This is a genomic window from Variovorax sp. DAIF25, assembly GCF_050711835.1.
Lineage (GTDB): Bacteria > Pseudomonadota > Gammaproteobacteria > Burkholderiales > Burkholderiaceae_C > Variovorax.
Map to the genome: position 1 here is coordinate 1461834 of NZ_CP136636.1, position 111732 is coordinate 1573565.

The following is a 111732-nucleotide window of genomic DNA, read 5'->3' on the forward strand; positions in this document are numbered from 1 at the left end:
CCGACGTTGTGATCCCAGCCGGGATCGATGCCCACGGGTACGCGGTCCTTGATCTCGCCGTCGCGGGTGATCACTTCGCGGGTCTTCATCTCGAAAGGAGGCGACACCTCCAGCTCTTTCCGTTCGAGGTCAGCCTGACTGTAGGCACGCACGGTGCAGCGGCAGCCCCACCCGTTCGGCGGGTAGTGGGTTTGATAGAACGGGCTATCGATGTGGAAGATCAGGCCGTTCCACTGCCGGTGCAATGGGCGCACGCGGGAATCGCCGGCCGTGCGGTACTGCAGGTAGGGGCGGCGGTCCTTGCCGGCCTGGAGCTGCTTCCAGCGGCCGGCCATGCGGGCCGAACGCATGTTCGCGTCGAAGATCACCGAGGTGCGCCAGCCGCGCTTTCCCTTGTACTGCCAACCGTGCTCCTGCACCGCCTTGTCGAAATCCTTGCGGAAGTCAGTGATGGTCCGGCCGTTCTCCAATGCACCGATCAGCGAGCCTTGAATGTCGCGCACGAGATCAGCTTTCGTGGTGCCCGCGATCGTGAAGACCTTGCCGTGCACCGGGCCGGCCAGATCGTCATGCGCCTGACTCGTCTCGGGCAGCTTGCCCTTGAGGTAGTCGATGGCCTCGGCGAACTTCACGCCGAAGCTGCCTTGGACCGCCAGATCAGCCATCAGCACGCTCCGATGCGAAGGTCTCGGCGTCGTAGACATTCAGGTGCAGATCGGCGGCGAGCCGCGCTTCGATCCTCGCTCCCGGAGACAATCCCCATCCGGGCAGAAGCGCAACCGCATCACAGGTCACGAGCTGGGCGATGGCCATCCGCATGTATGCGCGCCAGGACTTGCAAGGCGGTTCCGGGTTTTCGGCCGGATTCTCGACGTGGTGACCGAGCGCGCGTAGGCGAGCGGCCATCGCGTTGAAAGCCGGATAGTTGCTCTCGGGGAGGCCGGTCATCGGCCCAGCGATGTAGACGCGCATCAGTACCCCATCTTTCGCCGCACGTTGGCCGGCGCATGGCCGAAATGGAAGCCGTTGCAGAAGCTGCAGCGATACGGTGTGAGAAGGCCCTGATAGCCTTTGTTGCGATGCAGGGTGGAAATCGCGGCACGCGCGTCCAATTCGCTTGCATAGCGCTGCTTGCCGGTGCATTGCTTGCGGCGAATGGCGCGCTTGCTGCTCACCCGATGTCCTTGGGCGCGTGGATGGTGATGTCGCGGTTCTTGCCACCTTCGATATGGATTTCACCCTCCGGCTTGTGGCCGTTTGCTTCCATCATCGCCAGCGTGAGCGATACGAAGGCGCCGGTCACGATGCACAGCGCCTGGGATGGACTTTCATCGACGAGACGCATCAATGCCGTCTCGAAGGTTTGCGCGGGATCGGTCATGCCCACGGCTAAATCGCCGGCTGGGCCACGGCGCGAATCATCGCCATGATGCCGGTCTGGATGTCGGTCTTGCCGATTGCGGCCCAGCGCTGCGGCTCGGCTGCTTGGAACCGGCGCAGCTCGACGCATTCCGGACTGCTTTCGTGCTCGGGCGCCTTCTTCGAGGCCTTCGCGGCTGCGGCCTTCACCTCGGCATCGGTGCTCAGGCGGCCGGCGAGTTCCGTCTGCAGGGCGAGCAGCTCGGCACCCTTCTCCTTGATGCGGTTCATCAGGTCGATCTCCTCTTTCGAGAGGTCGCGATAGCCCTTGATGAGGGTGTGTTGGTCTTTCATGCAGGCTCCGATGATCAAAAAGGTCATCGTCCTCCCAGCATGCGGACGCGTCATGGTGAAGTGCTTCACCCCTGCGCCGCCAGCACCTCGCGGATCAGCGGCAGCGCGTCGATGCGCTTCGCCCGTTCGCCCGCCACAGGCGTCAGCCTGAGAAATTCCGAAGCGGACAGCACCACGCTCTTCGGGAACGGCCAGTGCTCACGACTGACGATCAGATGCACCCTCACGAATGCCTTGCCGCCGGACGTCGAGGCGCTAAAACGCTCGAAGGTGTAGCGGAAGCCATCAAGCCTCCCGCCTTCGATCACACCCTGCAGGGCCAGCTTCGTGGAGCGCTTGGGCGAGCCCTTGAGCCGGAAGCTCACGCCGCGCGCGTGGCCGCGCCGGTCAGCATGGAGTAGGTCAACGCGCGCTCCAGCACCTCGCGCAGCGCCTCGTCGTCCATCTCGCCCACGAGGTCGGCCAGCTTGTCGCGGAACTGCTCCAGCGTCTTCCCCTCGCGCTCATACGCGACCAGCATGCGGTAGATCGGCTCGATCATGTCGTCTTCGATGGCTTGGTCTGCCGCTGCCGCCGCGAGCTGGATCGCCTCGTCCTCGGTGATGCCCGCAGCCTTGGCAAACTCAAAGCCCTCGATCGCGGCGAAGTCCACATCGTCGGCAGACGAATCGGGGTCTTCGCCCAGCGCCGGCCCCGGCTTGGTGGTGCGGCGCGTCGGCATTAAGGCGTCTGCATCGTTCTCGGCCACCGGAATCGCCAGCTCTTCGAGAAAGGCTTTCTTGCTCGGCCGCGCACCCAGATCAGCGGCGACCTTGTAGGCGTCGGCACGCGCCTTGCCCGCAACGGTCTTCTTGTAGAACTCCAGTACGGGCGGGGCCACGCCCTCTCCGAAGTTGAACAGCGTGATCCACTTGAAGATGTACGACATGCCATCGGCGCCGATGTCGCGGTCTGAGTCGTGCACGCCGTCTTGCCGGTCCTTGGCCGTCTCGGCTGCGGCACGCGACCCTACTTCCAAGGCCTCGCCCACCATCGACTGGCTCGTGATGGCCTTGCTCATCTCTCGATTCGACAGAATGATCAAGCGCTCCTGCGGAAGATCGCTGCCCCCGCCCTTCGGCGATAGAAGCTCGACACCGTTCCCGTCCTGAGTCACCAGATACGCGGATTCGATCATCTCCTCGAGTGCCTGGGACAGCTTGTTGATGTCCTCCTCGGTCGAGCCTTGCGGATACCGTGCCACAGGCCAGGGCAGGCCATGGCGCTCGCAGTACTTCACGAGGTATCGCCACCCGCCAGTCTTGTAGAGCCACGGGTAGTAGCACGAGCTGAAGAGCGCCACGCCATACGGGTTGTCATAGGTGGGCATGTGCCGCGAGATCACGAACTGATACGGCTCCACTGGGGCGCCCATCATGTTGCTGCGACTGATCAGCAGCGGGTCGGACTCAGCATTGAAGACGAACCGGCGATTCGGCCTGTCGATCACTTCGGAGGGCAGCAGGTTGCGGCCTTCCATGTTCCAGACCACCTCGTGAGCGCGATAGCCGGTGAAGATGCTGGCGCTCATCTGCCACATCACCTCAAGCCAGTCCGAGATCTTGTTCGGCGCGGTGTTGAGCATCCACTGCTCGCACAGATCGCGCGCCTGCACGCTCTTGGGCTCTCCGTCATTGCCCGGGGCGATCCGGTACTCGTGCGAGCGAAAGGAGCCGCGCATGGAGCGCATTTCGCCCATGACGTGGGCGTCAGCCATGATCGATGCATAGGTGAGCTCTCGCCGCCCGATGTTGCGCAGGATCACGTCGGGATTCGGCAAGTGCATGAGCGAGCCGAGGAAAGTGTTCGGGTCCGTGGCCGACGACGCGACGGACTTGCCGAAAAAGCCGCGCACCGATTGGACTGCGCCTCGAAGGAGATTCATTTTCTTTTCCCAAGTCGGATAACGGGGATACCGCCGGCCCGCGACACCGCGAGTTTCCATAGCATTTCAAGCGCATCGGGGCCGTCGTCGTGGTCGGCCTCGGGCCAGTGGCGAAGCTGGGTGTTGAGCACGGTGTGCTCTTGCTTGAAGCGGATCAGCCCGTTGAAGACGTGCGGGCTGAGCGACTCGATGCGCAAGTCCTTGTCGTCGTGCGGAATGACGGGCAGCGCGGGAACCGGCGTGCCTTCCTTCGCGGAGCGCGCCACGAGCTGGGCGCGCATGAACTCCTGGAACTGCACTGCCTCGAAAGCCCAAACGATGCAGTTCCACTCCTTCTGCGCCCGGATGATGTGGCTGATCTGCAGGTCGGGGGTGCGCCGCGCGACGATGGCCTCCACCACATCGAGGATGCCGTGCTCACGGTCGAAACCACCGACCAGAGTGGCGGCCGGGTCGCGCTTCTTGTTCTTGCGGCCAAGACTGGGATCGTGGGCGCCATAGAACACCCAGTCTCGGCACGGTTGCACCCAGAATTGCATCGAGCTGAAGAACGACGCTTCATCGTTCGTCGGATCGTTCTGATATTCGCAATCGAAGGCGTGGTGGTCCCCCGAGCGAATCTTCATCAGCCGCAGCAGCGGTCGGACCGTGGGCCAGCTCACTACGGCGCCCGCATCCATCGCACGGCGCTGGCGGGCATAGAAAGCGTCGGCGGCTTCCTCGCCTTCGTTGATGAAGATTTCCTCCCACTCCTGCCAGAGGTCCATTCGATCCGGCCAGCGAACGATCGCTTTGAACTTCATGCGCTTCCACAGCGGGTTGCGGTGGGTGCGGTTTGCCACTGAATCGAAGTGCAGGATCGTGTTCGGATAGAGCACGTCCATCGAGCCGTCCGGCGGGCCGAGCGGAAGCACCACCTTCTTCACCCAGGCCTCCAGCTTGTCGCGCTGCTCTTTGCTGCGCACGTTCTCGTCATTCTCGATGTCATCGAGGATCACGAGATCGGGCCGGTAGGGGCCATGCCGCTGGCCGCGAATGCTCTTGCTGCCGCTGCCGAAGGCCTGAATCTTCATGCCATTGCGCGTCACGATGACCGAGGCGTTCCAGACCGCACCGGCGCCAACGGCATCGGGAAAGTCCATCGCCAGCCGTGGATTGCTTTCCTCCTCGACCTTGATCGCGGCGAGCATCGTCGCGGCTTGGTCGAAAGCGCCCATCGCGATCGGCACGAAGTGTTTGCGCTTCGTGATGTCACACCAGATCACGAAGATTTGGCTCGCCAGGGTCGATTTCGCCTCGCCACGCGGGGCCGAGAATTCGATCAGTTGGCCGGTCGGTAGGTCGATCGCCTTGGGCACTTCATCGTAGAACCACCGATGAAAGATCGACGGCTCGCTCTTGATGTAGTGCGGAAAGTACGTCCGCGCAAAGAACTCGAAGTCGTACATGGCGCGCGTGCGCCGCCTGTCCCTGGCCGCGTGGTCGGTGGAAAAGCCATCGCACTCGGCCTCGATGAGCTTGCGCTGCTCTTCGGCGTAGGCGCGCAGCTCGTCGAGGAACTGCTTTTCCTTGAGTAGCTTCTGCCGCGCCATCAGGCACCACTCCCGAACTCGCGCACCAAGGCATCGCCTGCGGCTTCGGTCGCTTCGAGAAACTGACTGCGCATCTTCGGGAAGCGCTCGGCAATGAAGGCGTTGAAGAACTTCATCACGTCCATGGCCACGGCGAGGCGGTTGGCATTGGGCATAGCCCGGCTCGCCGCACTGATCGCCTTGTTGTAGCCGTCCATCAGGCGCACAAGGATGTCAGCGCGATCCGCGGCCTTCATGTTCGGGTCGTTTTTCACCGCTTCGAGGGTGGCAAGGAACTGCTCGGCCAGCTCGCCGAGCACCTCGTTCGCCATTTCCTCGACCCCGCTCTTCGTCATGCGGCGAGCGTTCTTCGCGATGTCCCAGTCGTTGCCCGCTTCCGCGTCCACGCGCTTCCAGTTGCGCGCGGTGTTGTACGGGACCTTGTGCGCGGCGGCGGCGGTCGCCAGCGGTGCGCCCTGGATGTACTTGGCGCGAACCTTGTTGCGGGTGGACTTGTCGTATGCCATTGCTTAGCGGCTCGCGACGTACTCGATCAGCTTGAGGGTCGCGGTGGCGATGGCGCCCGAGAGCGCGCCGCCGCTTGCCGCTTTGAGGGCCGTGCTGCGCTCGTTCTTCTCCAGCGTCACTACGCGGGCCTCCACGCCGGTGATGCGGCCCTCGACGGCATGCCGGAAGTCGTTGATGCGCTGGTGCGTGGACTCGTGGTTCTGCTGGATCAGTTGCGTCATCACGGCGAGCTGCCCTTCAAGCTTGCCGATGTGTGCCAGCAGAATCGAATGGTTGTCAGGTGCGGTCATCTCGGCCGTCTTTCGTGGAGTGCTTGACAGGCAACACAGCGAATCGCGCTCGGCGCTGCCACGCGCCTTGCCGGGGGGATGTCTTCGCCACAGTCTTCGCAGTCGTCGCGACCTGGGCCGCTGGCTGCTCGTGCACGGAACAGGCGCAGCGCTTCATCGCGCCGCGCCTGCTCTAGTTCGCTTGCTTGTTCGAGATACTTTTCGTCCAAGGCTCACAGCCCTCCGTTGAGAGCTGCAGGAACTGCAGGAGGCGACACGTCTGCGAGGCCAGGTCGTGGTAGGCCTTCGCCACCTCTCGGTGATTCGCTTCCAGCTCCTGAATCGCGCCCGAAGCCGGCTGCGGCAGTGGCTTCGGGCGCGTGATCAGGTTGGCCGGCGGCTGTACCTCGATCGGGTCCGCCTCCAGCATTCGCGGCGCGCCAGAGCTGCAGGCGGTCATCAGGCAGCACGTAGCGATCATCAGCAGCAGTCGGCGCATTCGCGGCCTCCTTCGAAAGTCGTTGAAAAAGGGCATCGAGTGCGGCGCGGTCCTGCTCGCGCAGCTCGCCGGCCTCGGCCGCGCGCTTGAGCGTGCTGCGGGTCTTGGCCCTCTGCTTGGCCTCGATGTGCGCATTGCCGTCTGCCGTGGCCTCGACGTTTGCGAGGCGATCGCTCGCGCCGCCCCATTGCCAGATGCCGTAGCCGACCAGCAGCAGGAGGCCGAGGACGACGGCCGCTGCGATCAGCTTCACCGTGCCGGTCATTCGCAGCTCCCTCGGCCCCAGGTGCGATAGAGCTGCTCGTGCTGCCGCAGGATCACCTCGGGGTAGTGCGCGTTCTCGCGCTGGCTTGCCGGATAGATGCCCGGATTGATGGCGCACGTCACGCCGAGGCACAGGCCTGGCTTCTCGCTGCGCTGCTGGCGCTTGTAGACCCAGCCCAGCCCGCCGTTGTAGGCCGACAAGGCGAATGCCATGCGCTCGCAGGCGTTGTCAGCCTTGATGCGATCGAACAGCCATTTGTCGTAGGTCACCAGCCCACGAAGCGCCCACGTCGGATTGAGCGGCGCTCGCTCGCTCAAGCCGGCGTCCACGCCGCCTATCCATGCGGCCGTGGACGGCATGAACTGCGCGAGGCCAAGGGCACCTACGGGCGAGCGCGCATCGACGCGCCAGCGGCTTTCCTGATGCACCTGTGCGGCGAAGGTCGCCACGGGTGCATCGAGGCCCCAGATGCGCTGCGCCTCGCGCTTGAGCGCGGCGCGGTGCTGCAGCGCTTCGCGCGGGATGGCCTGGGCGTAGGCCGGTGCGCCGCAGCATGCGAGCATCGCGCCGAGCAGGAGCACCGCCCCGATCAGGATCAGGATGTACCTGCCCCAGTCGCGCACGAGGCGCGCGCGAGGCGGGATGTAGCGCGTGGAGGTCGCGTGCAGCATCGGCGACGCGCTGCTGCGCCGATCCCACCACAGAGCATTGCGCGGCATGTCAGGCGCCCAGGCCCACGCAGATCAGGGCGGCGGCGACGATGATCGCGCGGCGCAGCATGGCGTGACCGTAGGCCGGGGCGGTCAGCGATGCGCCTAGGACGCCACACGCTGAATCGCCGGCCTCGGGCTGCGGCACCTCCTCGGGCTCTTCGAGGTACGTATGGGGACGGTCGTACGGGAACAGTGCGCGGTCGAGCCAGTAGCCCACCCAGCCGCCGAGCGACAGCAGATGTGCTTTGTAGACCGACACCGCGAGCACGTTGCCCGGCGAGGTGGATTGCAGCAGGATCGCGAGGCCGGCGAGGACCAGCGACACCAGCAGCCAGGGGAGAAGACGCGAAGAGTTTTCGGGCATGGGCCACTCCAGACAGAATGAAAAAGGGCTTCCAACGGGAAGCCCTAATGTCTGGAAATGGCGCGTTCAGGTCATGGTGAAGCGCTTCACCGGCGCGATCTCAATCTCGTTTGCGGCACACGCCTGCCTCGCATCTGACAGCGGCAGCTTGGATCATCGTCTCACCACTGCTGCCGGTCGCCTTGCCCAGCTCGCGGCACTTGTTGCTCGCGTCGAGCAATGCGAACCCCTGCGCATTGAGGTGATTCAGGACCTCGATGCGCTCAAGGCGCATGCGCTGGAACGCTCCCGGGCTCTGCCATTGTTCGCCGCAAATGAGGTGCACAGCCGTTGAATAGAAAGTCGGAGAGACAAGAGGCTTGTCCATCACAAGGCGCAAGCTCCCCTCTTTCAACGACCACGATTGCAGCGACAGGTTGCTGATGGCTGCTCTCACTCCATCCGGCACAGGCTCTGAGAGTGCAAAGCCTGAGAGAAACGCTGTTGCAAAGAAAAGCACTGCTCGCTTTTTCATTTGATCACCACTCGTGTGTAGAGGCCCGAACGCGGCCAACGATCGAAACACCATCGGTCTTCGACAGATCAATGTCATAGGTCGGATAGTCGGTGTTCGCGCTGCTAACCCGCAACATCCCTTCGGGCAGGAGCTGGCAATACTTGACGAGCAGCTCTTCGCCCTGAAGGAGCACATAAGCCCGGCCACTCTTCGGCGTCGTGTCACTGACATCCACCAGCACCTTGTCACCGTCGCTCAGGCGCGGAAGCATTGACTCCCCGACCACATCGATGACCTTCAGGTGGGTCGGGTTGAGCATGCGTTTCGCGAGCCATTTTTTGCTGAAGCTGAGCCCGCCATTCGATAGCTCATCCGCATTTACAGCGCCCGGCCCTGCGCTCGCAGCGACGGCATGCTGGGGGATCACGACGAAATCATCGTTGCTAGCCACTCGGCGGCCCGTGATTACGTAGGTGATATCTACGCCCAGTTCTGCCGCGTTGTGAAGGTATTCGGCATCGGGCGATCGCTCGCCTGCTTCGTAGTTGAACTGCGAGGTTTTGCTCACTCCCGCCTTCGTACCGAAATCGGCTTGGGCGAGCCCGAGTCTCTGGCGCTCCAGCTTCAGCCGCTCACCGATTTCCACGTTTGTTGACTTCATTCGTTCGCCTGTTGCGCTCACCGTGAATTCACCGTGAACGGGCGGCGAGTATGTCACCAACGAAACGGCATGCCTAGGCAGACGAAATCCTTCAATCGGAGGATTCCCTAGACCCTCTTCTACGGATAGTTCAACGAAACGACACTTTTCCTCTTGCATTACCTCGTTTGTTGAACTACAGTTCCTCACTGTTGAATGTCAGTCAATCAACGGTCAACAAACGAGGTACTCATGTCATCAAGGAAAGCGGTTGTTTCGGGAAGTTCAGGGCGTCATGCCGACCCCCATGCGGCCAAGGAAGCGCTGTACGCGAAAGGCGTCACGCTCAAGGAGTTCGCCGAGAAGAACGGCTTCAAGTACCGCACCGTCAGCGAGGTGGTGCGGGGCGTGAATAAGGGCCTGTACGGCGAAGGCCACAAGGTCGCCGTTGCTCTGCGGATCAAGTGAGGGCGATGGACATGGCAAAGAAGCAATCCACCGCCGTCGCTGTCGCGCCCGCCGCCGCAGCGCAAGCCGAAACGGCGCACGTTGTCCGTTTCGAGATTTCCGACAACGTCATCGGATTTGCGTCCGGCCTCGGTGTCGATCTGACAGCGCCGCTCGAAGAGCGCGCCGACCTCGCTGCCCAGCACATGAACCGCTCGCAGCGCCACATGCTCGCGGCAGGCCTGCTGCTGGCGTCCATGAAGAACGACTGCCAGCACGGCGAATTTCTGGTGTTGATCGGGGAGCGTGGCTTCGAAGAGCGCGCCGCTCAACGCTCGATGCAGTACGCGCAGTTCGTCCTCTCTCGCTCGGACGCGGAGCGCGAATTTCTGCTTGGCCAACCGCAAAGCAAGGTGCTCGCACTTGCCAGCGCGGATGCGGCAGTCATCGAAAGCCTGCTCGCCGATGGCGAGGAAGGCGACCTCGACAGCCTGAGCGTGCGTGCACTGCGCCAGCGCATCAAGGACGCGGAAGCCCAACTCGCCGACTTGGCGGTCGAGCGCGATACGGCGCAGGCCGAGCGCGATGGCCTTGCCAAGAAGCTCAAGAAGCGCGCCCGTGACGCCGAGGACCACGACGGTACGCCCGAGGTGGTCGCCGACATCCGCGCGGAACAGGTCGCCCTCCTCAAGAAGGCCGAGCTGTCGATCGAGTCCCTGCACCCGGTGCTCGTGGAGCTGGTCGGCTACAGCGGCCACGAGCTGATGGGCGTGTGGGTTCATCCCACGGTGCGCCTCGCACTGTCTGGCCTCGTCGCCCTGCGCATCCTGATCGACGGAAAGATCAAGGCCTGCGCCGACGCCCTGGGCGACGACGAGAAGAAGCTGCAGTCGCAGCCCGACAGCCTCGCTTTCCTCGATGCGGGCGAAATCGCCGCGCTGGCCGAGGAGTTCCCGCGACTGATCACGACCCATCAATACGAGGCCGACCAGCGAGCGCACGAGCGCAAGCAGGCCAAGCCACGCGGCAAGGGCCGCCCCGAGGCCGCGCCCAAGGCGCCGGAGGTGAAGTGATGCACAGCCCTCAAGCCTCTGCACGCCAGCGCGTGCCAGCCCGTGTAAGCCGGATCAAGGCCCGTCAAGTCCGCATTGGCGAGGTCATGCAGGCCATGCGCGATTGCACTCGTGGAATCACGCCGCAGAACTACTACGTATCGCGCGGTTTCCGCGTGCTCCACGACTTGTGGTGCTGCACGCTGGCGTCCACGCCCGACGCCGAGGACCGTCTCAGGGAATCTGCTCGCCTGTGCATCGCGCACGGCTGCGAGCCGCGCGCCTGAGTCCACCAGCCACCCGACCCCCCTACAGGTGACGACATGGGCGCAGTCCTCGCAATGACCAAAGACATCAGGCAGATGAGCGATCTTCCCGCTGCGCTGAACCCCGATCCGTGGGAGAGCGCCAGCGAATCAGCCCGCAAGGTCGCGGGCTTCCGCGAAGCGCTCGTGTCCCCTCTGGCTGCCCTCGTGAACGACGGGGCCAGCATCAACCATGCAGCACGGCTGCTGTGGGTTCAGCTGAGCAACGGCACGGCGAACCCCCACACGCTGCACATTGCCCGCGTGCTCGGCTCCAAGGGCCTGAGTGCGCCCAACATCAAGCGCTGGCTGTCGGCCTACCTCAAGGGCGACAAGGCATCGCTGCTGCCGAAGTACACGGGCCGCGTGCGCCAGGACTACGGGTGGGAAGCGCGTGCCGTCGCGCTCTACAACCTGCCCGGCAAACCCGGCTATGCCGACGTGGCTTCGAAGCTCATTGAAGAGGGCTTTGAAGACGTGACCGACAGCAGGGTGAAGCGCTACATCAAGGCGCTTCCCGCGACCCTGGGCGAGTACAGCCCCGCGCGCGTCGGCAAGCACCTCCACCGCCTCACCCGGCGCACCTTCCAGCGCCGCAGCGTGGCCGACGTGCTGGTGGGCGAAATCTACGCAGGCGACGGTCACACGGTCGATTGCTACGTGGCGCACCCCAACACCGGCAAGGTGTACCGGCCCGAGCTGACCGTCTTCATCGACATCAAGAGCCGGTACATCAGCGGCTGGTATCTCACCGAGTCGGAAAGCGCGGTGTCCACCATGTTCGCGCTGAGCCACGCGATGCAGCAGCACAACCACGTCCCCGCATGGGTGTACGTGGACCGGGGCCCCGGCTACCGCGCTCAGATGCTCAGCGACGAGTCCACGGGCTTCTACGCGCGCTTCGACATCGGGCTGATCGGCGCCTTGCCGGGCAACCCGCACGGCAAGGGCTGGATCGAGCGCTTCTTCCGCACGGTGAGGGACAAGCACGATAAATTTTTCGCCGGCGGACAGTTCTACTGCGGCGACGACATGGCGCCCGAGATCAATCGGCGCCTGAGCACCGAGTGCAACACCGGCAAGCGCGAGCTGCCGAGCCTGCAGCAGTACGTCGATAGCTTCACCCGCTGGCTGGAGCACTACCACCACCAGCCGATGGACGTGCTCGGCGGGCGCACGCCGGCCCAGGTGTGGGCCGAGCTGACGCCGGTAGGCGTCGAGCTGGACATGGCGTCGATCGCGCGGCCTCGCGAAGAGTGCACGGTGGGGCGCCAGCAGATTCGCCTTCACAACCGCTTCTATTTCGCCGAGGCGCTCGCGCTGTACGACGCGATGAAGGTCGATGTCGAGTACGACCTGCACAACGATGCCCGCGTGTGGATCTTCGACAAGAAGGGTCGCTTCGTGTGCCCCGCGGTGCTCGTGCACACGAAGGGTGTGCTGCCCGCAAGCCGCCTCGAAGAAGGCCGGGATCGCCGCCTGCAGGGCCAGGAAAAGCGCCTGCAGCGAAAGCTCGAGGAGGCACGCGCCCGTCGCAATGACCCGCTCGACGCAGGCGATCAGCTCGCCGCGCTGGAGTCCCTCAGCAGCTTGCCGCTGCTGCCCCCGCCACCCCCGCCGCCGCCCGGCAGCAACGTGATCGACATCGACCTGCTCTCTTGGAGGAAAGACCAATGAACGCCACCGCAGCTCAAGCCGCATCGCCCATCAAGGCGAAGGACCACTACACCCCCGAGGACATCCAGAAGGCTGGGCAGGTGCTCGACTGGCTGGAGAGGAACAAGCAGTCCCGCGCGTGGCTCGCGAAGCGCGCCAGCCTGCCCAGCGGGACGTTGAGTCAGGTTCTGTCCGGCAAGTACGTGAGCAGCCCGACGAAGCAGCTCAATCAGCTCCTGTCGGTGCTGGAGACCGAGACCGAGCGTCTCAAGGACGGCACGCCCGACTACGTGGTGGGCAGCGTGCACAAGCTCCTGCGGGTGGTGTGCGACCGCACCCGCAAGCAGCAAAACTTCGGCGTGATCACCGGTTATGTCGGCATCGGCAAGTCGCGGTTCTGCGTCGAGTACCAGAAGGCCAACCCGCTCACGCTGCTGATCGAGGTGAGCCCGGGCATGACGCCGGGCGTGTTCATGGATGAGCTGCTCGAGAAGCTCAACAACGCGGTGCCGCACGGCCTGAGCGCGAAGTTCAAGGAGATCAAGCGCATCCTCAAGGGTACGAACTACCTGATCCTCGTGGACGAAGCCGAGAAGATGAGCGCCTCGGCCATGGAGTACCTGCGCCGCATCCGCGACACCTCGCAGGTCGGCGTCGTGCTGGTGGGCACCGAGAAGCTCACCACACTGATCAAGCCGAGACACGGGGTGTTCCAACAGGTCTACAGCCGTGTCGGCATGTGGCCCAAGACCATCGAGACGATCACCCGCGACGACGCCGACGACATCGTGCGCCGGACCTTCGCGGACGCCGAGCTGCCCGACGATCTGCTCGATGTCCTGTGGGCCTACTGCGAGGGCAGCGCCCGCATGCTCACCGAGAACCTGCTGCCGGCCCTGCGCGACTTCGGGGTGACAGCGGGCAAGTCCCTGTCGGGCGATTTAATGCACGCGATCGCGGGCAAGGTGCTGTTCATGGAGCGCCCCAGCGCTCAGGGTGACCGGGCATGAGCACGCGCATCGGATGGATCAAGCGCCGCGCGCGCCAGTTCACGCGCGAGTTCGGCACGCCGCGTCACAAGGCCGTGCGCTACGCGGCCGACGACTGGAAGGCCTTCAAGGGGCGCAGGCTCACTTGCGAGGAGCTGGGCGTGTGCCAAGCCCGCGAGAACTGCGGCTGCTCGAAAGGCCCGTACACCGCGAGGCCAAGTCGCTCCATGGCGGACTTCCGCCGCTTCCTCTCGCGCACCACCGGGGAGGCGCTGTGATGCGTCGCACGAAGCAAAACCGCACCGTCCTCCACTGGCTGGGCGACCTGGGCATCGTCGGTTTCGCCATGCTCTGCACCTTCCTCGCCACCGAGGCAATGCAGGACTACAGCGAGCGCATGGCAGACGCGCAGCGCCTGGAGCGCGTGCACACGGCCGGGATGGCCATCGGCGCCGCCATGTGCGTGCGGGAGCCGCAGCCATGAACCAGCCAGGCACAACCGGCCGGCACCTCGACCACGACACCCTGATGCTCTGGGTCGAGCTGGTGACCGAGGGCGGCTATCACAACCTGCGGCAAGTCCGTCGCACATGGTGCGCGGCCTGCGAGCCCGAGACGGTGCGCGAGCGCCTCACTCGCCTGTGCGACAACGGCATGCTGCGCGAGCGGCGCGTCGGTACGAAGCACGCAACCTATGGCGTGACGACGAAGTGCATCGCGCCCCCGGGCTATGAACACCTGATGGGAGTGTCGTCTTGAGCGCGGCCGACCTCACTCATACCTGCGCGGTCTGCGGCGCCGAAGAGAGCCTCGACGTGGTGCTCGTGCGCATCTTCCCCGACGAAGACGTTCGCCTGCTGGTCGAGGAGCTGATCACCAAGGCCTTGCCGCTGGGCGGCCTGCTGCTGCGCTACCTGCGGCTGCACAAGCCTGCCAAGCAGCGCCTGCGCATGTCCACAGTGCGCAAGGTGTTGGCCGAGCTGGTGCCCGACGTGCAGCGGACCTCGATCGAGCGCAAGGGCCGCGTGTGGATGGTCTCGCCAGACCTCTGGCGTGCGGCCTTTCAGACGGTGTTCGATGCGGCCGAGAAGGGGAAGCTCCTGCTGCCCTTGGAGGGGAACGGCTACCTCTACGGCGTGCTGGCAAACATGGCGGATCGACGCGAGGCGGTTGCCGAGGAGGAGCGCGAGCATGCCAGACGGCACCACCGCGAAGAACCCGTCGCCAGGACGCTGGATGAGCTGGAAGGTGCTGGCCTATCCCCCGGTGCTATCGGCGAGCGCCTGGGCCGTTCTGAGCCCGAGGACGACCCCGAGGCGGCCGAGAAGGCTGCTGCGATCCGGCAGCAGCTCAGGGAAGCGCGCGCAGCACGGATCGCGCGGCAGCAGGAAGGCGACCAGCCATGAAGGTCAACGCCAATCAGTTCCTGTACTTCATCGACTTGCTCCACGAGTTGAAGAAGGCCATGGGCGAAGGGCACACGGTGGTCGCGTTCGCCCACTCCTGGGGAGGGGATAGCTGCTACGGCGATCGCGACGGACCGCGCCTCGACATCGAGTTCGAAGCGCGCATTACCCGCATCAACGGCGAGGCAGTGCCTCGTATCACGCAAAGCAAGAAGGCAACGAAGAAGGAAACGAAGCAATGACTACTGAAAACAGCATCCCGGCCGGCTACTGGCAAGACGCCAACGGCGCACTGATCCCCGTGAGCAAGATCAAGCCCATCGACAAGGACCGCCATCAAACCGTGGTCGGCCTTTGCGAGCAGGCCAAGGCCGAGAGTGCCCGCCTCGCCGGCTTCAAGCTCACCGCCGTGGAGCGCATGGATAGCTTCATCGATCGCAGCGCGGCCGAGTATGGCGTCGAGCTGCGTGGCACGAAGGGCAAGGGCAACGTGACGATGACCAGCTTCGACGGCAAGTTCAAGATCGTGCGGCAGGTCCAAGAAAAGATTTCCTTCGATGAACGACTGCAGCACGCGAAGGAGCTGATCGACCAATGCATCCACGAGTGGGGCAAGGGCAGCAAAGCCGAGATCAAGGTGCTGGTCGGCCATGCCTTTCAGGTGGACAAGGCCGGCGAGATCAGCGTGGGCCGCGTGCTCAGCCTGCGCCGGCTGGACATCACCGACGAGAAGTGGGTCAAGGCCATGAAGGCGATCAACGAAAGCATGCAGGTCGCGAGCACGAAGGCCTACACGCGCTTCTACGAGCGCGATGACGCGAGCGGCGAGTATGTGCCGATCACTCTGGACGTGGCGGCTGTATGAGCGCGAAGAACCAGCGTCCGACGGACGACCAGATCACCGAAGAAATCCTTGCGCTGATCAACGTCAAGCAGCTTGTGAAGCCCCGCACGGCTTTCGGCGACGACAACCACGCGGCGATCGATGCGCAGCGCGAAGTCCTCGCAGAGCGCCTCTCCATGGATGTGATCTACGACCGCTTCGGCAGCGATGAAGAAGACGAAGACGCCTTCGATGACCTCTTCGATCAGCACGCGCTCGATGCCGCCCTCGAAGCGCGCGCATGGATGTCCGGTGAGCGCGACGTAGACACCGGCCGGCCCAGCAAGGGATGGGGGGTGTCGGTCTGATGAACACCGAGCCCGCATCGCCCTGGTGGCCAGTGGAGGACACCGAGCAGCCCAAGACGCCGATCGGTCCGACCGACGTTTGACCCAGTTGTCTCCTTGATCGAGTTGGACCGGTTTGCCGGCAACCGATCTTTCCCCGGCCTCGCGCCGGGGGCTTTTCCTAAAGCGTCGGAGGTCGGCGCTTCACGAAAGGCAAGACGAACATGACGCATAGCACCCCCGCAATTCACTTCCTGATCGACACCAGCCGCGAGCCGACGATGGATGACCATTGGCACTCGAAAGAGGCCGAGATCGAATGGCTGCGCTCGAAGGTCTTCGAGCTGCAGTTCCAGCTCGAAGGCCGGCGCGGCGCCTCGAAGTCCACCGAGTGGACTGCCGCCGTGCTCGGCGCGATCGGCGCCATCCTGCTCGCGACCAACTTTCATCCCGGCTGGGGCTTCGCGTTCTTTCTCGCGAGCAATGCCGTGTGGCTGCGGTACGCGGTGCCCGCGCGCCTGTGGGGCATGGTTGCGCAGCAGACCGTCTTCACTGGCACCAGCCTGATGGGCCTGTGGGTCTGGTGGATCGAGCCCGTCTACGCGTCCTCGCGCTTCGCCACGCTGTTCGTGTCGGTCGCGGGCGAGCTGCTCGCCTGGATGATCCCGGCGCTGATGTTCTTCGGCGGGCTCGGTGCGGTCCTCTACTGGATCGGCGCAGTGGCCCTCAAGCGCCGCAAGGTCGCTGGGAGCGCAGCGAAGTGAACGCCGAGGCCGAGCCGGACACCTACATGCCGCCGCCGAATGGTTGGTGCTGCTTTCACTGCGGCGAAACCTTCACATTCACGCGGGGCGGATACCGCCGCGCACGGGTGCACTTCGGCGCAACGCCGGACTGGGCGCCTGACTGCATCGAGCGCCGCACCGCGCCCGATAGCACGCTGCTCGATGAAGCACGTCGCGCGCGAATCGCGAGCACGGAGTTCATGAGGGAGCGCGACGAGGCGATCAGCGAGGCAGAGATCGCCTCCTGCACGTTGCGCTCGTGGGCGGGCGCCATCAAGGGCGCCAAGACCTCGCACGACGCCCGATGCGCCTTCGAAACGATGGAGGGCCGCGCGCTGGCCGCCGAGGCTGTGCTGTGCGAGCTGCAGCGCACCGCGCCTGATGAACTTCTCGCCGCCCGTATCGCCGTCTGCGGGCCGGGCACCTACTACCCGCTGCCGCAGCTCAAGGGCATCGAAGTGGTGACGTGGATTTCGGTCGCCACCGACATGCCCGATGCCGACAGCACGGTGCATATCACGCTCGACCCGGAAGCGTCCGGTGAGCCGGTGTGGCTCGGACACTTCGACGGCGAGGTCTGGCGCGACACGGAAGGCCATGAGGTGCGCGTCCTCTACTGGGCGCAAATGCTGCGCGGAGGCCTGCAATGCGCTTGAAAGACCTCACCGCCATCGATCTCTTCGCGGGCATGGGCGGCATGTCCGAGGGCGCGCGACAAGCCGGCATCGCGGTGAAGTGGGCCGGCAACCACTGGCCTCCTGCCGTGGAATGGCATGGAGTCAACCACCCGGACACGATCCACGCTTGCCAGGATGTGACGCAAGCCGACTGGCGGCATGTGCCAGGGCACGACATCCTGCTCGCGTCCCCGGCCTGCCAGGGTCACAGCCCGGCTCGTGGGAAGGAGAAGCCACATCACGACGCGCTGCGCTCGACCGCGTGGGCCGTGGTCGATGCCGCTGCCTACCATCGCCCGGCGGCCGTCGTGGTCGAGAACGTCAAGCAGTTCGCGACCAAGTGGGTTCTCTACCGCGCATGGTGCGAGGCGATGCATGCACTCGGCTACGCGCTGTCGCCCATGCTGCTCAACGCGGCGGACAGCGGCGTGCCGCAAGAGCGAGTCCGCCTGTTCATCGTGGCTACGCGCAGCCAGCATCCGATCGCGCTGCGGCTGCTCAAGCGTGACCATGTTCCCGCCTCGTCGTTCATCGACTTCGGAGCGGGCCAGTGGAAGCCTGTCGTCCATAGCAAGCGCAAAGCAGCCACGCTTGCACGCGTCGCTGCAGGTCGGTCCCGCTTCGGCGATCGCTTCCTGATGCCGTATTACGGCAGCGGGTCGGGCCTCACGGGTCGCTGCCTCTCTCGCCCGATCGGGACCATCACCACGGTGGACCGATGGGCGGTGGTCGATGGCGATCGCATGCGCATGCTCACCAAGGAAGAAGACCGGGCGGCGATGGGCTTTCGCGGCACGTACCAGATGCCCACGAACCACAAGCTGGCCGTGCACATGCTCGGCAATGCCGTGTGCCCGCCGCAGGCTCACGACGTGCTCCAAGCTCTTTCGGAGGTCCTGTGAAGCCAGTTCCTGAGGTCATCAACAAAAAGCCGTTCCCGAAGAACGCGGCGCCCAGCTCGTGGGATGCGACGCGCCGCCGCGAACTGGGCCTGATACACATGGCGAAGAAGCACTTCGCGGACAGGCACGGCATGACGCGCGAGGACTACGAGCACGCCATCCAGACCGCGACCCGCACCACGAAGACCAGCGCAGCCGACCTCACACACGCCGAGCGCAACATGCTGCTGACGCACTTCAAGGCCATGGGCTTCGAGGTCATCCCTCGCGGGGGTGCGAAGCGCCTGGACGCACCGCAGCACAAGAAGCTGCGGGCGCTGTGGTACGCGCTGGCCGACGTTGGCGCGGTCGAGCGGCCCGAGACGGCTGCGAGCTGCGATAGCGCGGTCGAGGCCTGGGCCAAGCGCCAGAGCCACGGCAAGGTCGGGCCGATCGAGCGCCTGCGCTTCGCCGACAGCGGGCAACTCCACAAGCTGATCGAAGAATTGAAGGCATGGGGAAAGCGCGTGGGGGCGCAGGTCGAGTGATGAGCGACGAAGCCGCTCCCGCCGTGAACCTCGAAGCGTTGCCGCCCGCGCTGCGCGAGCTGGTGCGCGTGCTCGGCATGGACGATGCCCTGGTGCTGGTGAGCGCGATGGGCGGTGGTCGCATCAGCGTCCCCCACAAGGCACGCGAAGGTAACGAGCTGGCGCTGCTGCTCGGCGCGGTCGCGTTCGACAAGCTCGTGAAGGAGTACGGGGGCGAGTCGCTCCTACTGCCAAAGGTGGACTCGTACCTGCGCGAGCTGCGGCATGAGCAGGTGCGCCGGGCCAAGGCGCAGGGCCTCGACGTGGACGAGATCGCCGAGCGCACCGGCTACACGCGGCGCCATGTCTTCAACATCCTGGGCGGCTATGCGGACAGCCGCGATGCGTTCACAATGGACCTGTTCGGCGGCGAGGACGAGCCGGCGAACGAGCCTCCCGCGATGGTCGAAACGGGGTCCGGCAACGCAAACAACCCGTTCGGTCTGACCGGTGGGCGGACCTAGGACGCGGAACCCCGTTTGAAACCGCCGGAAACCCGTTTGAAAACGGCGCGCCGGCCAAGTTGATACATCCGGCCGACTTTCGGCTCCGAGGGCTCCTAGGCCCTCTTTTTCATCCCCCCTCCAAACCCAGTCTGCCGGTGAACTGCTTCACCGGTACTTTTCTGGGTCGGATCGGCAAAGTGCGGCCATGCCTAAAGCCGTACCGCCCACCGCGAAGACCTCGACCAAACCCAACACCATGACCGGCCTCGCGGGCTGGGTCGAGGTCTTCAAGGCGGGTTCGCACATCGACACCAAGGGCCGCCCGATCACGTTCTCGCAGGCCGACCTCGATGAGATGGCCGAGAACCACAAGCTCGGCGCCGCCCCCGCCGTCATCGGTCACCCGAAGATGGACTCGCCCGCCTACGGCTGGGTGGCCGAATACAAGCGCGAGGGCGATTCGCTCTTCGCCCGCTTCGATGACATCAACCCGGCTTTCGAGGCGGGCGTGAAGTCCGGTGCTTACCGCAATCGCTCGGTGAGCGTCTTCCCCGACAAGGAAAACGGCTGGCGCATCCGGCATGTCGGCTGGCTCGGTGCCAAGCCGCCCGCGATCGACGGCCTGCAGCCGGTCGAGTTCGCAGGCACCGATGGCGACTCGCACGAGTTCGCCGCCCCCGGCTATGCGCTGGTCTGGGCGATGGAGTCCGCCGGAAAGCTACTGCGCGGCCTGCGCGAGGCGATCGTCGCCGACAAGGGCATCGAAGAAGCCGACAAGGTGCTCCCGCAGTGGCAGATCGACAGCGTGATCGAAGGCGCAAGCCAGGCCCGCACGCAGTTTCAGGAGGCCGACACCGGCCGTCTCTTTTCTCAATCCGACAACTCCGGAGGTTCCATGTCGATTTCCAAAGAAGACCTCGATGCAGCCATCGCCAAGGCACTCGCCGATGGCAAGGCCGCAGCGACGGCCGAATTCGCGTCCAAGGACGAAGAGCTGACGCAGCTTCGCGGCAAGGTCCGCAGCGATCGCATCGGCGGCCTGATTAAGGGCTGGAAGGCCGAAGGCAAAGTTCTGCCGGCCGAAGAAGTGGGCCTCGCCGAGTTCATGGGCGCCCTCGAAGACGCCGAGTCCGAATTCACCTTCGCGGCCGGCGACGGCAAGGACGCCAAGAAGACGCCGGCCGCCTTCTTCGCGGAGTTCATGGCGGCGCGCACGCCCGTGATCAAGCTGGGCCGCGCCACCAAGGTGAGCGATGACCCGGGCACCTCTGCGATCGACCTCAAGGACTCGAAGGCCATCGCGAAGGCGGCCAGCACCTTTCAAGCCCAAGAGGCCAAGGAAGGCCGCGAGATCAGCATCGACGCGGCGGTGGCGCACGTCACGAACCAAGGCGCCTGAGCGCCGGCCTCACTCCCTCAACTACCGGAGCACCTCACATGCCCATCAATTCCGATTTCCGTGGCCGCGTGGCCGAAGGCGCCGTCGGCAAGCTGCTGATCATCAAGGCCGGCACCGCCGACATGAGCTGTGTGGTGGCCGCTGCCGCTACCGACAAGCTGCTCGGCACCAGCGACGAACTGGACCACGTGGCCGGCGAAATGGTCGATCAGGCGGTCGGCCCCGTGCCCAAGGTTCGTCTCGGGGGCACCGTGGCTGCGGGCGATGCGCTCACCAGCAACGCGGCCGGCAAGGCCATCGCGACCACCACCACCGGCAATCGAATCATCGGCTTCGCCGAGATCGCAGGCGTCGCCGATGACGTCATCACCTACCTGTACGCCCCCGGCGTGGTCTGAGCCGCACGCGCGTCGCTGATCAGCCCGCTCGCTCCACCTTCACGCAACCACTGGACTCGCAACCATGAACCATCCCTTTGTCATCGTCCCGTCGCTCGCCGCGATCGCCATCGCCTACACGCAGGGCAACCTGATCGCCGACGAGGCCATGCCGCGTGTGCCGGTGCTAACCGAGACGTTCCGCTACTTGCAGCACGAGCTCGCCGATGCGTTCCTCGCACCCGAGACTCGCGTCGGCCGCAAGAGCGCGCCCAACCAGCTCGACTGGGGTTCGAAGGAACTGTCGGCGACCGTGGAAGACCACGCTCTCGACGCACCCGTGCCGAACGCGGATCAGCTCGCCTGGGAAAACGCACGACAAGCGGCTGGCGGCAACGTCTCGGCGCCCGATCCCCAGGCACGGGCCGCGAAGCTGGTGATGCAGTCGGTGCAGAACCGTCGCGAGAAGCGTGTGGCCGACCTGATCTTCAACGCCACCTCCTATGCGGCCGGCAACAAGGTCGTGATGACCGATGAATTCTGGGACGACTACGCCGGCAGCGATCCCCTGGTGCAGATCGATGATCTCCTCGACAGCATGGTGATGCGCCCGAACATCGCCATCTTCGGCCGGCGCGTGGCCTCGAAGCTGCAGCGCCACCCGAAGGTCTGCAAGGCGGTGTTCGGCAACAACACCGATGCGGGCAAGGTGTCGCTCGCCGCACTCGCGGCCGAGATCGGTGTCGAAAAAATCCTCGTGGGCGATGCCCGCCTCAATACCGCAAAGCCCGGCCAGCAGCCGACGCTCGCCCGCGTGTGGGGCAATCACGCTGCGTTCATCTGCCGCAACAAGGAAGCAGACACCCAGGCGGGCGTGACCTTCGGCCTCACCGCCGAGTACGGCGACAAGGTCGGGGGCGTGATCGAGGACGCCGACGTGGGCATGCGCGGCGGCGTGCGCGTGCGGGCCGGCGAGTCGGTGAAGGAGCTGATCACGGCCGGCGACCTGGGCTATTTCGTTCAGAACGCGATCAGCGCCTAAGGAAATCCTGAGGGCGCGAATAACCGCGCCCAGCCGATGAAGCGCAGAACCGGGCGACGGGGCGAGCGCAGAGGTCATAGCGAAGGCGGGGAAGGCTTGTCGCCCAGGCTCCCGCCGCTTGTTCTTCACACATGGAGTTGCACATGAGCAAGATTCTTCTCGGGCTGCAGTTGCTGATCGCGCTGTCGGCCCTTCGCCAAAAGGGAAAGGTCATCCCGGAGGGTGAACCGGTGCAGCTCTCGCCCGAGCGCGCCAAGGTCGTGATCGACTGCGGCGCCGCACGGCCCGCCACCGAGGCCGAGATCGCCGCCTACGAAGCGGGCGAATCCCTTGGCGACCACGCCGACGCCGACGCCGACGCCGATGTCGATGCCGATGCCGATGTCGATGCCGATGCCGATGCCGATGCCGATGCCGATGCCGATGGCGATGGCGATGGCGATGGCGATGGCGATGGCGAGGCGGGTGCAGGCGATGACTCGGGCGCCCCCTCGGCCGAAGGCAGCGCCGCCCCGAGCATCGCCAGCGGCGCCGCCGAAGCGCCGCCCGCACGCAAGACCCCCGCCGCAAAGAAGGCGCCGGCCGGAAAGCGCGCGCGTCGCAAGCCCGCGGCCAAGACCGCCACCAAGGCCTGATCGATGCCCTACGCCACGCCCGCACGTTTCATCGAGTCTTACGGCCTCGAGGAGACCGTGCAGCTCCTCGCAGATGAAGAGCAGTTGCTGACCGCGCAGCTCCTCAAGGATGCGCTTGCGGGCTCGTGGACGGGCTCGCCGAGCCAGGAGGAGAAGGATGCGGCCCTCTCGGCCGTGGCGCGCTGCACGCGCAAGCTCGAAACGCAATCGAACTTCATGGACGGCTACCTTCGGCCTGCGGTGGTGCTGCCGCTCTCGCCCGAGGACGCCAACGCCGGGACGCTCGAAGAGTGCTGCCTCGCGCTGACCCGCTGCGCTCTTGCCGACGACCCCGACAACAGCACCGAGGCGATGACTGACTGCTGCAAGGGCTGGCGCGCGTGGCTGGGCGACATCGCGAAGGGCAAGGTCAAGCTCGCCGGGGCGAACGGCCAAGCCGTCCCGCAGAGCGGCGGCACGCGCGTGGGGCAATCGAAGACCATGTATCAGTGGCCCGGTCACGGCATGGGCGCATGGAAGGGTCGGCCATGAGCGGGGTTGAGCTGCGCGCCGGATTCAACAGCGACCCGATCCGCCTGCACCTCGCGCGCCTCGCCATTGCGGACGCCGAGGGCTACATCCGCGCTCGCGAGGACATCGGCGAGTACATGGTCGGCGAGGTGCAGGACAACCTCGACGGCCAGAAGCTCTACGACGGCTCGGCCATGCCGCAGAGCAAGGCCGCGATCGCGCGGGTGGGCAAGACGCTGATCGACAAGCATCACCTGTACGACAGCTACGTCTTCCAGCTCGTGTCGGGCGGCACCGCCATCGGCTCCGATCTCGTCTACGCGGCAATCAACCACTTTGGCGGCAAGACCGGGCGAGGCAAGAAGACCAAGATCGATGCCCGGCCGGTGATGGGTGTCGGCCCGACGCAAGAGCGCGCGATCGGCGACATCCTGATCGCGGAAATCGAGGCACTGCAATGAGCGGTCTTCTCCTCGACAAGGTGACCGCCTACGTGCGCGAGAGCTTTGACAAGAAGCTCGTGAATCAGGTGCTCCCCTACGGCGGCGAGTTCAGCTCGGCCGAGATCCCGTTCAAGAGCTACACATGCCCCGCGATCTTCATCGCGTGCCTCGGCTGGACGCCGAAGCCGAGCGGAAAGCGTGTGGCGGGTCGGGGTGTGCGCTCGGTCAGCATGGCGGCCTTCGTCGCCTACAAGCACGCCAACCGCGTACAGCGCATGAACGGCGCGATGCTGCTCGCGGACATGCTCTGCTCGGCGCTGTCGAAGTGGCGCATCGATCCGGCCGACGAACCTGTCTCGCTCATGCCCCTGGACGAAGACCCCACGGCAGAGAACCTCTACAGCCGGGCGGTCGATGCTCAGACTCAGGCCCTATGGGTGGTGCGCTGGACGCAAGACCTCAAGGTGAACGCCCAGCCCGGCCAGCTCTTCGACCTGCTCGCAATTCACATCGATGAGCACTACCAGCCAGGCGCCGTCCCCGCGCCCGTCAATCCGGACCGGCCACCGCTGGCCGTGACCGATGCCATTCACTTTCCGCAGGAGCCCTGATGACCCGAACCACCACCGCCAAGCCCGCCAGGACCGCAGCCAGCAGCGCGCAGCTCGAAGTCGATGCCAGCACCGCCGCCACACCCGAAAACGCGCCCAAGGCCGTTGCTCGCCCCCGCCTGGGTGAAATGGTTCACGTCGCTGTCGCCGAGGGTGTGCGCCTCAAGAACAACGAGACGGGCGCCTTCTTCGTCGCGGGCGTGCCCACGCCGCAGACCGTGACCGCCACCACGCTGCGCCGTCTGGATGACGGCGACTTCGAGATCGTGGACGCCTCGATCTAAGCCCTTTCAACCCTCGATCACTGGAGAACCCATGTCGATTCCCAACCTCCTGAGCCTCAACTTCCTGGTGCCGTTCGTCGCCAACAAGATCGACTTCAAGCGCGCGATCCGTGGCCTGCGCGGCATGCCCCGCCGGCTGCTGCTGATCGGCCACAAGCTCACGGCCGGCAGCGCGACCCTCAACACCGTGCTGACCGTCTCGACCGAGACGGATGCGATCGAGCGCTTCGGCGAAGGCTCGATGCTGCTGGCGATGTGGCGCGCGGCCAAGGCGAATGCAGACCTGGGCCTGCCGATCGACTGCATCGCGATCGCGCCGGGCAATACGCCGATCTCGGCCACCAGCACGATCGTGGTCGCGAACACGGGCGGCACTGTGGCATTCTCCGGTGAGGTGATGCTCTACATCCACGGCAAGCGCATCAGCGTGGGCGTCACGACCTCCGACACCGACGCGACCGTCGCGACGAAGCTGATCGCGGCCATCAGTGCGCAGACCTCGCTTCAAGTCACGGCCGCCGCTGGCGCCAACCCCGGCGAGGTCAAGCTGACCGCGAAGTGGGGCGGCCCCACAGGCAACAGCATCGACGTGCGCGGCGCCTTCTACGACGAGGATCGGCTGCCCGCAGGCCTCACGCTGACGATTCCCGCGATGGCTTTCGGCGCGGTGAATCCGGACGTGTCGCCGGTCATCACGGCGATCGGTCTGAGCCGGCCGACCGAGATCGTGTGCCCCTTCCTCGACAGCACGAACCTCAACCTGCTCGAAACCGAGCTGGCGGCGCGCTGGGAGGCGAACAACATGCGCGATGGCATGGTGATCAACGCGATGCGCGGCACCGAGTCCGAGATCACCACGTTCCTCAACGGCCGCAACAGCCCGCACGTCCACACCATCGCCACGACCAAGGACCTGACGAACCCGTGGGAAACCGCCGCCATGGCCGGCGCCGCGATCGAGAGCCAGGCTTCGAAGGACCCGGCCGTGCCGCACACCGGCATCCCGCTGCTGGGCTACGTCGGGCCGAAGCCCGCGCAGCACTGGACCATCGACCAGATGAACAACCTCCTGCAGGCCGGCGCTTCGCCGCTGGAGGTTGGCCAGGACTCCACCGCCAACCTGCTGCGCATGGTGACGAACTACACGCTCAGCAGCGCAGGCGCACCCGATCGCTCCATGGCCGAGGTGTGCTGGCTCAAGACCGCGAGCTACAAGCGCTGGTACAACGTGACGGAGTTCCAGACGAAGTACCGGGGCTACAAGCTGGCCCAGTACATCACCGACCCGATCCCGGGCCAGAAGATCATGACGGCGCAGCTCGCCGAAGAAATCATGCTCGGCATCTACAAGGTGTTCACCGACGTGGCGCTGTGCCAGAACCCGAGCTACTACAAGGAAACGCTCGTGGTCGAGATCGACGGCGTGAATCAGAAGCTGCGCATCATCGATCAGCCGGTGCTCGTGACGCAGCACTATCAGACCGAGGTCAACTCGGAAGTCGTCGGCGGCACCGTCTGACGCCACGCCAACCCGCAACCAAGGAGAAACACATGGCAGGCGAAAAGAGTCTTTTCCACATCGATGAACTGGTGATCGACGGCGCGCCCATCGCGATCGAGGACAGCACCGCGCAGATCACGGGCGCGGCCCGAAGCGAGAACACGGTGGTTCCCAGCTCCCAGGGCGATGACTACACGTCGCGCAAACGCGTTCCCACGACGGTCACCTTCAAGCTGCAGTTCGGCGCGAACGAGTCGGTCGAAGATTTCTCGTTCGTGAGCGACTCGCAGGTGGTGTGCCGCGACAAGGTGAACGGCAAGCGGGCGCTGATGCCGCGCTGTTCGTTCGCTTCGCTGGGTGTCATCGGCGCGGGATCGGTCGATGTCACGCTGAACGTGCTGGCGCCGATCCAGTGGATTTGATGGAACGTTGAAGAGGCCGCGAGGCCTGGACTGTGGTGATAGGGGGCCGGTGTTGACCGGCCCCTTTGCTTTTGGGGCGGTGAAGCGCTTCACCATGACCCGCAGACGCGCGGCGCGGAAACTCGGCGCCATGCACCCCCAGCCCACCCCCATCACCTCCGCCCCGGGCATTCCGGACCTTTTCTCCCTGACCCTTGTTGACGGGCTCCCCGTCGATCGCGAGGGCGCCGTCATCCGCTATCGCACCGTCCGCCTGCGCGAGACGGGCATCGCCGAAGAACGCGCAGCGATTCGGCAAGCCGAGCGGGTCGCCACGGTGGGCGGTGTGGCGGAGCTGCTGGTGAGCAGAGCCGATTTCAGTTTCGCGATGACCGTTCTTCACATCGAGTCCTTCGAGTGCGACGGCGCGAAGATTCCGGCGGCGGTGATCGACGGCAAGATGGTCGGCAAGCTCAGCGAGCATGACTTCCGCCTGATCGAACAGCGGGTCTACCTGATCGAGCTGGCCGCCCAGGTCCGCTACGGCGTGATCACGCGCGAAGATTTCCATGCCCTCTCCGGCGGCGTCGTGCCGAGCGCCGCCCCTCAGCCCGTGGGCCAGACTTCGGACGTGGGAGCGAATGCTGCTGCGGGTGAGTCTGGCCCTCAAATGCTCAACGACTTCGCTGGAGCGGGAGCCGCTGGCGCGCCTGCAGTGGATGCACGCTGAGATCGCGGCGGCTGGAGGTTGACCCATGCGTGAGCTGAAACTGCGATACCTGATCGATCTCGTCTCGAACATCAGCGCTCGGGCGAAGGCCGACGCAGAGGCGATCGAGAAGTCGCAGAAGGTGATGCAGGCCGCGATCACCGGCACCAGCAACAAGCTCACCAACTGGAACGACCTGAACAGCAAGACGACGCGCAACACCGCGCTGCTGCAGGATTCGCTCACGGGCGCTTCGAACAAGTTCACCGCGCTGGATCGCGTGGTGACGCGGTTTGGCTACAACAGCAGCACCGAGCGCCAAGTCGCCTATGTGCAGCGGCTGTCGGCTTCGGTAGATCAGGCAAACGCGCGGGTGTCGAGGCTCAGAACCTCGCTCGCCAACCTTTCTGACAAGGCCCCTGAATACGCCGCAGGGGCGGCGGGCGCCTACTACGGAGCGAAGCGCGTAGCGACGCCGTTCGTTCGCGACTACAGCAACCTTGAATCCGCCACTTCAGACCTCAAGGTCGCGATGCTCGATTCCACAGGAAGGGTGTCGAAGGACTTCGAGAGGATCGCCGCCGAGGCAAAGGCTCTTGGCGAAAAGCTGCCGGGTGGGACGAAGGATTTCATGCATGCCGCGCGTGGCTTGCAGACTCAGGGTGTGCCCACCGCCGTGATCGCAAATGGCGGACTGAGAGCGAGCAGCTATGTCGGCGCATTGCTGACGATGCCTCAGGAGCAAGCCGCCGAGACCATCGCGAAGCTTCGAGAAGCCCACGGCCTAAATGATGATGAGCTTGTGCCCGCAGCGGACTTGGTCCAGCGCGCGTACTTCGGCTTCGGTATCAAGCCGCAGGACTACCTCGAGACCGCGAAGTACTCGGCTGACACCTACAACGCGATGGGCATCAAGGGGTTGGCCCAAACGCGCGAGACTCTGGCGATTCAAGGTATGGCGGCGAATGTAGGCCTCGAAGGGTCTTCGTTCGGCACCAACTACGCGCAGATGCTGCGCCGCCTTGGGCAGATCGACGCCCGACTAAGTCGAAAGAGCGCGGAGGCGAAGGAGGCAAGAGCACTGCTCAGCGAGCACGGAATCGACATGAAGTTCTTTGATGAAAAGGGTGTGTTCAAGGGGAACCTAAACATGCTCCAAGAGCTGTCAAAGCTCCGAACACTGAACCCGCTTCAGCAGCAGCACGTCACGAATCGCTTGTTCGGCGTTGAGGCCAGTCGGCCGGCCCAGATTCTTATCTCCAAGGGTCTAGAGGGCTACGAATCGGCGCTGCAGACCATTGACAACCAAGCCAACCTCGATCAGCGCATCGAGATGAAGATGAGCACCTTCGCGGCCAAGCTGGAGGCCCTCGGCGGCACGATCGAGAACGTTCGAGCGCAGATCGCCAAGCAGGCGGGCGATGCGTCGAAGCCAATGCTCGATCGCATGGCGAACTTCGTGAGTGGGCCGCTTCAAGGATTCTTCGAAGACAACCCGGGCGCCGGCAGCGCAGCTCTTGGTGCTGGGGTGGTGGGCGGCGCATGGCTCGGCGCACGGGCATTCAAGTCGGGAGCTAGCTATCTTTCAAACCTGCTGCGCGGCACGCCCGCAGCGGTTGCAGTTGCTGAAGGCGCGGCGGCGGTTGACGCCACTGGGGGTGCCGCGAAGGCCGCCGCCGTCGCCTCCAGCGCCTCTAAGGCCAGCATGTTGGCGCGCGGATTCGGCGCGCTCAATCCTTTGATGCTGATCGAGGCGTTCACGGGGCCGAGCGATGAAGACATCCAGCGGCTCTACGCGATGGACCGCGAGAATGCCGGCTACCGTGGCCGAGGCTTCGATGACCCGAGGCGCCTGGACCGCACCACGCCGTCGCCCGATCCGACCGTGCAGGGGGCCATCAATGGCCGCTTCGCCAGCGGCCTGCCGATCCCCCGAATGGACTTCGTGACGCTGACCGCTCCGGGTGCCACGGCCGAGACGCTCAAGCCGGGCCAGTCCACCGAGGTGAAGGTCGGCGAGGGGAAGCTGTCGATCGCAGTCTCGATCAGCGACGACCGCGTGACCACGCGCACCACCGTTACGCAGCAGCCTTCCCTCGTGCGCATCGACGCGGGCAACACCAACCCGGGAGCCGGCAATTGAGCTGGATTGACCAACTGCTGCCGGCCTCGTTCCGGGGCGTTCCCTTCCATGTAGACGACATCTCGCACTGGGCCGGCGACACGGTGGTGGTGCGCGAGTACCCGTTCCAAGACCTGCCGACTGTGTTCCGCATGGGCGAGGCAGCCGAGGAAATCCGGTTCTCGGCCTACGTCATCGGCGACGACTACATCGCTCAGCGCGAGGCACTGCGCGAGGTGCTCACGGGCGAAGGCGTGCTCGTGCACCCGACCGCCGGCTCGATCCGCGCATACGTGGCCGGTCGGTTCGGCATCAAAGAGAACCCGACCTATGAGGGCGGCGTCGCTCGCTTCGAGCTGACCTTCATTCGCGCCGAGTCGCGGCGCTACCCCACGGGCGTGCCCAACACCGAGGGCGATGCCGAGGACGCGGCCGACGAAGCGGCCGATGCGGCCGAAGAGCAGTTCGCCGCGGAATTCGAGCTCGACGGCCTGCAGGGCTGGGTCGCGGATTCCGCGCGCTCCAGCATGCGATCGACCCTCGATGCGGTGTGGGGTCAGGTCGGGGAGCTTGCGAGCGGCCTGGGGGCGCTGGGTGGCCTTGGCGCGCCTGCAGCGCTCGGTTCCCTGGAATCGCTGGCGTCGATGGAGGGCCTCGGCTCCCTGCGATCGCTCGCGGCGTCCGGCGCCCTCGGCGATCTCGGCGACATCGGCATGCTGGCCGACTTCGGCAATGCCCTGATCGGAGGCTTTCAGGCCGCGAGCCAGGGCTTCGATGCGCTGGTGCTGCAGCCGCGCGCGCTGGCCGGCGCGCTGCGGAGCCTCTTCGAGCTGCCCGTGCAGCTCCCGCAGCCGCTGGCCGGCCGCTATCAGGCTGCATTCGCCGGCCTGTTCGTCATGGCGCCGCTCCTGCGCCGCAACGTCATCGAAGTGCCCATCGTGCCCGAGCCGGGCGAAGGGCTGGTGATGTTCGGTCGCGGTGATCCTGCCTTCCTGGGCACCGATGGCGCCGCCCGCGCCCAGCTCGCGCGGGTCAATGCGGTGTGCGACCAGTACGTCGAGACGCTCGCGACGGCGGCCTACGTGCGCGCGACCGCGCAGCTCGACCTCTCGGCCTCCGACTACGACTCGGTGATGTCGATGCGCCGCATGGTCAACGACCAGTGCACGCGGCTGCTCACGGGCGCATCGTTGCGTCAGGCGCCCCAGGCGCTGCCGGTGAAGGACTGGCATGCGGGCGTCCTCGCGCTGCAGACCGCCGCCCTCAAGGACATGCAGGCCAGGAGCCGCGACGTGGTGCGCCTGGACGACTACACGCCCCAGGCATGGCAACCGGTCTGGGCCATCAGCTACTACCTCTATGGCACGGCCGCGTACGCCGACGAAATCCTCGGGCTGAATCCCCACATCGAGCACCCGCTGCTCGTGCCGCCGGGCAAGGCCCTGCGGGTGATGAGGCACGGCTGATGGCGACCGTTCCCCAGGCCGTAGCGCAGGAGTACACCCGCGACGATGCGCGCATCAGCGTGAAGGTGAACGGGAAGACCTTCGACGGCTGGCTGCAGAGCGAGGTCGATCGCGACATGGAGGCGCTGTGCGGCACCTTCAACATTCCGGTAGCGCTCACGCCCGGCGAGCCACCCGCGATCAAGCGGCAGGACGACATCGAGGTGTTCATTGGCGACACCAAGGTGATCACGGGCTTCGTGCTGGCGGCCGAGCCGTTCTATCGCCGCGAGGACTGCGGGATGCGCATCGTCGGCAAGGATCGGGCCGGTGATCTCGTGCGCAGCTCGGCGGTGCACAAGGGCGGCCAGTGGCTTAATGCCAGGCTTGACAGGATTGCGCGCGACCTCGTGGCGCCCTACGGCCTGGAGGTGAAGATCGACACCGACGTGGGCGAGGCGATCAAGGACTTCAAGCTCTACCACGCTGAGACGGTGCTGTCGGCGCTCTCGCGCGCGGCGCGGCTGCGCGGCGTGCTGGCGACCCGGGACAACGCGGGCAATGTGGTGCTCACGAAGGCCGGTCAAAAGCGCTTCCAGGGCTCGATCGTGCGGGGGTTGAACGTCATTTCGATGGATGGCATCGGCACCGACGAGAACCGGCATAGCGAGTACATCGCCTACGGGCAGTCGAACTGCATCGATGACTTCGAGAGCGCGCGCGGCCTCAAGGCGCACGCGAAGGACGCCGAGATCAGGCGGTACATGCCGCTGGTGATCAACGCGGACGGCAACACGACGCAGGCCGAGCTGCAGGCGCTGGTCGACCACACGGTGCGCGTGCGCCGGGGCCATGCCTACGGCATCCGCTACGTGGTCGAGGGCTGGACGTTCAAGGGCGAGGCGTGGCCGGTCAATGAGCGCGTGCCGATCTACGACGACGTGGCCGGCCTGGACGGCACCGAGTGGCTGATCACGAGCGTGCGCCAGACCTGCACCCGCCAGGACGGCGACATCACCGAGCTGGTGGTGCGCCCGATCGAGGCCTACGACACCGTGCCGCTACAGAGCAAGCCCAGGCGCAAGAACTGGGGCAACCGGGGCAACCGCACCAACCACCCGCGCGGGCCGCGCGATCGCGCTTCGGGGGGCTACTGATGGGGTTCATCCAGATTCGGCGGGCGTCCTTCCGTGGGCTGGTCGAGGCGCTCGTGCAGCGCGTGCGCGGCGACGCCATGGAGAACGACGCGAAGGAGAACGTCGAGCGGTTTCAGGACTATGGCTTTGCCGCGAACCCGGTGGACGGCCAGGGCCTCAAGATCGATTGGCAGGGGCACACCATCGTGCTGCGCATGGACCGCCTCGCCGAGCGGCCCCGGGTCGATGCCTATGAGGTCCGTGTCTGGCACAAGGAAGGCCACTACGTCGCGCTCAAGGCCGGGCGTTTGGTCGAGTGCGAGTGCGATCGCTTCGTGCTCAAGGCTTCGCAGAGTGTGGAGATCGAGACGCAGACCATGACGGTGAAGGCGTCCACCAAGGTGCGCGAAGAATCGCCGCTGCACGAGATGACGGGCCTTACGCAGACTCAGGAGCTGACCATTGGTCTGACCGGGCCGGGTGTGGCGACCATGACCGGCGGCACGATCAACTACCAGAACGTGAACCTCAACTATGCCGAGTGCACCACGCGCTACACGGGCGGAACGCTGAGATTCAACGACAAGGACCTGTCCGACACCCACACCCACGACGACGTGGAGCGGGGCAACCAGAAAAGCGGCACGGTGTCGTAGCGCCTCGGCGCTGGTGAAGCGCTTCACCATGACCGCGAGGCCCTCTCTCGCGAGACTTGCCGCATGTTCGATGTGGCAACCCGTCCCCAGCCTGCACCCACCGCCTCGGCGGTCATCGGGGTGCCTTTCGACTGGCGCCTGACGGCGCCCGGCCCGGCCCAGTCCTTCCCCTTCACCGACTACACCAGCGGCGTGCGCGTGCCGCTGGGCGCCGAGGCGCTGCAGGTCTACGCGCTGGAGCTGGAAGACACGCTCGCCACGGCCGTGATTCTGTCGCTGTTCAGCGATCGCCGCGCCGGCCCGGACGATGAGTTGCCGCTGCACCAGCAGAACCGGCGCGGCTGGGTGGGCGACGAGTTCATGGCCGAGGACTTCGACCCGCGCGTGGACTCGCTCGGCTCGCTGCTCTGGCTGTGCTACGTGACGAAGACCGTCACCGACGTGCGCGAGCGAGCGCGCTTCGCCGCGCAAGAGGCGCTCGCCTGGATGCTGCGCGACGGCATCGCCAGCCGGATCGACGTGACCACCGAGTGGGCGGGGCCGAGGCTTGATCGCCTCGCAGTGCGCCCGACCATCTACAAGCCCGGGCAGGTCGCCCCGGTCTACGACGTGCTTTGGGCCACGAGCCTGCGGAAAGGTGGCGCATGAGCAGCTCGCCCTTGAACGTCGCGATCCCCCAGATCGCCGAGCTGCAGCAGAACGCGGCGCGGCTCCTGCAGGAGTCGCTCGCCCAGGCCGGGCAGTCCACGATCCCGGCGCAGCTCTCGACTACCGATCTCGAGCTGGCGCGCAGCAACGTGAAGGTGCTCGCGTTCGTGCAGGCGGTCGGCCTGCACGGCGCCTATCGCTACCTGCGCGACTTCATCGCCCGCCAAGCCATCCCGATCAAGTCTGCAGGCGAATTTCTCGACGGGTGGCTGTCCACCTACGGACTGCCCCGGAAAGCGGCCAATGCGGCCGGTGGAGCGGTTTCCGGCACGGGTCTGAACGGCAACCTGCTCGCCGCTGGCTCGCTGCTGCAGGCCGGCGACGGCCGGCAATACCGGTTCACGGCCGATGCGGCGGTCTCGGCCGGCGTGGTGGCCGGGAGCATCGTCGCGCTGCTGGCCGGCACGGCGGGCAACCTCGCCGCCGGCACCGCGCTGTCGCTCGTGTCGGTGCAGGCCGGCATCGATTCGCAGTTCGTCGTCGGTGCCGATGGCGTCAGCGGCGGCACCGACGTGGAAAAGGACGATCAAGCCGTCTTCCGCCTGCAGCAGCGCCTGAGCAATCCGCCACTGGGCGGCGCGCCGGCCGACTACGCGCGTTGGGCCATGGAGCTGCCCGGCATCACGCGCGCATGGGGTGTGCGCAACCCGGCGGGCCCGACCTCGGCCGGCGTGATCATCATGGCGGACGGCAACGCGGCGCCCGGCATCCCCACGGCCGGGCAGCGCAAGCTCGTGCTCGACTACATCCGCGATCCGCGCCGTGGCCCGCCCGATGAACTGTTCGTGATCCTCCCGCAGGCGAAGATCGTCAACGTGAAGGTGCGGCTCGCACCCGACTCGGCCGACACGCGCCTGCAGGTCATCGCGGCCCTGCAAGACCTGTTTTTCCGCGAGGCCACGCCCGGCCAGGGCATGCCCATGGGTCATCTCGTGGAGGTCATCAGCGGCTCGCGCGGCGAGTTCAATCACACGCTCATGGAGCCCGAGGTCTACAGCGGCGGCTTCCTGACCGTCGCGAGCTTCGATGAGCTGCTCGTGCTGGGCACAGTGGAGTTCGTGTGATCGAGCGCTTCCTGCAGGCCCTGGTCTATCTGCTGCCGCAGGGCTTCGCGTGGCCGCGCCATCCCGACTCGGTGCTCATGCGCACCATGCGCGCGATCGCGGGCATGTTCGACGCGCTGCACCAGTTCACCCACCGCACCGTCGCCGAGTGGCAACCGCACTCCACGATGACGCGGCTCGCCGAGTGGGAGGAAGCCACGGGCCTGCCTGATCTCTGCTTTGGCACCGATCAGAGCATCGAGGAACGCCGCTACCTGCTGCTGATGCGCCTGCGGGGGGCGGTCCTGCCTTTCGAGGACTCCAGCCCGGCTGCGCCGTCCGTCATTGAGGCCATGTGCCTCGCCGTGGGCTACACGGTCACCGTTGCCTACAACACGCCGCTTCGTGTCGGCCATCGCATCGGCGATCGCTTGGGCCGCCTGGACGGCCTGCTGTACCTCACCGTGACCCTGCCCTCCGGCCGCATGCGCGTCGGCACGGCGCGTGTCGGCGATCGCTTGATCTACGGCACCAAAACCAGCAGCGACCTCGCTTGCCTGCTGGGCCGCACGCTCCCCGCGCGCTTCGCACCCGTCTACATCCTGAAATGAGGCCCACCCGTGGACTACACGCAATCTGACAGCTTCGTCACCCACACCGGCACCGGCCAGCGCATGCACAAGGAAGCGCAGGCCGTGCCGACCGCCTGGAGCGATAAGGACGCCAATTCGATCCTCTGGAGCCTGATGGAAGTGCTCAAAGCAGGCGGCCTCGCGGGCGTGCAGTTCGATCCCGACAACCCGGCCTCCTACAACCTGCTGGTGCGCGCGATCCGGAACATCAATCAGGCGGCCAGCTCCGACCTGCCGGGCCGGGTGGGCATCTTCCTGCAACCGAATCCGCCGACCGGCTGGATTCGCATGAACGGCGCGCTGCTCACGCGGGTCGCCTATCCCGAGCTGTGGGCGCATGTGCAGGCCGTGGGCGCGGTCACCGAGGCGGAATGGGCAGCAGGCCGGCAAGGCTGGTTCAGCTCGGGCGACCTTTCCACGACCTTCCGCATTCCTCTGATCGGGGCCGAGTTCGTGCGCGCACTGGACGACGGGCGCGGCGTGGACATTGGCCGGTTGATCGGCTCCACGCAGGCCGGCGACAACGCACCGCACAACCACCCGCTGACCGACCCCATGCACAACCATGCTGTGACCGACCCACAGCACGCCCATTCCGGCAGCACCGCGCCCGCCGGCGAGCACAACCACGGCGGAGCAAAGATTCCGCCCCGCGTCTCGGATGTGGACGCCACGGGCACAACGCCCTCTCTGTTTAGTACCGACTCCGAGGCCACGCTGCCCACCGAGCCGGACCACCAGCACGGTGTGACCGTGAACGCAGCGTCCACCGGGATCAGCATCCAGAACCGCGCCACGGGCATCACGCTGGCGTCGCAGGGCACCGAAGCGCGCCCGCGCAATGTGGCATGGCCCTTCTACCTGAAGTATTGAGCGAGGCCCTATGACCGACGACATCCAACTTGAGCACGCTTACAACCCGGTGACCGGGGCATACATCTCTTCGCGTCCCGCCGACATGTCGCCCCGCGAGCCGGGCGTCTACCTGATCTCGGCCTATGCCACCACGATCGCGCCGCCTGCCGTCAAGGATGACGGCTCCGAGGTGGCCTGCTTCCGAGATGGTGCCTGGGTGATCTTGTCGGTGGAGCCCGTGCAGGACGAAAGCGAGCAGCAGGCGCCCGAACCCACGCCACCAACCTTCGAAGAGCGCTTGAAGGCGCTTCAAGACGCCGTGCAGGCCGAGCTCGACGCCCAGTCGCGCGTCTACGGGTACGACAGCATCGCCTCGGCCGTGAGCTATGCCGATGAACCGGCCGTGCCACGGTTCCAGCGCGAGGGCCAGGCTCTGCGCGCGTGGCGCTCGATGGTGTGGGCGGCCTGCTACGAGCTGCTCGCCCAGGTGCAAGCCGGCCATCGCGAGGAGCCGACCCGCGACGAACTGATCGCCGAGCTGCCGGCCTACGAGGCTCCCGAGGACGCCGAATGACCCTCGCAACGCGCACCCTCCGTCTGCACCTTCTTTCGGTGCTAGGCGCGCCTCTGCCGGGCGCGAAGGTCACCCTGCGGCTGTCGTCCTATCAGGCCGACGACAATGACATCGTGCCGCTGAACTGGGTTCTGCCCGAGGACCCGGCCAAGCCCGGCGACTACGTGGCCCCTGTGTGGCCCAACACGAGCAACGATGGCGGCACGCACTACGACATGCTGGTGCAGGCCAGTGGGCAGCAACTGCTCGCGGCAATCCTCACCGTACCCGCCGGCGCTGGTGAAGCGGTTCACACGGCAAAGATCAACCAGCCGCCCTATCCGCCGGTCTATGCGGCCGAGAAGGCGGTCGCAGATGCCAACACGTTTGCCGATGCAGCCGGCGAGTCCGCGTCACGCACCCTAGCCGCCGTGGACACGGTGAAGCAGGTGATGGAGGACTACGAGACGGTCGGCGCCGCTGCTGCGCTAGCCAGCAGCAAGGCGGCGCTTGCGACCGAGCAAGCAACCCGCTCTGAGATCGCACGAGACGAGACGTTCGCTGCCCGAGATTTGGCGTTCGCGATGACCAACTCGCGTCCGAGCGTGCCGCTCGCGCTTGCAGACAACTCGATCCCGATCGGTGGAATATTCGCAGCACCAGGGCCGGACGGCTGGCAGGCCTATACGAAGACGAGCGGGACCGTCGCTACCCCAATTGGTCCGGTTGGTGCCACGGCTCAGTCGGTGCTCTATGCCTCGATGGTTACCGTCAGCCCGGAATCTGCGATCACGATTGACATGTCGGCAAGGACAGTCACCATCGGCGCGGGCTCGGCATTCTTCTATCGGAGCAACCGGCTGCCAATCAATCCGCAAGTCATCAATTTCCTTGCGGCCGATACTGGCGTCTTCATGCGCCTCTACTACGACCCAGCGACGGGCGTTGGTGGTGTGGCGGTTGGTGTTGGATCGACCATGCCCGGGGGCGTGGTGCTGCTGGCGTACCTCTTCCGGGAAAAGGCTATCGCGAACGATCCGGACGGCCGGATTGTCGTGTTGCAGTCGCAGCGATTGGCCGGACCGATGGAGCCGTTCCGGCCCCTGATCGGTGGAGCGATCACCATCAACATGCAGGGGCCGACGCTTCGCATTTCGACCAGCGCGCTCGGCTTTGTTCCCTCGAAACGCAACGACAACGGGGGGTTCCTGCAGATTCCTGCGGGCCAGAGTGTTCCAATTTCCGCGCCCTCCGGCTTGGTTTCCATCCACGCGCACCCAGTGACAGGCGCCCTCGCGGCGTGGAACCTCGGCGCCCCTCCGCCGCCGAACTGGCCCTTGCTCGCAGTGGTGCTAAACAACGTGCTCTACAAGCCGTCGACCAGCAACATCATGCTGGTCATGACGAATGGCGCCGAGTATGCCGACCCTGCCCGCACCATGGCCGGCGCGTACTTCGCAGATGCGGCGCTCACGATCAATCTCGCCACCTTGACGCTCTCCCTGGCCAGCTCCAGCGGAATCGCTGTCTGGAGCGATGGCTATCGCTCCGTCGCCTCGCAGCCGAGCGTCGCGTTCACGATGCCGTTTCCGAATGGCCTGTTGTGGGTCTACGTGAACAAGTCCACCGGCGTGATCGGAGCCATGGCTGCCGGCAGTGGTGTGCCGCCAGTCGGCAGCGCAGTCGTGGCCGAGGTCTACGGCCAGAAGCTCGACGCACCGCTCGATTCGCGCCGACAAATCAAGCTGATCGACACCAGCGGCAGCGAAGTCCCGAGCAGCGGCGGCGCAGCATTCGATCCGCTCGTGCAGCGGATGATCCTGCCCGACACGATGTATTTCGTTCAGAACAAGCCGATGCGGCTGTACCGGGCGCCATGCTTCGCTGACTTCCAGAACACTGTACGCACCGACATCGCCTTTTGGCTCGACACCAACGGCTCCTCAATCGCTGATCGCTTCCAGCCCGTGGGTGATTCCATAAAACTTGACCCGGCGCAGCTCGGTGCCACCTTTCAGCTCTGCTACCGGCACAACGCCCAACCCGACAAGCGATACATCAAGACGATCACCTGCGCCGTGGCCGCGCCGAATGCACTGAATGGCAAGACCATCCGTCACCTGCGGATAGCAGATTCACTGGGCGAAGTTCGGATGATGTCGGAGATCAAGACGCAGCTCGAAGGCCTCGGCGCAACCGTGATACCAGTCGGCACGTACTTTTCCACCGCGACGGAGGGACTGCGTGGTGAGGCTCGCGGATTCTGGGCATACCGAAACTTCATCGGAAAGGACAACCTTTCGAACGTCAACGGCGTGCCCACGCCGCACACGCTTGCACCACCTGGGCCGGACAGCACGAAGTTCGCAAATCCCTTCCTCCGGCTTGCTACTGTCACGGACAAGACGAACAACCCGACTTGGTGCTTTCGGAACACCGCATCGGAAAAAGAGCTGTCCTATGCGGACGATCCGGACAAGACTGGCAACTTCTATGTCTACGATTTCGGCTGGTACCGCGCGCAGCACAGCGTGCCGGCGCCAGATGTCATCACGCTGGCGCCATGGGCCAACGACCTCAACCTAGACCGAAGCGCATACAGCCAAGCCGAGCGCCTTCAGTTCATGCGACTGGGCCTGGACATCCAGATCAGGTCGATCAAGGCTGATCTCCCGAACGTCAAGATCTTGATCCTCCCGGCGCCTGCATGGTGCTCGGACAGCGTGAACGACCCGCGCTGGCTGACCGAGGCGGCCATCTGGGTTGAATGGTGCATGAAGGACGTGGCCGCGCTTTCGGCGACGTTTACCGGCCTCCATCTGGTCGGGTCCTGGCCGTTCATGTCGGAAGACTGGAACTACCCCTACAACCCCGCGCCACCGGACCTTTCCGCGACCAACAACACCAAAGTGAACACGATTTTTGATCGGGTGCACTTCGGGACCGTCGGGCAGGAGCAGAGCGCCAGCGTGGAAGTCGCGTGCATAGCGAACGTGCTTTGATCGAGCGAGGAACCATAATCCCCCTTTTGGAGGCGATCCTATGGACCTCAAAGCAATCGAGGCACGGCTTGAAGAGGGGTTGAAAGCTCGAGGCAAGGCAGTAGTGAACAGGAATGCGGTTTCTGCGCTGTTCGGTGCTTTTTCCGACCCTGTGGGTTCCTTGGGGAAAATCTTTCTTGGTCGTCAGGACGCATTGGACGCCGAGGCTGCGAGGCTCAAGCAGGATGTGATCGTTGAGCTGCTGTGCAAGATCGACGATGCCCTTTCGGGCGCCTCCCATGCGGCGACCTCCTCGGAGGTGGTGATTGAGGGCCTGATTGAGGCATCCGGCCACCAAGCCGACGAAGTCGTCGGCGTTTCGATCGAGAGCGGTGGCGAGAACGTTCGGTTTGCCGCTGGAGCCCGCGTGTCGGCCTCCGGTCAGGACGTGAAGAGCGTGACGGGTGTGAGAATTGGTGGCACGCGGTGACTTCGATTGACGTTCGGGTGGGCTACGTGTGCAGCCGCTGCGGAACCGGGACGGGTGTGCTCGACACTTCAGGCGGGGCGCCGACTTGCATCTGCGGCGGTGCTCTGGTGCCGGACCGGCGGCAAGGAGGAGCTTCGTTGGTTGTCGGGGCTCACTGTAAGCACTGCGGCTATCGCTCTGGCTTCCTCGTGGTGAACGATTCGAAGTGCCCGGAGTGCGGCGAGGAACTTCGTTAAAGCATCCGTCGCCGTTTCAACGACGGTGAACCGGTCTTTATGCCGGTTAAATGCTGGATCAAACCAAACGTCCGGCTAGCTCAAACCAAACGTCGCGCTACTGATGCTCGAGAGCCAGTTCGGCGTGACCCTGTTCCAGCGCAGCTCGCGCGGCGTGACCGTCACCGGTGCGGGCGAATCGCTCGCGGTGCATGCGCGGCTGATCCTGCGCGACGTCGACCGCATGCGCGCCGACCTCTCCGACTACGCGCAGGGCGCCACCGGCCGCGTGCGGCTGCAGGCCAATGCCTCGGCGATGGGGCAGTTCCTGCCCGACGACGTGGCGAGCTTCCGGCGCGCCTATCCCGAGATCCGCGTCGACGTGGAGGAGCACCGCAGCGTGTGGATCGTGCAGGCGATCCGCGAGCGCCAGGCCGACGTCGGCGTGATCACCGGCGAGACCTCGGACGCCAGCCTCAACTTCATCCCCTACCGCATGGACCGGCTGGTGGCCGTGGTGCACCGGCGGCATCCGCACCGCGGCCGCGAGGTCTCGTTCGAGCAGCTGCTCGATTTCGACTTCGTCGGCCTCGAGAGCGACTCCGCGATCGCGCGCACCATCGAGGACGCGGCCGCGCTGGCGCGCAAGGTGCTGCGGCTGCGCGTGCAGGTCAAGAGCTTCGAGGCCGTGTGCCGGATGATCGAGGCCGGCATGGGCGTGGGCATCCTGCCCGAGGGCGCGGCCGCCACCTACCGCAAGGAGATGGGGCTGCGCTTCCTGAACCTCACCGACGCCTGGGCCTCGCGCCGCATGTACATCTGCACGCGGCAGGAGACGCTGGGCTTTCCGCAGCGCCGGCTGGTGGACCACCTGCTGGCGCGCAGCGTCGCGCCCGTCACTTCATCAGGTCGCTGAGGTTCACCGGCTTGATCTTGCCGCCTTCCACCGTGGCCACCAGCGGGTCGACGATGGTGCCGCCCACGCTGTCCACGCCCTTGAAGCTGCCGGCATTGATCTTCTCGGGCAGTGCCTTGAGCGCGTCGCCGAGCTTGGCGCGGATCGCCGCCGCGTCGCTGGTGGTGCCCGCGAGCTTCATCGCGCCGGCCAGCGCGTGCACCAGCGTGTAGTTGTAGGAGGACTCGGTGGTCGCGTCCTTGTCGGCGCCGTAGGCCTTGCGGTAGGCCTCGGCGAAGCTCTTCGGGCCCACGCGCTCGTCGTAGGACACCGGCAGCACGCCGATCGAGCCCTCGAGCGCGCCGAGGCCGCCCGTGACCTTGGCCATCTCGTCGAACTTGGCCTGGTCCATCACCAGGAAGCCGCCCTTGAAGCCGAGCTCGCGCGCCTGCTTGGCCACCAGCGCGGTGGGTTCCGACGGGCCGCCGACGAACAGCACGTCGGGCTTCTCGGCCAGCACGCGGCTCACGCCGCTGTAGAAGTCGGCCGAGCGGTTGTACGACATGGGGTTGTTCGAGGCGATGGTGCCGCCGGCCTTCTCCCAGGCCGGGCCGAACAGCTGGCTCCAGTTCTTCGCGTACTCGTGGTCGCCCGGCAGCATGCCGACGCGCTTGCCGAACTTGTTCATCTCGTAGCGCGTGAAGGGCTCGATGTACGAGTTGAAGGTCGGCGGGATGCGGATGGTGAGCTTGTTGCCGGTCTCGGTGATCTTCGGCGTGCTCGAGTACGCCATCACGATGAACTTCTCCTGCTCGTTGAAGGCCTGCATCGCGTAGATGCCGCCCGAGTGCGGCACGAACACCGCCGGCGACTGGTGCTGCTGCACCAGCCGGCGCGCGTTGATGGCGGCGTCGGCCGGCGAGTACTTGTCGTCGAGCGCGACCAGCTCGAACTTGTACTTCTTGCCGCCGACCTCGAGGCCCGCGGCATTCACTTCCTTGATCGCCATCTCCATGCCGTTGACCACGTTCTTGCCATAGAGCGCGGCGCCGCCGCTCAGGGGGCCGGTGAAGCCGATCTTCACCGTGTCCTGCGCGAAGGCGGTGCCGGCACCGAAGGCGGCGGCCAGTGCGGCGGCCACGGGCAGCGCGGCGAGGCGGCGGCGGGTGCGAAGGGGCGTGGTGGATGTCATGGCGTTGTCTCCTGTAGTTGGGGGGCGAGGAAAAGCGGGGGACCGGCGCGCGGCTCAGGCGCCGATGTAGGCGGCGCGCACCGCCTCGTTGTGCAGCAGCGACTCGCGGTCGCCCTCGAGCGCGATGCGGCCGCGCTCGATGACGTAGGCGCGGTGCGCGATGGCCAGTGCCGAGTAGGCGTTCTGCTCGGCCAGCAGCACCGTGGTGCCCTGCTGGTTGATGCGCTGGATCACCTCGAACACCTGCTTCACGATCAGCGGCGCCAGGCCCAGCGAGGGCTCGTCGAGCAGCAGCACCTTGGGCCGCCCGAGCATCGCGCGGCCGATCGCCACCATCTGCTGCTGGCCGCCCGACAGCGACCCCGCGGGATCGTTCTGCTTGGCCGCGAGGATCGGGAACAGCGAGAACACCTCGTCGAGCGAGCGCTGGATGCCGGCCTTGTCGCCGCGGTGCACGTAGGCGCCCAGCGTGAGGTTCTTGCGCACCGTCATCATCGGGAACAGCTTGCGGCCCTCGGGGCAGTGCACCAGGCCCGAGGCCACGATCTGCGCCGGGCGCTGGCCCGTGATGTCGCCGTCGCCCAGGCGGATGCGGCCCGCGCTCGGGCGGCGGATGCCGCTGGCGGCCATGAAGATCGAGGTCTTGCCCGCGCCGTTGGCGCCCAGCAGCACCACCAGCTCGCCCGGGTCGGCATGCAGGCTCACGCCGCTGAGCGCGCGAAAGCTGCCGTAGTGGAGGTCGACGCCCTCAAACCGCAGCATGGTCGGTCCCCAGGTAGGCCTCGATCACCTGCGGATCGCGGCGGATCTCGGCGGGCGTTCCCTCGGCGATCTTGGCGCCGTTGTTGAGCACGACGATCTTGTCGGCCAGCTGCATGATCATGTCCATCTTGTGCTCGATCAGGCACACGGTCTTGCCGTGCGCCACCAGCTTGCGGATCAGCGCCGCCAGGCCCACGGTCTCCTCGGGGTTCACGCCACCCGCGGGTTCGTCGAGCAGGAGCAGCTGCGGGTCGGTCGCCAGCGCGAGCGCGAAGGCCACGCGCTTGCGCTCCTCCTGCGTGATGTCGGCCGCGATGCGGTGGGCGATGTGCGAGAGGCCCACGAAGTCCAGCGCCTCCTGCGCCTTGTCGCGGCACAGCTTCTCTTCCTCGCGCAGGCGGCGGCTGCCGATCAGCACGTCCCACAGGCCCGAGTGCGTGCGCAGCCGGTGGCCCACGATCAGGTTGTCGAGCACGGTGGCGTTGTCGAACAGGTGCGTGGTCTGGAAGGTGCGCGCGATGCCCAGCCGCGCCACGTGGTCGGGGCGCATGCCCGTGACGTCGCGGCCCTCGAAGGCGATGCGGCCCGCGCTCGGCTTGTGCGTGCCCGCCACCAGGTTGAAGAAGGTGGTCTTGCCGGCGCCGTTGGGGCCGATGATGGCGCTGATCTGGCCGCGCTCGAAGCGCGTGCTCACGCTGTCGACCGCGGTCAGGCCGAAGAACTGCTTGGTGAGGCCCTCGATCTCAAGCATGGCGCTGCACCTCCTGCACGGTGGCGGCGGAGGCCGCGGCCCGCCGCGCATCCGCACGGCGCGCGCGGCGCTTGAGCCAGGTGCCGACGATGCCGTCGGGCAGGAAGATGATCAGCGCGATCAGCACCGGGCCGAACACCACCATGCGGTAGTCCTGCAGGAACTGCAGGCTCTGCGTGAGGCCGGTGACGAGGAAGGTGCCCACCAGCGGTCCGAGCAGGGTGCCGATGCCGCCCACCAGCACGAACATCACGAGGTCGAAGGTCACGGCCTCGCTCGCCAGGTCGGGGCCGAGGAAGCGCACCTGGCCCGCGTAGAGCGCGCCCGCGAAGCCGGCATAGATCACCGACAGCACGAACGACAGCGTCTTGGTGCGCATCAGGTCGGTGCCCAGCGCCTCGGCCAGCTCGTCGCTGTTGCGCACCGCCATGAAGCTGCGGCCCAGCAGCGAGCGCACGATGCGCGCCATGACCCAGATGCCCAGCGCGAGGAAGGCCAGCACCAGGTAGTACTGCGACAGCGGCGTGCCGAACTGCAGCGGCCCGGTGCCCGTGGGCGAGGGGATGCCCATGATGCCCACCGGACCGTGCGTGAGGCTCTCCCACTTCTCGATCAGCAGGAACATGATGTAGCTCACGCACAGCGTGAAGATCGAGAAGTAGTGGCCCTTCAGCCGCAGCGACAGGATGCCGATGAAGAAGCCCAGCACGCCCGTGACCACGCCCGCGAGCGCGAACGCGATCCAGAACGGCACCTGGTGGTCGACCGTGAGGATGCCCACCGTGTAGGCGCCCACGGCCATGAAGGCGCCGTGCGCGAGGTTGAACTGGCCCGTGTAGCCGGTGATCAGGTTCAGGCCCAGCGCGGCGATGGCCATGATGAAGGCCTGCGTCGCCACCGAGATCAGGTAGTTGTTGGGCGCGAACAGCGGAAAGGCCAGCGCGATCAGCGCGAGCACGGCCCAGCCGGCCTTGCCTTGCAGCAGCGATCCCATCAGCGGGCTCCCTTCGGCGTGAACAGGCCCTGCGGGCGCAGCGACAGGATGACCACCAGCAGCACGAAGGCGATGATGTCCTTGTAGTCGGTCGAGAAGTAGAAGCCGCCGAAGCTCTCGGCCATGCCGATGATCAAGCCCCCGACGATGGCGCCCGGGAAGCTGCCCATGCCGCCGAGGATGATGATCACGAAGGCCTTGGTGATCACCAGGTTGCCCATGCTCGGGTAGACCAGGTTGATCGGCGCGTAGAGCACCGCGGCCACCGCCGCCAGCGCGCCCGAGATCGCGAACACCAGCAGCGTGACGCGCGTGGCGTCGATGCCCACCAGCGCCGCGCCGTCGCGGTTCTGCGCCATCGCGATGATGGTCGAGCCCAGCACCGTGTGGTTGAGGAACAGGTGCAGCAGCACCATCAGCCCGAAGGCGCCCGCGATGATCAGCAGGCGCTGCAGCGGCGCCGTGAGCCCGAACACCTCGACGATCTGGCCGTAGGGCGTGGGCATGCGGTGGAAGTCGGCGCCGAAGATGGCCTGCGCGCCGGCCTCGATGAACAGCAGGATGCCGATGGCGGCGATCATGTCGTGCAGCTCGGGCGCGTTGCGCAGCGGGTGGAACACCAGCCGCTCGGCCAGCATCGCGATCACCGCGACCACCACCGCCGCGCCGGCCATCGCGATCCAGTAGTTGAGGCCCAGCCGCGCCATCAGGTAGTAGCCCGCGAAGGCCCCGGCCATGTAGAAGGCGCCGTGCGCGAAGTTCGGCACGTGCAGGATGCCGTAGACCAGCGTGAGGCCCAGGGCCACCAGGCTGTAGACGCCGCCCACGGTCAGGCCGTTGAGCAGTTGCTGAAAGAACAGTTCCACGTCGATCCTCGCAGTTGCCGCAACGGCATTCACCCGCGCACCGGCTCTGGAGGTCGGTGTCGTCGGGGTCCAGCGGAGGATTGTGGAAGCGCGGTGTGGCCGCGTCGACTGAGGTTTGCCCGAACTTGCCTTGTCGCTTCAGCGACTTCGAAAAACGGGTATGGGGTTGCGCGGGGCCCGGCGGTCATGTGGGCGTCGCGCGAATCTGCGCTGGAAACGCCCGCGCGAGGGCGTTTCCGGCACCGCGTTCAGCGCTTGAGCGCCTCGACCAGGTCCAGCACCATGCGGTCGCCGCCGAAGGTGTCGACGCCGCGCGTGAGCAGCGCGTCGACCGCCTGCGCGATGCCGTGCGCGGCCGCGGATTGCTCGGCCATGTCGTTGTAGTAGCCCAGGTCCTTCTTGGCGTTGGCCATCGAGAACTTGAGCGAATCGGTGCTGCCGGTCAGGAGCTTGGGCTTGACGCGCTCGAGCGCGACGCCGTTGCCGCCGCCCTTGGCGAGCACGTCGACGAACACCTCGGGCTTGACGCCCGCGCGCTCGGCGCAGGCCGCGGCCTCGCACAGCAGCGCCACGGTGCCCAGCGAGACGAAGTTGTGCAGCAGCTTCATCGCATGGCCGGCGCCGATGCCGCCCACGTGCGTGACGTTCTCGGCGAAGGCGCGCAGCAGCGGCAGGCAGGAGGCCAGCACCTCGGCGTCGCCGCCCACCAGCAGGTTGAGCCGGCCCTCGGCCGCTTCCTTCGCGGTGCGGGTCATCGGCGCGTCGAGGAAGTGGCCGCCCTTGGTTTCGACGGCGCGCGCCACGCGCGAGGTGGATTCGGGCACGGCGGTCGAGCAGTCGACCACCACGGTGCCGGGACGCAGGGCGGAGAGCGCGCCCTTCTCGCCGAGCATCACGGCCTCGACCTGCGGCGTGCCGGTCACGCAGAGGATCAGCACGTCGACCTCGGCCGCGAGCTTCGCCACGTCGGGCGTCGAGCGCGCGCCGGCCGCGAGCAGGGCGTCGATCGGCTGGTTGCCCGGGTGCTCGAGCACCGTGAGCGCATGGCCGTGGCCCACGATGTTCTGCGCGATGCCGCTGCCCATCAGGCCCACGCCCACCAGGCCCACGCGGCGCTTGGGAGCGGCCGCCTTCTCTTGTTCGTTCAATGCCATGGTTTGGTTCCGCCTTGCTTATCCGTGCTTGATCGCGATGGTCTTGAGGGTGGTGAAGCCGAGCAGGGCCTCGAAGCCCTTCTCGCGGCCGAAGCCCGAGGACTTCACGCCGCCGAAGGGCAGTTCCACGCCGCCGGCCGCGCCGTAATTGTTGATGAAGACCTGGCCGCAGTGCATCTTGTGCGCCATGCGCAGCTGGCGGGCGCCGTCGCGCGTCCAGATGCCGGCCACCAGGCCGAAGTCGGTGCCGTTGGCCAGGCGCACGGCCTCGGCCTCGTCGGCGAAGGGCGTGAGCGCCAGCACCGGGCCGAAGATCTCGCGCTGCGCGATGTCGCTGTCGCCGGGCACGTCGCGGAACAGCACGGCCTCCTGGTAGAAGCCCTGGGCCGATGCATTGGGCGCCACGCTGCCGCGCGCGGCCACCTTCAGGCCCTGGGCCTCGGCGGTGGCGACCATGTCGCGCACCTGGCGGAACTGCTTCTCGTTGATCAGCGGGCCCATGTCGAGGTCGTCGGCCGGCGGGCCGGCGCGCACGGCCGAGAAGCGCTTCGCGAGCCGCTGCACCACCTCTTCGTAGATCGACTGCTCGACCAGCACCCGGCTGCCGGCCGAGCAGGTCTGGCCGGCGTTCTGGATGATGGCGTTGACCAGCACCGGCTCGGCCGCGTCGAGGTCGGCGTCGGCGAACACGATCTGCGGCGACTTGCCGCCCAGTTCCAGCGTCACGGGGCAGTGGCGCTCGGCGGCCGCCAGGCCCACGCTGCGGCCGGTGACGGTGGAGCCGGTGAAGGAGATGTGGTCGATGCCTGGGTGCGCGCACAGCGCCGCGCCGGCTTCCTTGCCGTAGCCCGTGACCACGTTGAGCGTGCCGGCCGGAAAGCCGACCTCGGCCGCCAGCTCGGCCAGGCGCAGCAGCGAGAGGCTCGCGTCCTCGGCCGGCTTGACCACGCAGGCGTTGCCCGCGGCCAGCGCGGCGCCCACGCTGCGGCCCGCGATCTGCATCGGGTAGTTCCAGGGAATGATGTGGCCGGTCACGCCGTGCGGCACGCGCACGGTGAGCACGGTGTAGCCGCGTTCGTAGGGCAGGGTGTCGCCATGCAGCTTGTCGCAGGCGCCGGCGTAGTACTCCATGTAGCGCGCGAGCGCGGTGGCGTCGTTGCGCGCCACGCGCAGCGCCTTGCCGGTGTCGCGCGCCTCGAGCTGGGCCAGTTCCTCGTGGTGGGCGAGCACGGCCGCGCCGAGCTTGGCCATCAGCCGGCCGCGCTCGAGCGCGCTCAGTGCGCCCCAGGGGCCGTCGAAGTTCTCGCCGACCGCGCGGCGCGCGGCCTTCACGGCGGTATCGATGTCGCCCGCGGTGCCGCGCGCGAGCTGGCCGAAGCGCTCGCCGTCGCTGGGGTCGATCACGTCGATGGTGGCGTTGCCTTCCGAGGGCACGCGCCGGCCGTCGATGAAGTGGGTGGGGTTCATGGGGGTGTCTCCTTACGGGCGGCGCCGGCGGGGCGGCGCGGAAAAACGGGGACGGTGCGCGAGAGGCTCGCGCGCCGCCCAGTGTCGGACAAGCGCTTCAGCCGAGTTCGGGCCAGGGCTTCTGCGGCTCGCGGATCTGCTCGAAGGCGCGGCTGAACTGCAGCACGCCGAGGTCGTCGAAGCGTCGGCCGATGATCTGCAGGCCGATCGGCAGGCCCTCGGCGGAGTAGCCGCAGTTGATCGAGGCCGCCGGCTGCTCCGACATGTTGTAGGGCACGGTGAAGCCGATGTGCTCGAGCGAGCGCAGCGGGTCGTTGGTGGGCGAGGCATGCTCCGCGGGCGCGGGCATGTTGGGCGACACCGGCGAGAGCACGAAGTCGAAGCCCACCGTGGCCGCCACCGCCGCGGCGCGCGTGGCGATGAACTGGCTGTAGGCCTCGTAGATGTGCTCGCCCGAGAACCCTGCCGCGCTCTCGGCCCAGGTCAGGATGTAGGGCAGCATCTTCGCGCGCTGCTCGGCGCTCATCGTGCGCAGGTCGCTCAGCGAGCGCATGCGCCAGAAGTGGTCCATGCCCTGCAGCATCTTGGGCGTCATGAAGGGCTGCATCGGCTCGACGTGCGCGCCCGCGTCCTCGATGCGCCTGGCGGCGCGGCGCACCGCCTCGGCGATCTGCGGATCGAGCGGCAGGCCGCAGCCCGCGTCCATCAGCAGGCCCACGCGCTTGCCCTTGATGAAATCGGGCTCGACCGCGAAGGCGGCCCAGTCGATCGCGCCGGGCGGCAGCTCGGAGTAGTCGCGCGCATCGGGCTGGGCCATCGAGGCCATCATCAGCGCCGAGTCCTCCACGGTGCGCGTCATCGGGCCGGCGCAGCGGCCCATGTAGGGCGTGCTCAGCGGGATGCGGCCGAAGCTGGGCTTGAGCGAGTAGATGCCGCACCAGCTCGCGGGCAGGCGCAGCGAGCCGCCGATGTCGGTGCCCACGTGCAGCGGGCCGTAGCCGGCCGCGGCGGCCGCGCCGGCGCCGGCGCTCGAGCCGCCCGGCGTGCGCGACAGGTCCCAGGGATTGCGCGAGAGATGGTGGAAGGTCGACAGGCCCGAGGACAGCATGCCCACGTCGGGCATGGTGGTCTTGGCCACCAGCACCGTGCCGTCCTCCTTGAGGCGCGCGGCGGGCGGCGAGTCCTGCGCCATCGGCACCAGCGGGTAGGCCGCGGTGCCCAGCGGCATCGGGTCGCCCGCGGTCGCGAGGTTGTCCTTGATGGTCACGGGCACGCCGTCGAGCGCGCCGCGCTGCGTGCCGGCGAGCCAGCGTGCCTCGGAGGCGCGCGCCTGCTCGAGCGCGAGCTCGGGGCGGAACAGCCAGGTGGCGCAGAGCCTGGGCTCGAGCGCCTCGATGCGCGCATTGACCGAGCGCGCCACCTCGACCGGCGAGAGTTCGCGGCGCGCGTAGGCGGCACCGAGCTCGGCCGCGCCGAGGTCGTACAGGTTCTTCGTCGTCGTCATCGCATCAGCTCCACGAGATGGCCGCGAGGTCGTTCACCACGATCGGCATGCTGGGCCACAGGCCCTTGACTTCCTTGCGCGCGATGGTCGGGAACACGGCCTGGTAGAGGAAGCCGTTGACCGCGTCGGTCGCGAGCATCTTCTGCGCGTCGCCCAGCAGGTCGGCGCGGCGCTTCTTGTTCTCCTCGTTCTGGATCGCGACGTAGAGGTCGCGGAACTTCTTCGAGTCGTAGCCCCAGTAGTAGTCGGGCTCGGTGTACTTCACGAGGTCGAAGGGCTCGACGTGCGCGACCATCGTGAGGTCGAAGTCGTGCGCACCGCCGAAGGTGCCGCTGAGCCACTGGGCCCATTCCACGTTCTGGATCTTCACGTTGATGCCGATCTGCGCGAGCTGCGCGGCGATCACCTCGCCGCCCTGGCGTGCATACGACGGCGGCGGCAGCTGCAGGCGCAGCTCGAGCGGCGTCTTCACGCCGGCCTCGGCCAAGAGCTTCTTCGCCTTCTCGACGTCGAAGGGGTTCATCGCCGTGGTGTCGAGGAAGCCCGGCGCGCCCAGCGCGTAGTGGCTGCCGATGGGCTTGCCGAAGCCGTCGGCCGCGCCCTGCACGATCGCGTTGCGGTCGATCGCCGCCAGGATCGCGCGGCGCACGCGCACGTCGTCGAGCGGCTTCTTGCGGTTGTTGATGGTGAGGATCACCTTGCCGCGCGTGCCGACCTCGATCACCTGGAAGCGGTTGTTGCCCTTGAACTGGCTCACCGAGCGCGTGCCCGCGCGCGGGAAGATGTCGATGTCGCCCGACAGCAGCGCGGCGGTCTGGGCCGCGGTGTCCGACATGAAGCGGAACACGAAGCGCTCGATCTTGGCCTGCGCAGGATCGCGGTAGGTGGTGGACTTGACCAGCGTGCACGAGGCGCCGCGCTGCCAGCCGCCGAGCTTGTAGGGGCCGGTGCCCACGGGCTGCGTGGCATTGGTGTCGGCGCTCTTGGGCTCGACCAGGCAGGCGGTGGACTGGCCCAGCATGAAGGGCAGGTCGGGATTGGGCAGCGTGCTGTTCACGCCCACCGTGTGCTCGTCGAGCACCACGGTGCCGATCTCGCTGAAGAAGCGCTTGTCCTTGTTGGTGCTCTTGGCGTTGCCCGCGCGGTCGAAGGAGAACTTCACGACCGAGGCGTTGAAGGGCTCGCCATTCTGGAACTTGATGCCGCGCTTGAGCTTGAAGACGAAGGTCTTCATGTCGGGCGAGGAGGTCCAGCTCTCGGCGAGCATCGGCGTGACCGAGCCGTCGGCATTGACCTTGGTCAGCGTCTCGAAGATGTTGTACTGCGTGATCTCGGCGATGGCCGAGGCCGCGCCCGTGGTCGGGTCCAGGCCCGGCGGTTCGAGCGGCATGCCGATGGTCAGCGTGTTCTTGCCGGCCTGCGCGCGCGCCTGCGGCAGGAAGACGCCCGGGATGGCCGCGGCCATGGCGGACGTCATGAGGGTGCGTCGCTTCAACATACTTCGATAGCTCCTGGAAAAGACAACAGAAAAAATTCAGTGGGCCGGTGCCTGCAGCACGGCGCCGAGCAGCGTGCGCGTGTAGGGATGCTGCGCGTTGGCGAACAGCTCCTGCGGCGTGCCTCGCTCGACGATCTGCCCCTTGAAGACCACGCAGACTTCGTCGCACAGGTGGTTGACGACGGCGAGGTCATGGCTGATGAGCAGGTAGCTGATGCCGAACTGCTGCTGCAGGTCCTGCATGAGGTTGAGCACCTGGGCCTGCACGGAGACGTCCAGGGCGCTCACGGGCTCGTCGGCGACGATGAGCTTGGGGCGGGTGATGAGGGCGCGTGCGATCGCGATGCGCTGGCGCTGGCCGCCCGAGAACTCGTGCGGGTACTTGTCGAGGTCGGTGGGGCGCAGGCCCACGGCTGCCAGGGATTCGGCGGCGCGCTCGCGCTGTTCCTTCTTCGAGGCCTGGGCCAGCGCTTCGAGTGGCTCGGCCACGATGCGCGCGACCGTCTGGCGCGGGTCGAGGGAGCCGTAGGGGTCCTGGAAGACCATCTGGAAGTCGCGACGGGCGGTGCGCAGTTCGTCCTTGCTCAACGCGTGCAACTCGCGCCCTTCGAGCTTCACGCTGCCCGAGGTGGGCTTGTCGAGCGCCATCACGAGGCGTGCGATGGTCGATTTGCCCGAACCGGACTCGCCGACGATCCCCACGCTGCGCCCGGCCTGCACCTCGAAGCTCACGCCATTGAGGGCCTTGACCGTGGGCGGTGGGCCCAGCAGCTTCTCGCGCGGCAGGGCGTAGTGGCGCACGAGGTCGGTCACTTGCAGCAGCGGCGTCTTCGTTTGCGTCATGCCACGGCCTCCGCTTCGATCTCGTCGAGTCGGATGCAGCGCACCGCATGGTCGTCAGGCAGCATCACCGCCGGCGGGCGCGTCGACTGGCAGGCATCGACCGTGTAGCTGCAGCGCCCCGCGAACGGACAACCCGCGGGCAGGTCCACGAGCTCGGGCACGCTGCCCCGGATGGTGGCCAGCCGCTGGCCCTTGGGCGCCCCGATCACCGGCCGCGCCGCGAACAGCCCCTTGGTGTACGGATGCGCGCGGTTCGCGAAGAGGGCCCGTGTCGGCCCGCTCTCCACCACGCTGCCGCCGTACATCACGAGCATGCGCTGCACGCTGTTGGCGATCACGCCCAGGTCGTGCGAGATCAGGATCAGTGCCATGCCCATCTCTGCCACCAGGTTCTGGATCAGGTCGAGCACCTGCTTCTGGATGGTCACGTCCAGGGCGGTGGTGGGCTCATCGGCGATCAGCAGGTCGGGCCCGCAGGCCAGCGCCATCGCGATGCCGATGCGCTGCCTCTGGCCGCCCGAGAACTGGTGCGGATAGGCATCCAGGCGCGAGGCCGCGTCGGGGATGCCCACGCGTTGCAGCAGGTTCAGCGCCTCGGCGCGGGCCTGCTTGGCGGTGAGGCCTCGGTGCAGCCGCAGCGGCTCGCCGACCTGGCGCGCGATGGTGTGGACCGGGTTCAGGGCCGTCATCGGCTCCTGGAAGATCATGCCGATGCGGTTGCCGCGGATCTGGCACATGGCGGACTCGGGCTGCCCGATGAGCTCCTGGCCGTCCAGGCGGATGCTGCCCGTGACCTTGGCGGTGGCGGGCAGCAGGCCCATGAGGGACATGACCGTGATGGACTTGCCGCAGCCCGACTCGCCCACGATGCCGAGGGTCTGGCCGCGCTCGAGCGAGAAGGAGACGCCGCGCACGGCCTGGGCGGGGCCGCGCTGGGTCTGCAGGCCGATGTGGAGGTTGTCGACTTCGAGGAGGGGCATGGGGTTGGCCACGGTGCTGGTGGTTGCCATGTCGCTCACCTCGCGCGCGCCAGGCGCGGATCGAGCAGGTCGCGCAGGCCATCGCCCAGCAGGTTCAGGCCCAGCACCGCCAGCGCGATGGCCATGCCCGGGAAGACGGCCAGCAGCGGCTGCTGGAACATCAGGGTCTGCGCCTCGCTGAGCATTCGGCCCCAAGAGGGTTGCGGCGGCTGCGTGCCCAGGCCGAGATAGGACAGAGCAGCCTCGGCCAGGATCGCGATGGCGAAGCGGATGGTGATCTGCACGATCAGCACCGCCGAGATGTTGGGCAGCACGTGCTGCATGGTGATGGCGAAGCTTCCCTTGCCGCAGGCACGGGCCGCCGCCACGTACTCGCGCGACCAGATGGCGTTGGCCGATGCTCGCGTGATGCGCGCGAAGGTGGGGATGTTGTAGATGCCGATGGCGATGATGGCGTTGACGATGCCCGCGCCGAAGACGGCCGTCATCATGATGGCCGAGAGGATGGCGGGGAAGGCCAGCGAGAAGTCGGAGAAACGCATGATGGCTTCTTCCACCCAGCCCCGCCTGGCCGCGGCCAGCAGGCCCAGGGCGGTGCCTACGACCAGGCCGATGCCGACCGCGATGACGCCCACGAGGATGGAAGCACGGGCGCCCACCAGCAGCAGCGAGGCCACGTCGCGCCCGAAGGCGTCGGTGCCCAGCCAGTGGCTGGCCGAGGGCGCCTGCATCTTGTTGGCCATGTCCATGGCGTAGGGCGAGTAGGGCGTCCAGAGGTAGGAGACCAGGGCCGCGAGCAAGAGCAGGGCGGCGAGCACGCCGCCGATGACGAAGCTGCGGTGGTGGCGCGCGCGCTGCCAGAAGCCGGGCAGCTTGAGGGCGGCGGCGCTGGGGGTAACCGATGCAATGGCGCTCATATGTCGCTCGCCTTGATGCGCGGGTCGATGACGGCATAGAGCACGTCGACCACGAAGTTGACGATGACGACCATGGCTGCGAGCAGCATGACGCAGTTGCGCACGACGATGAGGTCGCGGTTGCTGATGGCCTGGAAGATCAGGCGGCCCAGGCCCGGCAGGTAGAACACGTTCTCCACCACGATGGTGCCGGCGAGCAGCTCGGAGAACTGCATGCCCATGACGGTGATGACGGGGATCAGGGCGTTGCGCAGCACGTGGGTCCACAGCACGGCGCGCTGGGTGACGCCCTTGGCGCGCGCGGTGCGCACGAAGTCCTCGCGCATGACCTCCAGCACGGCCGAGCGGGTGATGCGCGCGAGGATGGCGGCCTGCACGACGGCCAGGGACAGGGCGGGCAGCAGGAGCGACTTGAGGCCGGCGAAGACGCCTTCGCCCCAGCCGTCGAAGCCGCCGGCGGAGAACCACTGCAGCTGCACGGAGAAGACGAGGATCAGCAGGATGGCGAACCAGAAGTTGGGGATGGCGATGCCGACCTGGGTGAGGCCCATCAAGCCGACGTCGCCGAGCTTGTTGTGGCGTGCGGCGGCGGTGACGCCCACGAGCAGGGCGAGCACGGTGGTGAAGGCCATGGCCAAGAGGGCCAGGGGGACGGTGAGTGCGAGGCGCTCGAGGATGAGGTCGAGCACGGGGGAGCTGTAGGCGTAGGAGTCGCCGAGGTCGCCGGTGAGCAGGCCCGCGATCCAGTGCCAGTAGCGGGTCCAGGCGGGTTGGTCGAGGCCGAGCTTGGTGGCCAGGGCGGCGACGGCTTCGGGGGCGGCGTCCGGGCCCATGAGCATCTGCGCGGCGTTGCCGGGCAGGATCTCAAGGACCAGGAAGACGATGATGGAGGCGCCGATCAGCGTGCCGATCAGCGTGGCAAGGCGCTTGATTAGGAAGAGGCTCATCTCTGGGTGTTCATCGCTTTGCGTGGTGGTTTTTGTCCGGGGCGCGTGCACAGGACAGCGGGTACTTCCCTCCGCGAATGTCCCCCGGCCTTCGGCCTCCTCCTTGATTTCGCTGCGGGAAGCACCCACTGCCCTGTGCACGGGAGGCGCTGCGGTGGTGCCGGCGGTTCAACAACGGCTGCGTCCAGGCGCGCGTCGATGGGGTACTCCCCGCAGCGAAATCAAGGAGGAGCCGAAGGCGGGGGACATTCGCGGAGGGGAGTACCCCATCGGCGCGCGCCCGCCCCGACCCACGCACCTCATCCAAGGCACGACGAACCGTACGGCAGGCGCGAGAACTCATGCCGAGATGCACTCGGCGATCGCACGCCCCACGTCGACGGTGTTGGCGGTGCCACCCATGTCGCGGGTGCGCGGACCTTCGCTGAGCACGGTTTCGATCGCCGAGAGCACGGCGGCCGAGGCTTCGGCGTAGACCGGGTTGTCGCCGCCGAGGTGGTCGAGCATCAGCGCGGCCGACCAGATCTGGCCGATGGGGTTGGCGATGCCCTTGCCGGCGATGTCGGGGGCCGAGCCGTGCACGGGTTCGAACAGCGAGGGGAACTTGCGCTCGGGGTTGAGGTTGCCCGAGGGCGCGATGCCGATGGTGCCGGTGCAGGCCGGGCCCAGGTCCGACAGGATGTCGCCGAACAGGTTGGAGGCCACCACCACGTCGAACCAGTCGGGGTGCTGCACGAAGTGCGCGCACAGGATGTCGATGTGGTACTTGCTCGTCGCCACGTCGGGGTAGCGCTTCGCGATCTCGGCCAGGCGCTCGTCCCAGTAGGGCATCGTGATCGAGATCCCGTTCGACTTGGTCGCGGCCACCAGGTTCTTGCGCTTGCGGCGGCTCGCCAGCTGGAACGCGTAGTCGATGATCCGGTCCACGCCCGTGCGCGTGAACACCGCTTCCTGGATCGCCATCTCGCGCGGCGTGCCCTCGAACAGGCGGCCGCCGACCGAGGTGTATTCGCCCTCGGTGTTCTCGCGCACCACCAGGAAGTCGATGTCGCCGGGCTGGCGGTGCGCCAGCGGGCCGGGCACGCCGGGCATCAGGCGCACCGGGCGCAGGTTCACGTACTGGTCGAACTCGCGGCGGATCTTGATCAAGAGGCCCCACACCGCGATGTGGTCGGGCACCTTGTCGGGCGCGCCCACCGCGCCGAAGTAGATCGCGTCGTGGCCCTGGATCTTGTCGTCCCAGTCGGCCGGCATCATCAGGCCGGTGCGCACGTAGTGGTCCGAGCCCCAGTCGAAGTGGTCGAACGAGAAATCGATGCCGAAGCGGCGGCCCACGGCGTCCAGCACGCGAAGGCCCTCGGGCATCACCTCGACGCCGATGCCGTCGCCGGGAATGACGGCGATCCTGTGTTTTGCTTGCATTTGATCCAGTACCCGGTTGATGAGGGACGGCGCGGGGCGCCCGTCATGCGGGGCGTGCGCCTGCCGCGTCGGAGTCTAGGACTGGATCGGTGGGGCGGGATCGGGAATGGCACGTACGCCGGCTTGCCAATATTGGAAGGGGCCGCGGCGGGTCTTTCCAGGGGAATCGGCAACGGATCGGGTGCGTTGCAGCGCTTGGCCTTCCAAAAATTAGAAGGCTGGAGGCCGCATCGGCGGCCCCGCGACACGGTCGCGACACGCGCGCATGCCAGCGCCTCGCGCGCGCGCTCCCGCCGCGCGCCCACGCAAAAGCAGGCGCGTCGCGCGGCGCGGGTTCGGGAGGCGAGAGGGAAGCGGATCAGCCGGCTGCGACGGTGCAGCGGTCGCGTCGAACGCGAGGGGAACTGGGAGAAAGAGAGAGGCGAGGAGCGGGAGGGAGGGAAACGGAAAACGAAAAGGCGCGGAACCGTCGAATCTCAGTTGCTGCTGCTGCTCTTGTCGAGCTCGGTGACTTGCAGCGACAGATCGAACAGCTTGGACTTGCTGGCGTAGTAGCGGTCGAGGCGCCACTCCTTGAGGATGTCCATCGCCAGCTGGAAGCTCTTGTAGTCGAGGCTGTAGAGCGTGACGAGTTCGAAGCTGTGTTCGGATTCGAGGGCCAGCACGAGCTGGGCGAGGATCTTGGCCGATTCGTTGGCCGGGTCCGTTTCGATGAATCGGCGAGCGACCTTGATGGCATTCATGGGTGAAAAGTTTCTCGGTAAGGCAGGAGCCGAGAACTATAGCTAGCAGCCCCCAGGGCTTTTATGACAATTCTGTGACATTGCGGGGCATCGAATTGCAGTCCTGCAGGATCTCGCCAAGAGGGAAAACACCCGGATTTCGGGGCTTCGCGGCGGTTTTTCGCATGAAAAAGGCGCCCCGAAGGGCGCCTCGTGGCGGATGCCGATGGCGATCAGCGGATCGGCTGCGGTGCCGGGTAGGGCATCGGCGCGGCCGGATAGGCGGCCGGCGGCACCATCACGGGCTCGGGCGCGCGCATCGCCGGGGCCACCGGATACGGCGCGGGGGCCGGCATCACGACCGTGGTGACCGACTCGCGGATCACGCCGCCGCCCATCACGCTGCCGTCGACCGCGGCGCGGGTGTTGCCTTCGCCGCCGAGCACGCGGGCTTCGCAGTCGGCGCGGTCGCCCGGCGGTTGCAAGGCACAGCGCTGCAGCGCATTGCGGCGATAGTCGGGGGCGGCGGTGAGGCCGCCGCGCGCCGCTTCCTGGCGCGCCGCGCCGGCTTCGCGGATGCAGGCCGCGCGGTCCTGCTGGTTGTGGCCGCAGACGGCCAGCTCGCGTTCGTAGGTGGCGTCGCCGCGGCGCGATTGCGCGCTGGCGCTGCCGGCGCTCGCCAGGGCGCCGAGTGCCACGAGGGCGGCGATGGCGCCGCGGGTGAGGAGAAGACGCTGGTTCATGGTGGGCTCCTTGAGATCAGCCGATGAAGAGGACGAGGGATCAGCGCGCCGGTGCCGGCTGCGCGGGCAGCGGCGTCACGGTCTCGCGGATCACGCCGCCGCCCATCACGCTGCCTTCGGTGGTGGTGCGGCCGGCGCCCGCGCTGCCGCGGATGCGCGCTTCGCAGTCGGCGCGATCGGCGGCCGGCTGTTCGCGGCAGCGCGCGAGCGCATTGGCGTCGTAGCCGCCGGGACCGGCGCTCGTGAGGCCGTTGCGGCCGGCTTCCTGCCGTGCCGCGCCGGCTTCGCGCAGGCAGGCCGCGCGGTCCTGCTGCACGCCGTCGCAGGTGGCGCGCTCCTTCTGCATGCGCGCCTCGGAACCGGGGGCCTGGGCCTGCGCGCCGAGCGCGACCAGGCCGGCCGCGAGCGCGAGGATGCGAAGGGAACGCAGCGGCCGCATCGGCCGAAGGGTCGGGATCGTTCCCGGGTGGACTGTTGGGGTCATCGTGCCTCCTGAAAGGACGCGACTTCCTCGAGAGCGAGGCAGTACGCGACTGGAGGACCAGTGTCCGGCCGCGCATGGCGCGCGGCCTGTGGGACGGCACAGACAGCGGACCCGGCGGGACGCGCCCCTGCGTGTGGGACGAATCCCGCAGCTGCGGGACCCGGCCCGCGCGCTCAGCCTTCGGCGATGCGCTTCGCGAGGTGAGCGAGCGCTTCGTCGACCTGGTCGACCAGGATCAGCGAGAGGTCGCCGGGCTGCAGCCGGGCCAGCGCGGCGTCGATGGCGATGAACTCGCCGCGGATCTCGTCGATCTGGCGCGTGCGGGTCGCGCCCTGCAGGCCCTGGCGCAGCAGGCCCATCACCTCGCCGTCGGCGCGGCCGCGCTGGGCCGCGTCCTGGTAGAGGATCACGTCGTCGAAGGCCTGGCCCAGGATCGCGGTCTGGTCGCGGATGTCGGAATCGCGCCGGTCGCCCGCGCCGCTGATGACCACCGAGCGCTTCTTCGCGGGCATGGTGTCCACGGCCGAGACCAGCGCGCGCATGGCGTCGGTGTTGTGGCCGTAGTCGGCGATCACGGTGGCGCCGCGGTAGTCCATCACGTTGAAGCGGCCGGGCACGCCGGCGGCGTCGTTGAGGAAGCTCGCGAGGCCGCTGCGGATGGTGTCCCAGTCCAGGCCCACGGCCCAGGCCGCGGCCACGGCGGCCATCACGTTGTCGACCTGGAAGCCGATGCTGCCGCCGCGCGTGATCGGCACGTCGCGCAGCGAGATGCGTTCGCGCCACGAGCCCTCGGCCGCCACCACCGTGTCCTGGTCGACGTAGACGGTGCGCTTGCCCTGCGCGCGGTGCGTGGCCATCACCGGATGCTGGCGGTCGGCGGCGAAGAAGATCACCTCGCCCGGGCAGTTGGTGGCCATCGCGGCGACGTTGGGGTCGGCCGCGTTGAGCACGGCGTAGCCGCCGGGCGCCACGTTGCGCACCACCACGCGCTTGAGCACCGCGAGGTCCTCCACCGTGGTGATGTAGTTCAGGCCCAGGTGGTCGCCGCTGCCGATGTTGGTGACCACGGCCACCGAGCAGCGGTCGAAGCCCAGGCCCTCGCGCAGCACGCCGCCGCGCGCGACCTCGAACACGGCCGCGTCCACGTCGGGATGCAGCAGCACGTTGCGCGCGCTCTTCGGGCCGCTGCAGTCGCCGCTGTCGGTCTGGCGGCCGTCGACGTACACGCCGTCGGTGTTGGTCATGCCGGTGCGCAGGCCGCTGGAGGCGACGATGTGGTTGATCAGCCGCGTGGTGGTGGTCTTGCCGTTGGTGCCGGTGACCGCGATCACCGGGATGCGGCCGTCATCGCCATGGGCGAACAGCGCGTCGACCACCGCCTCGCCGACCGCGCGGCCGCGGCCGAACGAGGGCGAGATGTGCATGCGTAGACCCGGTGCGGCATTGACCTCGACGATGCCGCCGTGCTGCTCCTCGAGCGGGCGCAGCACGCTCTCGCAGACCACGTCGACGCCGCAGATATGCAGGCCGACCATCTGCGCCGCGTCGACCGCGCGCGCCGCCACCTCGGGATGCACGGTGTCGGTCACGTCGGTGGCGGTGCCGCCGGTCGAGAGGTTGGCGTTGTTGCGCAGCACCACGCGCTGGCCCAGCGCGGGCACGCTGTCGGGCGTGAGGCCCTGGGCCTCGAGCCGGCCGACGGCGATGTCGTCGAGGCGGATCTTGGTCAGCGAGGTGGCATGGCCCTCGCCGCGGCGCGGATCGAGGTTGACCGTGTCGACCAGCTGGCGCACGGTGGCGCTGCCGTCGCCGATCACGTGCGGCGGATCGCGCCGCGAGGCCGCCACCAGGCGGTCGCCCACCACCAGCAGGCGGAAGTCGAAGCCCGGCAGGAATTTCTCGACCATCACCTCGCCGTGGGCATCGGCGGCCGCGTAGGCCGCATCGAGCTGCTCGCGCGTGGTGATGTTGACGGTCACGCCCTTGCCCTGGTTGCCGTCCTGCGGCTTCACCACCACGGGCAGGCCGATCTCCTGCGCGGCGGCCCAGGCGTCGTCCATGTCGGACACCGGGCGGCCCAGCGGCACCGGCACGCCGGCGGCGTTGAGCAGCTGCTTGGTGAGCTCCTTGTCCTGCGCGATCGACTCGGCCACGCCGCTGGTGCTGTCGACCTCGGCGGCCTGGATGCGGCGCTGCTTCGAGCCCCAGCCGAACTGCACCAGGCTGCCGCTGGTGAGGCGGCGGTAGGGGATGCCGCGCGCCACGGCGGCGTCGACGATGGAGCCGGTGCTCGGGCCCAGGCGTTCCGATTCGTCGAGGTCGCGCAGCTCGGTGATGGCGGCGGTGGCGTCGAAGGCGGTGCCGTTCTGCGCCGCGGCGATCAGCGCCTCGGCCAGCTCGAGTGCGCGGCGGCCGACGGCCTCCTCGGTGTATTGCACGACCACCTGGTAGACGCCTTCTTCCAGCGTGGGCGAGGTGTGGCCGAAGTTGACCGCGCAGCCGGCCTGGGCCTGCAGCGCCACGGCCGCGTTCTCCAGCACGTGGGCCAGCGCCAGCGGCTGGCCCAGCACCATCGGGTGCAGCTCGCCGATGGTCGGGAAGGCCGCGCGCAGGCGGTCCTCGAAGCCGGCCAGCCGGCCGATGGCGTTCTCGTCGCCTTCGCAGGCAACGACCGCCTCGATGGCGGTGTGGCGGCTCCAGAGGTTGGGGCCGCGAAGGGCGCGGGTGCGGGTGACTTTCATGGGGCGGCGCGGTTCTTCTGGGGTATCGGCGGGTGCCCCGCGAGAACGCGGGGGGACCGGATGGATCAGGCGAGCTGGAGTTGGGGCGAGGGCTGGCTCTGCGAGAGCTGCAGCGAGGCCAGTGCCGCCTGCAGGTCGGCCTCGAAGGCCTCGATGCCCGCGCCGATGAGGTTGAGCGGAATGCCCAGCGCCCAGGCCGCGGCCACGGCGGCCAGCAGGCTCTCGAGGCTGACGCCGGCATGGGTGGCGCGCCACACGGTGAGGCGACCCAGGCCCGGCAGGAACGACTCGCTGGTGCCGTTGGCCAGCACCACGCGGTCCTGGCGGATCAGCACCGCCTTGCCGCCGGCGGCCTGGTGGGCCGTCAGCGACGCGGCCTGCGCGTCCACGCTGTAGAGGATCACGGCGCCGTCGCACAGCGGCGCCAGGCCGGCCACGCGTTCGTCGTCGGCATTGAGCACCGCGGTGCCCTCGGGCAGCACCACGTCGACCTGGGTGCGCAGCACCTTGACCATGTGGTCGCTCTCGCGGATGTCGAAGTCGCCGAGCTGCTCGAAGCCGCCGAGGTCGGTCACGATGCCGACCTCGCAGCGGTCGTAGGGAAGGCCGTCCTGCAGGATGGTGCGCGCGCCGTTCTCGATCACCACGGCCTGCACCTGGCGGTTCATCAGCAGGCGGTGGCCGGCTTCCCAGTTGGCGCTGTCGCGCGCATCGACGCGGCGGCGCTCGAGGAACAGGCCGTCGCGGCAGGCCAGGCCGGTGTGGCGGCCGCCTAGGCCGACCAGCCAGGCCACCAGGCGGGCAATCACCGCGTTGTCGCGCGAACCGGCCACGCCCACCACGGGGATGCGGCCTTGCGAGTCGTCGGGGAACAGGTGGTCGCAGATCGCGCGGCCCACCGGGCGCGGCGAGCCGACGGCCGGCTTCAGGTGCATCAGCAGGCCGGGGCCGGCGTTCACCTCGACGATGGCGCCGCCCTGTGGGCCGAGCGGCTTGGAGATGTCCTCGCACACCAGGTCGATGCCGGCGATGTCCAGGCCGACCACGCGCGCGGCCAGCTCGACCATGTGCGCGACCTCGGGATGGACGCTGTCGGTGCAGTCGATCGCGACGTTGCCGTTGCGCTGGATCAGCACGCGGCGGCCGGCTTCGGGCACCGATTCGGGCACCAGGCCCTGGCGACGCAGGTCCGACAGGATCGCGCCGTCGCGCGCGCCGAGGAACGACAGCGGGAAGTCCTCGGTGTCGCCGCGGCGCGGGTCGCTGTTGATCTGCAGGTCGATGAGTTCGCTGCAGTCGGACTTGCCGTCGCCCGTGACCCAGACGGTCTCGCCGCGCGCGGCCGCCACCATGCGGCCGCCGACCACCAGCACGCGGTGTTCCTCGCCGCGGATGTAGCGCTCGACCAGCACTTCGCTGCCGTGGCGCTCGGCCACGGAGAAGGCGGCCTCGATGTCCTCGCGCTTGGTCAGGTCGAGGATCACGCCGCGGCCATGGTTGCCGTCGGAGGGCTTGACCACCACCGGCACGCCCATCTCCTCGGCCACTTCCCAGGCCTCGGCCGGGCTGGCGACGGCCTGGCCGCCGGGCACCGGGATGCCGCAGCCCGCGAGCAGCGACTTGGTCAGCACCTTGTCGCTGGCGATCGATTCGCCGATGGCGCTGGTGTAGTCGGTCTCGGCGGTCCAGATGCGCTGCTGGTTGGCGCCGTAGCCCATCTGGACCAGGTTGCCGCTGTTCAGGCGCATGTAGGGGATGTCGCGATCGATCGCGGCATTCACGATCGCCTCGGTGCTCGGGCCGAGGTAGCAGTCGTCGACCTTCGACTTGATCGCCTCGATCGCGGCCTGCACGTCGGCCGGGCCGATGGGGTCGTCGTTGATCGCGGCCATCATGATGCGGTGGCCTTCGGCCAGCGCCACCCGCGCCACCTGCTCGTCACGCGAGCGGAACACCATGCGGTAGGTGCCCGAGACCGAGGTCTCGCGGGTCTGGCCGAAACCGGTGGCCATGCCGGCCAGGTTCAAAAGCTCGATCACCACGTGCTCGAGCACGTGGCCCGACCAGGTGCCTTCGCGCAGCCGCTGGATGAAGCCGCCGCGCTCGCCGACGCCGCAGTGGTGCTCGATCAGCGCCGGCAGCAGGGTCGTCAGCCGGTCGCCGAAACCTTCGATCTTGTTGGAGGGGAATTCCTCGAGCCGGCCGAGGTCCAGCCAGACTTCGAGCACCGGGCGGTAGGTCCAGATGCTCGGGCCGCGCAAATAGTTGATGCGCAGCAGGCGAATGTCGTCGAAACGGGTCATGCAAACGTTCGATGTGCTTTGGCCGAGCACCGCGGCGCCTTCAAGCGCGCCCATGGCGATCGGTCAGAATCGGCGCCCCGCGAAGGGCGTCATGGCGCGGTCCCAGCGGGCCGCGACGGGCAAGAGTCAAAGAAACACAATGCAACATCACGATCCAGTCGGCACCCAGGAGGGCGAAAACGAAGCGGTTTCAGAGGCTCTGAAAAGCCGGCTCGCAGTCGCGGAAAACGTTCTGGCAACTCTGTCGGTTGACCTCGATGAAGAACTTCGTTTCAGTTTTGGCCTGGTGGCGCTCACCGACCAGCGGCTGCTGGCGCTGGAGCCCGGCGGCAAAGGCGTTTGGCGTGAGTGGTCGCTCGCCGACCCGGCGCTGGCGCTGCAGCTGAGCGACCAGTCGGGGGTCGGCCTGCTCGACCTGGTGGGCGGCGAGGGCCGGCTGGCGCGCTGGCGCTACACCCTGGCCAGCCAGGTCGCCGCGCTGCGCCTGCTGCGGCTGTTCGGCCAGCGTGCCAGCCATGCCGGCGGTGTCGCGCGCGCGACACCCGAGGCCGAGGCCGACGAGGTCGACACCGAGCTCCAGACCCCGCCCTCGACCTGGGTGCTGCTGCGGCTGGGCCGCTTCGCCCGGCCCTATCGCAAGCAGCTGATCGCCGGCTTTTTCCTCACCGTGCTGTCCACGGCCGCCACCCTGGTGCCGCCGTACCTCACGATCCCGCTGATGGACGACATCCTGATCCCGTTCCAGAACGGGCAGAAGATCGATCCGATGCGCGTGGGCCTCTACCTGAGCGGCCTGCTCGGCGCGGCGCTGGTCGGCTGGGGCCTGGGCTGGGCGCGCACCTACCTGCTGGCGCTGGTGTCCGAGCGCATCGGCGCCGACCTGCGCACCACCACCTACGAGCACCTGCTGACCCTGCCGCTCGACTACTTCGGCGGCAAGCGCACCGGCGACCTGATGGCGCGCATCGGCTCCGAAACCGACCGCATCAACGTCTTCCTGTCGCTGCATGCGCTCGATTTCGCCAACGACGTGCTGATGATCGTCATGACGGCGGCGATCCTGATCTCGATCAATCCGCTGCTGGCCGTGGTCACGCTGGTGCCGCTGCCCTTCATCGCCTGGATGATCCACGTGGTGCGCGACCGGCTGCGCACCGGCTTCGAGAAGATCGACCGCGTCTGGTCCGAGGTCACCAACGTGCTGGCCGACACCATCCCCGGCATCCGCGTGGTCAAGGCCTTCGCGCAGGAGCGCCGCGAGGCCGAGCGCTTTCGCGCCGCCAATGCCTACAACCTGCAGGTCAACGACAAGCTCAACCGCACCTGGTCGGTGTTCACGCCCACCGTGTCGCTGCTGACCGAGATCGGCCTGCTGGTGGTCTGGGGCTTCGGCATCTGGCAGGTGGCGCGCGGCAGCATCACGGTGGGCGTGCTGACCGCCTTCATCGCCTACATCGGCCGCTTCTACACGCGCATGGACTCGATGAGCCGCATCGTCTCGGTGACGCAGAAGGCCGCGGCCGGCGCCAAGCGCATCTTCGACATCCTCGACCACGTGAGCAACGTGCCCGAACCCGCGAACCCGGTGAAGGTGGAGCGGGTGCAGGGCGCGATCGCGATGCGCGGGCTGGGCTTCCGCTACGGCTCGCGCGCCGTCATCCACGACCTCGACCTGCGCATCGAGCCCGGCGAGATGATCGGCCTGGTGGGCCACAGCGGCTCGGGCAAGAGCACGCTGGTCAACCTGATCTGCCGCTTCTACGACGCCACCGAGGGCGCGATCGAGGTCGACGGCACCGACATCCGCCGCTTCGCCGTGGCCGACTACCGGCGCCACGTCGGGCTGGTGCTGCAGGAGCCCTTCCTGTTCTTCGGCACCATCGCGCAGAACATCGCCTACGGCAAGCCCGACGCCACGCGCGAGGAGATCGTGGCCGCGGCCCGCGCCGCCCATGCGCACGACTTCATCCTGCGCCTGCCGCACGGCTACGACTCGCTGGTGGGCGAGCGCGGCCAGGGCCTGTCGGGCGGCGAGCGCCAGCGCATCAGCATCGCGCGCGCGCTGCTGATCGACCCGCGCATCCTGATCCTCGACGAGGCCACCTCGGCGGTCGACACCGAGACCGAGAAGGAGATCCAGAAGGCGCTCGACAACCTCGTGCAGGGCCGCACCACGATCGCGATCGCGCACCGGCTCTCGACCCTGCGCAAGGCCGACCGCCTGGTGGTGATGGACCGCGGCGAGATCGTCGAGGTCGGCCCGCACGACGCACTCATGGCCAAGCAGGGCGCCTACTGGCGCCTCTACCAGGCGCAACTGCGCCAGGGCGACGACGACGCGAGCGAAGGCGCGGCCAACGAGCGCGTGGGCGCGCAGGGCATCCCGGTGAGCCATGCGGCGCATCCGGCGGGAGACGCATGATGGAAACGACGACGATCACCCCGCCCGGCTTCGGGCTCGAGCGCGATGCCTTCGGCCGGCTGGTGCTGACCGATGCCCAGGGCCAGCGGCACGTGGGCGTCGCGCCGGTGCGGGCCTTCCCGCTCAGCGCACCGGGCGAGGGCATCTCGCTGGTCGGTGGCGAGGGCCGCGAGCTGGTCTGGATCGACCGCGTCGATCAGCTGCCGCCCGCGGCGCGCGCGCTGCTCGAGGAGGAACTCGCGGTGCGCGACTTCGCGCCCACGCTGCTCAAGCTGCATGCCGTGTCGAGCTTCGGCGTGCCCAGCACCTGGACCGTGAGCACCGACCGCGGCGACACCCGCTTCGTGCTCAAGGCCGAGGAGGACATCCGCCGGCTCGAGCACGGCGCGCTGCTGATCGCGAGCGCGCACGGGGTGCAGTTCCGCATTGCCGATCTGAAGGCGCTCGACCGCGCGTCGCGCAAGTTGCTCGAGCGCTTTCTCTGACCCGCGGCCGGCCGCGCGTTCAGTCCAGCAGGTCCGAATAGTCGCCGCGCTCGTAGGCCTCGGCGGTCTGCCAGGGCAGCGTCTTCGGTGCCGCGATCGGCGCGACGGTCATCGTGTTGAACGAGGTGCCGTGCGCGTTGCGCTGTTCGATCCTGCGCGCATAGCGGCCGGCCACGTCCCAGTCGATGCGCACCGTGCTCTCGCCCTGCTGCTGCTCGTAGCGCTGCACGCCCGGGCCGGCCGCGCCCAGGGACTTCATGCGCGGCAGCACCGCCGGATCGACCAGCCAGTAGGCATGGGCCCACGAGCCGCCGTAGCCGACGTTGCCGTAGTTGGCCGCGTCGACCTCGATCACCTTGCGCTGCGCGCGCAGCACCATGCCGACCTCCACCTTGCCGGTGGCATCGCGGCGCAGCCACAGGGGCGCGGCCGTGTTGTCGGCATGCGCATGGCCGATGTGCACCTTGGCGTCGCGGGCCTCGTGCTCGTGGTCGGCGCGCAGCGCGGCGGGCAGCTCGCGCTCGATCCACACCGTGCCGGCGCGGCGGAACATGCGGTCGGCGTAGCGGCTCTCGCGCTGCACGCCGTCCTTGCCGATCGACAGCACGTGGTGCTGGATGCGCAGGTTCTGGTCCGGTGCCTGGGCGTCGCCCGCGGCACCCGCCGCCAGCGGAACGGCCGCGAGGGCCGTTGCCGCCAGCAGCGCCTGGAGTTTCGAGCCCGCCGTCACAGGCCCGCCGCTTGCCGGACCTTGTCGAACACCTTGATGTTCTCGAGGGTGCCCTTGAAGATCTTCGAGCCCGCGCCACCGGCGAACAGCATCACGTCGCCGCCGCCATGGGTTTCGGAGCCGGGCGCGCCGAGGTTGATGCCGACCTCCTGCAGGAAGTTGTCGTCCTCGGTGTTCGTCGCGCTCTGGTCGTCGCGGTTCGGCGCGCGCGCCGGTGCGATCCACGGCTTGTTGCCGTCTTCCGGATTGACCTGGCTGGCCGCGCTCGCGTTGGGCCGGCCGCCGTTGCCGAACACCAGCGTGGTGTAGGGCTTGCCGTCGGCGGCCTTGGACGGCTTGCCATCGGCGTAGCCGTTGACCTTGCCGAGGATCGGGTTGCCGATCTTCGGATAGCCGTTGAAGGCGATCGCGTGGTCGTGGTCGGCCGTGACCACCACCAGCGTGTTCTTCAGGCTCGGGTCCTTCCTGTTCATGTAGTCGAGCGCGGTCTGGATCGCGGCGTCGAAGGCCAGCGTGTCCTCGAGCGCGCGCTTGGCGTTGGTGCCGTGCAGCGCATGGTCGATGCGCCCGCCCTCCACCATCAGGAAGAAGCCCTTGTCGTTGCGGCTGAGCACGCCCAGCGCCTTCTCGGTCATCTCCGACAGGCTCGGCTGGTCGAGGTTCTGCTTCACGCGGTCGAGCTCGTAGGCCATCTCGCTCTGCGAGAACAGGCCCAGCAGCTTGCCGGTGGCGGCGGTGTCGACGGCGCGCAGCTTGGTGCCGGTGTCGACATAGGCGTAGCCCTTGGCCTGCATCGCGGCCACCAGGTCCACGTTGTCGGTGCGCTTGCTGCTCGGGTTGACCGACTTCGGCAGGTAGTTGCGCTGGCCGCCGCCCATCAGCACGTCGATGCCGTCGAGCAGCTTGGGGTTGTAGTTGGCATGGCCCGGCGTGCTCTGCTCGGCGATGGTGTTGTAGCCGTTGCGGTTGCAGATGTGGGCGTAGGTGGTGGCCGGCGTGGCGTGGCCCACGCGCGTGGTCGACACCGCGCCCACCGCGCGGCCCTTGGCCTTGGCGAGCTCGAGCAGCGTGTCCACCGCCTTGCCGTTGGTCGGCGGGCAGGTGGTGTTCTCGCCGTTGATGTACTGGATGCCCGTGCCGTCGACGGCGGTGGTGTCGCTCGACATCGAGATCACCTCGTTGCGCATCTTCACGCCGGTCATGTAGGCGGCCATCGAGGGCGCGCTGTCGGTGGTCTGGCCGTCGAGCGAGAAGGTCTTCACGCGCGCCGCGAAGGGCAGCGACTGCATGACGAGGTTGGCGCGCTCCGGGCTCGCGAGCGAGCCGGGCTTGGCCGCGAGCTGCTTCTCGCCCTTGTAGATGCGCGCGGCTGTCACGGTGACCGGGCCCATGCCGTCGCCGAGGAAGAAGATGACGTTCTTGGCTTCGCCGGCGGCGTGCGCGCTGCCGGCCAGGGTGCCGGCGGCGGCGCACAGGAGCGCGGCGGCCAGGCGGGTGTTGCGGGTGATGCGGTTCATGGTCGTGCTCATGGTGATGGGGTCGGTGGCCGCGGTTCGCGCCTCAGAGGCCGACCGCCTTCCGGATCAGGCCGAACACGTCCGTGTTGGTGATCACGCCGGAGAAGTTCTCCGCGCCCAGGCCCTGCGCGCCGAGGAACACGTCGGCGCCGCCATGCGTTTCGGAGTCGCTGGTCGCGTCCATCGGCACCACGGCCTCCTGCTTGTAGTCCTTGCCTTCGAGCTCGGCGTCGCCGATCGGGCCGCGCGAGGAAAGGCGGCGCGGGCCGTTGCCGAAACCGATGATGGTGTACGGGTTGTCGTCCACGTCCTTGCTGGTCTTGCTGGGATCGACATAGTCCTTCACCAGGCCGAGCACGCCCGGCTTGCCGGCCTCGGTCTTGCCGGTGCGCGCGGCATAGCCGTTGAGCTGCAGCGTGTGGTCGTGGTCGGCCGTGACCACGACCAGCGTGTTCTTCAGGCCCGGGTCGATGGCCTTCATCTTGTCGAGCGCGAGCTTGATGGCGTCGTCGAAGGCGCCCGTGTCCTGCAGCGCGCGGCGCGCGTTGGTGGCGTGCAGCGCATGGTCGATGCGCCCGCCTTCCACCATCAGGAAGAAGCCCTTCTTGCGCGCGGCCAGCGCGTCGATGGCCTTGCCGGTCATTTCGGCCAGGCTCGGTTCCTTGCCGGCATCGCGGTCCAGGTCGTAGGCCATGTGGCTCTTGGTGAACAGGCCGGCGATCTTGGTCGCGCCGTCGGCCGGCAGCTTGTCGAACTCGGCCTTGCTGGCGGCGAAGCCGTACTTCGCGCTCTTCAGTTCGGCGATCAGGTTGCGCTTGTCGTTGCGCTTGCCGCCGTCTTCCTTGGGCGTGAAGTAGTCGGTGCCGCCGCCGAAGACGACGTCGACGCCGTCGCCCAGTTTGGCGTTGTAGCCGGCGCCGCCGGGCACCAGCGCGGCGGCGATGGTGTTCTCGGCGTCGCGGTGGCACACGTGCGAATAGGTGGCCGCGGGCGTGGCGTGCGTGATGCGGGTGGTGGTCACCACGCCGGTCGCGTAGCCACGGGCCTTGCTCTGTTCGAGCAGCGTCTCCACCGCGCGGCCGTTGCCCGCGGGGCAGGTGCTGTCGAAGCTGGCGTGGTAGGCCTTGCCCGCGGCATCGGTGGCCTGGGTCTCGGGGCTCATCGAGATGACTTCGTTGTTCATCTTCACGCCGGTCATGTAGGCCGACATCGAGGGCGCGCTGTCGGTCACCTGGGCGTCGTTCGAATAGGTGTGGACGAAGGCCGTCTCGGGCAGCGTGTCGATCGTGAGGTCGCCGTCCTCGCCGACCTTGTAGATGCGCGCGGCGGTCAGCGTGGTGATGCCCATGCCGTCGCCGAGGAAGAACAGGATGTTCTTCGGGGCTTCCGCGGCCGGCGGGTTGGTGGTGGGGGGCGGAGCCAGCGGCAGCAGGCCGCCGTGGCTGTCGCTGCCGCCGCAGGCGGACAGCAGCAGTGAAACGCCCAGCAGCGCCGGGACAATGAAGTGTCGGGTCATGCAACTCCCTGGATGGTTTTTCGTTCGGCGCGCCTCCTGCGCGCCGTTCACGGAAATGCAATCTAGGGATGCCGCGTGACTGTTGCGTGACGCGATGCACGCGGGCATGAAAAGTTCGACGCGCCGTTAAAAAAGGACGCGCCGCGCCCGGCCGAAGGGGTTCGGCGGTTCAGCGCGACGTGGCCCAGCGCAGCGCCGCCCCGCCCGCCATCGCCGCCACGCCGCTCGCGAAGGTGCCCCAGGCCATGTCGAGCAGCGACAGGCCCAGCGGCCACCCCTTCATGATCGAGAGGTTGGTGAGGTCGTAGGTGGCGTAGGCGAACAGGCCGAGCAGGGCGCCCAGCAGCGCGGTGCGCGCGAGGCTCGCGGCCTCGGCGCCGGGCAGCACCGCGAAGAACACCAGGCCCACCGGGTACAGCAGGTAGAACAGCGCCGCGAAGCCCAGCTTCGGCTCGGAGGCCATCAGGTGGCCCAGCCCCTGCTGGTAGAGGTTCTTGGCGATCACGCCGAGCCAGAGCGAATCGATCAGCGCCATCACCAGGAAGGTGGCGGCCCAGGCGGCGAGGTGTTTGGTGGTCATGGCGGCGGTGCGGGTGGGTGGGGTGTCGCGGCCATCGTAGCGAGGCCCGGGGGCCGCGGGTAGCGCCGGCGGCGCGGGCTGCGAAAATCGCGCGTTCGGACTACAGCTCCGTCGTTCCCGCGCAGCGATGCGCCTTGCCATTCATTCCTCGAGCCCACCATGCCCCTGCATACCACCGCCCTCGTCCTGTTCTCCGGCGGGCAGGACTCCACCACCTGCCTGGCCGATGCCCTCTCGAAGTACCAGCGCGTCGAGACCCTGGGCTTCGACTACGGCCAGCGCCACCGCGTCGAGCTCGACGTGCGCGCCGGCATCCTGGCCTCACTGCGCGAGCGCTTTCCCGACTGGGCGCCGCGCCTGGGCCAGGACCACGTGCTCACGCTCGCGGCACTGGCCCAGCTCGGCGGTTCCTCGCTGACCGAGGAGGTCGCGTTCGAGATGCAGGCCGACGGCCTGCCCAACACCTTCGTGCCGGGACGCAACCTGCTGTTCCTCACGCTGGCCGGCGCGCTGGCCTACCGGCGCGGGCTGCAGGTGATCGTCACCGGCGTCTGCGAGACCGACTTCTCGGGCTACCCCGACTGCCGCGACGACACCATGAAGGCGATGCAGCTCGCGCTGTCGCTGGGGCTGGAGCGCCGGCTGGTGATCGACACACCGCTGATGTGGATCGACAAGGCCGAGACCTGGCAGCTCGCGCACCGCCTCGGCGGCCAGCCCCTGGTCGACCTGATCGTGGAGGAGACCCACACCTGCTACCTGGGCGACCGCACGCACCGGCAGGCCTGGGGCTACGGGTGCGGCGAGTGCCCGGCGTGCGAGCTGCGCGCCCGGGGCTGGGCGCGCTATGCCGAGCCGGCCGTGCCCGGCACCACCTCCACGCGGTAGCGCGCGGGCGCGCCCTCGGCCTCGGGCACCAGCGTCCAGCGCTGGCTGTGGAACTCGCCGACCGCGGCGCGGTGCGCGATCGAGACCATGGCGCCGCCTTTCTCGCGCACCATCCCGGCCAGCCGCTGGTAGAGGGTGCGCTCGGCCGGCGCGTCGAGCGCGCTGCTGATCTCGTCGGCGAAGATCCAGCGCGGTTTCTTGAGCAGCACGCGCGCGATCGCGAGCCGCTGCTGCTCGCCGCCCGAGAGCTTCTGGCCCCAGGCGTCGCTGTCGTCGAGGCGTGCCACGAGGTCGGGCAGCAGCGCATCGGCCAGGGCCTGGCGCAACTGGTCGTCGCTGAAATCCGTCGACGGGTTGGGATAGGTCAGGGCATCGCGCAGCTTGCCGTCGGGCACGTAGGGACGCTGGGGCATGAAGGCCACGTCCTCGGGCACCTCGAGCCGGCCCTTCGAGAACGGCCAGATGCCCGCGAAGGCGCGGAACAGCGTCGACTTGCCGCTGCCCGAGGGACCTTGCACCAGCACGCTGTCGCCGGGCTGCACCGACAGGGCGGCGCCGCTGAGCAGCGGCGTGCCGTTGGGCAGCGCGACCGACAGGTCCTGCGTGCTCAGCGCCGCGGCCGGCGCGCGCTCCAGCGTTTCGGGGCGCGCGGCGTGCGCGGTCATGCCCTCGTCGAAGCTCGAGAGGCGGTCCGCGGTGGCGCGCCAGACGGCCAGGCTGTCGTAGTTGTCGACGAACCAGCTCAGCGACTCCTGCACCTTGCCGAAGGCCGAGCCGATCTGCATCAGGTGGCCGAGCTGGAAGGCGCCGCCGAAGTACTGCTGCCCCGCGACGAGGAACGGAAAGATCACCGCCGCCTGCCCGAAGAAGGAGGTGAAGGTGACGAGGTTCTTCTGCTGCTTGATCAGCAGCAGGTAGTTGCGCAGCACGTTGCCGAAGCGCGTGTCGAGCTGGGCGCGCTCGACCTTCTCGCCGTGGTCCAGCGCCACCGCTTCGCTGTATTCGCGCACGCGCATCAGGTGGTGCCGGAAGTCGGCCTCGTAGCGCTGCTGACGGAAGTTGATCCCGATCAGCGGGCGGCCGATGAAGTGGGTGATCGCGGTGCCGACGATGGAATAGGCGAGCGCGATCCAGACCATCGCGCCCACCACCTGGTAGGTGGTGCCGCTGAAGGTGAACGAGAAGTTGCCCGACAGGCCCCAGAGCAGGCCGATGAAACTCATCAGCGTGACGACCGCGTTCAGCAGGCCCATCGACAGCGACATGGTGGCGCTGGTGAACATCTGCACGTCCTCCTGGATCCGCTGGTCGGGGTTGTCGGGCGCCTGGCCTTCCTTGCCGGCGTAGCGCGCCAGCTCGAGGTGGTAGAAGGTCCGGTCGGCCATCCAGCGCGACATGTACTCGCGCGTCATCCAGGTGCGCCAGCGCAGCTGCAACAGCTGCGTCACATAGAACTTGAGCACCTGCACCGCGATGTTGAAGAAGGCGATCCAGCCGAACACGCCGACCTCGCGCCAGAAGCTCGCCGCATCCTTGTTCTGCAGCGCATCGTAGAAGCGCCCATACCACTGGTTGCCGAGCACCGCCACGTACACGTAGCCCAGGTTGAGCGCGACGATGGTCGCGAACATGAGCCGCGCCTTCCATTTCTCGTCGGACCGGAAGTAGGGCGCCGCGAGCTTGAAGACGCGGCGCAGCACCTGCAGGAAGGTCTGGGCGCGTTCGTTGACGGTGGGGGACATGCTGGCTTTCCTCGCTGGCGCAGGCGCGCCGGTCATCGTGAGGAGGCCATAGTAGACAAATGTTTCTTAAACCGGGCTGAAACATGCCGGCACGGCATGCGACCGGCCTGCGCCGCCCTCAGTAGGTGTCGAGCATCACGCGCGCCGCGGTCGCCAGGAAGTGCGAGAGCGGCGGCGTCTTCAGGCCTTCGACCTTCGCCTCCTCGTCCCACAGCCGCAGCCGGATCGCATCGCCCGACCACGGATGGTCGGCGAAGCGCCGCGCGGCCGCGTCGTTCATCGGCCCGCCCTGCAGTTGCAGGCTGCGCACCGAATCGGGCGAGAGCCGCGCGAAGTAGTCGGGCCGCGTCGCGCAGAGATAACGCTTGGCATCCACGTGCAGCCGGATCGGCTCGCGCACCTCGAGGCCGAAGGCGCCGCGCAGCAGCGGCAGCGCGATGTACTGGTGGCGGTCGTCGATGCCGAGCTCGGTCGGCGAGCGCTCGAGCGTCTGGTGCTCGGTGATCAGCATGTGGCCCAGGTCGTGCAGCAGCGCGGCCGTGACCAGCGCATCGCCGGCCTCGGCCTGCTCGGCCAGCCAGGCGCATTGCAGCGCATGCTCGGCCTGCGACACCGGCTCGCCCGCATAGGCGACGCCGCCGCGTTCGGCAAAAAGGCGGGCGATCTCGGCGAGGTCGAGTGTCATTGTTCTGAAACGAAGCGCGGGCGACAGCACACCGAAGTTCGCGGATCTCGATGACAAGGCCGTGACCGCTGGCGCGGGCCGCTTCGAAAAGAGGGTCTTGGCGGGCCCTGGCGCACGCGTTTGACAAATCCCTGTCACACGCCGCTGCCAGCATCGCCGCGTCCACGGCAGGCCTGCGCCACCGTGTTGCGTTTTCGTTTTTCTCCCGTTTTTCGCTCCAATTCTTTCCCGAGGGATCTCACCATGCTGCGTCGTTGTCTTCGCTGGGCCGCCGTGCCCGCCCTGCTTTCGCTGGCCTTCGCCGCCACCGCCCAGGGCCGCACCGAGCTGCTGGTCTATACCGCGCTCGAGGCCGACCAGGTGCAGGCCTACAAGGCCGCGTTCGAGAAGGAGAACCCGACCATCGAGCTGAAGTTCGTGCGCGACTCCACCGGCATCGTCACCGCCAAGCTGCTGGCCGAGAAGGCCAACCCGCAGGCCGACGTGGTGTGGGGCCTGGCCGCCACCTCGCTGATGCTGCTCGACAAGGAAGGCATGCTGCAGCCCTACGCGCCCAAGGGCCTCGACGCGGTGAAGCCCACCATGCGCGATCCGGCCAATCCGCCCAAGTGGGTCGGCATGGACGTGTGGTCCTCGGCCATCTGCTTCAACACCGCCGAAGCGACCAAGAAGAACCTGCCCAAGCCCACGAGCTGGGCCGACCTGACGAACCCGGTCTACAAGGGCCAGATCACGATGCCCAACCCGGCCGCCTCGGGCACCGGCTACCTGATGGTCTCGGGCTGGATCCAGATGATGGGCGAGGACAAGGCCTGGAAGTACATGGACGCGCTGCACCAGAACATCGGCATCTACAGCCAATCGGGCAGCAAGCCCTGCCGCCAGGCCGGCGCCGGCGAGTTCGCGCTCGGCATGTCCTTCGAGTACCGCGCCAACAAGACCAAGCGCGACGGCGCGCCGATCGACATCGTGCTGCCGAAGGAAGGCCTGGGCTGGGACATGGAAGCCACCGGCATCATCAAGACCAGCAAGAAGCAGGAAGCCGCCAAGGCACTGGCCGACTGGGCCGTGACGAAGCAGGCCAACGAGCTCTATGCGAAGAACTTCGCGGTGCTGGCGCTGCCGGGCATCCAGGAAAAGCTGGAGTTCGTGCCGGGCGACGTGGAGAAGCTGCTGGCCAAGAACGACTTCACCTGGGCCGCCGCGAACCGCGACCGCATCCTGGCCGAGTGGTCCAAGCGCTACGAATCGAAGTCGGAAAAGAAGGCGCCACTCTGATGCATGCCCAACCGTTCGGGCTGAGCTTGTCGAAGCCTGGCGCGATCGAAGCAGCCCTTCGACAGGCTCAGGGCGAACGGTGGATACCCTCATGACCAGTTTTCTTTCCCTCCGCGGCATCGGCAAGTCCTTCGGCGCGACGCGCGTGCTCGACGGCATCGACCTCGACATCGAACCGGGCGAGTTCGTCTGCCTGCTCGGCCCCTCGGGCTGCGGCAAGACGACCTTGCTGCGCATCGTCTGCGGCATCGAGCGCGCGGACCACGGGCAGATCCTGCTCGGCGGCCAGGACATCGCGGGCCTGCCGCCGGCGGCGCGTGGCTTCGGGGTGGTGTTCCAGTCGTATGCGCTGTTCCCCAACCTGACGGCGGCGCAGAACATCGCCTACGGCCTGCATCCCACGGGCGCGCTGGCGCGCGAGATGGCCAAGCGTTCGCGCGAGATGCTCGACCTGGTGGGCCTGGCGGCGCATGCCGACAAGTACCCGGTACAACTCTCGGGCGGCCAGCAGCAGCGCGTGGCATTGGCGCGCGCGCTCGCGCCCAATCCGCGCCTGCTGCTGCTCGACGAGCCGCTGTCGGCGCTCGACGCGCAGGTGCGCGCCAGCCTGCGCACCGAGATCCGCGCGCTGCAGAAGCGCCTGGGCATCGTCACCATCATGGTCACGCACGACCAGGAAGAGGCACTCTCGATGGCCGACCGCGTGGTGCTGATGCACGACGGGCGCATCGAGCAGGCCGGCACGCCCGACGAGCTCTACCGCCAGCCGCGCACGCGTTTCGTCGCGGGCTTCGTGGGTCGCATGAACATGCTGCCGGCCACGGTGCTGGCCGACGGCAAGGTGCGCGTGCGCGACGCCGAGCTGTTCTGCGCTCCCGGCAACCTCAGCGTGGGTTCGCAGGCCACCGTGGGCATCCGTCCCGAACACGTGGTGGTGAAGCGCTTCGGTGCCGAGCTCGGTGCCAACAGCTTCGCGGCGCGCCTGCTCGACACCGAGTTCTTCGGCAACCGCACCGCCGCGCGCCTGGCCTGCGAGCCGCTGGGCATCGAGATCGAGGCCGAGCTGCCGGCCGATGCGCAGGGCAATGGCGGCGAGCCGCTGGTGCCGAGCAGCATGGTGCATATCCAGTTGCCTTTGCATGCGCTGTCGGTGCTGGCGCATTGAATGACGTCTTGCGCTCTGGCTCTCGATAGGGTCCGCTCGGGGCGGACTCACGCCGACGGGGTACTCCCCTCCGCGAATGTCCCCCGCCCTTCGGGCTCCTCCTTTATTTCGCTGCGGGGAGTACCCCATCGACGTGAGCCTGGGACGCGGCGGCTGAATCGGCCCGCACCACTGCTGCGCCTCCGTGCACAGGGCAGTGGGTGCTTCCCGCAGCGAAATCAAGGAGGAGCCGAAGGCGGGGGACATTCGCGGAGGGAAGTACCCGCTGTCCTGTGCACGCGCCCCGGACAATCAAAATGAGCAGCACCCAAGAAGCCATTGCAGTAATCCCCGCAGCGCCGATACGCGCCAACGCCGTAGACCGCGAACGCTGGCTCACCGGCGCCGCGGTACTGCTCGTCGTCGCATTGCTGCTGGTCATCGTCGCCTTCCCGGTCAGCGCACTCGTAGGCCAGAGCTTCTTCGACCGCGAGGGCGGCTTCGTGGGCCTGGCCAACTTCGCGCGCTACCTCGACAACCCCGCCCTGGTCCAGTCCGCCTTCAACAGCCTCTGGCTGGCCGCGATCAGCGCCGTGATCTGCACCGCCATCGCCTACGTCTACGCGTATGGCCTCACGCTCTCGTGCATGCCGGCCAAGGGCGTGCTGCGCGCCGTCGCGCTGATACCGCTGCTCGCGCCCTCGCTGCTGCCCGCCATCAGCCTGGTCTACCTGTTCGGCAACCAGGGCCTGTTCAAGGGCCTGCTCGGTGGCGCGTCCATCTACGGCCCGCTGGGCATCGTGCTGGGCTCGGTGTTCTGGACCCTGCCGCATGCGCTGCTGATCCTCACCACCGCGATGGCGACCTCCGACGGCCGCCTCTACGAAGCGGCGCAGACCCTCGGTGCTTCGCGCTGGCGCATGTTCCGCACCGTCACCTTGCCGTCCACGCGCTACGGGCTGATCGTGGCCGCGATGGTGGTGTTCGTGCTGGTGATCACCGACTTCGGCGTGCCCAAGGTGGTGGGCGGCCAGACCGGCGTGCTCGCGACCGACATCTACAAGCAGGTGGTCGGGCAGCAGAACTTCCAGATGGGCGCGGTGGTGGGCTTCGTGCTGTTGATCCCGGCCGTGCTGTCCTTCCTGGTCGAGCGCCATGTGCGTCGCAAGCAGGCCGCGGCGCTGTCGGCGCGCGCCACGCCCTACCAGCCCGAGCCCGTGCGCACGCGCGACCGCGCGCTGCTCGTGTTCTGCGCGCTCACGGCCTGCGCCATCCTCGTGATGATCGGCATGGCCGTGTTCGCCTCGCTCGCCACCTACTGGCCCTACCAGCTCGCGCCCTCGTTCAAGAACTACGACTTCAGCAACATGGACGGCGGCGGCTGGGGCAGCTACTTCAACTCGCTGCGGCTCGCGGTCTGCGCCGCCGTGGCGGGCGCGCTGCTCACCTTCGTCTCGGCCTACCTGGTCGAGAAGCCGCGCCACTTCGGCCTGCTGCGCGAACTGCTGAACCTGCTGGCCAACCTGCCGCTCGCCGTGCCGGGCCTGGTGCTCGGCGTGGGCTACATCTTCTTCTTCATCTCGCCCTCGAACCCGCTGCGCGCCATCTACGGCAGCATGACCATCCTCGTGGTCTGCACCGTGGCGCATTTCTTCTCGGTCGCGCACCTCACCTCGCTGACCGCGCTGCGCCAGCTCGACCGCGAGTACGAGCTGGTCTCCGAGTCGATGGGCATCCCGTTCTGGCGCACCCTGTGGCGCGTACACCTGCCGGTCGCGCTGCCCACGGTGCTCAACGTCGGCGGCTATTTCTTCGTCAACGCGATGACCACCGTCTCGGCCGTCGTGTTCCTCTATTCGCCGCAGACCACGCTGGCCGCCATCGCCGTGCTCAACATGGACGATGCCGGCGACGTGGCGCCCGCCGCGGCCATGGCCTCGCTGATCATGCTCACGGCCGCCGCCGGCCGCGGCCTGTTCGCGCTGGCCGGCCACTGGGCGCTCGCGCGCACCCAAGCCTGGAGACACCGTTGACCGCCGCTCCCAATTCTTCCTCCTTCGACGTCATCGTCGTCGGCGCCGGCATCGTCGGTCTCGCGCACGCCTACACCGCCGCCAAGCGCGGCCTGCGGGTCTGCGTGGTCGAGCGCGACGCCGCCTGCATCGGCGCCTCGATCCGCAACTTCGGCCTCATCACCGTGACCGGCCAGGCGCCGGGCGACAGCTGGCGCCGCGCCATGCACTCGCGCGACGTGTGGCAGGAGATCGCGCCGCAGGCCGACATCGACATCGTCCATCGCCACCTGTGGCTCGCGGCCTACCGGCCCGAGGCGCATGCGGTGCTCGAGGCCTTCATGCGCACGCCCATGGGCGAGGCCTGCCAACTCATCGATGCCGCCGAGGCCCAGGCCAAGGCGCCCGCGCTGCACCTGGCCGAGGCGCGCTCGGTGCTGTTCAGTCCGCACGAGCTGCGCGTGGAGTCGCGCACCGCGATCGCCCGGCTCGCCACCTGGCTGGCGCGCGCGCATGGCGTGACCTTCCGCTTCGGCGAGGCGGTGCTCGAGGTGCAGACGCCGCGCGTGCGCACCTCGCGCGGCGAGCTGCATGCCGAGCGCGTGGTGGTCTGCACCAACAGCGAACTGCACGGCCTGTTCGCCGATCGCATCGCCGCCCACGACCTCACGCTGTGCCGGCTGCAGATGCTGCGCGTGCAGCCCGAGGCCGGCTTCCGGCTGCCGGGCGCGGTGATGATGGACCTGAGCCTGGTGCGCTACGAGGGCTACAGCACGCTGCCCGAGGCGGCCGCGCTGCGCGAGCGCCTGCAGCAGGAAGAGGCCGCTTCGCTCGCGCACGGCATCCACCTGATCGTGGTGCAGAGTGCCGACGGCTCGCTGGTGGTCGGCGATTCGCACCACTACGCCGCCGCGCCCGAGCCCTTCGCGCTGGAGGAGGTCGACCGCCTGATCCTGCGCCACCTGCGCAGCACGCTCGACCTCGAGAGCGCGCAGATCGTCGAGCGCTGGAACGGCGTCTATCCCTCCTCGAAGACCACGCCCTGCGTGATCGACGCGCCCGACGACGCGACCCGCGTGGTGCTGGTCACCAGCGGCACCGGCGCCAGCACCGGCTTCGGCATCGCGCACGACGTGTTCGCCGGCTGGTGATCCCTTTTCATTCACGCGAGTCCCTGTCCATGTCCGCCACCCATTCCTCCAAGCTCCAGGCCGTCGTCTTCGACTGGGCCGGCACCATCCTCGACTTCGGTTCCTGCGCGCCCATGGGCGCCTTCGTGAAGCTGTTCGAGCAGTTCGGCATCGAGATCACCATCGCCGAGGCGCGCGGCCCGATGGGCATGGCCAAATGGGACCACATCAAGGCGCTGGGCTCGCAGCCGCGCATCGCCGCGCAGTGGGAGGCGAAGCATGGCCATGCCTTCGGCGACGCCGACGTCGACCGGCTCTACGAGGTGTTCACGCCGATGAATGCCGCAAGCGCGCGCGACCATGCCGACTTCATCCCGGGCGCGCTCGACGCCGTGGCCGCCGCGCGTGCGCGCGGCCTGAAGATCGGCTCGACCACCGGCTACAACCGCCCGATCATGGAGGTGGTCACGGCCATCGCCGCGCAGGGCGGCTACGTGCCCGACAACCTCGTGTGCGCGGGCGACCTCGCGGCCGGCCGGCCTTCGCCGCTGATGATGTACCGCTGCTTCGCCGACCTCGGCGTGTGGCCGGCCCACGCCGTGGTGAAGGTCGACGACACCGGCGTGGGCCTCGAGGAAGGCCTGAACGCCGGCACCTGGGCCGTGGGCCTCGCGGTCAGCGGCAACGTGATGGGGCTGACCCTGGCCGAATGGCAGGCGCTGGGCGCCGCCGAGCAGCAGGCACGCCGCGAGCAGGCCACCGAGCAACTGAAGGGGGCCGGCGCGCACTACGTGATCGACAGCGTGGCCGAGCTCATGCCGGTGCTCGACGACATCGAGCGCCGCCTCGCGGCCGGCGAGCGGCCGGCGCGCTGAGTTTTCTTTCTTTCTCCCTCCCCCGCTGGGGGAGGGCTGGGGTGGGGGCACGCAGCCTCCGCACGATGCGCCGCCTGCCCCCATCCCGACCTTCCCCCAGAGGGGGAAGGAGCAAGACGACGTTCTAATCGGCGCGGCGTCCGACTTGACCACCCCCTGGTCGGTCCTAGCATGCCTCGCATGCGACACCTCTTCCTCGCACTCTGCTGCTGCCTCGGCCTGATGGCCGCCGGCTGCGACGACAAGCCCAGGCCGGGCGGTCCGATGCCCAAGGCCTCGGCCGCGCAGCCGCTCGTCGCGCCGTCGCTGGCCTGACGCGCACCGGCGCATGGCGGCGCCGCCGACGCGCGGCGCGGGGCGCTCGTGCGCCCGCGCGGCTTGCCTTGTATGCTCGACCTCGCCGTTTTCCCGACGGACGCATGCAAGACAAGAAAGAGAACGATGACGGAGACGCTCGCCGCACGCCACCCCTCCCACCAGCCCGATTCGCGCTACGCCATGGTGCGGCTGGGCCTCACGCTGCTGATCATGACGGTCGGCAGCAGCGGCATGTACGTGGTGTCGGTGATGCTGCCCTCGGTGCAGGCCGAGTTCGGCATCGACCGCGCGCAGGCCTCGCTGCCCTACACGCTGCTGATGCTGGGCTTCGGCATCGGCGGCGTGCTCATGGGCAAGCTGGCCGACCGCTTCGGCATGATGTGGCCGCTGCTCGGCGGCGCGGTCTGCCTCGGGCTCGGCTACGTCGCCTCGGGCCTCGCGGGCGGCATCGTCTCCTTCACCATCGCCCAGACCCTGCTGGTCGGCCTGCTCGGCAGCTCGGTGGCCTTCGCGCCGCTGGTGGCCGACACCTCGCTGTGGTTCGTCAAGCGGCGCGGCATCGCGGTGGCGATCTGCGCCAGCGGCAACTACGTGGCGGGCGCGGTGTGGCCGCCGATCGTGCAGCACTTCATCGAGACCGTGGGCTGGCGCCAGACCTACATCGGCATGGGCCTGTTCTGCAGCGTCACGATGGTGGCGCTGGCCTTCTTCTTCCGCGCGCGTGCGCCGGCCGCGGTGGCCACGCCGCCCGTGGCGGGCCCCGGTGGTGCCGCGGTGCGCAACCTCGCGCGGCCCTTCGGCTTCAGCGCCGGCACGGCGCAGGGCCTGCTGTGCGTGGCGGGCGTGGCCTGCTGCGTGGCGATGGCGATGCCGCAGGTGCACATCGTGGCCTACTGCAGCGACCTCGGCTTCGGCGCCGCGCGCGGCGCGCAGATGCTCTCGCTGATGCTGGCCTTCGGCGTGGTGAGCCGGCTGGTGTCGGGCGCCATCTGCGACCGCATCGGCGGGCTGCGCACGCTGCTGCTCGGCGGCGCGCTGCAGTGCGTGGCGCTGCTGCTGTTCCTGCCCTTCGACGGGCTGGTGCCGCTGTACGTGGTGTCGGCGCTGTTCGGCCTGTTCCAGGGCGGCATCGTGCCCTCGTACGCGATCATCGTGCGCGAGCACTTCCCGGCCTCCGAGGCGGGCGCGCGCGTGGGCACGGTGCTGATGTTCACGCTGTTCGGCATGGCGCTCGGCGGCTGGATGTCGGGCAAGGTGTTCGACCTCACGGGCAGCTACCACGCGGCCTTCCTCAACGGCATCGGCTGGAACCTGGTCAACGTCTCGATCGCGGCCTTCCTGCTCTACCGCGTCATGGGGCGCGGCCGCCGCGTCGCGCCGGCCTGAGCCAGCGCCCGGGCGGCTGGAGGCGGCAGAGTATATTCAAGCCACAATCCCACCGAGCCGACCCCCGATGCCCGCCTCCAAGCCCACCGCCCGCCGACCCGAGGTCCGTCCGCGCGCGCGCCGTGCCGCCCATGCGGAACCGGCGTTGCGCGATGAGGGGCAGGGCGCACGCGCCGACACGCTGACCGACCAGGTCTACCAGCGGCTGCGCCAGTCGCTGATGACCGGCGCGCTGCTGCCCGAGCAGGTGCTGACCGTGCGCGGCGTGGCCGAGAGCCAGGGCGTGAGCCTGACCCCGGTGCGCGAGGCGGTGCAGCGGCTGGTGGTGGAGCACGGGCTCGAGGTGGTCAACGGTCGCACCATCCGCGTGCCGCGCCTCGATGTCGAGACCTACCGCGAGATCCTCAAGATCCGCATGGAGCTCGAATGCCTGGCGGCCAAGGAGGCCGCGCCGCGCATCTCGAACGACGAGATCGAGCGCCTCGACGGCGTGGTGCAGGCGCACCTGGCGGCCATCCAGGCTGGCGACGCGCACCGCACCCTGCTCGAGAACACCGAATTCCATCTCTCGATATATCGAGCCTCGGGCCAGGCCATCCTGATCCGCATCATCGAGAGCCTGTGGCTGCGCGTCGGCCCCACGCTGAACCTGCTGTTCCCGCAGTACTGCGGCAGTCTCACGGGCCACGAGACGCATCTGACCGCGATGGACGCCCTGCGCCGGCGCGACGGCGACGCGCTCGGGCAGGCGATGCGCGACGACCTGACGCACGGCTCGCGCTACCTGATCCGGCTGCTCAAGCCCTGAAAAAGCGGCTGGCGCGGGTTTCTGCGTAGACAGAATATATTCTGATCGCCTAAAGTGCGGCCAAGGCCTCGTTGCCGGGGCTCCAGTTCCTTCGTCTGTTCGAAGAAAGGCCGTCGCATGAAGTTGAATCTCTCCCGCCGCGAGTTCCACCTGGCCAGCGCCCACATGCTGCTGGCCTCTTCCGCCGGCTCGCTGCTGCTCGGGGCCTCGGGCCCGGCCGCCGCGCAGGCGCGCTCGGTCAAGCTCGGCACCTTCGGCGCCATCGATGCGCAGAACTACATCCGCGCGAAGAACATGGCGGCCAAGACCTTCGGCGCCGGCACCAGCGCCGACTTCGTGACCGTGCGCGCGGGCTCCGAGGTGATCGCGGCGATGGCCGGCGGCAGCCTCGACATGTGCAACATCGGCTCCAGCCCGATGATGGTCGGCTACGCCAACGGGCTGAAGGCCTCGATGGTCTACGTCTACAAGAACATCGTCGACAGCGAATGCCTGGTGGTGCAGGGCAACTCGGGCATCACCACGGTGGCGGGGCTCAAGGGCAAGAAGATCGGCCTGCCGTTCAACACCTCGGTGCACTTCGCGGCGGTGGCGGCGCTCAAGACCGCGGGCATCGGGCTGGCGGACGTGCAGCTCATCAACATGCGCGCCGACCAGATCGCCTCGGCCTGGCAGCGCCGCGAGATCGATGCCAGCTACATCTGGGTGCCGGTGCTGCCGCGCCTGACCGACGACGGCGGCAAGATCATCTTCAAGACCGGCGACCTCAACAAGAACAACCTGCTGATCTTCGACGGCCTGCTGGTGCGCGACGAGTTCAAGCAGAAGTCGCCCGACCTGGTGCTGGCCTTCCTCAAGGACTACGAGCAGATCGCGCGCACCTTCAAGCAGGAACCGAAGGAAGTGGTCGAGACCATGACCAAATTCCTCAACGTCGACGAGGCCGCGGTGATGCGCTCGCTCAACACCTTCTACCCGGTGCCCGCGCGCGAGCAGCTGCAGAGCCACTGGATGGGCAAGCCCGGCGAGAAGGACACGGGCGTGCTCAAGACCTTGCAGACGCAGGCGCAGTTCCTGCTGGAGTCGGCGCAGATCTCGGCCATGCCGAAGGATTTGAGCGGGCTCGTCGATTCGAGCTTCGTCGCCAAGATGGCCGCCTGAGGCCATGGGACTGCCACCGCAGCAGGCGGGCACGCCCAAGGTCCGTTTCGAGGAAGTCTCCAAGCGTTTCGGCGACGGCCCCGACGCGGTGCAGGCGCTGGAGCCGATCACGCTCGACATCGTCGAGGGCGCCTTCACCTGCCTGCTCGGCCCCTCGGGCTGCGGCAAGAGCACGCTGCTGAACATCCTCGCGGGCTTCGAGCAGCCCACGGCCGGCCGCGTGCTGATGGACGGCCAGCCGGTGCGCGGCCCCGATCCGCGCCGCGGCGTGGTGTTCCAGCAGGGCGCGCTGTTCACCTGGATGCGCGTGATCGAGAACGTGGCCTTCGGGCCGCTGGCCACGGGCAAGTCGGCCGCCGAGGCCACGCGCATCGCCTCGCAGTACCTCGAGATGGTCGGCCTCACGGGCTTCGCGAAGCGCTATCCCTACGAACTCTCGGGCGGCATGCAGCAGCGCGTGGGCATCGCGCGGGCGCTCGCCAATTCGCCCGAGATCCTGCTGATGGACGAGCCCTTCGCCGCGCTCGACGCGCAGACGCGCGAGCTGCTGCAGGAGGAGATCAAGCGCATCTGGCACGAGACGCGCAAGACCGTGCTGTGGATCACCCACAGCATCGACGAGGCGCTGTTCCTCGCGACCGAGATCGTCGTGATGTCGGCACGCCCGGGCCGCATCAAGGCGAAGTTCCATCCCGGCTTCGCGCAGAGCGACGATCCGGCCGTGGTCGCGAGCGCCGAGTTCGCGCGCATGAAGGCCGAGATCTTCGGCCTGCTGCGCGAGGAGGCGCTGGCCGCGCAGCACCAGGAGGCGCAGCGATGAGCGCCGCACCGAACCGGCCGAACGGCGCCCGCGGCCGCGCGCGCTGGATCAACCTCGGCTCCTTCGCCGCGCTGTTCGTGCTGTGGCTGCTGATCACCGTGCCGATCGTGGGCGACCAGCCGCTGGTCGCGCCGCTGTTCCTTCCTTCGCCGATGTCGGTGTGGAACACCTTTTTGCAGCTCATGCAGAACGGCTACCAGGGCAAGACGCTCGCGCACCACCTGGGCATCAGCCTGTTCCGCTTCGGCGTGGCCTTCGGGCTCACGGTGCTGGTGGCGGTGCCGCTGGGGCTGTGGATGGGCATGAACGAGACCGTGAAGGCGCTGCTCGATCCGCCGATCGAGATCACGCGGCCGATGCCCAAGCTCGCGCTGCTGCCGCTTCTCATCATCTGGTTCGGCATCGGCGAGGTCTCGAAGATCGTGATCATCGTGCTCGCGCTGTTCCCGATCCTCTCGATCAGCGCCATGCAGGCGGTGCGCGCGGTGGGCCGGCGCAAGGTGCAGGCCGCGATGGCGCTCGGTGCCTCGCGCACCATGATCTTCCGGCGCGTGATCTTCCCGGCCAGCCTGCCGGGCATCTTCACCGGCATCCGCGTGAGCATCGGCCTGGGCGTGACCATGCTGGTGGGCGCCGAGATGATCGCCACCAACGCGGGCATCGCCTACATGGCGATGTCGGCCTCCGACTTCCTGCTCACCAACGTCGTGATCGTCGGCGCGCTGATCATGGCGATCCTCGGCTACCTGCTCGACCTGCTGGCGCGGGCGCTCGAAAACAAGGTCGTCCACTGGGGCGGCAAGGAAGGATGAAGCGACCATGGCACTGACACTCCCCGAGCAAGGCGCGTCCTGGCCCGAGCTGCAGCGGCGGCTCGAGGAGGCCGGCCGCGGCGACGCCGACTGGCGCAACGGCCGCGTGCCGATGTTCATCCACTACGCGGGCGAGGACGTGCTCGAGGTGGCCAAGAAGGCCTACCTGATGTACTTCTCCGAGAACGGCCTGGGCCCGCGCGCCTTCGCGAGCCTCGCGACCTTCGAGCGCGAGGTGGTGGAGATGGGCCTCGCATTGCTGCATGGCGGTGCCGAGTCGCGCGGCGCCATGACCACCGGCGGCACCGAGAGCATCTTCCTCGCGGTCAAGTGCGCGCGCGACCGCGCGCTGGCGCGGCGCCCCGGCATGGCCAAGCCCGAAATCCTGATGCCGCAGAGCGCGCACCCGGCCTTCGACAAGGCCGCGCACTTCCTCGGCCTGGTGCCGGTGCGCACGCCGCTGGCGGCCGACTTCCGCGCCGACCCGGCGGCGATGCGCGCCGCCTTCACGCCCGACACCGCGATGGTGGTGGGCTCGGCGCCGGCCTTTCCGCACGGCGTGGTCGATCCCATTCCCGAGATCGCGGCGCTGGCGCGCGAGCACGGCTGCTGGATGCATGTGGATGCCTGCGTGGGCGGCTACTTCGCGCCGTTCGCGCGCGAGCTCGGCGCCGACATCCCCGACTTCGATTTCGCGGTCGAGGGCGTGACCTCGATCTCGGCCGACCTGCACAAGTACGGCTACACCGCCAAGGGCGCCTCGACCCTGTTCTTCGCCGATCCCGAGGCCTTCGCGCTGATGGGCTACTACTTCGACGACTGGCCGCGCGGCCAGTACTTCACCCACACGCTGGTGGGCACGCGCGCCGGCGGCGCCATCGCCGCGGCCTGGGCGGTGATGAACTACCTGGGCCATGCGGGCTATCTGCGCGTCACCGAGCGCGTGCTCGCGACGCGGCGCGCGATGCAGCAGGGCCTCGATGCGCTGGGCCTGCCCACGCTGGGCCGGCCCGAGCTGTCGATCTTCGCCTTCGGCTCGCCCGAACGCGACATGGGCGCCATCGGTCGCGGCCTCGGCGCGCGCGGCTGGACCGTGGGCTACGTGAAGAGCCCCGACGGCATCCACCACATGCTGAACCTCACGCACGAGCCGGTGGTGGGGCAGTACCTGGGCGACGTGGCGGCGGTGCTGGAGGATCCGGCGACCCTGGCGAGCGGCGCGGCGAGCGCGGTGAAGGCGGAGTACTGAGCCGCCCCCGGTTCAGATGTTCGTGCTCGACGGAATCCGGCTCGGCAGCAGGTGCTCGTAGGGCCGCGAGCGCGTCGTGTTGCGCTGCTTGATCGTCGTTTCGATGTTCGCCAGCGCCGCGCGGAAGCGCTCGAGCGGCCCGCCCTGGCCCGCGATCGCGGGATCGATCAGCACCGGCAGGTGCGGAAAGGCATTGTCCTTGTATTCGCCGAGCGGCCGGTAGTAGACGCCGCCGAGGATGTGGAACAGCAGGATCTGCTCCTGCGCCGCGAGCCGCGCGGGCAGCATCTGCGACCAGGTGGCCTCCGACTGGCCGGCCGTCGAGGCGGGCGCCGGCGTGCCGGCCATGCCCGCGCTGAAGGGCGCATAGGTCATCACCGAGAGCTGCGGGAAGTTCACGGCCGCATGCTGCGCGCTGGTGTTGAAGACGATGGCCGTGATCACGTCGGCCAGCCTGGCGCGCGTGGAAATGACGGGCAGCCCCTTCACCTTGCCGTGGGTCGAGAGGTCGACGGCCCAGGCCTGCAGCTCGTGGTCGCCGCTCACGTCGGCGTCGCTGAGGTAGTAGGTCGCGACGTAGTCGCCCACCCATTGCGCGATCGCGTTCCACAGCAGCAGCGCGTCGTCGCGGTACGGGTACTCGGGCAGCTCGCCCGGGTTGTCGACGCCGCGCGCGCGCAGCTCGTCGGGCAGCATCAGGTTGGCCTGGAAATCGTAGGCCAGGCGGTCGCGGCCGCACTCGCGCTGCAGGGTCTCGATCGGCGCCGCGAGGATGCCGTCGCCCGTGGTCAGCGGCGCCATGATGATCAGCGTGGCCGCCTCGTTGATGAACATCGCGCCCTCGAGGTGCGGCGACAGCAGGCGGCTCAGCGGATGCGCGGTCGCGAGCTGGCGCTGCGTGGCCATCGCGAAGGCCTCCGACATCAGGTGCGTGCGGCCCAGGTGCACGAACATCTCGTGGTAGTTGAAGTCGGCCACCTGCACCGTGGTCTTGGCCGACTGCCAGGCCCAGTAGGCTTCGGTGTTCGAGGCGTCGTCCACGCGCAGGAAGATCGGATGCTGCGCCGGGTTCTGGCCGCACTGGATGGCCACCGGCACCAACGAACGGCCCGCCCTGGGCCGCGCGAACAGCGCGACCGGCATGAAGACATAGGCGGTGCCGGTCAGCGGCTTGGTCACCGGGCCCGTGGGCGCCATGTCGCCCAGGCCTTCGTAGTCGAGCAGGTAGAGGCGGCCCTCGGCGGCCGCGTCGGCGAGGCTGTCGGCGTTGCCCATGGCCTGCCGGTACTGTGCGTCGGTCAGCGGGAACTTCGATGGCAGCACGCTGGCCTTGCGGATCAGCATCGGGTTCGGGCCGGCCACGCGCATCCAGGCGAACAGCGCGTTGTCGCGGAAGACCTGCGCGATCGACGGCTTCTCGATGGTCGCGAACAGCGCGTCGTACTGCGCCACGGTGCGCGGCCCGCCGAGCAGGCCCTGCGTCATCAGGTCCTGGTGCACCTGTCGCAACTGGGTGGCGATGTCGCCCGCGGTGCCGGTCAGCGTGCCCAGCAGCGCGAGCGCCGCGGCCGGCAGCGTGAGCAAGCCGGCGTTCTGCGACAGCAACTGCGCGAAGCTCGCCTGAAGGCTCGAAAGCCGCGTGCGCAGGTTGTCGAGCGTCTGCAGGCTGCCGCTGGCGAGCGGGCTGGTGGCGAAGGAGGCCGCGAAGTTCACGGCCGCCTCGAGCGCGCGCGACAAGGTCAGCAGCTGGTGCTCGAGCGCCGGCAGTTCGGCCGGCGGCACGACAGTGCCCATCGGCACGCCCGCGAGGTTGAGGTGCGACTCGGTCCAGAGGTAGGTGGCCTGCCGGCTTACGAGTTCGAGGCGGCGCAAGGTGGCGCTGATCGGATCGATCTTCTGCGGCAAGGTGGGCTTGGGCACCGGCAGCGCGGCCGAGGCGGTGGACGGCGCGCCGGCCAGCAGGCTGCCGAGTCCGCCCGTGATGCCTGCCGTGGTGCCGGCCGCGGCCGCGCCCTTGAGGAGTTCTCTGCGTTTCATCGCTGGTGTTCCCTGTTGTTGTCGTGTATCTGGAACATCGGCCGATGGTTCTCGCCCTGGCCGATAAAATCGAACGCTCGTTCTATTCGAGCCAGCGGATTCTGCGGACGAGGCATGACGCCCGCAATGCGGGTAGCTGCCTAGGGCGAAGGTTCGCATCCGGCGTTGCGAAAGCGCACGCCGGTCAGGTGGGAATCAGCGTCGTCAGGCCGTGTGCGGATGCCGCGCGCGCTCGTACAGCGTGCGTGCGAGCTCGCGGTGCCGCGCGAGCAGCGGCGGCAGCTCGAGATCGACGAAGCGGCCCTCGCGGATGCGCACCTGGCCGTCGATGATGCAGAGCGCGGCCGAGGCCGGCGTGCAGAACACCAGCGCCGCCACCGGGTCGTGCCATGCGCCCGCGTGCGACACGCCGCGCAGGTCGAAGCCCACCACGTCGGCCGACATGCCCGGCGCGAGCGCGCCGATGTCGTCGCGGCCCAGCACGCGCGCGCCGCCCAGGGTCGCGATCTCGAGCGCCTCGCGCGCCGTCATCGCGGCCGGGCCATGGCCCACGCGCTGCAGCAGCATGGCCTGGCGCGCCTCGCCGAGCAGGTGCGCGCCGTCGTTCGAGGCGCTGCCGTCCACGCCCAGGCCCACCGGCACGCCCGCGCGGCGCATGGCGCCGATGGGCGCGATGCCCGAGGCCAGCCGCATGTTCGAGCACGGGCAGTGGGCCACGCCGGTGCCGGTGCGGCCGAAGAGGGCGATGCCCGCGGGGTCGAGCTTCACGCAGTGCGCATGCCAGACGTCGCGGCCGACCCAGCCCAGGTCCTCGGCGTATTCGGCCGGCGTCATGCCGAACTTCTCGCGCGAGTAGGCGACGTCGTTGTCGTTCTCGGCCAGGTGCGTGTGCAGCGACACGCCGCGCTCGCGCGCGAGCAGCGCCGAGTCGCGCATGAGCTCGCGCGAGACCGAGAACGGCGAGCAGGGTGCGAGCACGATGCGCCGCATCGAGTGGCGCGAGGCGTCGTGCCAGCGGTCGATCAGCCGCTCGCTGTCGCGCAGGATCGCGGCCTCGCTCTCCACCACCTCGTCGGGCGGCAGGCCGCCGGCGCTGCGGCCCACGCTCATGCTGCCGCGCGCGGCATGGAAGCGCATGCCCATCGTGGCGGCCGCCTCGATCGAATCGTCGAGCCGCGCGCCGTTGGGGAACAGGTAGAGGTGGTCGCTGGTGGTGGTGCAGCCCGAGAGCATCAGCTCGGCCATCGCGGTCCGGGTCGACACGCGGATCATCTCGGGCGTGAGCCGCGCCCACAGCAGGTAGAGGTTGGTGAGCCAGCCGAACAGCTCGGCGTCCTGCGCCTCGGGCACCGCGCGCGTGAGGCTCTGGTACATGTGGTGGTGCGTGTTCACCAGCCCCGGCATCAGCACGTGGCCGTGCAGATCGATGGCCTCGGCGGCGCCGCTGCGCAGCGCCTCGAGGTAGACCGGCGGCAGCTCGGCCGTGGCACCGACCCAGGCGATGGCCGGCCCGTCGATCACCAGCGCGCCGTCGGCGATCTCGCGCCGCGCGGCGTCCATGGTGACGAGCACGTCGGCGTGGCGCAGCACGCGCAGCGGCCGGGGCGAGGAAGCGGTGGAGGAGCTCATGTCATTCGGTTCCGTGCGAGGTGCGTGCCGCCAGTGTGAAGGAACGCTCCCTCGACTGCACGCCGTTGTAGAAGAGATTGAGCAGCACCGCGGCCAGCGTGCCCAGCACGATGCCGCTGTGCGTCAGCGGATGGGTCCAGGCCGGGAAGTGCTGGAAGAAGTTCGGCGACAGCGTGGGAATCAGGCCGAGGCCGACCGAGATCGCGATCACGTAGAGCGCATGGCGCTCGCGCGCGTAGTCGATGCTGCCTAGGATGCGAATGCCGGTGGCCGCGACCATGCCGAACATCACGATGCCCGCGCCGCCGAGCACGAAGGAGGGCACCGAGGCCACCACGTGCGCGATCTTGGGGAACAGCGCGAGCGCGATCAGCAGCACGCCGCCGCCAGCCGCCACGTAGCGCGAGCGCACGCCCGTGACCGTGACCAGCCCCACGTTCTGCGAGAACGAGGTGTAGGGGAAGGTGTTGAACACGCCGCCGATCACCGTGCCCAGGCCGTCGGCGCGCAGGCCGCGCGAGAGCGCGTCGGTGTCGACCTTGCGGCCCGTGATCTCGCCGAGCGCGAGGAACATGCCGGTCGATTCGACCAGGGTGATCAGCATCACGATGCACATCGAGGCGATGGCCGTGAGCTCGAAGCGCGGCAGGCCGAAGTGGAAGGGCGTGGTCAGGGCCATCCAGCTCGCTTCCTCGAGGCCGTCGAACTGCATGCGGCCGAGCGCCAGCGACAGCAGCACGCCGAAGACGATGCCCAGCAGCACCGCGATGTTGGCGATGAGGCCCTTGCCGAAGCGCGTGATCGCGATGATCGCCGCCAGCACGGCCGCGGCGATGGCGAGGTTCACCGGCTCGCCGTAGGCCGGGTTGGCCACCGCATGCGCCACGCCCTCGATGCTGCGCGTCGAGGTGGGCTGCCCGCCCGCGGCCCAGTGGATCGCCACCACCATCAGCGAGACGCCGATCAGCGTGATGACCGTGCCCGTCACCAGCGGCGGGAACACGCCGAGCACGCGCCCCATCAGCGGCGCGAGCACGATGCCGAACAGCCCCGCCACGATGGTGGCGCCGTAGATCGCGGGCAGGCCCAGCGAGGGATCGATGCCGATGGCGATCATCGGGCCGACGGCCGCGAAGGTCACGCCCATCATCACGGGCATGCGGATGCCGAAGCGCCAGAAGCCGATGGCCTGCACCAGCGTGGCGATGCCGGCGGCCAACAGGTCAGCATTGATGAGGAAGGCGATGTCGGCCTTCGAGAGGCCGAGCGCGCCGCCCACGATCAGCGGCACCGCCACCGTGCCCGCGTACATCACGAGCACGTGCTGCAGGCTCAGCGCGCCGCAGCGCATGAGGGGAAGCTTCTGGTCGACCCCTTCGCCGTCTCCTGCGGGGGTCTTTTTGTCGTTCGAAAGCATGGGACTTTTCCTTCCGGCCGATGACCGGCGCGGCAGTCTAGGAGCCATGCCTTCGAACGCGCAAAGTCAATAAATGGCGCGCCCCGTGCACAAAAAGTGGACGGCCCCCGGCACCGTGTTCAGAGCGCGAGCAGCTCGTCGAGGCAGGCCGTCACGTGGTTCGCGAACAGCTCGGCCGCGGGGCTCGGCGCCTGCGCGGCGCGGGTCTCGAGCGTGAGCGTCTGGGCCGGCAGGGTGGCGTCGCGCAGCGGCACGAAGACCAGCGAGCCGTCGTGCATCTCCTCGGCCACGTCGAGCCGGTTGAGCAGCGTGATGCCCTCGCCCTCGCGCACCAGGCGGCGCATCAGCGCGGTGGAGGTGGTCTCGATCACGGGCGAGGCGCGCAGGCCCGAGCGCTCGAAGGCGGCGTCGATGATCGGCCGGATCGACAGCGAGGGCGCGGGCAACAGCAGCGGATGGCCCACGCACTCGGCCAGCACGGTGCTCGCATGCGCCGTGAGCGCATGGCCGGGCGGCACCACCGCGCCGATCGGCCACTCACTGGCGAACAGGGTGCGAAAACCCGCCGTGGCCGGCACGTCGTAGGCCAGCGCGAGGTCGGCATCGCCTTCGCGCACGCCGTGCAGCACGGCCGCGATCGGCAGGCCCAGCAGCTTGAGCTGGATGCCGGGATGGGCCGCGCGAAAGCGCCGCACCACGCCCGGCAGGAAGGCGTCGGCGAGCCCGGCGGTGGTGGCCAGCGTGACCTCGCCCTGGCGCAGCCCGCGCATGGCCTCGATGCGCTGGCGCACCCCGTCGAACTCGCGCAGCGTGCCGCGCGCATGCGCCAGCACCAGCTCGCCCACCGGCGTGAGCTTGAGCGTGTTGTGGATGCGCTCGAACAGCGGCGCGCCCAGTTCCTCCTCGAGGTTGAGGATCTGCCGGTTGATCGCGGTCGGCACCACGTGCAGCTGCGCGGCCGCCTTGCGGATCGAACCCGCGCGAACCACCTCGACAAAGTACCGGACCACCTTGGCGTGCATGACATCTCCCGCGCCACCGTGGGCGCGGGGGGATCATGCATGCGGGCTCAGAGGTCGGGCAAGCCCAGCGCGGGATCGCTGACCGAATGCTTGCCGGTCTCGACGCGGCCGGCGAAGCGGCGGTAGTAGGCCGGATCGGCGTCGCAGGTGACGGCGAAGTCGTACCACTGGCCGCTGGCCGCGAGCTCCCAGTGCAGTTCGGCCTTGGCGCCGCCCGCGACGGTCGCGCTCCACGGGCCGTCGTCGCGGTAGGCCTTGGCGCGCACGCTGAACTTCGCCGCGGCCTGGCCGCCGTTCATCATCTCGAGGTAGACGTTGCCGTTGGCGATGTCGTAGCACACGCGCAGCTCGGGCACGGCCGCGCCGCCGGCGCGCAGCGCGTTGAGGTCGCCCTGGAAATGGCGGTGGTAGCCGTTGGGGCCGAGCACCCAGAGGTCGTAGCGGCCGGCGTTGTCGGCGGTCGCGTTCCAGCGGTCGTCGAGCGACTTGCCGGCTTCGACCATGTAGCGGCGCGGCAGGCGGTCGAGGTTGAGCCGGTCGTAGACATGGAACACGGCGGCCGCGTTGCCGGTGTTGGCGAACAGCAGCTGCAGCGTGCCGCCGGCCGCGTCGGCCCTGGCGCTGGTGTGCAGCTCGTAGGGCAGCGCGCGCGAGGGCCGCGTGCCCGTGGCCTGGCGCGGCAGCAGGCCGTTGGCCGGTGGCGTGACCTGCGGCAGCGCCTGCTGCGCGGCGCGCAGCTGGTCGGCCTCGGCCTTGGTGCGGCGGCCCGCGAGCGTGGGCAGCGCCTCGCCGTTGGGGTTGGCGAAGTTGAAGGCGCTCGTGAGGTCGCCGTTGACCGCGCGGCGGAACGGGCCGATGTTGCTTTCCTTCACGCCGAAGCGGGCCTCGACGAAACGCAGCACCGAGGTGTGGTCGAAGGTCTGCGAGTTGACCCAGCCGCCGCGGCTCCAGGGCGAGATCACGTACATCGGCACGCGCATGCCGGGGCCGTAGACGTTGCCGTCGGGCGTGGGCTGCGACTGCGTCATGCCCGGCGGCTTGGGATGGTTGAAGTACTCGAAGCTCAGGTCCGCGTCGGACATCGTGGTCTTGCCCGCGAAGGCCTTCACCGAGGGATCGGCCGATGCGATGGGCGAGGGCGCCGAGGCCGAGGGCACGTGGTCGAAGTAGCCGTCGTTCTCGTCGAAGTTCACGAACAGCACGGTCTTGCTCCAGACCTCGGGCACGGCGGTGAGCGCCTCCAGCACCTGCTGGATGTACCACGCGCCCTGCACCGGGCTCGAGGGGCCGGGGTGCTCGGAGTAGACGTCGGGCGGGATCACCCAGGAGACCGCCGGCAGCCGGCCGGCCTTCACGTCGGCGCGGAAGGCATCCATGATCGCGCCCGCGTCGAAGGCCGCCTGGTCGGCCACCGGCAGCGTGTTGGCCGTGCCCTTGTAGAGCGGATTGCCGGCGTCGTCGCCGGGCGCGTAGGCCGGCGATGCGCCCTGCGGCAGCGAGGTGCTGACCGGCTTGGACGAGGCCTCGTTGGCCTTGCGGAAGTTCTTGAAGCCCAGCAGCGGATTGCAGCCGTAGTTGTTCGGGATGTTCTGGTAGACCATCCAGCTCACGCCCGCGTCCTGCAGGCGCTCGGCATAGGTCTTCCACTCGTAGCCCTCGGTCGAGGGACCGGTCGAACTCCAGGCATTGACGTTGTTGACGTAGGCCACGTTGCCGCCCGTGGGGCCGTTGGTGCCGGTCCAGTGGAACGAGCGGTTGGCGTGCGTGCCGGTGTGCATCGCGCAGTGGTAGTCGTCGCAGATCGTGAAGGCGTTGGCCAGCGCGAACTGGAACGGCAGCTCGGCCTCGGCGAGGTAGCCCATCGACTGCACGTAGGGCGCGGTGCTGCTGACCTTCTTGTAGCGCGGCCACTGGTAGAGGCGGCCGCCGTCCCAGGCGTTGTGCGAGTCGACCCAGGTGTGCGGCGTGCTGCTCACGCGCTGCGCGTTGCCTTTGCTGCCGTCGAGGTGGTAGGGCAGCACCACCTTACCGTTCTCGTCGAGCTGCTGCCACACGTTGAGCCCGTTGGGCAGCGGGATCGGGAAGCGGTCGCCGAAGCCGCGCACGCCCTGCAGCGTGCCGAAGTAGTGGTCGAACGAACGGTTCTCCTGCATCAGGATCACGATGTGCTCGACGTCCTGGATGGTGCCGGTCTTGTTGTTGGCGGGAATCGCGAGCGCGCGGCGGATGGCCGGCGGAAAGGCCGAGAGCGCGAGCGCGGCGGCGCCGGTGGTGGCGGTGCCGGTGAGGAATTTGCGGCGTGAGGTCATGGTCTTGTCGTGTTGTTTTTCGGGCCGTTGTATCAGGGCGCGCAGCGCATCACGGGCTGCGTGGTGGCGGGCGGGTTCTGCGTGCCGCCGTCGCCCGGGTTGCCCGTGCCGGGCAGTCCGCCGAAGCCGCCGCCGCTGCCGCCACCGCAGGCGGCGAGGGTGCAGGCCAGGAACAGCGCCGGCAGCAGCCGTGCGCGCGAGAAGAAGAGATGCATGGGAAATCCTCGCAGGTGTGTTTTCTTGTGAAGAGGCGACGAGGAGCGCGCCGCCACTGCCACGGTAGGAAGCGGCAATGACAGTCGAGTGAAGAACGAGGCCGAGGTGTAAGCGCGCGTTGCGCCTGCGCGCGCGATGAATACCAAAGCCGGACAGGCAGCGCGCGAAGGGCTCGCGCGTACCGTGTCCGGCCTGGTGAGAAGGCTGCGGGAGCGGGTCCCGAAAGCCTTCAGCGATGCATGCGCCTCAGAGGTCGGCCATGCCCATCGCGGGATCGCTGACCGAGTGCTTGCCGGTCTCGACGCGGCCCGCGAAGCGGCGCGCGAAGGTCGGATCGGCATCGCAGCCCACGGCGAAGTCGTACCAGGCGCCGCTCGACGAAAGATCCCAATGCAGCTCGGCCTTGGCGCCGGGCTGCACGGTCGCGGTCCACGGGCCGTCGTCGCGGTAGGCCTTGGCACGCACCGTGAACTTCGCGGCCTTCTTGCCGCCGTTGAGCAGCTCGAGGTAGACGTTGCCGTTGGCGATGTCGTAGCACACGCGGACTTCCGGGGCGGCCGCGTCGCTCGCGCGCAGGCTGCCGAGGTCGCCCTTGAAGTGGCGGTGGTAGCCGTTCGGGCCGAGCACCCACAGGTCGTAGAAGCCGCTGTTGTCGCGGCCCGCCATCCAGATGTCGTCGAGCGTCTTGCCGGCCTCGACCATGTAGCGGCGCGGCAGGCGCGCGAGGTTGAGCTTGTCGTAGACGTGGAACACCGCGGCCGCCTTGCCGGTGTTCGCGAACAGCAGCTGCACCGTGCCGTCGAGCGGTGCCGTGCGCGCGCTGGTGTGCAGCTCGTAGGGCAGGGCGCGCGAGGGCCGCGTGCCGGTTGTCTGGCGCGGCAGCTGCGGATCGAGCGGCAGCGGCACCTGCGACAGCGCCTCCTGGTTGCGCCGGATCTGGTCGACCTCGGCGCGGGTGGCGCGGCCGGTCAGCGTGGGCAGTGCCTCGCCGTTGGGGTTGGCGAAGTTGAAGGCGCTCGTGAGGTCGCCGCACACCGCGCGCCGGAAGGCGCTGATGTTGGGCTCCTGCACGCCGAAGCGGGTTTCGAGGAAGCGCAGCACCGAGGTGTGGTCGAAGGCCTGCGAGCTGACCCAGCCGCCGCGGCTCCACGGCGAGATCACGTACAGCGGCACGCGCGGGCCCGGGCCGTAGACGCGGCCGTCGGCCTTGGGCTGGCCGCCGCTGCCCAGCGGCGCGGCATGCGTGAAGTACTCGGGACCCATCGCCGAGTCCGACAGCGTGGTCTTGCCCGCGTAGCTGCCGTCGCCGTTGGGCGAAGGCGCCGAGGGCGAGGGCAGGTGGTCGAAGTAGCCGTCGTTCTCGTCGAAGTTGATCAGCAGCACGGTCTTGCTCCACACCTCGGGCACGGCGGTGAGCGCGTCCAGCACCTCCTGCAGGAACCAGGCGCCCTGGATCGGGCTCGAGGGACCGGGATGCTCGCAGTAGATCGACGGCGCGTTCATCCAGCAGACCTGCGGCAGCTTGCCTTCGCGGATGTCGCGCTTGAACGCGTCGAGGTAGTCCTCGGGCTTCGTGCCGGGCAGCGTGTTGGCCACGCCCTTGTAGAGCGGGCTCTTCGCATCGTCGGTGGCGCGATCGTAGGCCTTGTAGGGCAGCGCCTGGCCGGTGTCGGCATAGGGCTTGTTGGGCTCGCCGCCGCTGGAGACCGGATAGCCCGAGTCGATGTTGGCCTTGCGGAACTGGCGGAACGCGCCGAGCATGTTGTCGCCCCATTCGTCGGGCATGTTCTGGTAGCTGATCCAGCGCACGCCCGCATCTTCCAGGCGCTCCGCGTAGGTCTTCCAGGTGTAGCCCACGCCCAGCGAGCCGGGCCGGCCGTCGATCCAGTCCCATTCGTTGCGCACGAAGGCGGTGTTGGTCGCGGTCGGGCCGTTGGTGCCCGTCAGGTGGAAGGAGCGGTTGGCGTCGGTGCCGGTGTGCATCGCGCAGTGGTAGGCATCGCAGATCGTGAAGGCATTGGCCAGCGCGAACTGGAACGGGATCTCCGTCGCCTTGTGATAGCCCATGGCCTTGCTGGTCTTGTAGCGCGCCCACTGGTACATGCGCCCGCCGTCCCAGGCGTTCTGGCTGTCGGCCCAGTCGTGCGGCGTGCCGCCGTCGCGCTGCGCATTGCCCTTCGAGCTGTCGAGGTGGTAGGGCAGGATGGCCTTGCCGCTGGCATCGCTCTGCTGCCAGACGTTCATGCCCTTGGGCAGCGGGATGGTGAAGCGGTCGCCGAAGCCACGCACGCCGGCGAGCGTGCCGAAGTAGTGGTCGAACGAACGGTTCTCCTGCATCAGGATGACGACGTGCTCGACGTCCTGGATGGTGCCGGTCTTGTTGTTGGCGGGGATCGCGAGGGCGCGGCGGATGCTCGGCGGGAAGGCCGAGAGCGCGAGCGCGGCGGCACCGGTGGTGGCGCTGCCGGTGAGGAATTTGCGGCGTGCGTTGTCGGTCATGGTGCGTGCCTCCTTCACAGATCGCCCAGGCCCATGGCCGGATCGCTGACCGAATGCTTGCCGGTCTCCACGCGGCCCGCGAAGCGGCGCTGCCAGCTCGCGTCGGCATCGCAGCTCACGACGAAGTCGTACCAGGCGCCGCTCGACGACAGATCCCAATGCAGCTCGGCCTTGGCGCCGCCCGCGACGGTCGCGCTCCACGGGCCGTCGTCGCGGTAGGCCTTGGCGCGCACCGTGAACTTCGCGGCGGCCTGGCCGGCGTTGAGCATCTCGAGGTAGACGTTGCCGTTGGCGATGTCGTAGCACACGCGCACCTCGGGGATGGCGGTGCCGCCGGCGCGCAGCCGGCTCAGGTCGCCCTTGAAGTGGCGGTGGTAGCCGTTCGGCCCGAGCACCCAGAGGTCGTAGAAACCGCTGTCGTCGCTGACCGCGTTCCAGGCGTCGTCGAGCGTCTTGCCCGGCTCCACCATGAAGCGGCGCGGCAGGCGGTCGAGGTGCAGCCGGTCGTAGACGTGGAACACGGCCGCGGCCTTGCCGGTGTTGGCGAAGATCAGCCGCACGCTGCCGCCGATCGCATCGCTGCGCGCGCTGGTGTGCAGCTCGTAGGGCAGGGCGCGCGAGGGCCGCGTGCCGGTGGCCTGGCGCGGCAGCTGCGGATCGAGTGGCAGCGGCACCTGGGACAGCTTCTCCTGGTCGCTGCGCAGCCGGTCGGCCCCGCCGCGCGTGGTGCGGCCCGCGAGCGTGGGCAGCGTCTCGTTGTTCGGGTTCGCGAAGTTGAAAGCGCTCGTGAGGTCGCCGCACACCGCGCGCCGGAAGGCGCTGATGTTGGTCTCCTTCACGCCGAAGCGCGCCTCGATGAAGCGCAGCACCGAGGTGTGGTCGAAGGCCTGCGAGTTGACCCAGCCGCCGCGGCTCCACGGCGACACCACGTACATCGGCACGCGCACGCCGGGGCCGTAGACCCGGCCGTCGGGCGCGGGCTGGCCGGTGGTGCCCGGTGGCTTCGGATGGTTGAAGTACTCGGGCTTGAGCGCGTCGAGCGGCAGCGTGGTCTTGCCCGCGGGCGTGCCGTCGGGATTGATCGAGGGCGCGGCGGGCGAAGGGTAGTGGTCGAAGTAGCCGTCGTTCTCGTCGAAGTTGATGAGCAGCACGGTCTTGCTCCACACCTCGGGCACGGCGGTCAGCGCATCGAGCGTTTCCTGGATGTACCAGCCGCCCTGCACCGGGCTCGACGGTCCGGGATGCTCGGAGTAGGTGGCCGGCGCGACGATCCACGACACCTGCGGCAGCTTGCCGTTCTTGATGTCCTGGCGGAACTGCTCGAGGAAGCCGCCGTCGCCCATGGTGTTGGCGATGCCCTTGTAGAGCGGGTTGCGCGCGTCGTCGCTCGCCGGGTCGTAGACCGGCGAGGGTCCGTCGTTGCTGACCGGCTTGCCCGAGGCCTCGTTGGCCAGGCGGTACTGCTTGAAGCCCGCGAGCGGGTTGTCGCCGAAGTTCTCCGGCATGTTCTGGTAGACGATCCAGCTGACCTTGGCCTCCTGCAGGCGCTCGGGATAGGTCTTCCACTCGTAGCCCTTGGCCGAGCCGTCGATCGAGTCCCACTCGTTGTTGACCGTGGCCACGCCCGCGCCGGTGGGGCCGTTGGTGCCGGTCCAGTGGAACATGCGGTTCGAGTTGGTGCCGGTGTGCATGCTGCAGTGGTACTCGTCGCACAGCGTGAAGGCGTTGGCGAGCGCGAACTGGTAGGGCACCTCGGCTTCCTTGAAGTAGCCCATCGCCGCGTTGGTCTTGTAGCGCGCCCACTGGTAGGTGCGCCCGCCGTCCCAGGCGTTCTGGCCGTCGCTCCACGAATGCGGCGTGCCGCTCACGCGCTGGGCGTTGCCCTTGGTGCTGTCGAGGTGGTAGGGCAGGATGGCCGTGCCGCTGGCATCGCTCTGCTGCCAGACGTTCATGCCCTTGGGCAGCGGGATCGTGAAGCGGTCGCCGAAACCGCGCACGCCCATCAGGGTGCCGAAGTAGTGGTCGAACGAGCGGTTCTCCTGCATCAGGATGACGATGTGCTCGACGTCCTGGAGGGTGCCGGTCTTGTTGTTGGCGGGGATCGCGAGGGCGCGGCGGATGCTCGGCGGAAAGGCCGAGAGCGCGAGCGCGGCGGCGCCGGTGGTGGCGGTGCCGGTGAGGAATTTGCGGCGTGAGTTGGCGGTCATCGTGGTGGCGTCCTGGGCATTCTTTCGGTGCGGAAAGGAGCGGACGCTCAGGGCGCGCAGCGCTTCACCGGCTCGGTGGCCGCCGGCGGGTTCGTGCCGCCGCCGGGGTTGCCGGCGCCGGGCAGGCCGATGAAGCCGCCGCCGCCGTCGCCGCCGCCGCAGGCGGACAGCAGGCAGGCCAGCAGCAGGGCGGGCGCGAAGCGAAGCAGGTGAAGGGAACGTGGGGCTTGCATGGTGATCCTCTCTCTCGGGTCGTTGTGTTGGGGGGAAGGGGTGCGAGGGCGCTCAGGGCTCGAGCGTGGACAGCGGCTGGCCCGACTTGAAGATGCTCGTGAGCTCGTCGGCCGTGAGCGCGCGGTTCCAGATCGCGAACTCGTTGAAGTCGAGCGGGCCGCGCGGCGAGCTGGTCCAGCGCTTGTAGTACTGGCCGGTGCCGTCCTCGTTGAGGCTCAGGCCGTTCTTCAGGCCGCCGAGCTGGGCCACGATGTCGGCGGTCATGTCGGCGCTGCCGGTCTGCAGCGCGCGCGCGGCGTCGAACAGGAAGCCGGTCATCTTGAGGTTGGCCTTGTCGATCACGACCGCCACGTAGGCCCACTGGCCGGCGCTCAGGCGGTAGCCGTTGCTGTCGGCGCGGCCGCCGCCCTTGCCGACGTTGAAGCGCAGCTCGCAACCATCGAACAGGCCGATCGCGAGGCCGGCATTGCTGCCGCTGTCGTAGTTCTTGTTGGCGATCACCGAGGCGCCATCGCCCGCGCCCACGCTGCAGGTCGCGTCGGTGCGCAGCCAGAAGCCGATGGTGTAGGCCGTGACCGAGGGCGCGGTCGCCACGTCGGTGGTCTGCAGCAGGCGGTAGCCGGCGGTGCCGTCGGCGGTCTTCACGCTGCTGTCCACGCGCAGGGCCTTGGCCTTGTACGGGGCCTTGAAGCCGTCGTCCGTCAGGCTGCCGCCATCGGCGCCGGCGGCCCAGGGCGCGAGCGTGGAGACGCTCCTGCGGTCGGCGGGCGGCAGCGCGTCGAGCGGGTAGTAGTTGACCAGGCCGTTGCGCAGCGTGGGCGCGAGCGTGGCGGGCTTCACGTAGGTGACGCGCGCCGGCAGCGCGAGGCTCGCATCGCCCGCGACCACGGTGTAGTCGAAGGCCAGGATGCCGTCGCTGGCTGCTTCCACGGGGTCGTTGTAGGCGGTGGCCCCGGCCGCGAGCGTGGCGACCAGCTTGCCGTCGCGCAGCACCTTCACCGGCACGTTCGCGTTGCCCGCGAGCGTCCACGAGAGATCGACGCTGGTCTTGTCGGCGCCGGTCTTCGCCAGCAGGCCGCGCAATGCGGTGGCGGCCTGCAGCGGCTGGCCGTTGAAGCGGTAGGCCTCGGCCGCGGGCAGCGCGCCGAGGTGGCGCAGCACGGTCGGCGCGATGTCGGTCGCGGCGGCCAGCTTCGTCAGCGTGGCCACGTCGGTGGGCGCGGCCTCGCCGGTGGCGGGCAGCGCGGCCAGCGCCTTGTTGCTCGCGACGAAGATCGTCTTGGTCTGCGCGCTCTGCGTGCCGGTCGCGTTGCCGAAGGCATCGAGGCCGTTCGGGGTGGTGAGCACCACGAGCCAATCCTCCTTCGCATCGTTGGCGCTGCGCCGCGCGATGCGCGCGAGCAGCTGGCCGACCGCGGCGGCGGTGTCGGACACGGCGCGCTGGTAGGCCTCGCCGCGCAGGCCGGAGGGCGCCGCGGCGGCGGGCGCGCCGTACTGTGCCACCAGCAGGTCGTAGCCCTGGTCGATGAGCTGCGCGGTGCGCTCGGTCACGCAGGCATCGGCGCCCGCGCAGTCGACGGCGGCATCGAGCGTGCCGCTCTCGTTCGCGAGCAGCGAGCGGTAGTTGGCGCCGGCCGTCACCGAGGCGGTGAGGTAGCCGGCGTCCTTCTTCTGCTTCGCGAGCGCGAACACCGAGGGCGCGAGCTTGGCGTCGATGCGCTGGTCGGCCGTGTCCCACTGCACCGAGTGGCGCTGCGCCCAGGTGCCGGTCACGAGCGTGGCCCAGCCGGGGCTCGCGGTGGTGCGCTGCTCGGTGAGCGCGCCATTGGCGCCGCCGGTCCAGGCCGGCGCGAGCTTCAGGCCCTGCAGCGCGGGCACCTTGTTCTGCGCCATCGCATCGCGCAGCGCGGCGTGGGTGAGGCCGTCGACCTGCACCACCAGGGCCTTGGGACCGCTCTTGCCCTGGTTGGTGGTGGGCGGGTTGGCGCCGCCACCGTCGCCGGCCGGCGGGGCGACCGGCGGGAACACCACGCCCCCACCGCCACCGCCGCCGCATGCGGCGAGTGCCGTGGCCGCTGCCAGCGGCAGCAGCCAGCGGGCCGTGGCACGGGATCGGGAAACGGAAAGCGGATGAAGTTTCGGACGCATCGTGGAACCCTGGAATGGAGAGGGAGCAAGGGGCCGGTGACAGTCGGCCCGAGGCAAAAAAAAGTGCCCGGAGGGCACGTGTGCGGACGCCGCGAAGATTAGGGAGAACCCGTGACGCAGCAGTGAACTGCGCATGACAAAGCGAAGGCATGCGCATGACAGCGCGCCGCCCGTTACTGCGAAAGAATGAAGTCGGAGGTGGCCGATGTGCTCGGCCCGGCGCCGCGTGTCGAGGCGGCGCTCGTGCCTATCGCGAGCGCGGCTTCGGCGAGCGCGGCTTCGCGGGCTTCGCCGCGCGTTGCTTCGCTGGTGCCTGCGCGGTCTTCGGCGCCGCCTTCACCGCTTGTTGCGCCGGCTCGTTGCTGATCCCGCTCGACACATGCCCCGCCGGCACATGCCGTGCCGCCGCATCGACATGGCCGGTCTGGTCGTCGAAGAAGAAGTCGGGCTCGAACTCGCGCAGGAACTCGCCCTTGGGCAGGCCGCCGAGGAACATGGCCTCGTCGACGCGGATGTTCCAGTTCATCAGCGTGCGGATGGCGCGCTCGTGCGCGGGTGCGCTGCGCGCCGTGACCAGCGCGGTGCGGATGCGCATCTGCGCATTGCCCGCCATCTGCAGCCGGTGCAGCGCGGCCAGCAGCGGCTTGAACGGGCCGCCGGGCAGCGGCAGGTCGACCTTGCTCGCCTCGTGCGCCTGGAAGGCATCGAGGCCCTCGGCCTGGAACACGCGCTCGGCCTCGTCGCTGAACAGCACGGCGTCGCCGTCGAAGGCGATGCGCACCTCGTTGGGCCAGGCATCGCCGGCCTTGACCGATTCGACCAGCACGCGCGCGGCCGGGAAGCCCGCGCCCAGCGCCTCGCGCACGTCCTGTGCGTTGACCGACAGGAACAGGTGCGCGCGCAGCGCGCGCAGGTAGCCGAAGGGTGGGCGGCCCTGGGTGAACACGCCGCGCTGCAGCTTGATGTCGGCCGCGGCGCTGGAGCGGAAGATGCGCATGCCCGAGACCGGGTCGTTGCGCGAGAGGATCACGACCTCGACACGCTGCACGCCGTCGTCGTTGAAGCGCAGCAGCTTGCGGATCAGCGAATAGGCGATGCCGGGCGCGGCCGGCACGTCGAGCCGGTCGAGCTGCAGCTTCATGTAGCCCGTGTCGTCGCCCGACTCGAAGATCTTGTTCTCTTCTTCGAGGTTGAACAGGGCGCGCGAGGAGATCGCGACCACGAGCTTGTCTTCGAGGGTGACGGGCATGGCGTGCGGTTGTGCGGTCAGGAGTCGGCGCGGCCATCGTCGGCCGCATCGAACGAGAAGTAGAGCGTATCCGACCAGTGGCCCAGGCCGAGCTCGCGCACCGGCGCCTCGACGAACTGCTGCGCGGGCGGCAGCAGGCGCTGCCAGAAGGTCCTGGGGCGCGGCGCAAGCGCGGCGAGCGTGCGCTCGATCTCGGCGTCGAGCTCGGCCAGGCCCTGGCGCAGTGTCTGGACCTCGCCGGCCACGGGTGCGTCGCCCATGCTCAGCACCTCGGCCGGCTCGAGCACGAACCATTCGTCGGGCCGCGTGTGTTCGGCCAGGAAGCGCAGCGCGTCCTCGCGCATCGGCGAGATCGCGGGATGGTCGATGCGCGCGAGGAAGGCGGAGACGCGCGCGATGCCCGGGCCGCAGCGTCCGGCCAGCGCGAGCGGCTCGGGCTCGTTCCAGATCGCCGAGCGGCAGGGCCGGGTCTCGCACGACACCAGCAGGCGGAACACCAGCGGCACGTCGTAGGCGTATTCGGAGATGCCGCGCAGCGCGGACGGGCGGGCGCCCGCGTCCGGCAGGGCGGCGCTGGCGTAGAGGTAGCTTCGATTGGCCATCGGCGTGTTCCTTGCCCGCGGCCGAACCGCGGGCGCTACTTGACGAACTGGTTGAGCTGGATGATCGGCAGCATCACGGCCAGCACGATCAGCATCACCACGCCACCCATCGCCACGATCAGCAGCGGCTCGAGGATGGTCGCCAGGTGCATGGCGCGGCGCTGCACTTCGGCGCCGAGCTGGTTGGAGGCGCGCTGCAGCATCAGCGGCAGCGTGCCGGTCTGTTCGCCGAGCCGCGCGAACATCGACACCAGGCCCGGAAAGCGCTTCTTCTGCGCCAGCGCCGAGGCCAGCGGCGCGCCCTCGCGCACCAGCACCAGCGCATCGAGCGCGTCGGCGCGCATGGCGCGGTTGCTCAGGGTCTCGGCGGCCGCCTGCAGCGCGCGCAGGATCGGCACGCCGGCGGTGGCCAGCATGGCGAGCGTGCTCGCGAAGCGCGCCGCGTTGTAGCCGCGCGCGAGCTTGCCCACCAGCGGCAGCTTGAGCCAGGCGGCGTCGAACTTGAGGCGGAAGGCTTCCTGCGCCAGCGCCAGCCGCGCGCCGACGGCGGACAGCAGCACGATGCCGAGCATCCACCAGCCGTAGTTGCGCACGGCGGCGCTGAGGCCCAGCATCACGGTGGTGAGGAAGGGCAGCGAGCGCTTGGTGCCCGCGAACACCTGGGCCACCTGCGGCACCACGTAGCTCACGAGGAAGATCACGATCACGATCGCCACCAGGGTGACGATGGCCGGGTAGAGTGCCGCGCCGACCAGCTTCTGCTGCAGCGCCTGGCGTTCCTCGAGGTCGTCGGCCAGGCGGTCGAGCACCAGGCCGAGGTTGCCGCTCTGCTCGCCGGCGCCGATCACGGCGGTGTAGATCGGCGAGAACTCGCGCGAGTGCGCCGACAGCGCGCGCGCGAACGGCGAGCCGGCGTTGACCTCGGCGCGCAGCGAGGCCACGAGGTTGCGTTGCTGTTCGGATTCGGCCTCGTCGGTGAGCGCCGTGAGCGCGCGCTCGAGCGGCAGGCCCGAGGACACCAGGCCCGCGAGCTGGCGCGTCCAGACCGCGAGGCCGGTGGAATTGAAGACCCGCTTGCCGCCGCCGAGCCAGCGCGACAGGCCGCTGCGCTGGCCGGTGCCGTTGACGTGGTCGCTGCCGACCGGCTTGACCGACAGCGGGATCAGCGCCTGGGCGCGCAGCATGCTGCGCGCGCTGCGCGCGGTGTCGGCCTCCAGCACGCCTTCGCGCGACTGGCCGGCGGCATCGATGGCTTCGAAGGAATAGGCGGGCATGGCTAGTCGCGCGTGACGCGCAGCAGCTCGGCGCGCGAGGTGATGCCGGCCTGCACCAGCCGCTCGCCGTCCTCGCGCATCAGGCGCAGGCCGCCGCGCGCGCCGGCCTTGAGCAGTTCGCTCTCGGCCGCCTTGCTGTGGATCAGGCCCTGGATGGTCTCGTCGGCCACCAGCAGCTCGAAGATGCCGGTGCGGCCCTGGTAGCCGGTCTGGCCGCAGGCCTCGCAGCCGGCGCCGCCGCAGCTGGTGCAGACCTTGCGCACCAGCCGCTGCGCGAGCACGCCCAGCAGCGAGGAGCTCAGCAGGAAGGGCTCGACGCCCATGTCGGTGAGACGCGTGACCGCGCTGACCGAGTCGTTGGTGTGCAGCGTGGCCAGCACCAGGTGGCCGGTGAGCGAGGCCTGGATCGCGATCTGCGCGGTCTCGAAGTCGCGGATTTCGCCGATCATGATCACGTCCGGGTCCTGCCGCAGGATGGCGCGCAGGGCCTTGGCGAAGGTGAGCTCGATCTTGGCGTTGATCTGGGTCTGGCCCACGCCCGGGAGCTCGTACTCGATCGGGTCTTCCACCGTCATGATGTTGCTGCGGCTCGCATCGAGCCGGGCCAGCGCGGCATACAGCGTGGTGGTCTTGCCCGAGCCGGTGGGACCGGTCACGAGGATGATGCCGTGCGGCTGCGTGATCAGCTTCTCGAAGCGCTCCAGCGTGTCGCCCAGCATGCCCACCGATTCGAGCGTGAGCTTCGACTCGCTCTTGTCGAGCAGCCGCAGCACGGCGCGTTCGCCGTGCGCGCTCGGCAGGGTCGACACCCGCACGTCGACCGCGCGCGTGCCGATGCGCAGCGAGATGCGCCCGTCCTGCGGCAGCCGCTTCTCGGAGATGTCGAGGTCGGCCATGATCTTCAGGCGCGAGATCAGCGCGGCATGCAGCGCGCGGTTGGGCTGAACCACCTCGCGCAGCGTGCCGTCGATGCGAAAGCGCACCGACGACGTGCGCTCGTAGGGCTCGATGTGGATGTCGCTGGCGCCGTCGCGCGCGGCCTGCGTGAGCAGCGCGTTGAGCATGCGGATGATGGGCGCGTCGCCCGCGCTCTCCAGCAAGTCCTCGACCGCCGGCAGCTCCTGCATCATGCGCGAGAGGTCGGCATCGCTCTGCACCTCGCTGACCACCGCGGCGGCGCTCGATTCGCCCTGCGCGTAGGCGGCGCTGATGCGCTGCGCGAGCGGGCCGTCGGCCAGCACCTCGAAGGAACGCACGCCGTACTTGCGCGCGACCTCGCCGACGGCGCTGCGCGCGGGGTGGCTCGACATCCACAGCGTGTAGCGGCCGTCGTCGGCTTCCTCGAGCAGCAGTTGCTGGCTGCGGGCGAAGGCGTAGGGCAGGGGATAGCGCATGGGGCGGGTCGGCGGGGCGTGTCGGTGCGGGTTTCGAACGGGGCGTGCGTGCGGCCTTCGGGCCTCAGGGCATTTCGCGCTGCGTGGCCGGGTCGGCGGCGGGGGGCAGGGCGCCGCGCAACGGGCTGGCCGGCAGCTTGCGGTTGTCGGGCGCGGGGATCGGCGGCGGGATGAGCTGCGTGCCTTCCTCGCGCAGGCTGCCCGAGGGCGCGCGGGGCGCGCGCGTCAGCGGCGTGTCGGGCAGGATCGGCGCGGCATCGACCTTGTTGAGCATCGGGTTGCCGGTGTCGGGCTGGGCCTGGACCTGCAGCGCGCGGATCTGGTCGTAGCGATCGAAGGCGAAGGCCTCGGTGGAGGCGGCATCGCGCATCACGACCGGGCGCAGGAACATCATCAGGTTGTTCTTCTCGCGCGAGCGGGTCTCGTTCTTGAACAGGTTGCCCACGACCGGGATGTCGCCGGCCAGCGGCACCTTCTCGATCTTGTTGCCGTAGTTGTCGGACAGCAGGCCGCCCAGCATGACGAGGCCGCCGTCTTCCACCAGCACGCTCGATTCGAGCGAGCGCTTGTTGGTGGTGGGGCCGTTCGGGTCGGTCTGGCTGCCGGGCAGCACGGTCGAGATCTCCTGGAAGATCGTCATCTTCACCGTGCCGTTCTCGTTGATGGTCGGGCGCACGCGCAGCGTGAGGCCGACGTCCTTGCGTTCGACGGTGGTGAAGGGGTTGAGGCCGCCGGTGGTGGGGTTCGAGTAGGAACCGGTCGGGAAGGGCACGTTCTGGCCGATCACGATCTTGGCTTCCTCGTTGTCCAGCGTCAGCAGGTTCGGCGTGGACAGCACGTTGGTGTCGTTGTCGCTGGCGAAGAAGTTGGCGATGGCGCCCAGCACGTAGTGGCCGCCGATCTTGCCGCCGATGCCGATGTTGAAGCCCTGCGGCAGCGAGATGCCCTGCGGGTTGCGCGTGGCGATCGCCGTCGTGAGCGCCAGCAGATTGGTGCCGGTCAGGCTCGAGTTGGTGCCGAGCACCGCGTTGTTGCCGAGCGCGCTCTGCCATTGCACGCCGAACTGCGCGGCCTTGGTCGCGTTCACTTCGACGACCAGCGCCTCGATCATGACCTGGGCACGGCGGCCGTCGAGCTTGTCGATCACGGCGCGCATCTGGCGGTACTGCGGCTCGGGCGCGGTGATGATCAGCGAGTTGGTCGACGGGTCGGCCTGGATCTGGCCGCCGGTGGAGGGCTGGTTGGCGTTGTTCAGCGGCGCGCTCGCCTGCGGGGAACTGCCGCCCTGCGAGTTGCTGTTGCCGAAATTGACCGGCATCGCGGCCGACAGGTTGGGTTGCGACTGCGCCGCGGCCGCGCCGGCGGCACCGCCGGCCGCGCCGGGCTGGCCCTGGTTGTTGGTTTGCGCCGCCGCCATGGCCGCGCGCAGCGTGGCCGCGAGCCGCACAGCGTCGGCGTTCTTCAGGTAGACCACGTAGATGTTGCCGGCCGCGCCATTGCTGCTGTCGATGGCGGGGCGGTCGAGCTTGTCGACCAGCGTGCGCACCAGCGCCGCGCGCGCCGGATTGGCTGCGCGCAGGATCAGCGCGTTGCTACGCGGATCGGCCATCAGCGTGGTGCGGAACGAGGCATCGGTGCCGCCGCCGGCCGCGGCGGCGCCGGGCTGGCCGGTGGCGCCGCCGCCGTCGACCAGGCGCTGGATCAGCGGCACCATGTCGGTGGCGATCGAGTGCTTGAGCGGGATCACGTCGATGTCGGAGGCGTTGGGCACGTCGAGCGCCGCGATGATGCGCGAAAGGCGGCGCATGTTCTCGGCGTAGTCGGTGATCACGAGCGAGTTGTTGCCCGGGTTCACGTTGATGGTGTTGTTCGGCGGGATCAGCGGGCGCAGCACCGGCAGCAGGTTGTTCGGCGACTCGTAGTTGAGGCGGAAGATCTGCGTGATGATCTGGTTGCCCGCCACCGAGGCGGTGCCGCCCGTGGTGGTGGTGACGGTGCTGGTCTGCAGCTTGGCATCGGCCTCGGGCACGATCTTGTAGAGGCCGTCGGCCTCGACCACCGCGAAGCCCTGCAGCCGCAGCGCGGAGGCGAACTGGTTGAAGGCGGCCGAGGGCGGGATCGCGCGGTCGGTCACGAGGTTCATCGTGCCCTTCACGCGCGGATCGACCACCACGTCGCGTCCCGTGACCACCGCCATGGTGCGCGCCACGGCCTCGATGTCGGCGTTGGCGAAGTTCAGCGTGATCGGCTCGCCGCGGCGCGGCGCCTCGCCCTGCGCGAAGGCGGGCACGAGCGCGAGCGGCGCGGCCTGCAGGAAGGTGGCGGCGATCAGCAGCCGGACCGCATGCGCGACCAGGCCACGGGAGGCGCGGGGGAAGGAGGACAGGGGCGTCGTCATGATCAGGTCAACCCAGGGTGATGATCGAGCGCGCGTTGTCGCGCCGCCCGATGATGTTCAACAAGTTGGAGAGAGCGTCTTCGCTGCCCGGCGCGGCACTGGCCTCGCCGTTGAAGCGGAATGCGGTGCCGTTCCAGCTGCCGCTGCCGTTGAGCTCGAGGCTGCCCTGGCGCGTGCTCAGCAGCAGCGAGGGGCGGTTGCCGCCCTCGAGCGCGAGGCGGTAGCTGCCCATCGGCCGCAGGGTCGAGAGGCTGGAGGAAACGTCGGTGGCGTCGAGCGTGGCCTGGCCCGCGATGCGCAGCACCGGGCCGTCGGTGCGCAGCGAGAAGGCGCGCGTCGAGAGGTCGAGCGTGCCTTCGAGCTTGAGCGTGTTCCAGGGCGCGCCGAGGCCGCTGAGCATGGTGGCGGGCCAGCGCGAGCGGCCGTCGCCCCAGTCGATCTGCACGCCGCCGGCGCGCGGGCCGGCGCGCAGCTCGAGCGGCTGGGCGGCGCAGCAGGGCAGGTCGAGCGAGGCCGACACGCCACCCCAGCCCGGGCGCAGGCGCCAGTTGAGCGTGCCGGGCAGCGAGACGGCTTCGCCGCCGCCCGCGCCGCTCGCGAACACCACGGCCGCGGCGCCGTTCCAGACCGTGCCGCGCGGATTGACCAGCAGCAGGCGGCCGTCGCTCCAGCTCGAGAGGCCGGCCGCGAGCCAGCGCGCGGGCGCGAACAGCACCAGCGCGACCAGCGCGCCGACGACGATGCCGAGCACCGCCCAGCGCCAGCCGCGGCGCGGCTTGGGGGAAGACAGTGGGGCGCGCGTCACCATGGCCGGGTGCACCGGTGGAGGGGGCGGCTCATCGCGCGGCCGGCAGCGTCATGACGAGGGTGCCCTCCCAGCGGATCTGCGGTGTCTCGGGGGTCTTGTCGCGCGCGGCGGCCTGCGCCGCGCCGGTGCCCAGGGTCGGTGGCGGGGTGGCGGCGACCGCGCGCGTGAGGTGCGCTTCGCGCGGCACCGCGTGGGCATTGCCGCGCGCCTGCGCGAGCCATTGCGCGAGCGCATCGGCAGCGGTGGGGCGCAGCGTGACGGTGGCGACGTCGCCGGAGCCGCCGCCGCCGGTCATCAGCTGGCCGCTGGCGCCGATGCCCTGGCGCACCGAGGTCTCGAGCGCGCGCAGCGCGTCGTCGCGCGCCAGCCGCGGCTGCGACTGCAGCGCCTTGGCGCGGTTCTGCAGGGTGGCCATCTGCTGCAGCTGCGCGTCGAGCTTGGCGTGCTCGGCCGGCGCGGCCCAGAGGGTGCGCAGCGCGGGCGCGAGCGCGATCCACCACAGCAGGGCCAGCGCCACCAGCGAGACGGCGGCGATCACCATGCGGCGCTCGCGCATCGCGAGGACGGCCCAGCGGGCCTTGAGTTCTTCGGTGAATTTCATCGGGTGGCCTCGGCCTGTACCAGCAGCAGATCGCCTTCGGTGCGCACGCCGTAGCCGCGCGGCGCCATCGCGGACGTGAGCTGCGAGACCTCGGAGGGCTGCAGCCCGAGGCCGCGCAGCCGCAACTGGCCGGCCACGTAGTCGATGGCGCTCGGCACGCGGCCCGGCGGCAGGTTGCCGGCGAGCGCGCCGAGCATGGGTTCGAAGTCGCCGCTGGCCACGTCGCCCACGGCGAGCTGCAGCGCGGCGACTTCGCGCTGCATCTGTACCGGCGCGTCGACCACCAGCTTGACGGTGGGGAAGGTCTGCGTGAGCACGCCCTTGACGGCTTCGCGCTTGGCCTCGAGCGCGCTGCGCTCCTTCCAGGCCCAGGCGTTGAGGCCGATCAGCTGCGTGAGCACCAGCACCACCGCGCCCCAGCGCGCGGCGCGCCATTCGGGCGCGTAGCGCAGGGTCTGAACCACCGATGCGAATTTCTTGCCGGCGCGCGCGCGGCCCGTGACCGCGAGGTCGAACTGCGCAAGCTCCCAGCGCGAGCGCGCGGCCTGCAGCCAGCGCTGCGGCGCCTGCACGATCGGCACGCGCTGCTCGAGCAGCCGCTCGGCCGCGGCGGCCACGGCCGGTTCGGCCGAGATCACGGCGGTGTCGGCCGGCAGGCCGGCCGAGAGCGCGAGGCCGGCGCCCGCGAGCGGCAGCGAGACCACGCCGTCGGCGTCGCAGACCGTGAGTTGCGGGGCCTCGGGCTCGCCGGTGATCAGCAACTGCGGCGGGCCGTCGGCCGGCTGCGGCGCGAACTCGGGAACGATGCGGGTGA

The 111732-nt window shown here is 68.4% G+C and carries 114 protein-coding genes (2 of these 114 running past the window's edge); 55 read left to right on the forward strand and 59 right to left on the reverse strand.

Features of this window, described 5'->3' with window-relative positions; genetic code table 11:
- The 16 genes from R0232_RS06660 to R0232_RS06735 form a co-directional block, all read right to left on the reverse strand.
- A protein-coding gene (locus tag R0232_RS06660) for a phage minor head protein (protein WP_431511619.1) crosses the window boundary here: on the reverse strand, window positions 1-665 show its 5' portion. It extends 577 nt beyond the left edge of the window; the window shows 665 of its 1242 coding nt (coding positions 1-665); the start codon lies at window positions 663-665; the stop codon falls past the left edge of the window.
- Window positions 658-972, reverse strand: a complete 315-nt coding sequence (locus R0232_RS06665; protein ID WP_431511620.1) for a DUF4406 domain-containing protein — start codon at window positions 970-972, stop codon at window positions 658-660. The genes R0232_RS06660 and R0232_RS06665 overlap by 8 nt, the downstream gene beginning before the upstream one ends.
- Window positions 972-1175 carry a hypothetical protein gene (locus R0232_RS06670; protein ID WP_431511621.1) on the reverse strand — a complete coding sequence of 68 codons (204 nt, stop codon included), beginning with the start codon at window positions 1173-1175 and terminating at the stop codon, window positions 972-974. The genes R0232_RS06665 and R0232_RS06670 overlap by 1 nt, the downstream gene beginning before the upstream one ends.
- A complete protein-coding gene (locus R0232_RS06675; RefSeq protein ID WP_431511622.1) occupies window positions 1172-1381 on the reverse strand; it encodes a hypothetical protein in 210 nt (69 codons plus the stop codon). The genes R0232_RS06670 and R0232_RS06675 overlap by 4 nt, the downstream gene beginning before the upstream one ends.
- An 8-nt stretch (window positions 1382-1389) precedes the next feature.
- The gene (locus tag R0232_RS06680; protein WP_431511623.1) at window positions 1390-1713 is read right to left on the reverse strand and encodes a DUF7681 family protein; all 324 of its coding nucleotides are present in this window, start codon (window positions 1711-1713) and stop codon (window positions 1390-1392) included.
- A 65-nt stretch (window positions 1714-1778) separates the two neighbouring features.
- The gene (locus R0232_RS06685; protein WP_431511624.1) at window positions 1779-2078 is read right to left on the reverse strand and encodes a hypothetical protein; all 300 of its coding nucleotides are present in this window, start codon (window positions 2076-2078) and stop codon (window positions 1779-1781) included.
- Window positions 2075-3637, reverse strand: a complete 1563-nt coding sequence (locus tag R0232_RS06690; protein ID WP_431511625.1) for a DUF935 domain-containing protein — start codon at window positions 3635-3637, stop codon at window positions 2075-2077. The genes R0232_RS06685 and R0232_RS06690 overlap by 4 nt, the downstream gene beginning before the upstream one ends.
- Window positions 3634-5229: a phage terminase large subunit gene (gene terL / locus R0232_RS06695; protein ID WP_431511626.1), complete on the reverse strand. Its 1596-nt coding sequence runs from the start codon at window positions 5227-5229 to the stop codon at window positions 3634-3636. Before terL ends, R0232_RS06690 begins: the two co-directional genes overlap by 4 nt.
- Window positions 5229-5735 (reverse strand): DUF1804 family protein, encoded by a 507-nt coding sequence (locus R0232_RS06700; RefSeq protein ID WP_431511627.1) that lies wholly within the window; start codon window positions 5733-5735, stop codon window positions 5229-5231. The genes terL and R0232_RS06700 overlap by 1 nt, the downstream gene beginning before the upstream one ends.
- 3 nt (window positions 5736-5738) lie before the next feature.
- On the reverse strand, window positions 5739-6026 hold the full coding sequence (locus tag R0232_RS06705) for a hypothetical protein (protein WP_431511628.1): 288 nt from the start codon (window positions 6024-6026) through the stop codon (window positions 5739-5741).
- The gene (locus R0232_RS06710; RefSeq protein ID WP_431511629.1) at window positions 6023-6235 is read right to left on the reverse strand and encodes a TraR/DksA family transcriptional regulator; all 213 of its coding nucleotides are present in this window, start codon (window positions 6233-6235) and stop codon (window positions 6023-6025) included. Before R0232_RS06710 ends, R0232_RS06705 begins: the two co-directional genes overlap by 4 nt.
- 3 nt (window positions 6236-6238) lie before the next feature.
- On the reverse strand, window positions 6239-6769 hold the full coding sequence (locus R0232_RS06715) for a hypothetical protein (protein WP_431511630.1): 531 nt from the start codon (window positions 6767-6769) through the stop codon (window positions 6239-6241).
- The gene (locus R0232_RS06720; protein WP_431512870.1) at window positions 6766-7332 is read right to left on the reverse strand and encodes a transglycosylase SLT domain-containing protein; all 567 of its coding nucleotides are present in this window, start codon (window positions 7330-7332) and stop codon (window positions 6766-6768) included. The genes R0232_RS06715 and R0232_RS06720 overlap by 4 nt, the downstream gene beginning before the upstream one ends.
- A 157-nt stretch (window positions 7333-7489) precedes the next feature.
- The gene (locus R0232_RS06725) at window positions 7490-7846 is read right to left on the reverse strand and encodes a putative holin (RefSeq protein WP_431511631.1); all 357 of its coding nucleotides are present in this window, start codon (window positions 7844-7846) and stop codon (window positions 7490-7492) included.
- 100 nt (window positions 7847-7946) lie between these two features.
- Window positions 7947-8360 carry a hypothetical protein gene (locus R0232_RS06730; RefSeq protein WP_431511632.1) on the reverse strand — a complete coding sequence of 138 codons (414 nt, stop codon included), beginning with the start codon at window positions 8358-8360 and terminating at the stop codon, window positions 7947-7949.
- A 4-nt stretch (window positions 8361-8364) separates the two neighbouring features.
- Entirely contained in the window at window positions 8365-9003 is a 639-nt protein-coding gene (locus R0232_RS06735) for an XRE family transcriptional regulator (protein ID WP_431511633.1), read from the reverse strand.
- Between the two features lie 231 nt (window positions 9004-9234).
- On the opposite strand from R0232_RS06735, the gene R0232_RS06740 reads away from it, so the two are divergent.
- The 40 genes from R0232_RS06740 (at window position 9235) to R0232_RS06935 (ending at window position 41047) form a co-directional block, all read left to right on the forward strand.
- Entirely contained in the window at window positions 9235-9450 is a 216-nt protein-coding gene (locus tag R0232_RS06740) for a DNA-binding protein (protein WP_431511634.1), read from the forward strand.
- Window positions 9451-9461: 11 nt separating this feature from the next.
- Entirely contained in the window at window positions 9462-10502 is a 1041-nt protein-coding gene (locus R0232_RS06745; protein WP_431511635.1) for a hypothetical protein, read from the forward strand.
- Complete coding sequence (locus R0232_RS06750; protein WP_431511636.1) at window positions 10502-10768, forward strand: hypothetical protein; 267 nt, start codon at window positions 10502-10504, stop codon at window positions 10766-10768. Before R0232_RS06745 ends, R0232_RS06750 begins: the two co-directional genes overlap by 1 nt.
- A 36-nt stretch (window positions 10769-10804) precedes the next feature.
- Window positions 10805-12463, forward strand: coding sequence for a Mu transposase C-terminal domain-containing protein (locus R0232_RS06755; protein WP_431511637.1), 1659 nt, complete (start codon window positions 10805-10807; stop codon window positions 12461-12463).
- Window positions 12460-13452, forward strand: a complete 993-nt coding sequence (locus tag R0232_RS06760) for an AAA family ATPase (RefSeq protein ID WP_431511638.1) — start codon at window positions 12460-12462, stop codon at window positions 13450-13452. Before R0232_RS06755 ends, R0232_RS06760 begins: the two co-directional genes overlap by 4 nt.
- On the forward strand, window positions 13449-13709 hold the full coding sequence (locus R0232_RS06765) for a hypothetical protein (RefSeq protein ID WP_431511639.1): 261 nt from the start codon (window positions 13449-13451) through the stop codon (window positions 13707-13709). The genes R0232_RS06760 and R0232_RS06765 overlap by 4 nt, the downstream gene beginning before the upstream one ends.
- Window positions 13709-13915 carry a hypothetical protein gene (locus R0232_RS06770; protein ID WP_431511640.1) on the forward strand — a complete coding sequence of 69 codons (207 nt, stop codon included), beginning with the start codon at window positions 13709-13711 and terminating at the stop codon, window positions 13913-13915. The genes R0232_RS06765 and R0232_RS06770 overlap by 1 nt, the downstream gene beginning before the upstream one ends.
- Complete coding sequence (locus R0232_RS06775) at window positions 13912-14190, forward strand: hypothetical protein (protein WP_431511641.1); 279 nt, start codon at window positions 13912-13914, stop codon at window positions 14188-14190. Before R0232_RS06770 ends, R0232_RS06775 begins: the two co-directional genes overlap by 4 nt.
- Window positions 14187-14837, forward strand: a complete 651-nt coding sequence (locus tag R0232_RS06780) for a hypothetical protein (RefSeq protein ID WP_431511642.1) — start codon at window positions 14187-14189, stop codon at window positions 14835-14837. Before R0232_RS06775 ends, R0232_RS06780 begins: the two co-directional genes overlap by 4 nt.
- Window positions 14834-15079, forward strand: a complete 246-nt coding sequence (locus R0232_RS06785; protein WP_431511643.1) for a hypothetical protein — start codon at window positions 14834-14836, stop codon at window positions 15077-15079. The genes R0232_RS06780 and R0232_RS06785 overlap by 4 nt, the downstream gene beginning before the upstream one ends.
- Window positions 15080-15138: 59 nt before the next feature.
- On the forward strand, window positions 15139-15702 hold the full coding sequence (locus R0232_RS06790) for a DUF3164 family protein (RefSeq protein WP_431511644.1): 564 nt from the start codon (window positions 15139-15141) through the stop codon (window positions 15700-15702).
- On the forward strand, window positions 15699-16028 hold the full coding sequence (locus tag R0232_RS06795; protein ID WP_431511645.1) for a hypothetical protein: 330 nt from the start codon (window positions 15699-15701) through the stop codon (window positions 16026-16028). Before R0232_RS06790 ends, R0232_RS06795 begins: the two co-directional genes overlap by 4 nt.
- Before the next feature lie 203 nt (window positions 16029-16231).
- Window positions 16232-16771 (forward strand): hypothetical protein, encoded by a 540-nt coding sequence (locus R0232_RS06800; protein WP_431511646.1) that lies wholly within the window; start codon window positions 16232-16234, stop codon window positions 16769-16771.
- The gene (locus R0232_RS06805) at window positions 16768-17448 is read left to right on the forward strand and encodes a hypothetical protein (RefSeq protein WP_431511647.1); all 681 of its coding nucleotides are present in this window, start codon (window positions 16768-16770) and stop codon (window positions 17446-17448) included. The genes R0232_RS06800 and R0232_RS06805 overlap by 4 nt, the downstream gene beginning before the upstream one ends.
- On the forward strand, window positions 17439-18371 hold the full coding sequence (locus R0232_RS06810) for a DNA cytosine methyltransferase (protein WP_431511648.1): 933 nt from the start codon (window positions 17439-17441) through the stop codon (window positions 18369-18371). Before R0232_RS06805 ends, R0232_RS06810 begins: the two co-directional genes overlap by 10 nt.
- A gap of 98 nt (window positions 18372-18469) precedes the next feature.
- Window positions 18470-18898 (forward strand): regulatory protein GemA, encoded by a 429-nt coding sequence (locus tag R0232_RS06815; RefSeq protein ID WP_431511649.1) that lies wholly within the window; start codon window positions 18470-18472, stop codon window positions 18896-18898.
- Window positions 18898-19401 carry a hypothetical protein gene (locus R0232_RS06820; RefSeq protein WP_431511650.1) on the forward strand — a complete coding sequence of 168 codons (504 nt, stop codon included), beginning with the start codon at window positions 18898-18900 and terminating at the stop codon, window positions 19399-19401. The genes R0232_RS06815 and R0232_RS06820 overlap by 1 nt, the downstream gene beginning before the upstream one ends.
- A gap of 238 nt (window positions 19402-19639) precedes the next feature.
- Entirely contained in the window at window positions 19640-20782 is a 1143-nt protein-coding gene (locus R0232_RS06825) for a hypothetical protein (protein WP_431511651.1), read from the forward strand.
- Between the two features lie 38 nt (window positions 20783-20820).
- Entirely contained in the window at window positions 20821-21180 is a 360-nt protein-coding gene (locus R0232_RS06830; protein ID WP_431511652.1) for a DUF2190 domain-containing protein, read from the forward strand.
- A 64-nt stretch (window positions 21181-21244) separates the two neighbouring features.
- The gene (locus R0232_RS06835; RefSeq protein ID WP_431511653.1) at window positions 21245-22201 is read left to right on the forward strand and encodes a hypothetical protein; all 957 of its coding nucleotides are present in this window, start codon (window positions 21245-21247) and stop codon (window positions 22199-22201) included.
- A gap of 143 nt (window positions 22202-22344) precedes the next feature.
- Window positions 22345-22836, forward strand: coding sequence for a hypothetical protein (locus R0232_RS06840; protein WP_431511654.1), 492 nt, complete (start codon window positions 22345-22347; stop codon window positions 22834-22836).
- A 3-nt stretch (window positions 22837-22839) separates the two neighbouring features.
- Window positions 22840-23367, forward strand: coding sequence for a phage protein Gp36 family protein (locus R0232_RS06845; protein WP_431511655.1), 528 nt, complete (start codon window positions 22840-22842; stop codon window positions 23365-23367).
- The gene (locus R0232_RS06850) at window positions 23364-23807 is read left to right on the forward strand and encodes a phage virion morphogenesis protein (protein ID WP_431511656.1); all 444 of its coding nucleotides are present in this window, start codon (window positions 23364-23366) and stop codon (window positions 23805-23807) included. Before R0232_RS06845 ends, R0232_RS06850 begins: the two co-directional genes overlap by 4 nt.
- The gene (locus R0232_RS06855) at window positions 23804-24400 is read left to right on the forward strand and encodes a hypothetical protein (RefSeq protein ID WP_431511657.1); all 597 of its coding nucleotides are present in this window, start codon (window positions 23804-23806) and stop codon (window positions 24398-24400) included. The genes R0232_RS06850 and R0232_RS06855 overlap by 4 nt, the downstream gene beginning before the upstream one ends.
- Entirely contained in the window at window positions 24400-24684 is a 285-nt protein-coding gene (locus tag R0232_RS06860) for a hypothetical protein (protein WP_431511658.1), read from the forward strand. Before R0232_RS06855 ends, R0232_RS06860 begins: the two co-directional genes overlap by 1 nt.
- Window positions 24685-24715: 31 nt before the next feature.
- The gene (locus tag R0232_RS06865; protein ID WP_431511659.1) at window positions 24716-26203 is read left to right on the forward strand and encodes a phage tail sheath subtilisin-like domain-containing protein; all 1488 of its coding nucleotides are present in this window, start codon (window positions 24716-24718) and stop codon (window positions 26201-26203) included.
- A 32-nt stretch (window positions 26204-26235) separates the two neighbouring features.
- Window positions 26236-26607, forward strand: a complete 372-nt coding sequence (locus R0232_RS06870; protein ID WP_431511660.1) for a hypothetical protein — start codon at window positions 26236-26238, stop codon at window positions 26605-26607.
- Between the two features lie 94 nt (window positions 26608-26701).
- The gene (locus R0232_RS06875) at window positions 26702-27316 is read left to right on the forward strand and encodes a phage tail assembly protein (protein WP_431511661.1); all 615 of its coding nucleotides are present in this window, start codon (window positions 26702-26704) and stop codon (window positions 27314-27316) included.
- 25 nt (window positions 27317-27341) lie between these two features.
- Window positions 27342-29438, forward strand: a complete 2097-nt coding sequence (locus R0232_RS06880) for a phage tail tape measure protein (protein WP_431511662.1) — start codon at window positions 27342-27344, stop codon at window positions 29436-29438.
- Window positions 29435-30883 carry a DNA circularization protein gene (locus R0232_RS06885; RefSeq protein ID WP_431511663.1) on the forward strand — a complete coding sequence of 483 codons (1449 nt, stop codon included), beginning with the start codon at window positions 29435-29437 and terminating at the stop codon, window positions 30881-30883. Before R0232_RS06880 ends, R0232_RS06885 begins: the two co-directional genes overlap by 4 nt.
- On the forward strand, window positions 30883-32019 hold the full coding sequence (locus tag R0232_RS06890) for a phage baseplate assembly protein (protein ID WP_431511664.1): 1137 nt from the start codon (window positions 30883-30885) through the stop codon (window positions 32017-32019). Before R0232_RS06885 ends, R0232_RS06890 begins: the two co-directional genes overlap by 1 nt.
- Window positions 32019-32654, forward strand: a complete 636-nt coding sequence (locus R0232_RS06895) for a phage baseplate assembly protein domain-containing protein (RefSeq protein WP_431511665.1) — start codon at window positions 32019-32021, stop codon at window positions 32652-32654. The genes R0232_RS06890 and R0232_RS06895 overlap by 1 nt, the downstream gene beginning before the upstream one ends.
- A gap of 72 nt (window positions 32655-32726) precedes the next feature.
- Window positions 32727-33302, forward strand: a complete 576-nt coding sequence (locus R0232_RS06900; protein ID WP_431511666.1) for a phage GP46 family protein — start codon at window positions 32727-32729, stop codon at window positions 33300-33302.
- Complete coding sequence (locus R0232_RS06905; protein WP_431511667.1) at window positions 33299-34426, forward strand: baseplate J/gp47 family protein; 1128 nt, start codon at window positions 33299-33301, stop codon at window positions 34424-34426. The genes R0232_RS06900 and R0232_RS06905 overlap by 4 nt, the downstream gene beginning before the upstream one ends.
- Window positions 34423-35016, forward strand: coding sequence for a putative phage tail protein (locus R0232_RS06910; RefSeq protein WP_431511668.1), 594 nt, complete (start codon window positions 34423-34425; stop codon window positions 35014-35016). The genes R0232_RS06905 and R0232_RS06910 overlap by 4 nt, the downstream gene beginning before the upstream one ends.
- Window positions 35017-35025: 9 nt before the next feature.
- The gene (locus R0232_RS06915; RefSeq protein WP_431511669.1) at window positions 35026-35910 is read left to right on the forward strand and encodes a hypothetical protein; all 885 of its coding nucleotides are present in this window, start codon (window positions 35026-35028) and stop codon (window positions 35908-35910) included.
- 10 nt (window positions 35911-35920) lie between these two features.
- Window positions 35921-36466, forward strand: coding sequence for a hypothetical protein (locus R0232_RS06920; RefSeq protein ID WP_431511670.1), 546 nt, complete (start codon window positions 35921-35923; stop codon window positions 36464-36466).
- Window positions 36463-39447, forward strand: a complete 2985-nt coding sequence (locus R0232_RS06925) for a hypothetical protein (protein WP_431511671.1) — start codon at window positions 36463-36465, stop codon at window positions 39445-39447. The genes R0232_RS06920 and R0232_RS06925 overlap by 4 nt, the downstream gene beginning before the upstream one ends.
- A gap of 40 nt (window positions 39448-39487) precedes the next feature.
- Window positions 39488-39916: a hypothetical protein gene (locus tag R0232_RS06930; RefSeq protein ID WP_431511672.1), complete on the forward strand. Its 429-nt coding sequence runs from the start codon at window positions 39488-39490 to the stop codon at window positions 39914-39916.
- Between the two features lie 339 nt (window positions 39917-40255).
- Window positions 40256-41047: a LysR substrate-binding domain-containing protein gene (locus tag R0232_RS06935; RefSeq protein WP_431511673.1), complete on the forward strand. Its 792-nt coding sequence runs from the start codon at window positions 40256-40258 to the stop codon at window positions 41045-41047.
- On the opposite strand, the gene R0232_RS06940 is transcribed toward R0232_RS06935, so the two are convergent.
- From R0232_RS06940 to cphA (R0232_RS07030), 19 genes are all read right to left on the reverse strand, one after another.
- Window positions 41028-42218 carry an ABC transporter substrate-binding protein gene (locus R0232_RS06940; protein ID WP_093353655.1) on the reverse strand — a complete coding sequence of 397 codons (1191 nt, stop codon included), beginning with the start codon at window positions 42216-42218 and terminating at the stop codon, window positions 41028-41030. The two genes, R0232_RS06935 and R0232_RS06940, sit on opposite strands and share 20 nt — an antisense overlap.
- A gap of 54 nt (window positions 42219-42272) precedes the next feature.
- Entirely contained in the window at window positions 42273-42980 is a 708-nt protein-coding gene (locus R0232_RS06945; protein ID WP_093353658.1) for an ABC transporter ATP-binding protein, read from the reverse strand.
- Window positions 42967-43731: an ABC transporter ATP-binding protein gene (locus R0232_RS06950; RefSeq protein ID WP_057594605.1), complete on the reverse strand. Its 765-nt coding sequence runs from the start codon at window positions 43729-43731 to the stop codon at window positions 42967-42969. The genes R0232_RS06945 and R0232_RS06950 overlap by 14 nt, the downstream gene beginning before the upstream one ends.
- Window positions 43724-44725 carry a branched-chain amino acid ABC transporter permease gene (locus tag R0232_RS06955; protein WP_431511674.1) on the reverse strand — a complete coding sequence of 334 codons (1002 nt, stop codon included), beginning with the start codon at window positions 44723-44725 and terminating at the stop codon, window positions 43724-43726. Before R0232_RS06955 ends, R0232_RS06950 begins: the two co-directional genes overlap by 8 nt.
- Window positions 44725-45591 carry a branched-chain amino acid ABC transporter permease gene (locus R0232_RS06960; protein WP_093353666.1) on the reverse strand — a complete coding sequence of 289 codons (867 nt, stop codon included), beginning with the start codon at window positions 45589-45591 and terminating at the stop codon, window positions 44725-44727. The genes R0232_RS06955 and R0232_RS06960 overlap by 1 nt, the downstream gene beginning before the upstream one ends.
- Window positions 45592-45839: 248 nt before the next feature.
- Window positions 45840-46745, reverse strand: coding sequence for an NAD(P)-dependent oxidoreductase (locus R0232_RS06965; RefSeq protein WP_431511675.1), 906 nt, complete (start codon window positions 46743-46745; stop codon window positions 45840-45842).
- An 18-nt stretch (window positions 46746-46763) separates the two neighbouring features.
- On the reverse strand, window positions 46764-48212 hold the full coding sequence (locus tag R0232_RS06970) for an aldehyde dehydrogenase family protein (RefSeq protein WP_431511676.1): 1449 nt from the start codon (window positions 48210-48212) through the stop codon (window positions 46764-46766).
- 97 nt (window positions 48213-48309) lie between these two features.
- Window positions 48310-49716 (reverse strand): amidase, encoded by a 1407-nt coding sequence (locus R0232_RS06975; RefSeq protein ID WP_431511677.1) that lies wholly within the window; start codon window positions 49714-49716, stop codon window positions 48310-48312.
- A 4-nt stretch (window positions 49717-49720) separates the two neighbouring features.
- Window positions 49721-51214 (reverse strand): ABC transporter substrate-binding protein, encoded by a 1494-nt coding sequence (locus R0232_RS06980; protein ID WP_431511678.1) that lies wholly within the window; start codon window positions 51212-51214, stop codon window positions 49721-49723.
- Between the two features lie 36 nt (window positions 51215-51250).
- A complete protein-coding gene (locus R0232_RS06985; protein ID WP_431511679.1) occupies window positions 51251-52057 on the reverse strand; it encodes an ATP-binding cassette domain-containing protein in 807 nt (268 codons plus the stop codon).
- Window positions 52054-53037 carry an ABC transporter ATP-binding protein gene (locus R0232_RS06990; protein WP_209546387.1) on the reverse strand — a complete coding sequence of 328 codons (984 nt, stop codon included), beginning with the start codon at window positions 53035-53037 and terminating at the stop codon, window positions 52054-52056. The genes R0232_RS06985 and R0232_RS06990 overlap by 4 nt, the downstream gene beginning before the upstream one ends.
- 35 nt (window positions 53038-53072) lie before the next feature.
- Window positions 53073-53954: an ABC transporter permease gene (locus R0232_RS06995; RefSeq protein ID WP_057598410.1), complete on the reverse strand. Its 882-nt coding sequence runs from the start codon at window positions 53952-53954 to the stop codon at window positions 53073-53075.
- Window positions 53951-54901 carry an ABC transporter permease gene (locus tag R0232_RS07000; RefSeq protein WP_057596054.1) on the reverse strand — a complete coding sequence of 317 codons (951 nt, stop codon included), beginning with the start codon at window positions 54899-54901 and terminating at the stop codon, window positions 53951-53953. The genes R0232_RS06995 and R0232_RS07000 overlap by 4 nt, the downstream gene beginning before the upstream one ends.
- A 339-nt stretch (window positions 54902-55240) precedes the next feature.
- Window positions 55241-56323 (reverse strand): tartrate dehydrogenase, encoded by a 1083-nt coding sequence (locus R0232_RS07005; protein ID WP_093355354.1) that lies wholly within the window; start codon window positions 56321-56323, stop codon window positions 55241-55243.
- Between the two features lie 476 nt (window positions 56324-56799).
- Entirely contained in the window at window positions 56800-57066 is a 267-nt protein-coding gene (locus tag R0232_RS07010) for a hypothetical protein (protein WP_431511680.1), read from the reverse strand.
- Window positions 57067-57278: 212 nt separating this feature from the next.
- Window positions 57279-57788, reverse strand: a complete 510-nt coding sequence (locus R0232_RS07015) for a hypothetical protein (protein ID WP_431511681.1) — start codon at window positions 57786-57788, stop codon at window positions 57279-57281.
- Between the two features lie 40 nt (window positions 57789-57828).
- Complete coding sequence (locus tag R0232_RS07020) at window positions 57829-58227, reverse strand: hypothetical protein (protein WP_093355364.1); 399 nt, start codon at window positions 58225-58227, stop codon at window positions 57829-57831.
- A gap of 218 nt (window positions 58228-58445) precedes the next feature.
- A complete protein-coding gene (cphA, locus tag R0232_RS07025; protein WP_431511682.1) occupies window positions 58446-61013 on the reverse strand; it encodes a cyanophycin synthetase in 2568 nt (855 codons plus the stop codon).
- A gap of 65 nt (window positions 61014-61078) precedes the next feature.
- Window positions 61079-63316, reverse strand: coding sequence for a cyanophycin synthetase (gene cphA / locus R0232_RS07030; RefSeq protein WP_256223074.1), 2238 nt, complete (start codon window positions 63314-63316; stop codon window positions 61079-61081).
- A gap of 139 nt (window positions 63317-63455) precedes the next feature.
- Between cphA (R0232_RS07030) and R0232_RS07035 the strand changes: the two genes are divergently transcribed.
- Both R0232_RS07035 and R0232_RS07040 read left to right on the forward strand, forming a co-directional pair.
- The gene (locus R0232_RS07035; protein ID WP_093355374.1) at window positions 63456-65738 is read left to right on the forward strand and encodes an ABC transporter ATP-binding protein; all 2283 of its coding nucleotides are present in this window, start codon (window positions 63456-63458) and stop codon (window positions 65736-65738) included.
- The gene (locus R0232_RS07040) at window positions 65738-66223 is read left to right on the forward strand and encodes a DUF1854 domain-containing protein (protein ID WP_093355377.1); all 486 of its coding nucleotides are present in this window, start codon (window positions 65738-65740) and stop codon (window positions 66221-66223) included. Before R0232_RS07035 ends, R0232_RS07040 begins: the two co-directional genes overlap by 1 nt.
- A 19-nt stretch (window positions 66224-66242) precedes the next feature.
- Here the strand turns inward: R0232_RS07040 and R0232_RS07045 are convergent, their stop codons facing one another.
- From R0232_RS07045 to R0232_RS07060, 4 genes are all read right to left on the reverse strand, one after another.
- A complete protein-coding gene (locus R0232_RS07045; protein WP_431511683.1) occupies window positions 66243-66953 on the reverse strand; it encodes a hypothetical protein in 711 nt (236 codons plus the stop codon).
- Window positions 66950-68482, reverse strand: coding sequence for an alkaline phosphatase (locus tag R0232_RS07050; RefSeq protein ID WP_431511684.1), 1533 nt, complete (start codon window positions 68480-68482; stop codon window positions 66950-66952). Before R0232_RS07050 ends, R0232_RS07045 begins: the two co-directional genes overlap by 4 nt.
- A 31-nt stretch (window positions 68483-68513) precedes the next feature.
- Window positions 68514-69986: an alkaline phosphatase gene (locus tag R0232_RS07055; protein ID WP_431511685.1), complete on the reverse strand. Its 1473-nt coding sequence runs from the start codon at window positions 69984-69986 to the stop codon at window positions 68514-68516.
- Window positions 69987-70155: 169 nt separating this feature from the next.
- On the reverse strand, window positions 70156-70566 hold the full coding sequence (locus R0232_RS07060) for a DUF2177 family protein (RefSeq protein ID WP_431511686.1): 411 nt from the start codon (window positions 70564-70566) through the stop codon (window positions 70156-70158).
- Window positions 70567-70725: 159 nt separating this feature from the next.
- On the opposite strand from R0232_RS07060, the gene queC reads away from it, so the two are divergent.
- Window positions 70726-71454, forward strand: a complete 729-nt coding sequence (gene queC, locus R0232_RS07065) for a 7-cyano-7-deazaguanine synthase QueC (RefSeq protein ID WP_093355383.1) — start codon at window positions 70726-70728, stop codon at window positions 71452-71454.
- On the opposite strand, the gene R0232_RS07070 is transcribed toward queC, so the two are convergent.
- Together R0232_RS07070 and R0232_RS07075 are read right to left on the reverse strand one after the other, a co-directional pair.
- Window positions 71412-73196 (reverse strand): ABC transporter ATP-binding protein/permease, encoded by a 1785-nt coding sequence (locus R0232_RS07070; protein ID WP_431511687.1) that lies wholly within the window; start codon window positions 73194-73196, stop codon window positions 71412-71414. The two genes, queC and R0232_RS07070, sit on opposite strands and share 43 nt — an antisense overlap.
- 118 nt (window positions 73197-73314) lie before the next feature.
- Entirely contained in the window at window positions 73315-73881 is a 567-nt protein-coding gene (locus R0232_RS07075; protein WP_057593793.1) for a phosphonate degradation HD-domain oxygenase, read from the reverse strand.
- A 243-nt stretch (window positions 73882-74124) separates the two neighbouring features.
- On the opposite strand from R0232_RS07075, the gene R0232_RS07080 reads away from it, so the two are divergent.
- The 12 genes from R0232_RS07080 to R0232_RS07135 all read left to right on the forward strand — a co-directional run bounded on the left by R0232_RS07080 (window position 74125) and on the right by R0232_RS07135 (window position 86874).
- A complete protein-coding gene (locus R0232_RS07080) occupies window positions 74125-75159 on the forward strand; it encodes a putative 2-aminoethylphosphonate ABC transporter substrate-binding protein (protein WP_431511688.1) in 1035 nt (344 codons plus the stop codon).
- 91 nt (window positions 75160-75250) lie between these two features.
- Window positions 75251-76324, forward strand: a complete 1074-nt coding sequence (locus tag R0232_RS07085; protein WP_431511689.1) for an ABC transporter ATP-binding protein — start codon at window positions 75251-75253, stop codon at window positions 76322-76324.
- Between the two features lie 296 nt (window positions 76325-76620).
- The gene (locus tag R0232_RS07090; RefSeq protein WP_208512517.1) at window positions 76621-78336 is read left to right on the forward strand and encodes a putative 2-aminoethylphosphonate ABC transporter permease subunit; all 1716 of its coding nucleotides are present in this window, start codon (window positions 76621-76623) and stop codon (window positions 78334-78336) included.
- The gene (locus R0232_RS07095) at window positions 78333-79466 is read left to right on the forward strand and encodes a TIGR03364 family FAD-dependent oxidoreductase (protein ID WP_431511690.1); all 1134 of its coding nucleotides are present in this window, start codon (window positions 78333-78335) and stop codon (window positions 79464-79466) included. Before R0232_RS07090 ends, R0232_RS07095 begins: the two co-directional genes overlap by 4 nt.
- A gap of 29 nt (window positions 79467-79495) precedes the next feature.
- On the forward strand, window positions 79496-80320 hold the full coding sequence (phnX, locus tag R0232_RS07100; RefSeq protein ID WP_431511691.1) for a phosphonoacetaldehyde hydrolase: 825 nt from the start codon (window positions 79496-79498) through the stop codon (window positions 80318-80320).
- A 180-nt stretch (window positions 80321-80500) separates the two neighbouring features.
- Entirely contained in the window at window positions 80501-80635 is a 135-nt protein-coding gene (locus R0232_RS07105) for a hypothetical protein (RefSeq protein WP_256223075.1), read from the forward strand.
- A 126-nt stretch (window positions 80636-80761) separates the two neighbouring features.
- A complete protein-coding gene (locus R0232_RS07110) occupies window positions 80762-82024 on the forward strand; it encodes an MFS transporter (protein ID WP_431511692.1) in 1263 nt (420 codons plus the stop codon).
- A gap of 67 nt (window positions 82025-82091) precedes the next feature.
- Entirely contained in the window at window positions 82092-82832 is a 741-nt protein-coding gene (locus R0232_RS07115; RefSeq protein ID WP_296800552.1) for a GntR family transcriptional regulator, read from the forward strand.
- Between the two features lie 117 nt (window positions 82833-82949).
- Window positions 82950-83993 carry an ABC transporter substrate-binding protein gene (locus R0232_RS07120; RefSeq protein WP_296780629.1) on the forward strand — a complete coding sequence of 348 codons (1044 nt, stop codon included), beginning with the start codon at window positions 82950-82952 and terminating at the stop codon, window positions 83991-83993.
- A gap of 4 nt (window positions 83994-83997) precedes the next feature.
- Window positions 83998-84813 (forward strand): ABC transporter ATP-binding protein, encoded by an 816-nt coding sequence (locus R0232_RS07125; protein ID WP_431511693.1) that lies wholly within the window; start codon window positions 83998-84000, stop codon window positions 84811-84813.
- The gene (locus R0232_RS07130; protein ID WP_296780635.1) at window positions 84810-85625 is read left to right on the forward strand and encodes an ABC transporter permease; all 816 of its coding nucleotides are present in this window, start codon (window positions 84810-84812) and stop codon (window positions 85623-85625) included. The genes R0232_RS07125 and R0232_RS07130 overlap by 4 nt, the downstream gene beginning before the upstream one ends.
- Window positions 85626-85632: 7 nt before the next feature.
- A complete protein-coding gene (locus R0232_RS07135) occupies window positions 85633-86874 on the forward strand; it encodes a pyridoxal phosphate-dependent decarboxylase family protein (RefSeq protein WP_431511694.1) in 1242 nt (413 codons plus the stop codon).
- 12 nt (window positions 86875-86886) lie between these two features.
- Here R0232_RS07135 and R0232_RS07140 read toward each other — a convergent pair whose 3' ends face one another.
- The 18 genes from R0232_RS07140 to gspL all read right to left on the reverse strand — a co-directional run.
- On the reverse strand, window positions 86887-88911 hold the full coding sequence (locus tag R0232_RS07140) for a lipoxygenase family protein (RefSeq protein ID WP_431511695.1): 2025 nt from the start codon (window positions 88909-88911) through the stop codon (window positions 86887-86889).
- Window positions 88912-89115: 204 nt separating this feature from the next.
- Entirely contained in the window at window positions 89116-90540 is a 1425-nt protein-coding gene (locus R0232_RS07145; protein WP_431511696.1) for an 8-oxoguanine deaminase, read from the reverse strand.
- A 1-nt stretch (window position 90541) separates the two neighbouring features.
- On the reverse strand, window positions 90542-91957 hold the full coding sequence (locus tag R0232_RS07150) for a nucleobase:cation symporter-2 family protein (RefSeq protein ID WP_431511697.1): 1416 nt from the start codon (window positions 91955-91957) through the stop codon (window positions 90542-90544).
- A 119-nt stretch (window positions 91958-92076) separates the two neighbouring features.
- The gene (locus R0232_RS07155) at window positions 92077-92979 is read right to left on the reverse strand and encodes a LysR substrate-binding domain-containing protein (protein ID WP_431511698.1); all 903 of its coding nucleotides are present in this window, start codon (window positions 92977-92979) and stop codon (window positions 92077-92079) included.
- A gap of 47 nt (window positions 92980-93026) precedes the next feature.
- Window positions 93027-95288, reverse strand: a complete 2262-nt coding sequence (locus R0232_RS07160) for a phosphocholine-specific phospholipase C (RefSeq protein ID WP_398496773.1) — start codon at window positions 95286-95288, stop codon at window positions 93027-93029.
- A gap of 32 nt (window positions 95289-95320) precedes the next feature.
- Entirely contained in the window at window positions 95321-95503 is a 183-nt protein-coding gene (locus R0232_RS07165; RefSeq protein WP_431511699.1) for a hypothetical protein, read from the reverse strand.
- A 247-nt stretch (window positions 95504-95750) separates the two neighbouring features.
- The gene (locus R0232_RS07170) at window positions 95751-98003 is read right to left on the reverse strand and encodes a phosphocholine-specific phospholipase C (RefSeq protein ID WP_431511700.1); all 2253 of its coding nucleotides are present in this window, start codon (window positions 98001-98003) and stop codon (window positions 95751-95753) included.
- Between the two features lie 14 nt (window positions 98004-98017).
- Window positions 98018-100210 (reverse strand): phosphocholine-specific phospholipase C, encoded by a 2193-nt coding sequence (locus R0232_RS07175; protein ID WP_208512532.1) that lies wholly within the window; start codon window positions 100208-100210, stop codon window positions 98018-98020.
- Window positions 100211-100257: 47 nt separating this feature from the next.
- Window positions 100258-100443, reverse strand: coding sequence for a hypothetical protein (locus R0232_RS07180; RefSeq protein WP_208512533.1), 186 nt, complete (start codon window positions 100441-100443; stop codon window positions 100258-100260).
- Window positions 100444-100495: 52 nt separating this feature from the next.
- The gene (locus R0232_RS07185) at window positions 100496-102592 is read right to left on the reverse strand and encodes a LamG-like jellyroll fold domain-containing protein (protein WP_431511701.1); all 2097 of its coding nucleotides are present in this window, start codon (window positions 102590-102592) and stop codon (window positions 100496-100498) included.
- Window positions 102593-102839: 247 nt separating this feature from the next.
- On the reverse strand, window positions 102840-103841 hold the full coding sequence (locus R0232_RS07190) for a 5'-nucleotidase (protein ID WP_431511702.1): 1002 nt from the start codon (window positions 103839-103841) through the stop codon (window positions 102840-102842).
- 17 nt (window positions 103842-103858) lie between these two features.
- Window positions 103859-104443: a hypothetical protein gene (locus R0232_RS07195; protein ID WP_431511703.1), complete on the reverse strand. Its 585-nt coding sequence runs from the start codon at window positions 104441-104443 to the stop codon at window positions 103859-103861.
- A 35-nt stretch (window positions 104444-104478) separates the two neighbouring features.
- The gene (gene gspF, locus R0232_RS07200) at window positions 104479-105717 is read right to left on the reverse strand and encodes a type II secretion system inner membrane protein GspF (RefSeq protein ID WP_093355440.1); all 1239 of its coding nucleotides are present in this window, start codon (window positions 105715-105717) and stop codon (window positions 104479-104481) included.
- Window positions 105718-105719: 2 nt separating this feature from the next.
- Window positions 105720-107111 carry a GspE/PulE family protein gene (locus R0232_RS07205; protein ID WP_093355442.1) on the reverse strand — a complete coding sequence of 464 codons (1392 nt, stop codon included), beginning with the start codon at window positions 107109-107111 and terminating at the stop codon, window positions 105720-105722.
- Between the two features lie 64 nt (window positions 107112-107175).
- Window positions 107176-109509, reverse strand: coding sequence for a type II secretion system secretin GspD (gene gspD / locus R0232_RS07210; protein ID WP_431511704.1), 2334 nt, complete (start codon window positions 109507-109509; stop codon window positions 107176-107178).
- 7 nt (window positions 109510-109516) lie between these two features.
- Window positions 109517-110317: a type II secretion system protein N gene (gene gspN, locus R0232_RS07215; RefSeq protein WP_296799091.1), complete on the reverse strand. Its 801-nt coding sequence runs from the start codon at window positions 110315-110317 to the stop codon at window positions 109517-109519.
- 28 nt (window positions 110318-110345) lie between these two features.
- Window positions 110346-110918 (reverse strand): type II secretion system protein GspM, encoded by a 573-nt coding sequence (gene gspM, locus R0232_RS07220; protein ID WP_431511705.1) that lies wholly within the window; start codon window positions 110916-110918, stop codon window positions 110346-110348.
- On the reverse strand, window positions 110915-111732 hold the 3' portion of the coding sequence (gspL, locus tag R0232_RS07225; RefSeq protein ID WP_431511706.1) for a type II secretion system protein GspL. Its footprint extends 394 nt past the window's final position; only the last 818 of its 1212 coding nucleotides appear in the window; its start codon lies beyond the right edge, outside the window — the gene reads right to left on this strand; the stop codon is at window positions 110915-110917. The genes gspM and gspL overlap by 4 nt, the downstream gene beginning before the upstream one ends.

Bases quoted from the DNA above. Each gene is read 5' to 3' on its own strand.
- R0232_RS07040 (WP_093355377.1), top strand. From the start codon at position 65,738: ATGGAAACGACGACGATCACCCCGCCCGGCTTCGGGCTCGAGCGCGAT.
- R0232_RS06865 (WP_431511659.1), top strand. From the start codon at position 24,716: ATGTCGATTCCCAACCTCCTGAGCCTCAACTTCCTGGTGCCGTTCGTC.
- R0232_RS06715 (WP_431511630.1), bottom strand. From the start codon at position 6,769: ATGACCGGCACGGTGAAGCTGATCGCAGCGGCCGTCGTCCTCGGCCTC.
- cphA (WP_431511682.1), bottom strand. From the start codon at position 61,013: ATGAAAGTCACCCGCACCCGCGCCCTTCGCGGCCCCAACCTCTGGAGC.
- R0232_RS06705 (WP_431511628.1), bottom strand. From the start codon at position 6,026: ATGACCGCACCTGACAACCATTCGATTCTGCTGGCACACATCGGCAAG.
- R0232_RS07140 (WP_431511695.1), bottom strand. From the start codon at position 88,911: ATGAAACGCAGAGAACTCCTCAAGGGCGCGGCCGCGGCCGGCACCACG.
- R0232_RS07130 (WP_296780635.1), top strand. From the start codon at position 84,810: ATGAGCGCCGCACCGAACCGGCCGAACGGCGCCCGCGGCCGCGCGCGC.
- R0232_RS06785 (WP_431511643.1), top strand. From the start codon at position 14,834: ATGAAGGTCAACGCCAATCAGTTCCTGTACTTCATCGACTTGCTCCAC.
- R0232_RS07090 (WP_208512517.1), top strand. From the start codon at position 76,621: ATGAGCAGCACCCAAGAAGCCATTGCAGTAATCCCCGCAGCGCCGATA.
- R0232_RS06810 (WP_431511648.1), top strand. From the start codon at position 17,439: ATGCGCTTGAAAGACCTCACCGCCATCGATCTCTTCGCGGGCATGGGC.
- R0232_RS06970 (WP_431511676.1), bottom strand. From the start codon at position 48,212: ATGAACCCCACCCACTTCATCGACGGCCGGCGCGTGCCCTCGGAAGGC.
- R0232_RS07205 (WP_093355442.1), bottom strand. From the start codon at position 107,111: ATGCGCTATCCCCTGCCCTACGCCTTCGCCCGCAGCCAGCAACTGCTG.
- gspM (WP_431511705.1), bottom strand. From the start codon at position 110,918: ATGAAATTCACCGAAGAACTCAAGGCCCGCTGGGCCGTCCTCGCGATG.
- R0232_RS07165 (WP_431511699.1), bottom strand. From the start codon at position 95,503: ATGCATCTCTTCTTCTCGCGCGCACGGCTGCTGCCGGCGCTGTTCCTG.
- R0232_RS06730 (WP_431511632.1), bottom strand. From the start codon at position 8,360: ATGAAAAAGCGAGCAGTGCTTTTCTTTGCAACAGCGTTTCTCTCAGGC.
- R0232_RS07180 (WP_208512533.1), bottom strand. From the start codon at position 100,443: ATGCAAGCCCCACGTTCCCTTCACCTGCTTCGCTTCGCGCCCGCCCTG.
- R0232_RS06725 (WP_431511631.1), bottom strand. From the start codon at position 7,846: ATGCCCGAAAACTCTTCGCGTCTTCTCCCCTGGCTGCTGGTGTCGCTG.
- R0232_RS06870 (WP_431511660.1), top strand. From the start codon at position 26,236: ATGGCAGGCGAAAAGAGTCTTTTCCACATCGATGAACTGGTGATCGAC.
- R0232_RS06950 (WP_057594605.1), bottom strand. From the start codon at position 43,731: ATGCTTGAGATCGAGGGCCTCACCAAGCAGTTCTTCGGCCTGACCGCG.
- R0232_RS06990 (WP_209546387.1), bottom strand. From the start codon at position 53,037: ATGCCCCTCCTCGAAGTCGACAACCTCCACATCGGCCTGCAGACCCAG.
- R0232_RS06945 (WP_093353658.1), bottom strand. From the start codon at position 42,980: ATGCTGCGGTTTGAGGGCGTCGACCTCCACTACGGCAGCTTTCGCGCG.
- R0232_RS07000 (WP_057596054.1), bottom strand. From the start codon at position 54,901: ATGAGCCTCTTCCTAATCAAGCGCCTTGCCACGCTGATCGGCACGCTG.
- R0232_RS07035 (WP_093355374.1), top strand. From the start codon at position 63,456: ATGCAACATCACGATCCAGTCGGCACCCAGGAGGGCGAAAACGAAGCG.
- R0232_RS06665 (WP_431511620.1), bottom strand. From the start codon at position 972: ATGCGCGTCTACATCGCTGGGCCGATGACCGGCCTCCCCGAGAGCAAC.
- terL (WP_431511626.1), bottom strand. From the start codon at position 5,229: ATGGCGCGGCAGAAGCTACTCAAGGAAAAGCAGTTCCTCGACGAGCTG.
- R0232_RS06775 (WP_431511641.1), top strand. From the start codon at position 13,912: ATGAACCAGCCAGGCACAACCGGCCGGCACCTCGACCACGACACCCTG.
- gspN (WP_296799091.1), bottom strand. From the start codon at position 110,317: ATGGTGACGCGCGCCCCACTGTCTTCCCCCAAGCCGCGCCGCGGCTGG.
- R0232_RS06985 (WP_431511679.1), bottom strand. From the start codon at position 52,057: ATGACGCAAACGAAGACGCCGCTGCTGCAAGTGACCGACCTCGTGCGC.
- R0232_RS06930 (WP_431511672.1), top strand. From the start codon at position 39,488: ATGGACCTCAAAGCAATCGAGGCACGGCTTGAAGAGGGGTTGAAAGCT.
- R0232_RS07060 (WP_431511686.1), bottom strand. From the start codon at position 70,566: ATGACCACCAAACACCTCGCCGCCTGGGCCGCCACCTTCCTGGTGATG.
- R0232_RS06760 (WP_431511638.1), top strand. From the start codon at position 12,460: ATGAACGCCACCGCAGCTCAAGCCGCATCGCCCATCAAGGCGAAGGAC.
- R0232_RS06795 (WP_431511645.1), top strand. From the start codon at position 15,699: ATGAGCGCGAAGAACCAGCGTCCGACGGACGACCAGATCACCGAAGAA.
- R0232_RS07015 (WP_431511681.1), bottom strand. From the start codon at position 57,788: ATGAACCAGCGTCTTCTCCTCACCCGCGGCGCCATCGCCGCCCTCGTG.
- R0232_RS07115 (WP_296800552.1), top strand. From the start codon at position 82,092: ATGCCCGCCTCCAAGCCCACCGCCCGCCGACCCGAGGTCCGTCCGCGC.
- R0232_RS07135 (WP_431511694.1), top strand. From the start codon at position 85,633: ATGGCACTGACACTCCCCGAGCAAGGCGCGTCCTGGCCCGAGCTGCAG.
- R0232_RS06765 (WP_431511639.1), top strand. From the start codon at position 13,449: ATGAGCACGCGCATCGGATGGATCAAGCGCCGCGCGCGCCAGTTCACG.
- R0232_RS07110 (WP_431511692.1), top strand. From the start codon at position 80,762: ATGACGGAGACGCTCGCCGCACGCCACCCCTCCCACCAGCCCGATTCG.
- R0232_RS07020 (WP_093355364.1), bottom strand. From the start codon at position 58,227: ATGCGGCCGCTGCGTTCCCTTCGCATCCTCGCGCTCGCGGCCGGCCTG.
- R0232_RS06770 (WP_431511640.1), top strand. From the start codon at position 13,709: ATGCGTCGCACGAAGCAAAACCGCACCGTCCTCCACTGGCTGGGCGAC.
- cphA (WP_256223074.1), bottom strand. From the start codon at position 63,316: ATGACCCGTTTCGACGACATTCGCCTGCTGCGCATCAACTATTTGCGC.
- R0232_RS06965 (WP_431511675.1), bottom strand. From the start codon at position 46,745: ATGGCATTGAACGAACAAGAGAAGGCGGCCGCTCCCAAGCGCCGCGTG.
- R0232_RS07155 (WP_431511698.1), bottom strand. From the start codon at position 92,979: ATGCACGCCAAGGTGGTCCGGTACTTTGTCGAGGTGGTTCGCGCGGGT.
- R0232_RS07005 (WP_093355354.1), bottom strand. From the start codon at position 56,323: ATGCAAGCAAAACACAGGATCGCCGTCATTCCCGGCGACGGCATCGGC.
- R0232_RS06745 (WP_431511635.1), top strand. From the start codon at position 9,462: ATGGCAAAGAAGCAATCCACCGCCGTCGCTGTCGCGCCCGCCGCCGCA.
- R0232_RS06925 (WP_431511671.1), top strand. From the start codon at position 36,463: ATGACCCTCGCAACGCGCACCCTCCGTCTGCACCTTCTTTCGGTGCTA.
- R0232_RS07125 (WP_431511693.1), top strand. From the start codon at position 83,998: ATGGGACTGCCACCGCAGCAGGCGGGCACGCCCAAGGTCCGTTTCGAG.
- R0232_RS07195 (WP_431511703.1), bottom strand. From the start codon at position 104,443: ATGGCCAATCGAAGCTACCTCTACGCCAGCGCCGCCCTGCCGGACGCG.
- R0232_RS06860 (WP_431511658.1), top strand. From the start codon at position 24,400: ATGACCCGAACCACCACCGCCAAGCCCGCCAGGACCGCAGCCAGCAGC.
- R0232_RS06815 (WP_431511649.1), top strand. From the start codon at position 18,470: ATGGCGAAGAAGCACTTCGCGGACAGGCACGGCATGACGCGCGAGGAC.
- queC (WP_093355383.1), top strand. From the start codon at position 70,726: ATGCCCCTGCATACCACCGCCCTCGTCCTGTTCTCCGGCGGGCAGGAC.
- R0232_RS06675 (WP_431511622.1), bottom strand. From the start codon at position 1,381: ATGACCGATCCCGCGCAAACCTTCGAGACGGCATTGATGCGTCTCGTC.
- R0232_RS07010 (WP_431511680.1), bottom strand. From the start codon at position 57,066: ATGAATGCCATCAAGGTCGCTCGCCGATTCATCGAAACGGACCCGGCC.
- R0232_RS07085 (WP_431511689.1), top strand. From the start codon at position 75,251: ATGACCAGTTTTCTTTCCCTCCGCGGCATCGGCAAGTCCTTCGGCGCG.
- R0232_RS07080 (WP_431511688.1), top strand. From the start codon at position 74,125: ATGCTGCGTCGTTGTCTTCGCTGGGCCGCCGTGCCCGCCCTGCTTTCG.
- R0232_RS06740 (WP_431511634.1), top strand. From the start codon at position 9,235: ATGTCATCAAGGAAAGCGGTTGTTTCGGGAAGTTCAGGGCGTCATGCC.
- R0232_RS06835 (WP_431511653.1), top strand. From the start codon at position 21,245: ATGAACCATCCCTTTGTCATCGTCCCGTCGCTCGCCGCGATCGCCATC.
- R0232_RS06895 (WP_431511665.1), top strand. From the start codon at position 32,019: ATGGGGTTCATCCAGATTCGGCGGGCGTCCTTCCGTGGGCTGGTCGAG.
- R0232_RS06955 (WP_431511674.1), bottom strand. From the start codon at position 44,725: ATGGGATCGCTGCTGCAAGGCAAGGCCGGCTGGGCCGTGCTCGCGCTG.
- R0232_RS06735 (WP_431511633.1), bottom strand. From the start codon at position 9,003: ATGAAGTCAACAAACGTGGAAATCGGTGAGCGGCTGAAGCTGGAGCGC.
- R0232_RS07050 (WP_431511684.1), bottom strand. From the start codon at position 68,482: ATGAGCACGACCATGAACCGCATCACCCGCAACACCCGCCTGGCCGCC.
- R0232_RS07120 (WP_296780629.1), top strand. From the start codon at position 82,950: ATGAAGTTGAATCTCTCCCGCCGCGAGTTCCACCTGGCCAGCGCCCAC.
- R0232_RS06690 (WP_431511625.1), bottom strand. From the start codon at position 3,637: ATGAATCTCCTTCGAGGCGCAGTCCAATCGGTGCGCGGCTTTTTCGGC.
- R0232_RS07145 (WP_431511696.1), bottom strand. From the start codon at position 90,540: ATGAGCTCCTCCACCGCTTCCTCGCCCCGGCCGCTGCGCGTGCTGCGC.
- R0232_RS06875 (WP_431511661.1), top strand. From the start codon at position 26,702: ATGACCCGCAGACGCGCGGCGCGGAAACTCGGCGCCATGCACCCCCAG.
- gspF (WP_093355440.1), bottom strand. From the start codon at position 105,717: ATGCCCGCCTATTCCTTCGAAGCCATCGATGCCGCCGGCCAGTCGCGC.
- R0232_RS06890 (WP_431511664.1), top strand. From the start codon at position 30,883: ATGGCGACCGTTCCCCAGGCCGTAGCGCAGGAGTACACCCGCGACGAT.
- R0232_RS06905 (WP_431511667.1), top strand. From the start codon at position 33,299: ATGAGCAGCTCGCCCTTGAACGTCGCGATCCCCCAGATCGCCGAGCTG.
- R0232_RS06750 (WP_431511636.1), top strand. From the start codon at position 10,502: ATGCACAGCCCTCAAGCCTCTGCACGCCAGCGCGTGCCAGCCCGTGTA.
- R0232_RS06940 (WP_093353655.1), bottom strand. From the start codon at position 42,218: ATGACATCCACCACGCCCCTTCGCACCCGCCGCCGCCTCGCCGCGCTG.
- R0232_RS06830 (WP_431511652.1), top strand. From the start codon at position 20,821: ATGCCCATCAATTCCGATTTCCGTGGCCGCGTGGCCGAAGGCGCCGTC.
- R0232_RS06820 (WP_431511650.1), top strand. From the start codon at position 18,898: ATGAGCGACGAAGCCGCTCCCGCCGTGAACCTCGAAGCGTTGCCGCCC.
- R0232_RS06755 (WP_431511637.1), top strand. From the start codon at position 10,805: ATGGGCGCAGTCCTCGCAATGACCAAAGACATCAGGCAGATGAGCGAT.
- R0232_RS06975 (WP_431511677.1), bottom strand. From the start codon at position 49,716: ATGACGACGACGAAGAACCTGTACGACCTCGGCGCGGCCGAGCTCGGT.
- R0232_RS06680 (WP_431511623.1), bottom strand. From the start codon at position 1,713: ATGAAAGACCAACACACCCTCATCAAGGGCTATCGCGACCTCTCGAAA.
- R0232_RS07075 (WP_057593793.1), bottom strand. From the start codon at position 73,881: ATGACACTCGACCTCGCCGAGATCGCCCGCCTTTTTGCCGAACGCGGC.
- R0232_RS06980 (WP_431511678.1), bottom strand. From the start codon at position 51,214: ATGTTGAAGCGACGCACCCTCATGACGTCCGCCATGGCCGCGGCCATC.
- R0232_RS07185 (WP_431511701.1), bottom strand. From the start codon at position 102,592: ATGCGTCCGAAACTTCATCCGCTTTCCGTTTCCCGATCCCGTGCCACG.
- R0232_RS06845 (WP_431511655.1), top strand. From the start codon at position 22,840: ATGCCCTACGCCACGCCCGCACGTTTCATCGAGTCTTACGGCCTCGAG.
- R0232_RS07190 (WP_431511702.1), bottom strand. From the start codon at position 103,841: ATGCCCGTCACCCTCGAAGACAAGCTCGTGGTCGCGATCTCCTCGCGC.
- phnX (WP_431511691.1), top strand. From the start codon at position 79,496: ATGTCCGCCACCCATTCCTCCAAGCTCCAGGCCGTCGTCTTCGACTGG.
- gspD (WP_431511704.1), bottom strand. From the start codon at position 109,509: ATGACGACGCCCCTGTCCTCCTTCCCCCGCGCCTCCCGTGGCCTGGTC.
- R0232_RS06995 (WP_057598410.1), bottom strand. From the start codon at position 53,954: ATGAGCGCCATTGCATCGGTTACCCCCAGCGCCGCCGCCCTCAAGCTG.
- R0232_RS06855 (WP_431511657.1), top strand. From the start codon at position 23,804: ATGAGCGGTCTTCTCCTCGACAAGGTGACCGCCTACGTGCGCGAGAGC.
- R0232_RS06825 (WP_431511651.1), top strand. From the start codon at position 19,640: ATGACCGGCCTCGCGGGCTGGGTCGAGGTCTTCAAGGCGGGTTCGCAC.
- R0232_RS07055 (WP_431511685.1), bottom strand. From the start codon at position 69,986: ATGACCCGACACTTCATTGTCCCGGCGCTGCTGGGCGTTTCACTGCTG.
- R0232_RS06935 (WP_431511673.1), top strand. From the start codon at position 40,256: ATGCTCGAGAGCCAGTTCGGCGTGACCCTGTTCCAGCGCAGCTCGCGC.
- R0232_RS07105 (WP_256223075.1), top strand. From the start codon at position 80,501: ATGCGACACCTCTTCCTCGCACTCTGCTGCTGCCTCGGCCTGATGGCC.
- R0232_RS06880 (WP_431511662.1), top strand. From the start codon at position 27,342: ATGCGTGAGCTGAAACTGCGATACCTGATCGATCTCGTCTCGAACATC.
- R0232_RS06700 (WP_431511627.1), bottom strand. From the start codon at position 5,735: ATGGCATACGACAAGTCCACCCGCAACAAGGTTCGCGCCAAGTACATC.
- R0232_RS07160 (WP_398496773.1), bottom strand. From the start codon at position 95,288: ATGACCTCACGCCGCAAATTCCTCACCGGCACCGCCACCACCGGCGCC.
- R0232_RS07070 (WP_431511687.1), bottom strand. From the start codon at position 73,196: ATGTCCCCCACCGTCAACGAACGCGCCCAGACCTTCCTGCAGGTGCTG.
- R0232_RS06850 (WP_431511656.1), top strand. From the start codon at position 23,364: ATGAGCGGGGTTGAGCTGCGCGCCGGATTCAACAGCGACCCGATCCGC.
- R0232_RS06840 (WP_431511654.1), top strand. From the start codon at position 22,345: ATGAGCAAGATTCTTCTCGGGCTGCAGTTGCTGATCGCGCTGTCGGCC.
- R0232_RS07175 (WP_208512532.1), bottom strand. From the start codon at position 100,210: ATGACCGCCAACTCACGCCGCAAATTCCTCACCGGCACCGCCACCACC.
- R0232_RS06800 (WP_431511646.1), top strand. From the start codon at position 16,232: ATGACGCATAGCACCCCCGCAATTCACTTCCTGATCGACACCAGCCGC.
- R0232_RS06720 (WP_431512870.1), bottom strand. From the start codon at position 7,332: ATGCTCGCATGCTGCGGCGCACCGGCCTACGCCCAGGCCATCCCGCGC.
- R0232_RS07150 (WP_431511697.1), bottom strand. From the start codon at position 91,957: ATGCTTTCGAACGACAAAAAGACCCCCGCAGGAGACGGCGAAGGGGTC.
- R0232_RS07170 (WP_431511700.1), bottom strand. From the start codon at position 98,003: ATGACCGACAACGCACGCCGCAAATTCCTCACCGGCAGCGCCACCACC.
- R0232_RS06920 (WP_431511670.1), top strand. From the start codon at position 35,921: ATGACCGACGACATCCAACTTGAGCACGCTTACAACCCGGTGACCGGG.